General features: G+C 67.2%; 109 protein-coding genes and 4 tRNA genes (2 of these 113 only partly in view). 45 read left to right on the forward strand and 68 right to left on the reverse strand.

Going from position 1 to position 112347, the window contains the following annotated elements; all coding sequences use genetic code 11:
- Positions 1 to 745: the 5' portion of a tRNA 2-thiouridine(34) synthase MnmA gene (gene mnmA, locus MKK51_RS23535; protein WP_243981545.1), read on the reverse strand. Its footprint begins 413 nt before the window's first position; only the first 745 of its 1158 coding nucleotides appear in the window; the start codon lies at positions 743 to 745; its stop codon lies off the left edge, out of view.
- A 267-nt stretch (positions 746 to 1012) separates the two neighbouring features.
- Between mnmA and MKK51_RS23540 the strand changes: the two genes are divergently transcribed.
- The 10 genes from MKK51_RS23540 to MKK51_RS23585 all read left to right on the forward strand — a co-directional run bounded on the left by MKK51_RS23540 (position 1013) and on the right by MKK51_RS23585 (position 10940).
- Positions 1013 to 2674 (forward strand): flagellar hook-length control protein FliK, encoded by a 1662-nt coding sequence (locus MKK51_RS23540; protein ID WP_243981547.1) that lies wholly within the window; start codon positions 1013 to 1015, stop codon positions 2672 to 2674.
- A gap of 10 nt (positions 2675 to 2684) precedes the next feature.
- Positions 2685 to 3365, forward strand: a complete 681-nt coding sequence (locus MKK51_RS23545; RefSeq protein WP_243981548.1) for a flagellar hook assembly protein FlgD — start codon at positions 2685 to 2687, stop codon at positions 3363 to 3365.
- A gap of 104 nt (positions 3366 to 3469) precedes the next feature.
- Positions 3470 to 3745 (forward strand): DUF1153 domain-containing protein, encoded by a 276-nt coding sequence (locus MKK51_RS23550; RefSeq protein ID WP_018044452.1) that lies wholly within the window; start codon positions 3470 to 3472, stop codon positions 3743 to 3745.
- A 256-nt stretch (positions 3746 to 4001) separates the two neighbouring features.
- Positions 4002 to 5615: a flagellar basal-body MS-ring/collar protein FliF gene (gene fliF, locus MKK51_RS23555; RefSeq protein ID WP_243981550.1), complete on the forward strand. Its 1614-nt coding sequence runs from the start codon at positions 4002 to 4004 to the stop codon at positions 5613 to 5615.
- A gap of 61 nt (positions 5616 to 5676) precedes the next feature.
- Entirely contained in the window at positions 5677 to 6726 is a 1050-nt protein-coding gene (fliG, locus tag MKK51_RS23560) for a flagellar motor switch protein FliG (protein WP_243981552.1), read from the forward strand.
- Positions 6723 to 7316, forward strand: coding sequence for a FliH/SctL family protein (locus MKK51_RS23565; protein WP_243981553.1), 594 nt, complete (start codon positions 6723 to 6725; stop codon positions 7314 to 7316). Before fliG ends, MKK51_RS23565 begins: the two co-directional genes overlap by 4 nt.
- A 47-nt stretch (positions 7317 to 7363) precedes the next feature.
- Positions 7364 to 7708: a flagellar motor switch protein FliN gene (gene fliN, locus MKK51_RS23570; RefSeq protein ID WP_243981555.1), complete on the forward strand. Its 345-nt coding sequence runs from the start codon at positions 7364 to 7366 to the stop codon at positions 7706 to 7708.
- Between the two features lie 52 nt (positions 7709 to 7760).
- Positions 7761 to 9125 carry a sigma-54-dependent transcriptional regulator gene (locus MKK51_RS23575; RefSeq protein WP_243981556.1) on the forward strand — a complete coding sequence of 455 codons (1365 nt, stop codon included), beginning with the start codon at positions 7761 to 7763 and terminating at the stop codon, positions 9123 to 9125.
- Positions 9126 to 9341: 216 nt separating this feature from the next.
- Positions 9342 to 9668: a (2Fe-2S) ferredoxin domain-containing protein gene (locus MKK51_RS23580; RefSeq protein ID WP_243981565.1), complete on the forward strand. Its 327-nt coding sequence runs from the start codon at positions 9342 to 9344 to the stop codon at positions 9666 to 9668.
- A 192-nt stretch (positions 9669 to 9860) separates the two neighbouring features.
- Complete coding sequence (locus tag MKK51_RS23585) at positions 9861 to 10940, forward strand: lysylphosphatidylglycerol synthase domain-containing protein (protein ID WP_243981566.1); 1080 nt, start codon at positions 9861 to 9863, stop codon at positions 10938 to 10940.
- A gap of 54 nt (positions 10941 to 10994) precedes the next feature.
- On the opposite strand, the gene MKK51_RS23590 is transcribed toward MKK51_RS23585, so the two are convergent.
- The 12 genes from MKK51_RS23590 to MKK51_RS23645 all read right to left on the reverse strand — a co-directional run bounded on the left by MKK51_RS23590 (position 10995) and on the right by MKK51_RS23645 (position 21413).
- A complete protein-coding gene (locus tag MKK51_RS23590; protein WP_243981568.1) occupies positions 10995 to 11585 on the reverse strand; it encodes a PIN domain-containing protein in 591 nt (196 codons plus the stop codon).
- A gap of 3 nt (positions 11586 to 11588) precedes the next feature.
- Complete coding sequence (locus MKK51_RS23595) at positions 11589 to 12047, reverse strand: helix-turn-helix domain-containing protein (RefSeq protein WP_243981570.1); 459 nt, start codon at positions 12045 to 12047, stop codon at positions 11589 to 11591.
- 258 nt (positions 12048 to 12305) lie between these two features.
- Positions 12306 to 12704, reverse strand: coding sequence for a glyoxalase superfamily protein (locus MKK51_RS23600; protein ID WP_243981572.1), 399 nt, complete (start codon positions 12702 to 12704; stop codon positions 12306 to 12308).
- Positions 12705 to 12717: 13 nt separating this feature from the next.
- Positions 12718 to 13371, reverse strand: a complete 654-nt coding sequence (gene gmk / locus MKK51_RS23605; RefSeq protein WP_243981574.1) for a guanylate kinase — start codon at positions 13369 to 13371, stop codon at positions 12718 to 12720.
- Between the two features lie 11 nt (positions 13372 to 13382).
- Complete coding sequence (locus MKK51_RS23610) at positions 13383 to 14261, reverse strand: YicC/YloC family endoribonuclease (protein WP_243981575.1); 879 nt, start codon at positions 14259 to 14261, stop codon at positions 13383 to 13385.
- Positions 14262 to 14330: 69 nt separating this feature from the next.
- Positions 14331 to 15707, reverse strand: a complete 1377-nt coding sequence (mltG, locus tag MKK51_RS23615; protein ID WP_243982237.1) for an endolytic transglycosylase MltG — start codon at positions 15705 to 15707, stop codon at positions 14331 to 14333.
- 278 nt (positions 15708 to 15985) lie between these two features.
- Positions 15986 to 16981, reverse strand: coding sequence for an acyltransferase family protein (locus MKK51_RS23620; protein WP_243981576.1), 996 nt, complete (start codon positions 16979 to 16981; stop codon positions 15986 to 15988).
- Between the two features lie 69 nt (positions 16982 to 17050).
- Positions 17051 to 18310 carry a beta-ketoacyl-ACP synthase II gene (gene fabF / locus MKK51_RS23625; RefSeq protein ID WP_243982239.1) on the reverse strand — a complete coding sequence of 420 codons (1260 nt, stop codon included), beginning with the start codon at positions 18308 to 18310 and terminating at the stop codon, positions 17051 to 17053.
- A 92-nt stretch (positions 18311 to 18402) separates the two neighbouring features.
- Positions 18403 to 18639 (reverse strand): acyl carrier protein, encoded by a 237-nt coding sequence (locus tag MKK51_RS23630; RefSeq protein ID WP_018044468.1) that lies wholly within the window; start codon positions 18637 to 18639, stop codon positions 18403 to 18405.
- Between the two features lie 269 nt (positions 18640 to 18908).
- The gene (gene fabG / locus MKK51_RS23635) at positions 18909 to 19649 is read right to left on the reverse strand and encodes a 3-oxoacyl-[acyl-carrier-protein] reductase (RefSeq protein WP_243981578.1); all 741 of its coding nucleotides are present in this window, start codon (positions 19647 to 19649) and stop codon (positions 18909 to 18911) included.
- A 14-nt stretch (positions 19650 to 19663) separates the two neighbouring features.
- Positions 19664 to 20605, reverse strand: a complete 942-nt coding sequence (fabD, locus tag MKK51_RS23640; protein WP_243981585.1) for an ACP S-malonyltransferase — start codon at positions 20603 to 20605, stop codon at positions 19664 to 19666.
- 85 nt (positions 20606 to 20690) lie between these two features.
- The gene (locus MKK51_RS23645; RefSeq protein WP_243981587.1) at positions 20691 to 21413 is read right to left on the reverse strand and encodes a carbonic anhydrase; all 723 of its coding nucleotides are present in this window, start codon (positions 21411 to 21413) and stop codon (positions 20691 to 20693) included.
- A gap of 256 nt (positions 21414 to 21669) precedes the next feature.
- Between MKK51_RS23645 and rpoZ the strand changes: the two genes are divergently transcribed.
- The 4 genes from rpoZ to MKK51_RS23665 all read left to right on the forward strand — a co-directional run bounded on the left by rpoZ (position 21670) and on the right by MKK51_RS23665 (position 26278).
- Positions 21670 to 22080, forward strand: coding sequence for a DNA-directed RNA polymerase subunit omega (gene rpoZ / locus MKK51_RS23650; RefSeq protein ID WP_243981589.1), 411 nt, complete (start codon positions 21670 to 21672; stop codon positions 22078 to 22080).
- A 178-nt stretch (positions 22081 to 22258) separates the two neighbouring features.
- Positions 22259 to 24496: a RelA/SpoT family protein gene (locus MKK51_RS23655; RefSeq protein ID WP_243981598.1), complete on the forward strand. Its 2238-nt coding sequence runs from the start codon at positions 22259 to 22261 to the stop codon at positions 24494 to 24496.
- A 155-nt stretch (positions 24497 to 24651) separates the two neighbouring features.
- Positions 24652 to 25242 (forward strand): orotate phosphoribosyltransferase, encoded by a 591-nt coding sequence (gene pyrE / locus MKK51_RS23660; RefSeq protein WP_243981600.1) that lies wholly within the window; start codon positions 24652 to 24654, stop codon positions 25240 to 25242.
- Between the two features lie 349 nt (positions 25243 to 25591).
- Positions 25592 to 26278, forward strand: coding sequence for an NYN domain-containing protein (locus MKK51_RS23665; RefSeq protein ID WP_243981602.1), 687 nt, complete (start codon positions 25592 to 25594; stop codon positions 26276 to 26278).
- A 69-nt stretch (positions 26279 to 26347) separates the two neighbouring features.
- On the opposite strand, the gene MKK51_RS23670 is transcribed toward MKK51_RS23665, so the two are convergent.
- The 3 genes from MKK51_RS23670 to dapA all read right to left on the reverse strand — a co-directional run bounded on the left by MKK51_RS23670 (position 26348) and on the right by dapA (position 29091).
- On the reverse strand, positions 26348 to 26971 hold the full coding sequence (locus MKK51_RS23670; RefSeq protein ID WP_243981611.1) for a prephenate dehydrogenase/arogenate dehydrogenase family protein: 624 nt from the start codon (positions 26969 to 26971) through the stop codon (positions 26348 to 26350).
- 610 nt (positions 26972 to 27581) lie between these two features.
- Positions 27582 to 28055 (reverse strand): SsrA-binding protein SmpB, encoded by a 474-nt coding sequence (smpB, locus tag MKK51_RS23675; RefSeq protein WP_018044478.1) that lies wholly within the window; start codon positions 28053 to 28055, stop codon positions 27582 to 27584.
- A gap of 136 nt (positions 28056 to 28191) precedes the next feature.
- Entirely contained in the window at positions 28192 to 29091 is a 900-nt protein-coding gene (gene dapA, locus MKK51_RS23680; protein WP_243981613.1) for a 4-hydroxy-tetrahydrodipicolinate synthase, read from the reverse strand.
- A 185-nt stretch (positions 29092 to 29276) separates the two neighbouring features.
- On the opposite strand from dapA, the gene MKK51_RS23685 reads away from it, so the two are divergent.
- A complete protein-coding gene (locus tag MKK51_RS23685) occupies positions 29277 to 31583 on the forward strand; it encodes a lytic transglycosylase domain-containing protein (RefSeq protein WP_243982242.1) in 2307 nt (768 codons plus the stop codon).
- 27 nt (positions 31584 to 31610) lie between these two features.
- Here MKK51_RS23685 and MKK51_RS23690 read toward each other — a convergent pair whose 3' ends face one another.
- From MKK51_RS23690 to MKK51_RS23715, 6 genes are all read right to left on the reverse strand, one after another.
- The gene (locus tag MKK51_RS23690; protein WP_243981615.1) at positions 31611 to 31997 is read right to left on the reverse strand and encodes a hypothetical protein; all 387 of its coding nucleotides are present in this window, start codon (positions 31995 to 31997) and stop codon (positions 31611 to 31613) included.
- A gap of 12 nt (positions 31998 to 32009) precedes the next feature.
- Entirely contained in the window at positions 32010 to 34028 is a 2019-nt protein-coding gene (locus tag MKK51_RS23695) for a BON domain-containing protein (protein WP_243981617.1), read from the reverse strand.
- 960 nt (positions 34029 to 34988) lie between these two features.
- Positions 34989 to 36803, reverse strand: a complete 1815-nt coding sequence (locus MKK51_RS23700) for an ABC-F family ATP-binding cassette domain-containing protein (protein ID WP_243981619.1) — start codon at positions 36801 to 36803, stop codon at positions 34989 to 34991.
- Positions 36804 to 36860: 57 nt separating this feature from the next.
- Positions 36861 to 37091: a hypothetical protein gene (locus tag MKK51_RS23705; protein ID WP_243981621.1), complete on the reverse strand. Its 231-nt coding sequence runs from the start codon at positions 37089 to 37091 to the stop codon at positions 36861 to 36863.
- A gap of 82 nt (positions 37092 to 37173) precedes the next feature.
- Positions 37174 to 37491 (reverse strand): polyhydroxyalkanoic acid system family protein, encoded by a 318-nt coding sequence (locus MKK51_RS23710; protein ID WP_243981622.1) that lies wholly within the window; start codon positions 37489 to 37491, stop codon positions 37174 to 37176.
- A gap of 214 nt (positions 37492 to 37705) precedes the next feature.
- On the reverse strand, positions 37706 to 38011 hold the full coding sequence (locus MKK51_RS23715; protein WP_243981624.1) for a septal ring lytic transglycosylase RlpA family protein: 306 nt from the start codon (positions 38009 to 38011) through the stop codon (positions 37706 to 37708).
- 635 nt (positions 38012 to 38646) lie between these two features.
- Here MKK51_RS23715 and MKK51_RS23720 point away from each other — a divergent pair.
- The gene (locus tag MKK51_RS23720; RefSeq protein ID WP_279601296.1) at positions 38647 to 39840 is read left to right on the forward strand and encodes a site-specific DNA-methyltransferase; all 1194 of its coding nucleotides are present in this window, start codon (positions 38647 to 38649) and stop codon (positions 39838 to 39840) included.
- Between the two features lie 130 nt (positions 39841 to 39970).
- Here MKK51_RS23720 and mutY read toward each other — a convergent pair whose 3' ends face one another.
- Positions 39971 to 41293, reverse strand: a complete 1323-nt coding sequence (mutY, locus tag MKK51_RS23725; RefSeq protein WP_243981628.1) for an A/G-specific adenine glycosylase — start codon at positions 41291 to 41293, stop codon at positions 39971 to 39973.
- Positions 41294 to 41429: 136 nt separating this feature from the next.
- Here mutY and MKK51_RS23730 point away from each other — a divergent pair, with 136 nt between their 5' ends.
- From MKK51_RS23730 to MKK51_RS23770, 9 genes are all read left to right on the forward strand, one after another.
- Positions 41430 to 41921 carry a DUF721 domain-containing protein gene (locus MKK51_RS23730; RefSeq protein ID WP_243981637.1) on the forward strand — a complete coding sequence of 164 codons (492 nt, stop codon included), beginning with the start codon at positions 41430 to 41432 and terminating at the stop codon, positions 41919 to 41921.
- Positions 41922 to 42051: 130 nt separating this feature from the next.
- Complete coding sequence (locus tag MKK51_RS23735) at positions 42052 to 42705, forward strand: DsbA family protein (protein ID WP_243981638.1); 654 nt, start codon at positions 42052 to 42054, stop codon at positions 42703 to 42705.
- 203 nt (positions 42706 to 42908) lie between these two features.
- Positions 42909 to 43304: an AtpZ/AtpI family protein gene (locus MKK51_RS23740; RefSeq protein ID WP_243981640.1), complete on the forward strand. Its 396-nt coding sequence runs from the start codon at positions 42909 to 42911 to the stop codon at positions 43302 to 43304.
- An 82-nt stretch (positions 43305 to 43386) separates the two neighbouring features.
- Positions 43387 to 44142 carry a F0F1 ATP synthase subunit A gene (locus tag MKK51_RS23745; RefSeq protein ID WP_018044492.1) on the forward strand — a complete coding sequence of 252 codons (756 nt, stop codon included), beginning with the start codon at positions 43387 to 43389 and terminating at the stop codon, positions 44140 to 44142.
- Between the two features lie 90 nt (positions 44143 to 44232).
- Positions 44233 to 44460, forward strand: a complete 228-nt coding sequence (locus MKK51_RS23750) for a F0F1 ATP synthase subunit C (protein WP_018044493.1) — start codon at positions 44233 to 44235, stop codon at positions 44458 to 44460.
- A 105-nt stretch (positions 44461 to 44565) separates the two neighbouring features.
- Complete coding sequence (locus MKK51_RS23755) at positions 44566 to 45129, forward strand: F0F1 ATP synthase subunit B' (protein WP_409565755.1); 564 nt, start codon at positions 44566 to 44568, stop codon at positions 45127 to 45129.
- A gap of 72 nt (positions 45130 to 45201) precedes the next feature.
- A complete protein-coding gene (locus MKK51_RS23760; protein ID WP_243982245.1) occupies positions 45202 to 45687 on the forward strand; it encodes an ATP F0F1 synthase subunit B in 486 nt (161 codons plus the stop codon).
- Between the two features lie 149 nt (positions 45688 to 45836).
- Positions 45837 to 46763 (forward strand): ABC transporter ATP-binding protein, encoded by a 927-nt coding sequence (locus MKK51_RS23765; protein ID WP_243981642.1) that lies wholly within the window; start codon positions 45837 to 45839, stop codon positions 46761 to 46763.
- Positions 46764 to 46774: 11 nt separating this feature from the next.
- Positions 46775 to 47536, forward strand: coding sequence for an ABC transporter permease (locus tag MKK51_RS23770; protein WP_409565768.1), 762 nt, complete (start codon positions 46775 to 46777; stop codon positions 47534 to 47536).
- Between the two features lie 5 nt (positions 47537 to 47541).
- Here the strand turns inward: MKK51_RS23770 and MKK51_RS23775 are convergent, their stop codons facing one another.
- Complete coding sequence (locus MKK51_RS23775) at positions 47542 to 48306, reverse strand: alpha/beta fold hydrolase (protein WP_243981646.1); 765 nt, start codon at positions 48304 to 48306, stop codon at positions 47542 to 47544.
- Between the two features lie 260 nt (positions 48307 to 48566).
- Between MKK51_RS23775 and MKK51_RS23780 the strand changes: the two genes are divergently transcribed.
- Positions 48567 to 49013, forward strand: coding sequence for an SRPBCC domain-containing protein (locus tag MKK51_RS23780; RefSeq protein ID WP_243981655.1), 447 nt, complete (start codon positions 48567 to 48569; stop codon positions 49011 to 49013).
- Positions 49014 to 49121: 108 nt separating this feature from the next.
- On the opposite strand, the gene MKK51_RS23785 is transcribed toward MKK51_RS23780, so the two are convergent.
- Positions 49122 to 50468: an MFS transporter gene (locus MKK51_RS23785; protein ID WP_243981656.1), complete on the reverse strand. Its 1347-nt coding sequence runs from the start codon at positions 50466 to 50468 to the stop codon at positions 49122 to 49124.
- 421 nt (positions 50469 to 50889) lie between these two features.
- On the opposite strand from MKK51_RS23785, the gene MKK51_RS23790 reads away from it, so the two are divergent.
- Entirely contained in the window at positions 50890 to 51738 is an 849-nt protein-coding gene (locus MKK51_RS23790; protein WP_243981658.1) for an FkbM family methyltransferase, read from the forward strand.
- Positions 51739 to 51906: 168 nt separating this feature from the next.
- On the opposite strand, the gene MKK51_RS23795 is transcribed toward MKK51_RS23790, so the two are convergent.
- The 14 genes from MKK51_RS23795 to MKK51_RS23860 form a co-directional block, all read right to left on the reverse strand.
- Positions 51907 to 53439: an acyl-CoA carboxylase subunit beta gene (locus MKK51_RS23795; RefSeq protein WP_018044502.1), complete on the reverse strand. Its 1533-nt coding sequence runs from the start codon at positions 53437 to 53439 to the stop codon at positions 51907 to 51909.
- 117 nt (positions 53440 to 53556) lie between these two features.
- On the reverse strand, positions 53557 to 54351 hold the full coding sequence (locus MKK51_RS23800; RefSeq protein WP_243981660.1) for an ATP12 family chaperone protein: 795 nt from the start codon (positions 54349 to 54351) through the stop codon (positions 53557 to 53559).
- Between the two features lie 74 nt (positions 54352 to 54425).
- A complete protein-coding gene (locus MKK51_RS23805; protein ID WP_243981662.1) occupies positions 54426 to 55124 on the reverse strand; it encodes an HAD-IA family hydrolase in 699 nt (232 codons plus the stop codon).
- Between the two features lie 22 nt (positions 55125 to 55146).
- Positions 55147 to 55530, reverse strand: coding sequence for a hypothetical protein (locus tag MKK51_RS23810; RefSeq protein WP_243981664.1), 384 nt, complete (start codon positions 55528 to 55530; stop codon positions 55147 to 55149).
- A gap of 106 nt (positions 55531 to 55636) precedes the next feature.
- Complete coding sequence (locus MKK51_RS23815) at positions 55637 to 57055, reverse strand: RluA family pseudouridine synthase (RefSeq protein ID WP_243981665.1); 1419 nt, start codon at positions 57053 to 57055, stop codon at positions 55637 to 55639.
- A 70-nt stretch (positions 57056 to 57125) separates the two neighbouring features.
- Positions 57126 to 58373 (reverse strand): Hsp70 family protein, encoded by a 1248-nt coding sequence (locus MKK51_RS23820; RefSeq protein ID WP_227437421.1) that lies wholly within the window; start codon positions 58371 to 58373, stop codon positions 57126 to 57128.
- Positions 58374 to 58451: 78 nt separating this feature from the next.
- The gene (locus MKK51_RS23825) at positions 58452 to 59009 is read right to left on the reverse strand and encodes a TerB family tellurite resistance protein (RefSeq protein ID WP_243981666.1); all 558 of its coding nucleotides are present in this window, start codon (positions 59007 to 59009) and stop codon (positions 58452 to 58454) included.
- A gap of 151 nt (positions 59010 to 59160) precedes the next feature.
- Entirely contained in the window at positions 59161 to 60657 is a 1497-nt protein-coding gene (locus MKK51_RS23830) for a carboxypeptidase M32 (protein WP_243981667.1), read from the reverse strand.
- A 71-nt stretch (positions 60658 to 60728) separates the two neighbouring features.
- A complete protein-coding gene (locus tag MKK51_RS23835; RefSeq protein ID WP_243981668.1) occupies positions 60729 to 62045 on the reverse strand; it encodes a replication-associated recombination protein A in 1317 nt (438 codons plus the stop codon).
- A gap of 108 nt (positions 62046 to 62153) precedes the next feature.
- Entirely contained in the window at positions 62154 to 65240 is a 3087-nt protein-coding gene (locus MKK51_RS23840; RefSeq protein ID WP_243981671.1) for an acetoacetate--CoA ligase, read from the reverse strand.
- Positions 65241 to 65606: 366 nt separating this feature from the next.
- Complete coding sequence (locus tag MKK51_RS23845; RefSeq protein WP_243981673.1) at positions 65607 to 67058, reverse strand: DegQ family serine endoprotease; 1452 nt, start codon at positions 67056 to 67058, stop codon at positions 65607 to 65609.
- A gap of 88 nt (positions 67059 to 67146) precedes the next feature.
- Positions 67147 to 67818: a hypothetical protein gene (locus tag MKK51_RS23850; RefSeq protein WP_243981675.1), complete on the reverse strand. Its 672-nt coding sequence runs from the start codon at positions 67816 to 67818 to the stop codon at positions 67147 to 67149.
- 180 nt (positions 67819 to 67998) lie between these two features.
- On the reverse strand, positions 67999 to 68358 hold the full coding sequence (locus MKK51_RS23855; RefSeq protein ID WP_243981676.1) for a phasin: 360 nt from the start codon (positions 68356 to 68358) through the stop codon (positions 67999 to 68001).
- A gap of 366 nt (positions 68359 to 68724) precedes the next feature.
- Positions 68725 to 69924 (reverse strand): glycosyltransferase, encoded by a 1200-nt coding sequence (locus tag MKK51_RS23860; RefSeq protein WP_243981678.1) that lies wholly within the window; start codon positions 69922 to 69924, stop codon positions 68725 to 68727.
- A gap of 208 nt (positions 69925 to 70132) precedes the next feature.
- Here MKK51_RS23860 and MKK51_RS23865 point away from each other — a divergent pair, with 208 nt between their 5' ends.
- Complete coding sequence (locus MKK51_RS23865; RefSeq protein ID WP_243981680.1) at positions 70133 to 70315, forward strand: hypothetical protein; 183 nt, start codon at positions 70133 to 70135, stop codon at positions 70313 to 70315.
- Between the two features lie 83 nt (positions 70316 to 70398).
- On the opposite strand, the gene MKK51_RS23870 is transcribed toward MKK51_RS23865, so the two are convergent.
- The 19 genes from MKK51_RS23870 to MKK51_RS23960 all read right to left on the reverse strand — a co-directional run bounded on the left by MKK51_RS23870 (position 70399) and on the right by MKK51_RS23960 (position 88157).
- Entirely contained in the window at positions 70399 to 71202 is an 804-nt protein-coding gene (locus tag MKK51_RS23870) for a succinate dehydrogenase iron-sulfur subunit (RefSeq protein ID WP_018044517.1), read from the reverse strand.
- A 62-nt stretch (positions 71203 to 71264) separates the two neighbouring features.
- Positions 71265 to 73085, reverse strand: coding sequence for a succinate dehydrogenase flavoprotein subunit (gene sdhA / locus MKK51_RS23875; RefSeq protein WP_243981682.1), 1821 nt, complete (start codon positions 73083 to 73085; stop codon positions 71265 to 71267).
- 28 nt (positions 73086 to 73113) lie between these two features.
- The gene (gene sdhD / locus MKK51_RS23880) at positions 73114 to 73527 is read right to left on the reverse strand and encodes a succinate dehydrogenase, hydrophobic membrane anchor protein (RefSeq protein ID WP_243981683.1); all 414 of its coding nucleotides are present in this window, start codon (positions 73525 to 73527) and stop codon (positions 73114 to 73116) included.
- Positions 73528 to 73539: 12 nt separating this feature from the next.
- A complete protein-coding gene (gene sdhC / locus MKK51_RS23885; protein ID WP_243981685.1) occupies positions 73540 to 73941 on the reverse strand; it encodes a succinate dehydrogenase, cytochrome b556 subunit in 402 nt (133 codons plus the stop codon).
- Between the two features lie 156 nt (positions 73942 to 74097).
- Positions 74098 to 75420, reverse strand: coding sequence for an SLC13 family permease (locus tag MKK51_RS23890; RefSeq protein ID WP_243981687.1), 1323 nt, complete (start codon positions 75418 to 75420; stop codon positions 74098 to 74100).
- 171 nt (positions 75421 to 75591) lie between these two features.
- Complete coding sequence (locus MKK51_RS23895; RefSeq protein WP_243981688.1) at positions 75592 to 76227, reverse strand: response regulator transcription factor; 636 nt, start codon at positions 76225 to 76227, stop codon at positions 75592 to 75594.
- On the reverse strand, positions 76224 to 76754 hold the full coding sequence (locus tag MKK51_RS23900; RefSeq protein ID WP_243981689.1) for a hypothetical protein: 531 nt from the start codon (positions 76752 to 76754) through the stop codon (positions 76224 to 76226). The genes MKK51_RS23895 and MKK51_RS23900 overlap by 4 nt, the downstream gene beginning before the upstream one ends.
- Positions 76751 to 77704 carry a YncE family protein gene (locus MKK51_RS23905; protein WP_409565756.1) on the reverse strand — a complete coding sequence of 318 codons (954 nt, stop codon included), beginning with the start codon at positions 77702 to 77704 and terminating at the stop codon, positions 76751 to 76753. Before MKK51_RS23905 ends, MKK51_RS23900 begins: the two co-directional genes overlap by 4 nt.
- Entirely contained in the window at positions 77701 to 78252 is a 552-nt protein-coding gene (locus tag MKK51_RS23910) for an SRPBCC family protein (RefSeq protein WP_243981691.1), read from the reverse strand. The genes MKK51_RS23905 and MKK51_RS23910 overlap by 4 nt, the downstream gene beginning before the upstream one ends.
- 3 nt (positions 78253 to 78255) lie before the next feature.
- Positions 78256 to 79245: a vWA domain-containing protein gene (locus MKK51_RS23915; protein ID WP_243981692.1), complete on the reverse strand. Its 990-nt coding sequence runs from the start codon at positions 79243 to 79245 to the stop codon at positions 78256 to 78258.
- On the reverse strand, positions 79242 to 79796 hold the full coding sequence (locus MKK51_RS23920; protein ID WP_409565769.1) for an MxaK protein: 555 nt from the start codon (positions 79794 to 79796) through the stop codon (positions 79242 to 79244). Before MKK51_RS23920 ends, MKK51_RS23915 begins: the two co-directional genes overlap by 4 nt.
- A gap of 191 nt (positions 79797 to 79987) precedes the next feature.
- A complete protein-coding gene (locus tag MKK51_RS23925; RefSeq protein WP_243981694.1) occupies positions 79988 to 81034 on the reverse strand; it encodes a vWA domain-containing protein in 1047 nt (348 codons plus the stop codon).
- Between the two features lie 103 nt (positions 81035 to 81137).
- On the reverse strand, positions 81138 to 82058 hold the full coding sequence (locus MKK51_RS23930) for a nonribosomal peptide synthetase MxaA (RefSeq protein WP_243981698.1): 921 nt from the start codon (positions 82056 to 82058) through the stop codon (positions 81138 to 81140).
- Between the two features lie 8 nt (positions 82059 to 82066).
- Complete coding sequence (locus MKK51_RS23935; protein WP_409565757.1) at positions 82067 to 82939, reverse strand: DUF58 domain-containing protein; 873 nt, start codon at positions 82937 to 82939, stop codon at positions 82067 to 82069.
- On the reverse strand, positions 82936 to 83967 hold the full coding sequence (locus MKK51_RS23940) for an AAA family ATPase (protein WP_243981700.1): 1032 nt from the start codon (positions 83965 to 83967) through the stop codon (positions 82936 to 82938). Before MKK51_RS23940 ends, MKK51_RS23935 begins: the two co-directional genes overlap by 4 nt.
- 108 nt (positions 83968 to 84075) lie before the next feature.
- A complete protein-coding gene (locus tag MKK51_RS23945) occupies positions 84076 to 84366 on the reverse strand; it encodes a methanol dehydrogenase [cytochrome c] subunit (RefSeq protein ID WP_027172774.1) in 291 nt (96 codons plus the stop codon).
- A 91-nt stretch (positions 84367 to 84457) separates the two neighbouring features.
- Positions 84458 to 85048, reverse strand: coding sequence for a cytochrome c(L), periplasmic (moxG, locus tag MKK51_RS23950; RefSeq protein WP_243981702.1), 591 nt, complete (start codon positions 85046 to 85048; stop codon positions 84458 to 84460).
- 87 nt (positions 85049 to 85135) lie between these two features.
- On the reverse strand, positions 85136 to 86023 hold the full coding sequence (gene moxJ / locus MKK51_RS23955; protein ID WP_243981704.1) for a methanol oxidation system protein MoxJ: 888 nt from the start codon (positions 86021 to 86023) through the stop codon (positions 85136 to 85138).
- A gap of 253 nt (positions 86024 to 86276) precedes the next feature.
- The gene (locus MKK51_RS23960) at positions 86277 to 88157 is read right to left on the reverse strand and encodes a methanol/ethanol family PQQ-dependent dehydrogenase (protein WP_243981706.1); all 1881 of its coding nucleotides are present in this window, start codon (positions 88155 to 88157) and stop codon (positions 86277 to 86279) included.
- A gap of 629 nt (positions 88158 to 88786) precedes the next feature.
- Between MKK51_RS23960 and MKK51_RS23965 the strand changes: the two genes are divergently transcribed.
- Together MKK51_RS23965 and MKK51_RS23970 are read left to right on the forward strand one after the other, a co-directional pair.
- Positions 88787 to 89008: a hypothetical protein gene (locus tag MKK51_RS23965; protein ID WP_027172770.1), complete on the forward strand. Its 222-nt coding sequence runs from the start codon at positions 88787 to 88789 to the stop codon at positions 89006 to 89008.
- A gap of 217 nt (positions 89009 to 89225) precedes the next feature.
- Positions 89226 to 90002: a serine protease gene (locus MKK51_RS23970; RefSeq protein ID WP_243982260.1), complete on the forward strand. Its 777-nt coding sequence runs from the start codon at positions 89226 to 89228 to the stop codon at positions 90000 to 90002.
- Between the two features lie 13 nt (positions 90003 to 90015).
- Here the strand turns inward: MKK51_RS23970 and MKK51_RS23975 are convergent, their stop codons facing one another.
- Positions 90016 to 90276 carry a DUF6894 family protein gene (locus MKK51_RS23975; RefSeq protein ID WP_243981707.1) on the reverse strand — a complete coding sequence of 87 codons (261 nt, stop codon included), beginning with the start codon at positions 90274 to 90276 and terminating at the stop codon, positions 90016 to 90018.
- 74 nt (positions 90277 to 90350) lie between these two features.
- The gene (locus MKK51_RS23980) at positions 90351 to 91811 is read right to left on the reverse strand and encodes an amino acid permease (protein WP_243981709.1); all 1461 of its coding nucleotides are present in this window, start codon (positions 91809 to 91811) and stop codon (positions 90351 to 90353) included.
- Positions 91812 to 91973: 162 nt separating this feature from the next.
- Here MKK51_RS23980 and MKK51_RS23985 point away from each other — a divergent pair, with 162 nt between their 5' ends.
- Together MKK51_RS23985 and rocF are read left to right on the forward strand one after the other, a co-directional pair.
- Positions 91974 to 93044, forward strand: a complete 1071-nt coding sequence (locus MKK51_RS23985) for an ornithine cyclodeaminase (protein ID WP_243981711.1) — start codon at positions 91974 to 91976, stop codon at positions 93042 to 93044.
- 81 nt (positions 93045 to 93125) lie between these two features.
- Positions 93126 to 94055 (forward strand): arginase, encoded by a 930-nt coding sequence (gene rocF, locus MKK51_RS23990; RefSeq protein WP_243982261.1) that lies wholly within the window; start codon positions 93126 to 93128, stop codon positions 94053 to 94055.
- A 204-nt stretch (positions 94056 to 94259) separates the two neighbouring features.
- Here rocF and MKK51_RS23995 read toward each other — a convergent pair whose 3' ends face one another.
- The 3 genes from MKK51_RS23995 to MKK51_RS24005 form a co-directional block, all read right to left on the reverse strand.
- On the reverse strand, positions 94260 to 94649 hold the full coding sequence (locus tag MKK51_RS23995) for a hypothetical protein (protein ID WP_243981712.1): 390 nt from the start codon (positions 94647 to 94649) through the stop codon (positions 94260 to 94262).
- Positions 94650 to 94779: 130 nt separating this feature from the next.
- Positions 94780 to 96192 carry a type I glutamate--ammonia ligase gene (gene glnA, locus MKK51_RS24000; protein ID WP_243981714.1) on the reverse strand — a complete coding sequence of 471 codons (1413 nt, stop codon included), beginning with the start codon at positions 96190 to 96192 and terminating at the stop codon, positions 94780 to 94782.
- A gap of 194 nt (positions 96193 to 96386) precedes the next feature.
- Positions 96387 to 96725 (reverse strand): P-II family nitrogen regulator, encoded by a 339-nt coding sequence (locus tag MKK51_RS24005; RefSeq protein ID WP_003600526.1) that lies wholly within the window; start codon positions 96723 to 96725, stop codon positions 96387 to 96389.
- 216 nt (positions 96726 to 96941) lie between these two features.
- Between MKK51_RS24005 and MKK51_RS24010 the strand changes: the two genes are divergently transcribed.
- Together MKK51_RS24010 and MKK51_RS24015 are read left to right on the forward strand one after the other, a co-directional pair.
- Positions 96942 to 98447, forward strand: coding sequence for an NAD(P)H-hydrate dehydratase (locus tag MKK51_RS24010; protein WP_243981716.1), 1506 nt, complete (start codon positions 96942 to 96944; stop codon positions 98445 to 98447).
- A gap of 168 nt (positions 98448 to 98615) precedes the next feature.
- A complete protein-coding gene (locus tag MKK51_RS24015; RefSeq protein WP_243981718.1) occupies positions 98616 to 99797 on the forward strand; it encodes a calcium-binding protein in 1182 nt (393 codons plus the stop codon).
- A gap of 166 nt (positions 99798 to 99963) precedes the next feature.
- Here the strand turns inward: MKK51_RS24015 and MKK51_RS24020 are convergent, their stop codons facing one another.
- Entirely contained in the window at positions 99964 to 101463 is a 1500-nt protein-coding gene (locus MKK51_RS24020) for a multicopper oxidase family protein (protein ID WP_243981720.1), read from the reverse strand.
- A 195-nt stretch (positions 101464 to 101658) separates the two neighbouring features.
- Here MKK51_RS24020 and MKK51_RS24025 point away from each other — a divergent pair.
- The 7 genes from MKK51_RS24025 to MKK51_RS24055 all read left to right on the forward strand — a co-directional run bounded on the left by MKK51_RS24025 (position 101659) and on the right by MKK51_RS24055 (position 108769).
- Positions 101659 to 101743 (forward strand) — tRNA-Leu (locus MKK51_RS24025).
- Between the two features lie 175 nt (positions 101744 to 101918).
- Positions 101919 to 103355, forward strand: coding sequence for a trigger factor (tig, locus tag MKK51_RS24030; RefSeq protein ID WP_243982263.1), 1437 nt, complete (start codon positions 101919 to 101921; stop codon positions 103353 to 103355).
- A gap of 131 nt (positions 103356 to 103486) precedes the next feature.
- Positions 103487 to 104113 (forward strand): ATP-dependent Clp protease proteolytic subunit, encoded by a 627-nt coding sequence (locus MKK51_RS24035; protein ID WP_026176059.1) that lies wholly within the window; start codon positions 103487 to 103489, stop codon positions 104111 to 104113.
- Between the two features lie 222 nt (positions 104114 to 104335).
- Entirely contained in the window at positions 104336 to 105607 is a 1272-nt protein-coding gene (gene clpX, locus MKK51_RS24040; protein WP_018044550.1) for an ATP-dependent Clp protease ATP-binding subunit ClpX, read from the forward strand.
- 252 nt (positions 105608 to 105859) lie between these two features.
- Complete coding sequence (gene lon, locus MKK51_RS24045) at positions 105860 to 108289, forward strand: endopeptidase La (RefSeq protein WP_243981729.1); 2430 nt, start codon at positions 105860 to 105862, stop codon at positions 108287 to 108289.
- A 115-nt stretch (positions 108290 to 108404) separates the two neighbouring features.
- Positions 108405 to 108480: transfer RNA gene (locus MKK51_RS24050), tRNA-Val, on the forward strand.
- A gap of 34 nt (positions 108481 to 108514) precedes the next feature.
- Positions 108515 to 108769, forward strand: a complete 255-nt coding sequence (locus tag MKK51_RS24055; RefSeq protein ID WP_243981732.1) for a hypothetical protein — start codon at positions 108515 to 108517, stop codon at positions 108767 to 108769.
- A 21-nt stretch (positions 108770 to 108790) separates the two neighbouring features.
- On the opposite strand, the gene MKK51_RS24060 is transcribed toward MKK51_RS24055, so the two are convergent.
- The 4 genes from MKK51_RS24060 to MKK51_RS24075 all read right to left on the reverse strand — a co-directional run bounded on the left by MKK51_RS24060 (position 108791) and on the right by MKK51_RS24075 (position 110057).
- Positions 108791 to 109306, reverse strand: coding sequence for a CAP domain-containing protein (locus tag MKK51_RS24060; RefSeq protein ID WP_243981734.1), 516 nt, complete (start codon positions 109304 to 109306; stop codon positions 108791 to 108793).
- A 197-nt stretch (positions 109307 to 109503) separates the two neighbouring features.
- Positions 109504 to 109719: a hypothetical protein gene (locus tag MKK51_RS24065; protein WP_243981736.1), complete on the reverse strand. Its 216-nt coding sequence runs from the start codon at positions 109717 to 109719 to the stop codon at positions 109504 to 109506.
- A gap of 127 nt (positions 109720 to 109846) precedes the next feature.
- Positions 109847 to 109923: transfer RNA gene (locus MKK51_RS24070), tRNA-Asp, on the reverse strand.
- Between the two features lie 57 nt (positions 109924 to 109980).
- Positions 109981 to 110057, reverse strand: a tRNA-Asp gene (locus MKK51_RS24075).
- Between the two features lie 318 nt (positions 110058 to 110375).
- Between MKK51_RS24075 and rpmI the strand changes: the two genes are divergently transcribed.
- The 4 genes from rpmI to MKK51_RS24095 form a co-directional block, all read left to right on the forward strand.
- Positions 110376 to 110579 carry a 50S ribosomal protein L35 gene (gene rpmI, locus MKK51_RS24080; RefSeq protein ID WP_018044555.1) on the forward strand — a complete coding sequence of 68 codons (204 nt, stop codon included), beginning with the start codon at positions 110376 to 110378 and terminating at the stop codon, positions 110577 to 110579.
- A gap of 46 nt (positions 110580 to 110625) precedes the next feature.
- Entirely contained in the window at positions 110626 to 111000 is a 375-nt protein-coding gene (gene rplT / locus MKK51_RS24085) for a 50S ribosomal protein L20 (RefSeq protein WP_243981738.1), read from the forward strand.
- A 217-nt stretch (positions 111001 to 111217) separates the two neighbouring features.
- Positions 111218 to 112300 (forward strand): phenylalanine--tRNA ligase subunit alpha, encoded by a 1083-nt coding sequence (gene pheS, locus MKK51_RS24090; RefSeq protein ID WP_243981739.1) that lies wholly within the window; start codon positions 111218 to 111220, stop codon positions 112298 to 112300.
- A gap of 21 nt (positions 112301 to 112321) precedes the next feature.
- A protein-coding gene (locus tag MKK51_RS24095) for a hypothetical protein (protein ID WP_243981740.1) crosses the window boundary here: on the forward strand, positions 112322 to 112347 show its 5' portion. The gene runs 283 nt beyond the window's last position; only the first 26 of its 309 coding nucleotides appear in the window; it begins with the start codon at positions 112322 to 112324; the stop codon falls past the right edge of the window.

Consider the following 112347-nt stretch of genomic DNA (forward strand, 5'->3'; position numbering starts at 1 on the left):
GGATGATGCCCTCGTGCTGGCCGAGCACGCGGCCGTCGAGGCCGACGATGTCGCCGGCCCGCGCCGCATCCGGCCGCAGCTTGGCGATGACATCCGCGTAGCGGCCCTGCGGCACGAAGCAGATGTCCTGGCTGTCGGCCTTCTCGGCGATGGCGAGGCCGAGCTCGCGGGCGAGGCGGCGGGTCTCGTCCTTGGGCAGTTCGCCTAAGGGAAAGCGCAGGAAGTCGAGCTGCTCGGACGTGGTGGCGTAGAGGAAGTAGCTCTGGTCACGGGCCGGATCGAGGGCGCGGTAGAGACCGCGGCCGCCGGTCTCCACGGGCCGGCTCGCCACGTAGTGGCCGGTGGCCAGCACGTCGGCATCGAGGTCGCGGGCGGTGGCGAGGAGATCCCGGAACTTGATCGAGCGGTTGCACTCGACGCAGGGAATCGGCGTCTCTCCGGCCAGATAGCTCTCGGCGAAACGGTCGATCACCGATTCCCGGAAGCGGTCCTCGTAATCGAGGACGTAATGCGGGATGCCGAGGGTCTCGGCGACGCGGCGCGCATCGTGGATGTCCTGGCCGGCGCAGCAGGCGCCCTTGCGGTGGACCGCCGCCCCATGGTCGTAGAGCTGCAGCGTGATCCCGACGATGTCGTAGCCCTGCTGCTTGAGCAGTCCGGCCACCACGGAGGAATCCACCCCGCCGGACATGGCGACGACGACACGCGTCTCGTGCGGGGCCTTGGGAAGGTCGAGGGAGTTCATCACGTCACGGGTTCGCCGGCAGGCCGCAGCGCCCGCACATGCGGAGTCTATAGCGATCCTGAGGTGGAACTTCCAGGCAGGCCGGGGGCAGGTCTCGCATGCCGGAGGGCCGCACCCGGCAAATCCTGCCCGGACAGGGACGATTTCGCCGGGTCGCCGCGGCGCGATTCACGGGCGACGAAAAAATTCGGCCGTCGGACCAATGGTTTGCCGGGCGCGCCTTGTGGCTCGGAGTTTGCGCGGTGGTGGGCGAGGAGACTACGCCGAATGGCCACCACGTCGATCAACGGAGACCAGGCCTCGCGGTTCGCGGGCGCCCCGCGTTCCGCCCCGCTTCCTGCCACCGATGCGGCGGGCCGCGAACGATTCCGCCTCCCCGCAGGCGAGCCGAAGCCGGCTCCGGCCTCACGCAAGGCCATGGAGCCGAAGGCGGCCATCCGCGAGGGTGAGGCGGCCAAGACCGACGCCGCGACGTCGTCGGCTTCGCCCATCGCGGAACCGTCCTCGCCGGTCTCCAAAGCTCTCCGGCCGGGCAAGACGATCCCGCCGTCGAAGGGCGATGCCGGAGGTGTGGTCGCAGCCGAAGCGGCGCTGCGGGAACAGCATCCGGTTTCAGGACAGATCGGAGACCTGGCCGAGACACGACCGCTGCGAGCCGGAAGGGACGAGGATCAGGCGACGCCGCCCGGCGAGGCCGGTCTCGGAGGTTTGCCGTGGTCGCCCCAGCAGCCGGCCTTGGGCGCCGCCATGCCGGTATCCGATGGCGCTCAGGCACCGCAGGTCTCATCCGGACAGGAAGGAGATCGCGGTTCCTCGGGGAGCCCGGTGGACACCGCCCCTCTTTCGGGTCCGCCGGTGCAGGGTCACGCTTCGGCTCTCTCCTCATCGGCGGAGGGCGGCGGGTCGCAGGTCGCGCTGTCGCATCGGCCGACGTTGCAGCAAACGATACAGGCTCCCGGCACGATGCCTCGGAGCGGCGCGACTTCGCCCACGGCGGAGCAGAATGCGGCAACCGCTTCGGCTCAGGGGATCGCGACGTCGGCCGTCGAAGCCGACCCGGTCACGGCGATCGAGGAGCGGAGCGACGACGGTGCGGTTCCGGCGGACGGGACGGGTGCGAACCCGACCGCCGCTCTCGCCCCGCCCGGACTTCTGACGCCTGTGCCCCCGGCCAACGCTCCCGCGATGGCGGTTCAGGCCGGTGCCGCACCGTCTCCGAACGCGAGCGCCATCGTTCCACCCGGCACAGGCCCCTTGCAAGCCGCCGCCGGTCGCTCCGTCTCCGTCTCGGTATCCGGCGCCGATCGGCCGGCTGCGTCCCAGCGCGAGACCGTATCGGCCGAGGCTTTCGACGAACTCGCGTCCGGATCGACGGTCACCTCCGACGATCTCGCGTCCGCCCCCGCGGCGCCCTTCAGCCCCTTGCCCGCAGCTCATACTCACGCGCCCGCACCGGAACCCGCGGGTGCCCTCCCCCAGACACAGGCGGCACCGGTGCCCCTTGGCGCGGTGCCGATGACCATCGGGCTCCGGTCGCTGGCCGGGTCGAACCGGTTCGAGATCAGCCTCGATCCGAAGGATCTCGGGCGGATCGACGTGAATCTCGACATCGACAAGGACAGCGGCACCGTCACCGCGCATCTCACGGTCGACAGGCCGGAGACCCTGGCGCTGCTCCAGCGCGATGTCGGCAACCTGCAGCAGGCCCTGTCACAGGCCGGCTTCGATGCGGGCGACGCCGCCATCAACCTGTCCCTGCGCAGTGACACCGGCTCCAATGGGGGCAGCGGCGCCGAGCGGGATGCCGGGGGCGGCCGGGAGGGCCGTCCCGGCGCGCCCGGTTCCGACCTGAAAGACCCGCGCCTTTCGAACGACGCCGTGCCGCTGCAGATGCTGCGCGGCCTCGGCGGCATCGACATCCGAATCTGAGGAGACCGCCATGACATCGGGCATCACCGGAGCTTCGAGCAGCTCCTCCATCTCGAGCACCAAGACCGCCACCGGCGCGTCCCAGGAGATCGCCGGCAACTTCCAGCAGTTCCTGACCCTGCTCACGACGCAGCTCAAGAACCAGAACCCGATGGACCCGCTGGACACCAACCAGTTCACGCAGCAGCTCGTGCAATATGCCGGCGTCGAGCAGCAGCTGAAGTCGAACGACCGGCTGGATTCGATCCTCAACAACGCGAAGGCCTCGAGCGCGGCCGCCGCCACCGGCTTCATCGGCCAGAGCGTGACGGCGGACGGGCGCGTCGCCGACTTGAAGGACGGTTCGGCGGTCTGGACCCTGACGCCGGCGCGCGCGGCCAAACAGGCGACGATGACGATCAGCGATGCCAAGGGCAACGTGGTCGCGACCCAGACGAAAGCCCTGAATGCCGGGGCGCAGACCTTCGCCTGGGACGGTCGGTCCACCTCCGGCTTCACCTCCGCCAACGGCAGCTATTCGATCAAGATCGATGCCTTCGACGCCACTGGTGCACAGGTTAGCGTCGACACGCAGGTCGCCGGAAAAGTCGACGGCGTCGATCTCAGCGGCAGCGAGCCGGTGCTGCTGATCGGCACGTCGCGGCTGCCGATATCGAGCGTGCAGAACATCGGAACCGGGTTGTCCACATGATCCTGGCAAAAACGAATCAGATGCAATCGATCCGCTTCAACATATCTTAAGCGGGCGCAAGTAGCTTCCAACCTCGACAGGTCAGTCGAGTTGTAGAGCGTATCATGACCGAACCAAGCCGCCCGAGAGTCAAGTACGTCATCGGGCCAGATGGAAGCCCGCTGACGATCGCGGATCTTCCGCCGACCACGACCAGACGATGGGTCATCCGCCGCAAGGCCGAGGTCGTCGCCGCCGTCCGCGGCGGTCTCCTCAGCCTCGAGGAAGCCTGCCAGCGTTATACCCTTACCACCGAAGAATTCCTGAGCTGGCAGTTCTCCATCGACCAGCACGGCCTGGCCGGATTGCGGACCACCCGGATCCAGCATTACCGCCACTGAGATCGCGACGAATCGGCACCCTGGTCGGGTGTCGAAACGCCCCCTTCGACCGACGGTCACTCTGAATAAAGAACCGCGCCCTCCCCGGGGCGCGGTTCTTTCTTTTCCGCGGCTGACTCGCGCCGGACCGGCACGGGCCGACCCTTTTTTCGCCCGTTAAGGAAATCGTTAACCGAACGCTAACCACGACCTGGGCAAATTTTGCCGAGCGGGCGCGGCTCTTCCGTCGCTCGGGTTCGGGTGGGTACGTGGCGTCGTGAAGTCGGTTCTCGAACTGGTGACGAAGTTGGGACCGGCGCGGCTCGCGGCCATGGCGGCCGTGACGCTGACGTTGATCGGCTTCTTCGCCTTCGTGATCCTGCGCGTCTCGAAGCCCGATATGGGCGTGCTGTTCTCCGACCTGTCGATGCAGGATTCGGGCGCCGTCATCCGTGACCTCGATGCGCGCGGCATCAAGTACGAGACGCGCGGCGATGCCGGCCAGACCATCATGGCGCCCCGCGCCGACCTGCCCCGCCTGCGGATGGACCTCGCCGGCAAGGGCCTGCCCAGCGCCACGGGCGTCGGCTACGAGATCTTCGACAAGGGCGATGCGTTCTCGTCCACCAACTTCGTCCAGAACGTCAATCACCTGCGCGCCCTGGAGGGCGAACTCGCGCGCTCCATCCGGGCCATCGGCCGGGTCCAGGCCGCGCGCGTCCACCTCGTCATTCCGGAACGCCGCCTGTTCGAGCGCGACCGTGAATTGCCGAGCGCGGCCATCGTGCTCAAGCTGGTCGGCGACATGGACCCGTCCCAGGTCCGCGCCATCCGCCATCTCGCCGCCTCCGCGGTGGAGGGTCTGAAACCGGAACGGATCTCCATCGTCGACGAGCGCGGTCGCCTGCTGGCGGACGGGGCTCGCGGCGCGGAGGCCGAGACCGGTGCCGGCATGGAGGAGAAGCAGGTCGGTCTCGAGCGCCGCCTGCGGTCCCAGATCGAAGAGATCGTGGCCGGCATCGTCGGCACGGGCCGCTCGCGGGTCCAGGTCACCGCGGAACTCGACCGGAACCGGATCGAGAGCCGCTCTGAGACCTTCGATCCGGAGAGCAAGGTCGTCCGCTCCACGCAGACCCGCAGCGAAAGCGCGCTGACGGGGGGCAGCGAGGGCGCCGTGACCGTCGGAAACGAACTGCCCGGCGCCAACCAGACGAACCCGAATCCGAGTTCGAAAGATTCCTCGAAGAAGGACGAGGAGACCACGAATTACGAGATCTCCCGCGTCACCAAGACGGTGATCGAGGAGGGCGGACGTCTGAAGCGCCTGTCGGTGGCGGTTCTCGTCGACGGCGCCTACGTGCCGGGCGCCGATGGACGCCCCGTCTATCAGCCCCGCCCGGCCAACGACATCGAGCGTATCGCCACTCTCGTCCGCACCGCCATCGGCTTCGACAAGGATCGTGGCGATCAGGTCGAGGTGGTCAACCTGCGTTTCGCCGAGACTCCCGCGCCCGTCGAGTTCACCGAGCCGTCGCTGATCCAGTCGCTGCTGGCTCCGTCGAAGGAGGACGTCATGCGCATGGTCGAACTGACCGTGCTTCTTCTCCTGACGGTGATCGTTCTCCTCGCCGTGGTCCGTCCCCTGGTGCGCCGCGTCCTCACCGCCGAACCGACCCAGGCCGTCCTGGTCGCGGGGCCGGCAATGGCCGGCGGCGAGCCGGGCGCCGATCAGATGCTACAGGCCCGCGACAACCCCACCGCCCGCCTCGTCGACTTCGCGCAGTTGAACGGCAAGGTGCAGGCCGAGACCGTCCAGAGGGTGGTGGACATGGTCCGCGGCAGCCCGAGCGAGACGGTGGAGGTCCTGCGCAACTGGATCCACGACAGTTGAGCGGCCCGGAGACGGCATTCGAAACGGCAGCGGCAGTGGCAACGGCGAAGAGGAGTGAGGCATGGCCTCGGGTTTGACCGTCATCCCGGATCAGGAGCTCGGCAAGGCGGGCTTGAGCGCCATGACCGGTGCCCAGCGCGCGGCTGCGCTTCTCCTGCTCCTCGGCGAGACGGAGGGCGCGCCGATCTGGCAGATGCTCGACGAGGAAGAGGTCAAGATGGTCTCTCACGCCATGGTCCAGCTCGGATCGCTGGAGGCGGAGACCGTCGAGAGGCTGATCGTGGACTTCGTCTCGCGGCTCTCCTCGGGCGGCGGCATCACCTCCAACTACGAGCGGACGGAGTCGCTGCTCCTCAAGATCTTTCCCTCCGAGCAGGTCTCGTCGATCATGGCGGAGATCAAGGGCGCCTCGGGCAAGCGGGTCTGGGCGAGCCTGACGCAGATCGATCCGGAGATCCTCGCCTCGTTCCTGCGCAACGAGTATCCGCAGACGGTCTCCGTGGTGCTGTCGAAGGTGCGCCCCGACTACGCGGCCAAGGTCCTGACGATCCTGCCCGAGGACTTCGCCATCGACGTCCTCAACCGCATGCTGCGGATGGAGACGGTGCAGAAGGAGGCCCTGCGCCACATCGAGGAGACCCTGCGCGTCGAGTTCGTCTCCACCATCGCACAGACCACCCGCCGCGATGCCCACGAACTGATGGCGGACGTGTTCAACGCCTTCGACCGCCAGACCGAGGGCCGCTTCCTCGCGGCCCTGGACCAGGCCAATCGCGGCTCGGCCAAGAAGATCCGCCAGCTCATGTTCACCTTCGAGGATCTGCTGAAGCTCGATGCGGGCAGTGTCCAGACCCTCCTGCGCAAGGTCGACAACGACACCCTGTGCCGCGCCCTCAAGGGCGCCGACGAGCGCGTGCGCAACTTCTTCCTCAAGAACATGTCCACCCGCGCGGCCAAGAACATCACCGACGAGATGGGCTCCCTCGGCCCGATCCGCCTCAAGGACGTCGATGAGGCCCAGGCCAAGATGACCGAACTCGCCAAGGAACTGGCCGAGAAGGGCGAGATCATGATCTCCAAGTCCAGCGGCGAAGAGGAGCTGGTCTATTGAACGCCCGCCGGTTCCTCTTCGACACCGATTTCCGGCCGCGCGAGGGCGCGACCGCCTCGCCGAAGGAGGCGGCGGCCCTCGCCGAGGCCGTGGCGCAGGCCCATGCCCGCGGTGTCCAGGAAGGCCGTGCCCAGGCCGAGGCTCAGGCCCAGGCCCGCATGGCCGATGCCCTCACCCGCGTCGGCCTCGCCGCGGCCGGTCTCATCGGTCAGGCCGACGCGCGGGATGCGGCGCGTGAGGAGGAGGCCCTGGCCTTCGCCGTCTCCCTGGCGCGGCGCATCGCCGGCGATGCCCTCGACACCCAGCCGCTCGCGGCCATCGGCGACGCGGCCCGCGCGGCCCTGCAGCACCTGCGCGGCGTGCCGCATCTGGTGGTGCGCGTGAACGACCGGCTGGTGGACGAGGCCGAGGCGCTGGTGAAGAGCCTCGCCCGCGAGCGCGGCTTCGAGGGGCGCCTCATCGTCCTCGGCGAGCCCGACCTCGCCCCCGGAGACGCCCGGATGGACTGGGCCGATGGCGGCGTCGTGCGCGACCGCGCCCGTATCGAGGCCGCCGTGCTCGAAGCCATCGGCCACCCTCTCGAATCCTGATCCGTCGACGCTCGACCTCTTAACACCTGCGACAGCGAAAGCCCGTGATGTCCGACAACTTCAGCCTTCCGCAGCTCAACGGCATCGAGTCGTCCTTCGATAGGCTCGGCTCCGAATCGATCCGCGAGGCGCCCACGACCCCGAAGAGCGCCGCCGACCTCGAACAGGTCTTCGACGTTCCCGTGGTGGTCTCGGCCGTGCTCGGTTCGTCGCGCATGCCCATCGGCGACCTGCTGCGGCTGCAGGCGGGCGCCGTCCTGGAGCTCGACCGCAAGGTCGGCGAGGCCATCGACATCTTCGTCAACAACCGCCTGGTCGCCCGTGGCGAGGTCGTCCTCGTCGAGGAGCGCCTCGGCGTGACGATGACCGAGATCATCAAGAGCGACCACTGATCCCGCCCGCCGCGCTGCTGCGCGAGGCTCCACCGGCACAGGATACTAGACCATGCGGCTCCTCATCATCGGACGCTTGAGCGGCGAGCTCGTCACCGCCTCCAAGATCGCCATGAACCGCGGCGCGGCCGTGACCCATGCGGACGGGGTGGCGCAAGGCCTCGCCGTCCTGCGCGCCAAGGGCGCCGACCTCGTCATGATCGACGTGTCGTTGCCGATCCGCGACCTCGTGACGGCGCTCGCCGACGAGCGCATCCGCACCCCGGTGGTCGCCTGCGGTGTCGCCACCGATGCCAAGGCGGCGGTGGCCGCGATCCAGGCCGGGGCTCGCGAATACATCCCCTTGCCGCCCGATCCCGAGCTGATCGCCGCCGTGCTGCAGGCGGTCTCCGAGGACGGGCGCGCCTTCGTCTGGCGCGACGCCTCCATGGAGAAGGTGGTCAAGCTCGCCGAGCAGGTGGCGCGGTCGGAGGCCTCCGTGCTCATCACCGGCGAGAGCGGCACCGGCAAGGAGGTGCTGGCCCGCCACGTCCACGTGAAGTCGACCCGCTCCAGCCGGCCCTTCGTCTCGGTCAATTGCGCCGCGATCCCCGAGGCGCTCCTCGAATCCGAGCTGTTCGGCCACGAGAAGGGCGCCTTCACCGGCGCCGTCGCCCGCCGGATCGGCCGGTTCGAGGAGGCCAATGGCGGCACGCTGCTCCTCGACGAAATCTCCGAGATGGATGTCCGGCTGCAGTCGAAGCTGCTGCGCGCCCTGCAGGAGCGGGTGATCGATCGGGTCGGCGGCACCGGCCCCGTGAAGGTCGATATCCGGGTGCTCGCCACCTCCAACCGCAACCTTATCGACGAGGTCCGCAAGGGCACTTTCCGCGAGGACCTGTTCTACCGCCTCAACGTGGTGCACCTGCGCCTGCCGCCGCTGCGCGAGCGTCCCGCCGACATCCTCGAACTCGCCACGCACTTCGCCAAGAAATACGCCGAGGTGAACGGCGTGCCGGTCCGGTCTCTCAGCCGCGAGGCGCAGGCGATCATCCGCGAGAATCCGTGGCGCGGGAACGTGCGCGAACTGGAGAACACCCTCCACAGGGCGGTCCTGCTGGCGACGGGAGCGGAGATCGACGCCGACGCGATCTCCACGCCGGAGGGCGAATCCTTCGCCCGGTCCGCCGGGCCGGTGGAGCGCGCCGCCCAGGTGGCCGAAGCCGCGACCCGCGGCCTCGTGGGGCGGACGGTGGCGCAGGTGGAATGCGAGCTGATCCTCGACACCCTCGACCATTGCCTCGGCAACCGCACCCATGCGGCCAAGATCCTCGGCATCTCGATCCGCACCCTGCGCAACAAGCTGAACGAATATGTCGATGCCGGTATCAGCGTCGCCGAGCCCGGCAGCGTCAGGGCCGTGGCGGCCTACGGCTAGGACCGGGGCTCGATGCGTTCACCTCGTCGAGGCCCGCCCGCGCGACTGCGCGGCGGCGGGCTTATCGCGACTTTGTCGAATGCGGGCTGGGCCGCAAGGGGCGTCACGCCCCAGAGAGGCATCACGCCCCGTTGCCGCCCCTCCCCCCTTTGACTAGGTGTGGCCCGGATGGCGTCCCGGTCCCCGGCGCGCCGGACACGGAACGGGCACCCGGATTTGGCAAAGCACGAGAAGGACACGACCGTTCGGACGGCGAAGTCCGGCTATTCCGACATCGTCCTGGTCTGCGCGAAATGCACCAAGCGTGTCGGCCTGAAGAAGGACGAAATTCGGGGGAGGCTCAAGCGGGAGGTCAAGAGGCGCGGTCTCGGCGGGGTGACCCGCGTGGTGTCCACGGGCTGTCTGGGCCCCTGCCCGAAGCGGTTCGTGGCGGTGGCGACCTCCTTCAGCCTGTCGCGCAGCCGCATCGTCCTGATCGACCCCGAGGGCAATGCCGAGCAGGCGCTGGATACGGTCTATCCGCCTGCCCGCCGGTCCGAGTGAAGCAGTCTCCGATTTCAGCCCCAATGCCGCGATAGGATCCGTCCAAGCTCGATTGTGCGTGACAGGCGGAGCACCCTGCCTGGCTCCTCGATGTGTCGCAGATTGTCATCGCGGAACCGGTGTCACGTCTGGGAACCCTGCTGAGAGAGGATCGTCCCCGTTGGCGCTCGTCCATTTCGGAAGTCCGGGCCTGTGACCCGCCGCAGCGCGGCATCTCCTCCCGCCCGGTCGGGACGCGCGAGGCATGTCCTGCGCTATTTGCCCGTCCTGGGCACGGTGCTGGGCCTCGGCCTCGCGATCTGGCTCGTGGCCACCCACGATCTCGGCTCGGTGGCCGATGCCTTCGGACGGATCGGAATCGTCGGGTTGTCCGGCATCGTGCTGACGCGCGTCGTCGTCCTGTCCCTCTGCGGCTTCGCCTGGGAGCGGGTGCTGAACCGGCTCTCGGCCACCGCCGAGGCGGGTGCCTTCCTCATCCTCCGTTTCGTGCGCGACGGGATCAACGTGCTTCTTCCGGTGGCCTCTGTCGGCGGTGACGTCGTCGGCGGGCGGCTCCTCACCTTCTGGGGGGTGCCGGGCGCGCTCGCCGCGGCCTCGATCCTCGTGGACATGCTGATCCAGGTCGGCACGCAGGCCGTGTTCGTCCTCGTCGGTGTCGCCCTGCTGATGCAGATGGAGGGCGAATCCGCCGCGTCCCTCGCCGCCTGGGCGCTGCGGGCGCTGGGCGTCACCGCCATCGTGCTCACCGCCTTCTTCCTGTTTCAGCGCAGCCCGCTCATGCGGGGCGTCGAGGGCCGCATCGCCGAACTCGGCCGGCGCTTCCTGCGCGACCAGGACCAGGCCGTCTCCGGCCCGTCGCCCGCCGATGCGGGCGTCCATGGCGCCCTCGATACCGTCTGGGCGCCGAAGCGCTGGGCCCTGCTGTTCCAGGGCGTCGTCCTGCACCTCCTCGCCTGGATGCTCGGCGCCGTGGAGATCTGGATCGCCCTGACCTGCATGGGCGTGGGGGGCGTGGGTCTCGCCGAAGTCGTCATCATCGAGGCCCTGAGCCAGGCCATCAAAACGGCGGCCTTCCCGGTGCCCAGCGGGCTCGGGGTTCAGGAAGGCGGGTTCGTCCTCGTGGGCGGCCTGTTCGGCATCGATCCCGGCACCGCCATCGCCCTGTCGCTGGCCAAGCGCGTGCCCGACGTGGTGCTCGGCCTCCCCTCCCTGATCCTGTGGCAGACCCTGGAGGCCCGCCGGGCGACGGTGATGGCTCCCCCGCGGGGGTAAGTCGTCGCAGAGCGGCCGGTGTAATGGTCCCGTCGAGCAACTCGGGCGTAACCGCTACAGGGACGCCTCGTGCGAGCAGAGAACATCGACAGTCGACGTTAGTCCGACAGCCTCCATATCGAGAAGCAGTTGCCCTGCGTTCTTCTCCGGTCGGCGCAGACGCAGGCGAAGCTGCCGTAAGGCCTCGACCGCCTTGCCCTCATTGAGGGCGATGGTGTCGGCGATGAAGGCGTCGGCCGTTCGCACTTCAAGATTCAACGGACCGAGCGCCGAGGCCGGAAAATGCCTGATGTTGTCCGTGACGATGGTCGCCGCCTGGGTCTTCAGGGCCGCCGCGACGACATGGGCATCCCCCGCGTCGGGCAGCCCTTTGCAGGTGCCGAGAAAGTTCGCGAAGTCGGAGACCATCGCATCGTCGAAAGCGGTTTCCATGCATAGCCGAGCCCGGCGAGCCCGCTCCTCGCTATCGGCGACATGCTTCCTCGCCAGGATGTCCGAAATCGCGCGTTCGGTCTCATCGAGGATTGGTATCGACCACCGCAGGCGAAAGAACTCTCGTTCCGCCAGGGTCAGAAGCAGGTTCCGCTTGAGGGCACCCGCGAGCACGCAGGCATCGACGATCGCGGTGAAGCGGTTGGCGAACACCGCCTACAGGTACTCGCCGTCGAGGGCGGCGAGGTCCGAGAGCGCCTGGCTCCGGGTTCCGTCCCGCACATCCTTGTACGCGAACAGGTCTTCGGCCTTGATCCTGCGATGGCGCCCGACTGTGATGTGGGCGATCTCGCCCCGCTCCAGAAGGGAGACGAGATAGGGACGCGACACGTTAAGAATATCTGCGGCCTGCTGCGTCGTCAGCATCTGGGTCACCGGAACGAGCGTCACCGCGTCCCCCCGGCCGATATGGCGCAGGAGATCCATCAGGAGGTTCGAGATGGCCGGAGTGAGCGTGATCTCAGCAGATTCCTTGCGAGCGTCATCAAACACGCGCAGTTTCGTCTGCTCGGACGATTGAGTGGCCAGGAGGCGGCGCAGGGTGTTGGCGGTCTTGCGCTCACCGTCCGACGGAAGCCGGCTCCCAAGGCCCTGGGCGGAGGCGGGCAGTGTCATCGTAATCCGGCTCCCTTGGATCGTTCCCGTGTTATATCTGCAATAAACGAAACCAGCGCAATAAGCGAAACGCTATATGTCGTGGCGCGTTCCCGATGACGCCCAGACACTACAGGTCGAGATCGCCGTCATTGAGCCGAGAGGCCGCCTGCGCCCCAAGCAGCTTCGCATTGGCCGGCCAACGCTTCATCTCGCTCCGGCTTTTGAGGTGTCGCGGGTTTCGGGACGCCAAACCGGTGACCACTTTTGCTAACCTGTTTAGGCCTCGAGCTTGGCCTCGCAGAAGCGCAGAGCGTTTCCGAACGGGTCCGTCACCGTCATGACGAGGCCCCAGGGCAGGGTCTCCACCCCCGGCTTGGCATGGATGTAGTTCCTGGCGATCAGTTCCTGCTGGAAGGCGTGAATGCCGGCCATCCGGACGAAGGTCGTCGAGCCCGGTGTCGCGTCGCCGTGATGTCCGCTGAGATGCAGGATGAGTCCGGCGCGCGAGACCTGGGCATAGAGCGGGAAATCGTCGCCGAAACGGTGCTCCCAATCGAGGGTGAAGCCGAGGAAATCGAGATAGAATTCGCGCGCCTTCGCCTCGTCGAAGATGCGCAGGATCGGACAGGTCTGGTCGAACCGGATCTCGCCGTTTGGCCCATTTGTCGGCGTCATGGCCTTACGCTCCTCAGGCGATCCTGTCGGGCTCGGCCAGCAACCCATCGACGAAGTCGGCAAGACCGGTGTTGCGAACCCGCTTCAGGCGTTCGGCGACGAGGATGCCTTCGAGCTTGGTGAAGGCGTCGTTGAGATCGTCGTTGACGAGGACGTAATCGTATTCGTTCCAGCGCTGGATCTCGACGCGGGAATTGGCGAGGCGCTTCTCGATGGTCTCGGGCGAATCCTCGGCGCGGCGCTCGAGGCGGTGACGCAACTCGGCGAGGCTCGGCGGCAGAATGAACACCGTCACCACGTCCTCGGCGAGCTTTCCCCGCACCTGGCGCGTGCCCTGGTAATCGATGTCGAAGATCATGTCGCGGCCCGCACCGAGCACTTTCTCCACCGGACGGCGGGGCGTGCCGTAGAAATTGCCGTGGACCTCCGCCCATTCGAGGAGGTTGTCGGCGCCGCGCAGGGCGTCGAACGCCTCGCGGTCGATGAAATTGTAGTGCTTGCCGTCGATCTCGGACGGCCGGCGCTGCCGCGTCGTTACCGAGATCGAGAGGTCGAGCCCCCATTTCGGGTCGCCGGCGACCGCGCGCGTGAGCGTGGTCTTTCCCGCCCCCGAGGGCGAGGACAGGATGAGGATGAACCCGCGCCGCCCGATCGTCGTGGCCTGCATGTGAGAAAAACCTACTCGACGTTCTGAACCTGCTCGCGGAATTGCTCCACCACGGCCTTCAAGTCGAGTCCGATCCGCGACAACGCGATGTCTCCCGCCTTCGCGCAGAGGGTATTCGCCTCGCGTCCGAGTTCCTGGGCCAGGAAATCGAGCTTGCGGCCGATGGCGCCGCCGGTTCCCAGCAACTCCCCGACGCTGTCGAGATGGGCGCTCAGGCGATCGAGTTCCTCGCGAACGTCGGCTTTCGCGGCGATGAGGACGGCCTCCTGGTGCAGGCGGTCGGGATCGAGCCCGCCGGCCTCGGTCAGCGCGGCGATGCTGGCCGCCAAGCGCGCCTTCACCGCCTCGGGCTGGCGTCCGGGGCAGGCCTCGGCGGCCTGGGTGAGGCGGGACATGGCGACGAGCTGGCCCTCGATGATGGCGCGCAGCTGGCGCCCCTCGGCCCGACGCGCCTCCACCAGGTCGGCCACGAGGCGGACGACGCCCTCGGCGAGATCGTGGGCGAGGGTATCGGACTCTGCCGCCGGCTCGTCTTCGGATTCGATGACGCCGCGGATGCCGAGCAGGCCGTCGAGGGAGGCCGGGGCGAGGCCTTCGGGGCGCGGAACGCGGGCGGCGGCGGCGGCGAGTTCGGCCAAAAGGGTTTCGTTGATCCGCACCCGCGCCCTGGCCTCGGGCCGGGTGAGGGTGAGCGAGAGCTGGCACTGGCCCCGCGTCAGGGTCTTCTGCAGGGCGGTGCGGGCCACCTCGCCCAAAGCCTCCAGGCCGTTGGGCACGCGCAGGCGCACGTCGAGCCCGCGCCCGTTCACGCTGCGGACCTCCCAGGCCCACTGGACCGGGCCGGTGGTGCCTGTGGCACGGGAAAAGCCCGTCATGCTGGAGAGGGTCATGATGCCTTAACTTTAGTCGGTCGTGCGAACATCCCTCCCCACAAGGGGGAGGAAAGTGACGGCAGTGCCCTATTGCGCCTTCAGCGCCGGGACGCTTTTCGCCGAATTGAGGTCGAAGGTCTTGTTCCGCAGCGGGTCGAGCTTGGTGCCTTCCGAGGCGTCGAAGGCCTTCGGGCGCGGGGCCGACGGGTCCGGCGCGCTGCCGGCGAAGTTGGTGCCGTCCGGCGCGTAGGCCGAGGCCCGGCCCGGGACGGCCGAGGGATCGGCCGGCGGTTCGGCCTTGTCCACGGGGGCGGCGTCGGTGGGCGTCTCCTTGCGGGCGCGCTCCACCTGACGCCAGCGGGCGACGTTGCGGGAATGGCCCTCCAGGCTGTCGGCGAAGGCGTGGCCGCCGGTGCCGTCGGCGACGAAATAGAGGTCCTTGGTCCGCGACGGGTTGGCGACGGCCTCGAGCGCCGCGCGGCCGGGATTGGCGATGGGGCCCGGCGGCAGGCCCTCGATGACGTAGGTGTTGTAGGGGGTCGCCCGGTCGATCTCGGAGCGCTGGATGCCGCGACCCAGGGTGCCGCGCCCGCCCACCAGTCCGTAGACGATGGTGGGGTCCGATTGCAGCTTCATCCGCTTGTTGAGGCGATTGACGAAGACGCCGGCCACGCGCGGCCGCTCGTCGGCCCGGCCGGTCTCCTTCTCGACGATGGAGGCCAGGGTCACCATCTCCGCCGGGGTCTTCACCGGGATCTCGGCCGAGCGGCGCAGCCAGATCTGGTTCAGCACCTCGCGCTGCTTGGCGCGCATCAGGTTGACGATCTGCTGGCGCGTGGCGCCGCGCTCGAACTTGTAGGTGTCGGGCAGGAGCGAGCCTTCCGGCGGGATCTCGTTGATGTCGCCGGTGAGGATGTCGTTGTCGTTGAGGCGCACCACGATCTGTTCGGAGGTCAGCCCCTCGGGGAAGGTGATGGCGTGCTGCACCTGCCGGCCGGTGGACAGGGTCTCGATCGTGTCGCCGATGCTGGCATGGGCCTTGAATGTGTACTCGCCGGCCTTCAGCGCCTTGCCGGAGAAGCGGGAGGCCCATTCGAACAGGGCGGTGTGGCTGATGACGCCCTCGCGGCTGAGGGCGTCGGCGATCTCGGAGGTGCCGCTGCGGGGCGGGATGACCACGACCTTGTCGGCTGCGAGCGGGCCGGGCTCGCGGATCTGCCGGTCGAACAGCGTCACGCCGATCATCGCGGCGATGGCGAGGACCACGACGGCGGTGAGCAGGCCGCTGATCGTGCTCAGCAATCCGCCACGCTCGCGAACGGGGCGCTGGGGCGGAGGCGGCGCGGCGGTGGGCTTGATCGCCTCGCTGGGGCTGCGCGGGGATACGCGGTGCGGCATGGCCGGTTCATCGGACGGGGCCGCCATCGCCGCCTGATCCGGGTCTTTGCGCTTGCGGAAGAACATGGACATCCTGTTCGAGCCTCGCCTCTCGCCAACCTTGTCCCGGCCCGACGATGCGGTCGTCGTGTCGTCCTGGCCGAGCGGGGGCCACGGGGTCCACGAGACTCAGGCCAGGAAGCTCAGGCCAGGGGACTCAGGCCAAGAGACACAGGCAATGAGGTGCCGGCGCAGGGATGGGCTTCTCGCCAAGAAGCTTCGGGATCCGTGCGTCGAACCTGACTACACCCGGGCGGGCGGGTTGTACGAGCCGGATTGAACCGGTTTTGTGGCAAAAAGGCGTATTATCGCTTCGTCGTCACGGCCGTGCTCCCGTTCCCCACCGCCAGGCGGCGTGGCCTCACGAAGCGTGTGAGAAAGGCCCCCACCGGGCGCTCGAACAGGCGGTACGAGGCCAGGGCCAGCGCGATCGCGATGATGGCCGTGGCCGCCTTGGCGGTGAGCGTGGTGCCGAGGATCTTCGTCATGAGCGAGATGACGAGGCCGTGGAGCAGGTAGAGCGAGTAGGACGCGTCGCCGCCGATCTCCAGCACCCGCAATCCGGACGGCCACCGCCCCGCCCGCTCGATGGCCAGCGCGCCGCAGACGATGAGACAGGCCGGGAGGCCCCAGGTGAGCAGGCGGTACTGCTGGTCGTAGATTCCGAGGCTTGCGAGCCCTGCGAGCCCGATCACGCCGATCCCGAGCATCGCCATGCCCCTGCCGGCGCCCGAGGGCCGCACCCAAGTGGCGAGCGCGAGCCCGGCGGCGAATTCCAGGAGCAGGGGCGTCGTCCATTGGAGGAGGATCGCGTCCGCCGGCTGGAAGACCGCGCCCGCCAGCGCGAGAAGCGCGAGGGTGGCGGCGGCAAAGCGGATCGGCGCCCCGAGGACGAGCCCCGCCGCGAAGATCGCGTAGAACAGCATCTCCACGTTCAGGGTCCAGCCCACCGGCACGATGGGCCAGAGACCGCCGCCCGCTTCGAAATAGGGAACGAACAGCAGGGACTTCGCGAGGCTCGGCGGATCGACGGTGATCCGGCTGAACACGCCCAGGACGGACACCGCGCCCAGGAACAGCGTCACCGCCCAATACAGCGGCACGACACGGATGATCCGCTTGGCGAGGAAGGTCGACGGCGTCTCCCCGACGCCGATCGTGCCCATGATGAAGCCCGATATGACGAAGAAGATGTCGATGCCCACCGCCCCGACGATGAACGTTCCATCGGCCAGATGGAACGCCATCACGAGGAGGGCCGCCACGAAGCGAAGGGCCTGGATCGAGCGGTAATGCGGCATGGTCGTTCCCGGTGAGCTCCCGGCCGCTATCCGGGCGATCCGATTCGCAACGTCGGACCGGCCCGGGTCTCAGACCCGCCGCATCACCAGGCTGGCATTCGTGCCGCCGAAGCCGAACGAGTTCGAGAGCACGACATCCACCTGCTTGCGCTTGGCCTCGTGGGGCACGAGGTCGATGGCCGTTTCCACCGAGGGCGTGTCGAGGTTCAGGGTCGGCGGCATCACGCCGTCGCGGATGGTGAGGATCGAGAAGATCGCCTCGATGGCACCGGCGGCGCCGAGCAGGTGGCCCACGGCCGACTTGGTGGAGGACATGGCGGCCTGGGCGGCGTGCTCGCCGAGGAGGCGCTCCACGGCCTTGAGTTCGAGCTCGTCGCCCATGGGCGTCGAGGTACCGTGGGCGTTGATGTAGTCGATGTCGGAGGCCTGGATGCCGGCGCGCTTCACCGCGGCGCTCATGCAGCGGAAGGCGCCGTCGCCGTCCGGGGCCGGAGAGGTGATGTGGTAGGCGTCGCCCGTGAGGCCGTAGCCGACCACCTCGGCATAGATCCGAGCACCGCGTGCCTTGGCGTGCTCGTACTCTTCGAGAACGACGACGCCGGCGCCCTCCCCCATGACGAAGCCGTCACGGTCCTTGTCGTAGGGCCGGGAGGCCTTGGTGGGCTGGTCGTTGAAGCCGGTGGACAGGGCGCGGCAGGCGGCGAAGCCCGCGAGCGCCAGGCGGTTCACCGGGGATTCGGCGCCGCCGGCCACCATCACGTCGGCATCCCCGAACTGGATCAGCCGGGCGGCGTCGCCGATGGCGTGCGCCCCGGTGGAGCAGGCGGTGACCACCGCGTGATTCGGCCCCTTGAGGCCGTGGGCGATGGAGACCTGCCCGGAGGCGAGATTGATGATTCGGCCGGGAATGAAGAACGGCGAGATCCGTCGCGGCCCCTTGTCGTGCAGGGTCACGGAGGCGTCGTAGATGCCCCCGATCCCGCCGATGCCGGAACCGATCATCACGCCGGTGGCGCACTGATCCTCGTGGCTCTTGGGGTGCCAGTCGGCATCGTCCAGCGCCTGACCGGCGGCGGCCATGGCATAGACGATGAACGGATCGACCTTGCGCTGCTCCTTCGTCTCCATCCACTGATCGGGATTGAAGGTGCCGTCGCTGCCGTCTCCGAACGGGACCGAGCACGCGATGCGGCAGGCGAGATCGGACACGTCGAAGGCTGTCACCTGCGACGCTCCGCTGTCTCCCGCGATCAACCGGCTCCAGGTGGCCTCGACCCCGCTTCCCAGCGGCGTCACCATACCCAAGCCCGTCACCACAACCCGACGCATCGCGTAATCCCGAACCAGTCCCGTCATGTCACTGTCGTTCGGCGCGCGGGGTCCCGAGGACCCCGCTCCTCGCGCCTTTCGTGCCGTCGTGCTTACGCGGAGTTCTTCTCGAGGAACTTCACGGCATCGCCGACCGTCTGGATGGTCTCGGCGGCGTCGTCGGGGATTTCGACGTTGAACTCTTCCTCGAAGGCCATCACGAGCTCGACGGTGTCGAGGCTGTCGGCACCGAGGTCATCGATGAAGTTGGCGCCCTCGACCACCTTCTCCGGCTCCACGCCGAGGTGCTCGACAACGATCTTCTTCACGCGCTCAGCGATATCGCTCATCGTTCTTGGTCCTTGGTTATTCGATCGTGATGGTGAAGGTGCCGTGGCCGCCGTTCCGCTGGTGCGGATCTCTGGAAGCGGCCGGTGTCCGATCGCGCGTGGTCTTGAGAACCCGCAACACGCTGAACCGTCAACCCCCCTCGCACGGCAGCCGGGGTGGTAGCACAGGGTTTTGGCGCTGGCGAGGGCCGGTTCACAAACCGTTCATCACCGTGGCTTTTTCCCGGACGATCGGCGGGTTTTCCCGCGTGTGGTGGCGCGATACCCGCTCAGTACATCGCCATGCCGCCGTTCACGTGCAGGGTCTGGCCGGTGACGTAGGCGGCCTCGTTCGAGGCGAGGTAGACGGCCGCGGCCGCGATCTCCTCGCCGGTGCCGAGGCGGTTCATCGGGACGCGGGTGAGGATGCCCTCGCGCTGCTTCTCGTTGAGGGCGTCGGTCATCGGCGAGGTGATGAAGCCCGGCGCGATGCAGTTGACGGTGAGGTTGCGGGTGGCGACCTCGGCCGCCATGGCCTTGGTCATACCGACGAGGCCGGCCTTGGCGGCGGCATAGTTCACCTGCCCCGGATTGCCGGTGGCGCCGACCACGGAGCCGATATTGACGATTCGGCCGTGGCGCCGCTTCATCATGCCCTTCACCGCCGCCCGCGAGAGGCGGAACGCGGCGGAGAGGTTCACGGCGATCACCGCGTCCCACTCGTCGTCCTTCATCCGCAGAAGCAGGTTGTCGCGGGTGATGCCGGCATTGTTGACGAGGATGTCGAGGCCGCCGAGGGCGGCTTCCGCCGCCGGCACCAGGGCCTCGACGGCGTCCCTGTCGGAGAGGTTGCAGGTCAGGGCATGGACGCGCTCGCCGCCGAGTTCGGCCGAGAGTGCGTCCAGCGCCTCGGCGCGGGTCCCGGAGACGGCCACGGTGGCGCCCTGGGCGTGGAGCGCCCGGGCGATGGCGCCGCCGAGGCCGCCGGTCGCGCCGGTGACGAGGGCCTTGCGGCCGGTCAGGTCGAACATGGGCAATCCTGTTGTCAGCTGAGCGTCGGGAAGGCGGCCACGTCGTCGGGCGTGCCGACGGGGGTGGCGGTGGCGCCGGGGGCGATCCGCTTGACGAGGCCGGAGAGCACCTTGCCGGTGCCGATCTCGTGGAACTGATCGATGCCGGAGGCGGCCATGGCGGCGATGCATTCGCGCCAGCGCACGGTGCCCGTCACCTGGGCGACGAGGGCCTGACGGATGGCCGCCGGCTCCAGCACCGGCGCGGCCAGGACGTTGGAATAGACCGGCACCAGGGGGGGCTTCATCGCCACCCGGGTCAGGGCGTCCTGCATCGCCTCGGCCGCTGGCACCATCAGCGAGCAGTGGAACGGCGCCGAGACGTTGAGCATCACCGCGCGCTTGATGCCGCGCCCCTGCGCGATCGCCACCGCGCGCTCCACGGCGGCTTTCGCGCCCGAGAGCACCACCTGTCCCGCACCGTTGTCGTTGGCGACGTCGCAGACCTCGCCCTCGGAGGCCTCCGCGGCGATGGACCCGGCCAGTTCGGCATCGGCGCCGATGAGCGCGGCCATGGCGCCGGCACCCGGCGCCACCGCGCCCTGCATCGCCTCGCCGCGGATGCGCAGGAGGCGGGCGGTATCGGCCAGGGTGAAGGTCCCGGCGGCGGCGAGCGCCGTGTACTCGCCGAGGGAATGCCCGGCCACCGCCGCCACATCGCGGACGAGATCGAGACCGCGTGTCGCCTGGAGCACGCGCAGGGTGGCGATGCTGGCCGCCATCAGGGCCGGCTGGGCGTTGGCGGTGAGGGTCAGCTCCTCCACCGGTCCCTCGAACATCAGCGTCGACAGCGACTGGCCGAGGGCCTCGTCGACCTCGTCGAAGACCGCCTTCGCCTGGGGGAAGGCCTCCGACAGGGCCCGGCCCATGCCCACGGCCTGGCTGCCCTGGCCTGGAAAGATGAATGCGCGCGCCATGGTCATGTTCTCGCACGGAAAGGGCGGCGCAGTCGCACCGCCCGCCGCAGGTGTCAACACGAGGTGCCGCGATCGCCGGCCGGGGTCAGGCTTCGTTGAAGAAGTCCACCACCCCGGTATCGAGGCTGTAGGAGGCGCCGACGATGCGCAGCTTGCCCGCCTTCAGGGGATCGAGGAGGGCGGGCTCGGAGGCCGTGCGCATGCGGTTGACGACCCGGTCGACGTTGGCGCGCACGCAATTCTCGATGAAGTCGCCGGGCTTGCCGCGGGCGGACAGCACCGCCGGCACGATCGGCTCGATCATCCGGCCGATGGAGCCGGGATAGACGGTGTTGTTCTCCACCACGTCGGCCGCCGCCTGCACCGCGCCGCAGCGGCTGTGGCCCATCACCAGCACCAGCGGAACGCCGAGTTGCGACACGGCGTATTCCACCGACCCGAGGGCGGCCGTATCGGCAGTGTTGCCGGCGTTGCGGACGATGAAGAGCTCGCCGAGACCGCGCTCGAACAGGATCTCCGGGGAGACGCGGGAATCGGAGCAGCTCACCAGCACGCAGAACGGCGTCTGCCCGAGGGCGATCTCGATCCGGCGGTCGCGGCCCTGCACCGAACGGACGGGGCTGTCGGTCTTGTAGAGGCGGTTGCCTTCCTTCAGCAGGTCCAGGGCCTGGTCGGCACTGAGATCGGTCTTCTTCGTGGACGGAGCGGCGGCGAGCCCGAAAGTCGGCAGGGCAGTGGCCGCGAAGGCGGCCGCGCCGAGCCGGCAGGCGCAGTCGAACAGGTTGCGGCGGCTGAAACGGGTGGTCATGAGAGGGGAACCTCCGTGTTCCGCGCCGAATCGCACGGGCCCGGAGGCATGGTTAGCGTCGGGCGCCCGGGTTGTCTCCGGGGCGATCGGCTGCGCCGGCCGGGCGGATGGATCGGGCGCCTCGTTCGTGGGGCGGGCCGCGCCCCGAGGGGCAAACGGAAAGCGTTCCCCTGCATCGGCTTGTTGCGGCGCGTGAGGCGGTGTATGGAGCCGGTTCAATCTCTAAATTCCCGGTCTATGGAAGGAGCCCTCCCGCATGGCTCGCGTCACCGTTGAAGACTGCATCGACAAGGTCGAGAACCGCTTCGAGCTCGTCCTGCTCGCGAGCCATCGCGCCCGCCTGCTCGCCGCCGGCGCGCCGCTGACCATCGACCGCGACCGCGACAAGAACCCGGTCTGCGCCCTCCGCGAGATCGGCGACGCGACGATCACGGCCGACGACCTCAAGGAACAGCTCATCCACTCGATGCAGAAATACGTCGAGGTCGATGAGCCGGAGGCCGAGACGGTGCCGCTCCTGTCGAGCTCGCCGGCCGCCGCCGCCGTGGCGCCGCCATCCTCGAGCGACGACGGCGCCGTCCAGTTCGACCGGATGAGCGAAGAGGATCTGTTGCGCGGTCTCGAGAACCTCGCTCCGCCGACCGAGACGGACGAAGAGGCCGAGTGATCGGACGACGTACTGTCCACTGACGATCCTGCGAAAACCCGGCCCGGCGCCGGGTTTTTCGTTTTTCGGCGCGAGAAACCGGTGTCATGCGGCGCCATGGGTCTGGCGTGCCCGGTCGCGATGCGGGACAACGAAGACAGAGGCGGGCAGCGACGATGTGTGAAGGGTGTTGCGGCGGATGATGCGCCAGTACGAGCTCGTGGAGCGGGTCAGGCGTTACAACCCCGCCGTGAACGAGGCCCTTCTCAACCGCGCCTACGTCTATGCCATGCGGGCGCACGGCACGCAGAAGCGGGCGTCGGGCGATCCCTTCTTCGCCCATCCCCTGGAAGTCGCCGCGATTCTCACCGATCTCCGGCTGGACGATGCGACCATCGTCGCCGCGGTCCTGCACGACACGGTGGAGGACACGGCCGCCACCCTCGACGAGATCCGCGAGCTCTTCAGCCCCGAGATCGGCGCCCTGGTGGACGGGCTGACGAAGCTCAAGCGCCTGGACCTCGTGTCGAAGCGCGCGGTCCAGGGCGAGAACTTCCGCAAGCTGCTGCTCGCCGTGGCGGCGGATGTGCGCGTGCTCCTGGTGAAGCTCGCCGACCGCCTGCACAACATGCGCACGCTCCACCACATGAAGCCGGAGAAGCGCGAGCGGATCGCCCAGGAGACCCTGGACATCTACGCCCCCCTCGCCGGCCGCATGGGCATGCAGGAACTGCGCGAGGAACTCGAAGACCTCGCCCTGCGCAACCTCAAGCCCGAGATCTACGAGACGATCACCCAGCGCCTGGCCGATCTCGCCGTGAAGTCGGAACGCCTGGTGGAGAGCATCGAGCGGGATCTGACCGCCAAGCTCGCCGCGCAGGGCATCAACGCCGTGGTCACCGGACGCCAGAAGCGGCCCTATTCGATCTCCGCCAAGATGGAGCGCAAGTCGGTCGCCTTCGAGCAATTGTCGGACATCTTCGGCTTCCGCATCATCGTCGAGTCGCTGTCCGAATGCTACGGGGCGCTCGGCGTCGTCCATACCACCTGGCCGATGGTTCCGGGCCGCTACAAGGACTACATCTCGACCCCGAAGCAGAACGATTACCGGTCGATCCACACCACGGTGATCGGCCCGAAGAGCCAGCGCGTCGAGCTGCAGATCCGCACCGCGGCCATGGACGAGATCGCCGAATACGGCATCGCCGCGCACGCCCATTACAAGGAGAGCGGCGGCAAGGACGAGATCGGCGGCGTGCATCCGCGCCTCGCCACGGAGAGCGGCGCCTATCAATGGCTGCGCCGGACCATCGAACTCCTGGCCGAGGGCGACAGCCCGGAGGAGTTCCTGGAGCATACCAAGCTCGAACTCTTCCAGGACCAGGTGTTCTGCTTCACGCCCAAGGGGCGCCTCATCGCCCTGCCGCGCGGCGCGACGCCGATCGATTTCGCCTATGCCGTCCATACCGATGTCGGCAACACGGCGGTGGGGGCCAAGATCAACGGGCGCATGGCGCCGCTGCTGATCGAACTCGTCAACGGCGACGAGGTCGAGATCGCGCGGGCCGACGGGCAATCGCCTCCGGCGGCCTGGGAATCCCTCGTGGTCACCGGCAAGGCCCGCGCCGCGATCCGGCGGGCGACCCGCTCGGCCGTGCGGCGGCAATATGCCGGCCTCGGCCGCCAGATCCTCGACCGGGCCTTCGAGCGGGCGGCCAAGAGCTTCTCCGAGGACAAGCTGAGGGGGGCGCTGCCCCGCTTGGCGCGCCAGAGCACGGAGGACGTGTTCGCGGCGGTGGGCCGTGGCGAGATGTTCTCGGGCGACGTGGTGCGCGCGGTCTATCCCGACCACAAGGACGAACGCCGCACGGCCCCGGCCACCCTGCAGCAGCCCATGGACGGAGGGGCGGGGCGTCTCAGCCTCGCCAAGGGGCAGGCCATGCGCCTGACCTTCCCCGAAGGCGCCGCCGATATGGGCCGTGCCGATGCCATCCCCATTCGCGGCCTCGACAACGACCTGCCGGTGAGCTTCGCCCCCAATGGCGGCGCGGTGCCGGGAGACCGCATCGTCGGCATCCTCACCCCCGGCGTCGGGGTGACGATCTATCCGATCCAGTCGGCGGCGCTCGCGGATTTCGACAACGAGCCGGCGCGCTGGCTCGACGTGCGCTGGGATGTCGAGGCGGGCGGGAGCGAGCGGTTTCCCGCGCGCCTCGCGCTGCAATCGATCAACGAGCCCGGCGTCCTCGCCCAGATCGCCCAGGTCATCGCCGATCACGACGGCAACATCGACAACGTCTCGATGAAGCGGCGCACGCAGGATTTCACCGAGATCGTCATCGACCTCTCGGTCTGGGATCTGAAGCACCTCAACGCCATCGTCGCCGAACTGCGGGGAAAGCGCACGGTGAGCAAGGTCGACCGGGTCAACGGCTGAACGCCCGGTCTCCGTGGAGGGGGCTCCGCCGCGTAACGCTCTATTGACCATGCGCCGGCGCGGGGAGGCCCTCGTCGGGTGGGAGCGCCTTGCGCCTCGTGGTCCGCGCTGCCACAAACGCCGCCCGACCCTCTCAGACCAGGAGCACCCTTCCCATGACGCCAGACGCGGTGCTCGCGGAATTCCGTGAGGCGGGTGCTCTGCTCGAAGGGCATTTCGTCCTCAGTTCCGGGCTCCATTCCGGCGTCTTCCTGCAGAAGATGGCGATCTTCTCCGATCCGGTCCGGACGGAGCGCCTGTGCAAGGCCCTGGCGGAGGTCATCGTCGCCCGCTTCGGCCCCATCGACATCGTGGTGTCTCCCGCCATCGGCGGCATCGTGCCGGGCTACGAGACCGCGCGCCATCTCGGAGCCCGCGCCATCTTCGTCGAACGCGATCCCGGCGGCCCGTTCTCCCTCCGTCGCGGTTTCAGCATCCCGGCCGGCCAGCGCGCCGTGATCGTCGAGGATATCGTGACCACGGGCCTCTCCGCCCGCGAATGCCTCGCCTCCCTCCAGTCCGAAGCCGGGGACGTCATCGGCGCCGCCTGCCTCATCGACCGTTCGGGCGGGCGCGGCGAGATCGGCCTCCCCCTCGTCTCCCTGGTCACCCTCGACATTCCGGTCTATCCTGCGGATACGTTGCCGCCGGAACTCGCCGCGCTGCCCGCCGTCAAGCCCGGTAGTCGCGTGAAGGCCCCCGGCTGATTTCAAGCAAGATTGAAACTCACGGTGGATGTTTGTCTGATGTGCAATTAGGCATATCAGTTGCGCGAAATGGAATATCCTCGGCAGACCCGGCTATCATCCGATTTTTCTGGCGAATGCCTATCGGCCATGGTTGACAAACGCCCGGCTCGGACAATAGCAAAGGATATGATCGCCGATTATCTCGGACGGTCTTCTAATTCTTAAATTTTATTAGGGATTTGATTTTCAAGATCAAATAATCTCGACTTATTTTAGTATTGAGGATAGCAGGGCTTTTGGGGGGCGTTAAGCTTCAAGATTTTCCTGCCTTGAATGTGAAAAATCCAATGAGAAAATGGATCGTCCAATGAGCGCACAACAGCGCAGCGCCCTGTTCATTGACGGGGCAAATCTTTATGCAGCCACGAAAGCACTCGGTTTCGATATCGATTATCGCCGGTTGCTCAAGGAATTTCAGGCTCGCGATAATTTGATACGAGCTTTCTACTACACGGCGATGGTGGAAGATCAAGAATATTCGTCGATCCGTCCGCTGATCGACTGGCTCGATTACAACGGGTATCGGGTCGTGACGAAACCGGCGAAGGAATTCACCGATTCCGCCGGCCGCCGCAAGATCAAGGGCAACATGGACATCGAGCTCGCCATCGATGCCCTCGAACTGGCGCCCCGCATCGATCACATGGTGCTGTTCTCCGGCGACGGCGATTTCCGCTCCCTGGTGGAGGCGATGCAGCGGCGCGGCGTCCGCGTCACCGTCGTCTCGACGATCCAGACACAGCCGGCCATGATCGCCGACGATCTGCGTCGGCAGGCCGACGAGTTTGTCGATCTCGTCCATCTCATTCCCCGGGTCGGTCGCGACCCCGGCGAGCGCGGCGTCCGGAGCCAGGGCGACGGTCCGCCGCGCGGTCCGAGGGAGTTGCCGCGGGAGTTGCCGCGAGAGGTGGCCGATCGTCCGGTCGCCCGTCCCAATCCCGGTCTGGAAACCCGCTACGGTATCCGTCAGGGCGACGACACGACCGAACAGTAGCGTCTCCTCCTTATCGCCGAGGCCGCGCGGCAGGCCGCATGTCTCGGCACGACATCCGAACCATCACTCTCAGCCCCTGGCGTCCGCGCCACGCACCGAGAGCTCCGTCTCCAACCGCGAGGCATGGGCGAAGAACCGGCGGCGGACATCCGCCGCGTAGGGATTAGCGCGCTCGATCGCGTCGAAGACCTCGGGCGCATCGTGCCTGACCATGCCGACCGCCTGCATCAGCAGGTCGAAGCTCTTCGTCGTCATCCGGGTCGGCAGCGGCTCCATCTCGACGAAGACCTTGGCGATGAGATGGGTCAGCCCCTGGACCGAGGCCGCGGCCCTGTCATGCGTCTCCGGGTCCGTGAGGATGACGTCGAGGCCGAGACGCTTGCGCAGGAAGGCGGCGGCGCGCCAGCCTCCCCTCCCCCGGATCGGACACACCGCGATCTTGAGCCCCTTCAGGCCGTCCCGCGCGCTTTGCGGGCCGAAGAGCGGATGCGTCGCGACGATGTCCACATGATCGGGCAACCCGTCCGCCATGATCCGCGCGGCGACCACCTTCACCGAGCCGACATCCAGGACGAGGGCGCCCGGCCGCAGGTGAGGTCCGATGGCGGAAACCACCTCGGCGAGCTTGGAGACCGGAGCGGCCAGGACGACGATGGGACAGGCGGCCGCGTCTGCCAGCGAGCCGAGACGCACCCCGGCGTTCCTCCCCCCATTCGGCGTACCGGATTCACACATCCACTCGACATCCGTTCCCTCGGTCCAAGAGGGTTCGACATGAGGCGCAGTGGAACTCCCTCTCCTTCCGGGAGGGGGACCCGAGCGACCCGCGAGATGCGTGAGTAGCGTAGCCTGGAGGGAGCGGTCTGGGGTCAGCTGTGGTCCATCTCCGGGACAGCCGCACACCTCACCCTGTCCCTCCCCTTCGAGGAGAGGAGACCCGCGCATCCCGCTCGATGTCTCCCTATCGGAGCCTTGCGGCAAGGCGGGATCGTAGGCGCGCAACGGGAAATGTGACCCGAGATGTTCGGCGATCAGCCGTCCGAAGGCACCGAAGCCGATGATCCCGACGGGACCGTTCGATGAGGGGGAGATGACATGAGACACGGAACTGACCTCGATGGAGCCGAGGGGCCAGCGGTCCGTGAAAGAGGGTCAACCGCCGACGACCGGGGCGGTTGAGACGTGACGGAGCACCTCGCCGCTAAGGGAGCGGCGCGTGATACAGTCCGGAGAGGATGGGGCTCGTCGTCATGGGCGGGTTCTTGGCAGGATGGGCATCGCCCGTCAACGGAGGGGTCTCGGTTCAGCCCTTGTCGCGCATGATCCGGGCGCGGTCGCGCTCCCAGTCGCGCTCCTTGGCGCTCTCGCGCTTGTCGTGGAGCTTCTTGCCCCGGCCGAGGCCGAGCTCGATCTTCGCGCGGCCCTGCTCGTTGAAGTAGATCTTCAGCGGCACCACCGTGTAGCCCTCGCGCTTCGTCGCGCCGATGAGCTTGTTGATCTGCTTGCGGTGGAGCAGCAGGCGGCGCGGGCGCTTGGTTTCGTGGTTGAAGCGGTTGGCTTCGAGATATTCCGGGATGTAGGCGTTGAACAGGAACAGCTCGTCGCCGGACGGGCCGGCATACGCCTCGCCGATGGCCGCCTTGCCCTTGCGCAGGGATTTGACCTCGGTTCCGGTCAGGGCGATGCCCGCCTCGAGGACGTCCGAGATCTCGTAGTGGAAGCGGGCGGCGCGGTTGTCGGCGACGACGCGGCGGGTGTCTTGCGGTTTGGGAGCCATCACATCGTCGGTTCTGGAGCATCGGCTCGGGCAGCCGGTGCCCCCTGTCTGGAAGGAAGCTGACGGAGGTGCCCGGCCGCGCGGTGCGGCCGGGCGAGTGTCATATGGTTCGCCGGGGTTTCGCCTGCGAGGGGGCTCAGCCGTCGATCAGGCCGGCATGGCGCAGGGCAGAATCGACGATGCCCTTGGTGGCATCGCTGACCGTGAGGAGCGGCAGGCGCACCTCGTCGCTCATGTGGCCGAGCCGCGACAGGGCATATTTCACCGGAGACGGGTTCGATTCCGCGAACAATCCCACATGCAGCGGCAGCAACTGGTCCTGGAGCCGCAGAGCCGTGGCGTAATCGCCCGACAGGGTCGCCTCCTGGAGCTTGGCGCAGAGGCGCGGTGCGACGTTGGAGACCACCGAGATGCAGCCGACGCCGCCCTGGGCATTGAATCCGATCGCCGTCGCATCTTCGCCTGAAAGCTGGATGAAGTCTTCACCCATGGCTTGGCGCTGCAGGCTGACACGGTCGAGCTTGGCCGTGGCGTCCTTCACGCCGGCGATATTCTTGAGCTCATACAGCCGCGCCATGGTCTCTACGCTCATGTCGACCACGGAACGCGGAGGAATATTGTAGATGATGATCGGGATGCCGATGGCGTCGTTGACGGCCTTGAAATGCGCGTAGAGCCCCGCCTGCGTCGGCTTGTTGTAATAGGGAGTCACCACGAGCACGGCATCGGCGCCGGCCTTCTCCGCATTCACGGCGCGCTCGACGGCCTCGGCCGTGGAATTCGAGCCGGCGCCCGCGATCACCGGCACCCGGCCGGCGGTCTCGGCGATGCAGGCGGCCACGACACGGTCGTGCTCGTCATGGCTCAGGGTCGGCGTCTCGCCGGTGGTGCCCACGGGCACCAGGCCATGGATGCCCTGCTCGATCTGCCAGACCACGAATTTGCGGAAGGCGTCCTCGTCGAAGACGCCGTCGCGAAACGGCGTCGCGAGGGCGGTCATGGCGCCCTTGAGGCGTTGGGTCGTGGTGTCGGTCATCCTGGCGTTCCCGGCCGTCGATCTTTCGGTGGGCCGGTGTGCCGGCCGCGTCACCGCTCTCGCGGACGGGCAGACATAGGGCCTCGCTTGCACTCGCGCAAACGCTCCGTCGGCGCGGTTAATGACTTCTTAATGCCCTCCGGGACAGCTTAGGCATGTCCGCATCCGACGGGACTGGAAGAACCATGGCGTTCTGGACGCGCTCGTATCGTGCCACCCTCCCCGTGTCCCTCGCCGTCGCCCTGGCGGGGACGACGATGTGGATGGGTCCGGCCTCGGTCTCCCCCGTGGCGGCCGGCCAGGGGGACGACATCGTCACCCGCCCGTCGAGCGATGCCGTCGCTCCGTCCGTCCTGGTGCCGGACAGCCGAGCCGCGGCCACCGACGCGGTCGCGGCCGACGCCTTGAAGCTGGACGATCGCAGCGCCGAGACCGCGCCGAGCAAGGCCCTGCCCGCCGCCGCCAAGGCCTATGCCTCCGCCGATCCGGAAGCGCCGATCGCCTTCCCCCTCCCCGATGCGGCTATGACGCCGGCCGCCCCCGTGCCGGAGGTGCCCGATCCCGCCCGCGCGGCGCAGGTCGCGCCGGATGTCGATCTCCCCGCCCTGCGCCAGGCCATCGACGCCTATCGGCGCGGCAAGGTCTCCGAGGGCGACCGCCTGCGCGACGGCTTCACCGATCCGGCGGCTCTTGCGCTGCTCGAATGGGTGGCGATCCGCGCCGGTTCCGGCATCGGCTTCGAGCGCACCGTCGCCTTCACCCGCACCAACCCGGACTGGCCGGCGGGGCCGCTCCTGCGCCGTCGCGCCGAGGAGGCGCTACTCACCGAGCGCAAGAACCCGGCGACCGTGCGCGCTTTCTTTGCCGGAACGCCCCCGGCGAGCGCTCCGGGCAAGTTCGCCCTCGCCCTCGCCTTCCGGGCGGACTCCCTCGACGAGGACGCCGCGACCCTGGTTCGCGACCTGTGGCGCTCGGAGACTTTCGGCCGCGCCCTCGAGACGAAGGTACTGGATGCCTTTCCGGGTGTCCTCACCCGCGTCGACCATCGCTTCCGCATGGAGCGCGCCCTCCTGAAGGAGGATTACGAATCGGCCGGCCGCGCCGCCACCTATGCCGGCGGCGGCTACGCCACCCTGGTGCGGGCTCGCCGCGCCGTCGAGGACAAGAGTTCCTCGGCCGCCTCCGCGCTCAACGCCGTGCCGCCGTCGCTGCGCAGCGACCCGTCCTACATCCTGTCGCGGGCGCAGTACCTGCGCCGGGCCGACAAGCCGGTGGAGGCGGCCGCGATCCTCGCCACCGCTCCCACCAACGGCGACGTGCTCGTGGATGGCGACGAATGGTGGGTCGAGCGCCGGATCGTCGCCCGCAAGCTCATCGATATCGGCAATCCGAGCCTCGCCTACGAGGTCGCCGCCGGCCATAGCGGCCGCACGGTGGAGAAGCGGATCGAGGCCGAGTTCCATGCCGGCTGGATCGCCCTGCGCTTCCTCGACGATCCGGCCAAGGCCTCCAGCCACTTCGCCAAGGCCGCGACCATCGCCGAGACGCCGATCTCGCTCGCCCGCGTGGCCTATTGGCAGGGCCGTGCCGCCGAGGCGGCGGGCGATGCGGGCCTCGCCAAGACCTTCTACGAGCGCGCCGCGCTCCAGCCGATCGCCTATTACGGGCAGCTCGCGCGGGCAAAGCTCGGTCAGGCGAGCCTGCCGCTGCGCGTCGTCCCCGAACTTGAACCCGCCGCCGCGACGGCGTTCGAGAACCGCCTGACCACGCGGGCGCTGCGGATGCTGGAGGCGGCGTCGCTGAAAGATCTGGCGCTGCCGCTCTATATCGATACGGCGAACCGCCTCACCAACCCGGCCGAACTCAGCGCGCTGGGGAACCTCGCCGTCGATGTGCGAAATTCCCGCGCCCTCGTCGCGGTGGGCAAGCTCGCGGTCCAGCGCGGACTGCCCCTCGACGCCCATGCCTACCCCACCATCGGCATCCCCGATTACGAGGCCTCCGCCGCCGTTCCCCTGGTGGAGAAGGCCATGGTCTTCGCCATCGCCCGCCAGGAGAGCCAGTTCGATCCCCGCGCCCAATCCAGCGTCGGCGCCCGTGGGCTGATGCAGATGATGCCGGCCACCGCCCAGCGCACGGCGCGGCGGGTCAGCGCCTCCTACGACCAGGACCGCCTCACAAGCGATCCCGCCTACAATGCCCGCCTCGGCCAGGCCCATCTCGGCGAGCTGATGGAGGATTGGCGCGGTTCCTACATTCTCGCCTTCGCCTCCTACAATGCCGGCGGCGGCAACGTGAAGAAATGGATCGACGCCTATGGCGATCCGCGCAGGACCGGCGTCGATCCCATCGACTGGGTCGAGCGCATCCCCTTCACCGAGACCCGCAACTACGTCCAGCGCGTGATGGAGAACCTGCAGGTCTATCGCAGCCGCCTCGCGGGCAAGAGCGCGCTGCTGATTGAGGGCGACCTTCAGCGCGGGGCGCGCTGAGCGGAGGGTTCATCCTCCCCGCCCGTCTCATCCCGAAGCTTTCCCGCGCAGCTTCCGCTCCGCACCGGGGCTAGGGCGAGGTGAGGAGGCGGGGCGGCCGGGGGAGCCGCCGACACCGTCGATGCCCGACACCCCCGGCGGCGATGGACGGGCCAGGCGTGCCAAGGCTCCGGCTCCGGCACCGACGAGATAGGCCGTCAGATTCAGCGCCGCGCTCTCGACCCAGAAACCGGGGCGGCCCGGGACGAGCCCACTGATCGCGAGCCCACCGAGCGCCACGGCCCCGAATCCGAGTCCGAGCCCGATGGCGGTCGAAAGCCTGCCGCGTGGCGGTCCGAAGTGCCATCCGATGGCGGTGCCCAGAGCGAGGCTGGCGGCGAGCGCGGGCCACAGGATCGTCAGCAGCAGGAGCATCGGGACGATCTCTCAGGAGCGCAGGGCGAGGCCGACGCCCTGCCCAATGGCATTGGCGCGGCCGGCGGGTGCGGCGACGATCCTGTCCGCCGGGATGCCGGCTTGGAGCAGATACTCGACGACCACAAGCGCCCGCTGACGGGCGAGGTCGGGCTCCGGCTCCGCCGGTTTTGCCTCCTTGGGGGCGTCCGCCTTGGCGTCCTTCTCCTTCGCCGCCTTGTCTCCGGCCGCCTTGTCCCTTGTTGCCTTGTCCCTCGTGGCCTTGTCCTTGCCGTCCTTCACCGAGGCGGGTTTGGGATCGGCGGGCTTCACCGCGGGCTTGTCGGCCTTCGCGGTCGCCGGCTTCGTGACCTTGTCGCCGTCCCGAGCCTTCCCCGAATCGACGGACGCCGTGTTCTCCACACCGGCATCGAGGGCGGGTTTCGGTGCGCCGGCCACACCGGCCGGGTCGCCATGACCGATCACCTCGATGCGCAGGCCGGGGCAGGCCTTCGCGGCCGAAGCCACCGCGTCGAGGGTGGGATAGAACTCCGCTCTCAGGGTGACGCTGCCGGGGGCGAAGACGAGGCGGCTCCCCTGTGTCGCCCGCTCGAACGAGCTCCGGCAGGCCGCCGGGTCGTCCGAGGTCGTGCCGGGCGGCGGCTTCACCTCGGCCTGGACCCGCCAGCCGGCCGGCATCCGCCGGGCGAGATCGGTCTCGTACCGTCCGGCGCTCTCGCGGTAGAGGCTGTTCCCTGTGAGCGCGAGGCTCCTGTCCGAGAGGCGGATTTCGCCGGTGGCGAGCATGGCGAGGCTGGTGATGCCGGCCTCGACGGCGCCGGCGAGGTCGGCCGGCGCGCCCTCCGCGACGCGGCTCTTGTCAACGATGCGCTCGCGGAAGAAGCGCGGCCGCAGCGTCGCCAGGATACGGTCGCGCGTGACGCTGTCCGGCAAGTGCCCGGTGAGCGTCACCGCGTCGCTCTCCCGGCGGACCATGAAGCGATAGGGCGAGAGCGGCATGGCGGCGAGATCGACCGGCCCGGCCCTCGTGCCGGACGGCCGCCCGTCGCGCAGCAACGCGTCGATCTCGCCGATGGCCTGCCCGTCGAGAGCGGTCCCCGAGACCGACAGGCGCGAATCGGCGTAGGTGACGCGGCCATCCTGCAACAGGGATGAAATCCGGAAGGCGAACCGGCTGAGCGTGGTCGGATCGATCCCCTCTTCAAGACCACGGGCGGTCTGCATCCGGTCGTCCACCGAGGCGCCATCGGCGGCGGCGTCGGCCATGGCGCGGATGTCCTCGCGTGCCGCTTCCGAGACGACATTGCCCGAAAGAACGAGGTTGCCTCCGCGCTCGCGGGTCACCGCGAACTGGAAATCGGGGATCGCTGCCGGCCGGATATCGACCTTGCCCATGGTGAACCCGGTCGGAGGATAAGAGAGCGCCTGCCTCACCTCCTCGTAACCGGCCACCGTCAATGCCTCGCCGCTGAACGACACGGTGGTGTCGGCGATGGTGGCGCTGGCGCCCGGAGCCAGCGGTTTCAGCTGTTCGAGGGCGAAGGCGGAAGCGGCGGAAAAGTCAGGCGGTGCCCCTCGCGCGGCTTTCGCCTGATCGATGATCCTGGTCTCGGAGGGAAGTTCCGGGGCGAGCTTCGCGGCCAGCGCGCTCGGGCCGATCTCGACGGGACGGCTGCCGGACAGCTCGATCCGTTCCGGGCTCGTGCGCGTCGCCGTCCAGACGAAGGGCGAGGCATCCTCGACGATGCCGATGCGTCCGACCACATGACGCAGGCCCGGCAGACGCTTGAGCCTGTCGAGGGCCGCGACGCGCCCGGCCTCGTCCGGCGCCTCGCCGGCGGCGATGAGGTCCCGGCCCCGCACCGTCAGGCGCAGCCAGGGCTCCAACCCCGCCTCGGTCGTCGCACGCACGACAGCCCCGGCCCTATCGTCGAGCCGCCGCTCCATGCGAGGCGCCAGCAGCGGAGTCGCGACCCCGACGATGAGCGCGAGACCGGGCAGACCGCAGGCCCAGCCGAATTTCTGGAGCAAGGGGGGGGACGGGAGGGCGGGCAATGCGAACCTCGGGGATCGGCCGCCACCAGACACCCATTTCGCGGCATCTTGAAGACGCCGCAGGCTCATTCCCATTGATCGCCGCTTCTTTCCTTGTTCACACACCTTCACCCCCGCGCGCGAAAAAAGCGCCGGGGGCATGGCCCACGAGAAAACCCAAGAGCACCGCAAGAGGGGGACGCGGGACGCCGCGGAACCCATTGAGCGCTATGAATGATTGCCGGTCCCCCGGCGTCCCGTCAGGCTCCGGCGTTCCCGCCGGGGCCTGTTTTTTCGTCGCGGTGTCTCCAGCGGTCCTCGCGTTGCGTCGCGCCTGAGGTGGTCGTGTTGCATCCCAGCCCGGCTGTTCGAACGGATTTTGCCCCGCACGCCCTCTCGTATTGGAGGGGCCGCAAACCTCATCATGGCAGCCCAGAACGGGGTCAGTGCCGGGGCATTTAACTCCCGACCTACCGCGCCCCCATCCGAGCACCCAGGCTATCGAGCCGCCGCCCGGGGCGATGGTGACCGAGACCACCGACGCAGGCACCGTCCCACCGCCCTTTCGGCCCACCCGGTCGGTCACCGGACAGGCCCCTTCACCGGGCGGCAGGTGTGGGGATATAGGCACGAAATAGGAATTTTGTCAAGATTTTCATGTCGGGAAGAACGGTCTCGGCCATGGGACCGCTATCGGGAAGCCTCGGCGATCTCTGGCGTCCCATCGGGGGCGAAGGTCTCGTGAACGCTCCGTGCCCTATGTCTCGGCAGGAGCGTTCTCGCCCCTCCGCGAGGTGCCATGACCCTGGCGGAGGGATTGGGATTCCCGTCCCCTTCCTCGATGCGGACGATTCGGGGTCGTAAACGGTCCCCCCGTCCAAGGGGGCGCGCGTCACCGATCGGGGGAGCCCGAGCCGACACGCTCTGCCGGGCGTCCGAAGCGGAGGGCGATCCGCCTCACCCTTCCCGCTGCATCTCCAGTTCCAGCCAGCGGTCCTCGGCCGCCGAGAGGTCGGCCTCCGCCGCCGCGAGGGTCCCTGAGGCCTTCTGGAACAGGGCCGGATCGCGGCTGTAGAGCTGCGGATCGGCAAGGACGGTGCGGATCTTGGCGATCCCGGCCTGCAGTTTCGCGATCCGCTCCGGCAGGGTCTTCAGCTCATGCTGGTCCTTGAACCCCATCTTCGTCTTGGGGGCCGGGGCGGCGGACGTGCTGGCGAGGCGTCCCGGCTTGACCTTGCCGTCGGGGCGAGGCGCCGTGGCGCTCTTCCTCGCCTCGACGCCCTGGCCGCGCTGGGTGACCATGTCGCTATAGCCGCCGGCATACTCGACCCAGCGCCCCTCCCCCTCGCTGACGAGGACGCTGCCGACCACCCGGTCGAGGAAGTCGCGGTCGTGGCTCACTAGGATCAGCGTGCCGGAATAGTCGGACAGCATCTCCTGCAGGAGGTCGAGGGTCTCGAGGTCGAGGTCGTTGGTGGGCTCGTCGAGGACGAGGAGGTTGGCGGGCTGGGCCAGGGCTCGGGCGATGAGAAGGCGGTTGCGCTCTCCGCCGGAAAGCACCCTCACCGGGGTCCGGGCCTGTTCCGGGGCGAACAGGAAGTCCTTGAGGTAGCCGACGACGTGACGGCTCACGCCGCCGACGACCACGCTGTCGCCGCTGCCGCCGGTGAGAACCTCCGTGACCGTCATCGACGGCTCCAGCACCGCGCGGGCCTGGTCAAGGAGCATCATCTTGAGGTTCGTGCCCAGAGCGATGCTGCCGGAATCCGGGGGCGATTGTCCCGTGAGCAGGTTGATGAGCGTGGTCTTGCCGGCGCCGTTGGCGCCGACGATGCCGAGCCGGTCGCCGCGCATCACCCGGATCGAGAGATCGTCGACGATGCGACGCTCACCATAAGACTTGGCGGCATTCTTCGCCTCGATCACCAGGGCACCGGAACTCTCCGCCTCGGTGGAGGTCATCGTCGCGGTGCCGACGGGGCGGCGGTCCTCGCGACGGTCCTTGCGCAGGGCATGAAGATTGCCGAGCCGCCGAACGTTGCGCTTGCGTCGTGCGGTGACGCCGTAGCGAAGCCAATGCTCCTCGTCGGCGATCTTGCGGTCCAGCTTGTGCCGGTCGCGCTCCTCCTCCTCGAAGAACGCGTCGCGCCAAGCCTCGAAAGTGGAGAAGCCCTGCTCGATCCGCCTCGTGATTCCGCGATCGAGCCAGACGGTGGTCTTCGACAGGGCCGAGAGGAAGCGCCTGTCGTGGCTGATGAGGACGAGTGCGCCGCGCACGGACTTCAATTCCGCCTCGAGCCATTCGATGGCCGGCAGGTCGAGATGGTTGGTGGGCTCGTCGAGCAGCAGGATGTCGGGCTCGGGTGCCAGAGCCTGGGCGAGCGCGACGCGCCGCCCCTCCCCGCCCGACAGGCTCGCCGGGTTCTCGGCTCCGGTCAGGCCCAGGCTCTCCAGCAGGTAGCGGGCGCGATAGGCGTCGTCGCCATGGGTGAGGCCATGCTCGACGAAATCGAGGGTGGTGGAAAAGCCCGAGAAATCCGGTTCCTGCGCGAGGTAGCGGATGGTGGTGCCGGGCTGGACGAAGCGCACGCCCTTGTCGGGCTCAATGAGCCCGCAGGCGATCTTCATAAGCGTCGACTTGCCCGAGCCGTTGCGGCCGACGAGGCAGGTCCGTTCGCCGGGCGAGATCGCGAGATCCGCCTGTTCGATCAGCGGAGTACCGCCGAAGGTGAGCGCGACGTTCTGGAGGGTGAGGAGCGGGGGAGCGGCCATGATGCCGGCTTATGGCAGCGCAACCGCTCCCGAACAAATGCGGACTTGCCTGCGGGCCTACATCGTCGGGTTGGCCGGGCCTGTCGGCGACGGGTCGGGCGAGGCGGGCGCCGGGCTCGGGTCGATCACGGGGATCTCCGTCGGGCTCTCTGTGGGCGCCTCGGCCGGCGGCGATGCAGGGATGTCCGGCCCAGGCGCCGGCGGCGGCGTCTGGGGAGCCTCGTAGGGCGTATCGGGCACCGGAGCTTCCGGGATGGGCGCGGGATCGATCGGGCCTGGATTCGACATGGGCAACGCCACCTGCTCGAGAGGTTTCGGAAGAGGACTTGAAACGGACGAGTGCCCGGCGCTGTTCCTCCGACGACGCTCTTCAGCCCTTCTTGATCAGGAGCTGGTTGCCTTCCTTGCCGATGATCTTCTTCATCCGCTCGGCAAACAGAGCCAGCAGCATCGGCAGGCGCACTTCGATACGGACCGTCTCGGGAAGGATGTCGACCTCGCCGTCCACCTTCTGGCCCATGGCGGACATGGCGAAATTCAGACGGTCGTCGGTCCAGGTCATGTGCTCGACGTTGATTCCAGCCTTGGCGCAGGCCGCCTTGGCCTTGTCCAGCCCGTTCGAGATCCGCCGCTTCGCCTCGACGGGACCGATCTCGTGGGGAATCTCGACGATCAGGGGCTTTGCCATGGGGGAACCGTCCTCAAACACGCATCCAGCCGTCAAGATGGGGCCGATCGCCATCCATGCAACGGCGACCGGCCCCTTAGTTCATCAAGCGCGGCAGTGAAACCCGCCTCGCGCGCAGTCACCATGGGCGATCAGCAGGATGAGGCATGCCGTTCGTCGTCGCGACCCGGCGCGGCGATCCTCCGGCAGGCCCCGTAACGTCACGGGCTTGGCATCAGTTGACGACATTGAGCGAAACGTAGGTCGTGCCGCCCATGCCGAGCGCTCGGGCGGGGCCCTTGGCGAGATCGATGATGCGGCCGCGCACGAAGGGCCCGCGATCGTTGATGCGCACCACCACCGAGCGGCCGTTGCGCTTGTTCTCGACCCGGACACGGGTGCCGAACGGCAGGCTGCGATGGGCGGCGGTCATCCCGTTCGGATTGAAGCGCTCGCCATTCGCCGTCTTGCGACCGCTGCCGTACCAGGAGGCCGCGCCGGATTGGGCGGTGGCCGGTGCACTGAGTGCGGCGAGAGACATGGCGGTTCCAATAGCGGCAGCGGTCCAACGAACAGGCTTCATATTCATCCGCATTCCCTTTGTTGTTGCAGAGGTCGCGGAACATAGAGCCAATGAAGGCTGAAATGAGATCAGTAGAATGTGGCAAGTCCTGCCTTTATTAGCCTCGTCGGTTCGTATGATGTATGAATAAAATCTAAAGATGGTCCGGATTGGATGTGGGTTGGAGTTCTATAGTGAGAGCGGATGATGACTGTCGTCGGCAGGTTTCCTCCCGCAGCCCAAGCCCGTCACATTTCCTGCCACATCGATGGCGAAGCGTAGCCTTAGCCCAGCGCGAGGTGCATGAGGGATACGCGCCTCCCGTGACCCTGACGGTTCCGAAGCGGCTGCCTGCAGGGTGCGGGCATGCGCGACAGGGTCGGCTCGGTTTTCGCGATGAAATCGCGATCGTCTGTTTGATAGTCGTTGGACGATGATTGCAGCGTAAATATATAGTTAAATCAACCAGGCAGGAGTCTAAAATCTATCAGTATTCGAGCCGGTAGGCAAAAACTGCAGCCCCAAATCGAGACGCATTGTTCGCATCCCGGCAACCCGCCCTTTACGTTAACGGCCCCATGGTCTGCCGGTCAGTCGCGTAACCGGTGTTTGCCATGGCTTCCCTGCGTACCGCGGTTGCCGACACCGTCGCCCGGAAAAGTGTCTCGCGTACCGGGCGACTCGTGTCGGCGCCGCGGATGGGTCTCGTACCCGCCGCCCAGCGTCTTCCTCTCGATGAAATCCTCGTCGGGGATTGCATCGCCGCCATGAACGCCTTGCCGGCGGCGAGCGTCGACTGCGTCTTTGCCGACCCGCCTTATAACCTTCAGCTCGGCGACGGCTCGCTGTTGCGGCCCGACCAGAGCCGCGTTGATGCCGTTGACGACGCCTGGGACCAATTCTCGAGCTTTGCCGCCTATGACGAGTTCACCCGCGCCTGGCTCACCGCCGCCCGCCGGGTGATGAAGCCGAACGCCACCCTCTGGGTCATCGGCTCCTACCATAACATCTTTCGCGTCGGCTCGGTGCTCCAGGACCTTGGGTTCTGGATCCTCAACGACATCGTCTGGCGGAAAGCCAACCCGATGCCGAACTTCCGCGGCAAGCGCTTCACCAACGCCCATGAGACCTTGATCTGGGCCTCTCGTTCGGCAGAGGCAAAGAGCTACACCTTCCATTACGAGGCGTTGAAGGGCGGCAATGACGACGTCCAGATGCGTTCGGACTGGTTCATCCCGCTCTGCACCGGAGATGAGCGCCTCAAGGGCGCCGACGGCCAAAAGGTCCACCCGACCCAGAAGCCTGAAGCCCTCCTCGCTCGGACCCTGCTCTCGGCGACGAATGCCGGCGATGTGGTGCTCGATCCGTTCTTCGGTACAGGTACCACCGGGGCCGTCGCCAAGCGCCTCGGACGGCGTTTCATCGGCATCGAACGCGAGACGGTCTATGCCGAGGCGGCCCGCGCCCGGATCGACGCCGTGGAGCCCCTGTCCAAAGCCGCCCTCCTCGTCGCTCCGACGAAACGGGCCGAGCCGCGCGTCGCCTTCCTCAGCGTGATCGAGGCCGGCCATATCCGTGCGGGCGAGATCCTCACCGATGCCCGCGGTCGCCACGAAGCCGTGGTACGTCCCGATGGGACGCTGATGGTCGGGCCTGCCATGGGCTCGATCCACAAGATCGGCGCCCTCGTCCAGGGCTTCCCCTCCTGCAACGGCTGGGATTTCTGGCACGCAAGGCGCGACGGCAAACTGGTGCTGATCGACGTGTTTCGGGGCCGGATGCGGGCCGCGATGGGGTCGGCCGCCTAGCCTTTTCCGATGGTGGCAGGATCGGTTGCGGGCCGGATGAGGGGGATGACCGGTGCGGAGGGTCGTCCCCTTCCCCGCGTACTACGCCGGCACCCTCCCCCGCGGAGCGGAAGAGGTCGCGCTCGCCCTATCAACGACGCGTTTTCGGCCTGCCGCGCTTGCGCGCCGCCGCAGGCGGGGCCGTTTCCTCCTGCTCCCCGAAAAAGCCCTCTCCGTCTTCGACCGGCGGCTTCGCGACGGTGCGCGGTGCCGGCTTGGGCACCGGACGAAAGCTCGGCCGCGGCTCGGGCACCGGCGCCTCGTCTTCAGCAAAGAGCGGCGTGTCCTGGATCGACCGCATGGCCTTCGGCCGTCCGCGCTTCACGGCCTCGGGCTTCGGATCGAAGGCGTGGGCGAGCACCTTCTTCATCACGCCGGGCAATGGTTCCTCCTCGAGGTCGCGCCGAGGCGTGAAGCGCATGCCGGCCGGTGCCTTCGTACCGAGGCCGACGCGGGCGACGAAGACGGTCAGTCCCAGCGGGAAATGCGTGAAGACGTGGCGCACCACGCCCGGCAACCGCTTCCAACGTGCGTCCAAGGGAGCGTCGAGCAGGGCCTGGGTGACGTCGTAGCCGCTCTCCCATGCGCTTGTCGGAGGTTCCGCCATGGCACCGAGGAGTCCTTCGGGGGGGCGGGTCCGCAACAATACGGCCTCGTCGCCGCTGCGGATCGCCACGAAGGCGGCACCAAAGCGCTCGATGCCCTTCGTTTTCTTGATCTTGCGCGGAAACGTCTCCTGCAGCCCGAGGGCGCGGGCCTCGCAGGGAGCCATCCAGGGGCAAAGGGCACAGGCCGGGCGCTTCGGCGTGCAGATGGTCGAGCCGAGATCCATCAGGCTCTGGGCGAAGTCACCGGGCCGCTGTCGGGGCACGAGACTCTGCGTCAGCCGTCGGATCTCGGGGCGCGCAGCAGGGATCGGTGTTTCGAGGGCGAAGAGCCGGGTCACAACCCGCTCGACATTGCCGTCAACCGCCGCTTCCTGCCTGTCGAAGGCGATCGCCGCGATGGCACCGGCCGTGTAGGCGCCGACGCCGGGCAGTTTGCGCAAGCCTTCGAGCGTGTCGGGGAAGGCACCGGCTTCCGTAACCGCCTTGGCGCAGGCGTGGAGGTTGCGGGCGCGGGAATAATAGCCGAGGCCGGCCCAGGCCGACATGACGCTCTCCTCCGCTGCCGCCGCGAGGGCTTCCACCGAGGGGAAGCGCTCGAGGAAACGCTGGAAATAGGGTTTGACCGCCGTGATCGTGGTCTGTTGCAGCATCACCTCGGACAGCCAGACCTGATAGGGGTCGGGCGTCTCGCCCGGCAGGGCACGCCAAGGCAGGACGCGGCGATGCCTGTCGTACCAGGTGAGGAGATCGGCGGCTCGCGGACCTCGGGCGGAAGCATCCGTTGCTGCCGTAAAGTCCGGTGACATGAAATCCCGCGACATGAGATCCGGCGTGTTGGGCGCCTGTCCATACAGGGTGGCCGCGAACGATCAAAGCATTCGAAAGCCGGCGCCGTTCACGCTATCATGCGGCGTCAGCCCGCATCGGATCGTCTCGGAGCTCATGGCCCGCATCAAACCCCTCGCCGAGCTGATCGAAACCTGCATCGGACCGGCTTTCGCTGCGCAAGGGTTCGCCTCCACCGATATCCTCGCGGCCTGGCCCGATATCGTCGGTGAGCGCCTCGCCCGTTTCTGCCAGCCCTCGAAGCTCGATTGGCCCCGCCGCGCCCGGCGCGAGGAGCAGGGCCGGCCGGATCCGGGCACGCTCGTGGTGCGGGTGGAAGGCGTCTTCGCTCTCGAACTGCAGCATCTGGCTCCCGTGGTGATCCAGCGCATCAATGCCCATTACGGCTGGGCCTGCATCGGCAAGCTCGTCCTCAAGCAGGGACGCGTTCATCAGGCCGTTCGCAAGCGGGTGGTGCCGCCCCTCGATCCTGTGAGGCGTGGCGAAGTCGCACTGGCCGTGTCTTCCATCGACGACGATGCCCTGCGCGACGCACTCGACAGACTCGGCGTGGCGATCGTCGCCTCCGCACCGCCGCGATCCGGTTGAATCCCACCTTCGGGCCCACGCATGTCGCGGCGCATGGAAGCGGAGCCGCCTGTCGCGTCTTGTCAGATTGTCCGCGGGTCTCTACCGCAAGCCGCATGGATCGGATCTGCGAGCGGAGCCCGTCGACATCATGATCACCCGTCGCGACACCCTGAAACTCACCGGCATGGCGATCGGCGCAGCCGCGCTCTTGCCCCGGATGACCCTCGATGCTTTTGCCCAGGATGCGAATCTTGCCTCCCTGATGGAGCCGGGCCCCCTCGGCGACGTCTGGCTCGGGCCGAAGGACGCCAAGGTGACGATCATCGAGTATGCTTCGATGACCTGCTCCCACTGCGCCGCGTTCCACAAGGGCACCTGGCCGGCCTTGAAGGAGCGCTACATCGACACCGGAAAGGTGCGCTTTACCCTGCGCGAATTTCCCCTCGATCCGCTGGCGACGGCGGCCTTCATGCTGGCTCGCTGCGACGGCGATGCGAAATACTATCCCATTACGGATCTGCTGTTCGACCAGCAGCAGGGCTGGGCCTACGTCCAGAAGCCGCAATCGCCGGTCGATGCCCTGGAGCAGATGTTGCGGCAGGCGGGATTCTCGAAGGAGAAGTTCGAGGCTTGTCTCAAGGATCAGAAGCTCTACGCCGCCGTGAACGCAGTGAAGCAGAAGGGGCTTGACACCTTCAAGGTCGATTCGACGCCCACCTTCTTCATCAACGGCGAGCGCTTCAAGGGCGAGATGACGATCGACGGAATGGAGAAGGTCATCAAGCCGATTCTCGGCGCCTGAGATCCAAGCTTGGCCGCCGACTGCCCATCATGCGTCGAGCACATCGCCCAGGATCGCCGGAAAGGCCGGTTTGTCTATATTTTGCAATAACTTAAGGCGTGTCCTGGGCGCCTTGACACTCAAGATGGGCGAAACTATGGTGCGCCGCGCTTGACGGGGTTTCAGGCCGGTTCCCTCCACTCTCGCCAATGTGAGTTTTCGCCGTGAGCGGTAACGACGCAGGGGATGAGAATGGAGATGGACGGCAGAAATCGGACGAGGATCTCTCCGCAAGACTGAAGCGTCTCGAGAATCGGATCGAGGCGAAGCGTCCTGCAACTCCTTACCGTTCCGCGCCGGGTGCCGGTGCCCCCAAAGGCGCGTCATCCTTGGGTCTGGCGATGCGGCTCTCCACGGAGTTCATCGCCGGTGTCCTTGCCGGAGGCATTCTCGGGTGGTTGTGCGATCAGTTTCTGGGGACGAAGCCCTGGGGCCTGATCGTTCTTCTCATGCTGGGCTTCGCAACCGGCGTCTATAACGTCATGCGTGTCTCGGGCTCGCTCTCGAGACCGGCCGTGAAGAGTGCGGTCGAGAAACATCAGGATCGGGAACGGTCCTGACGGTCAAATTTTGCCGCTTTCGGGCGGTCCTGGGGCATAGCGGGCATCTCGCCCGCTCGTGGACAGAAGGACGGTAGCGGCAATGGCCGTAAAGATGGATCCGATCCACCAGTTCGAGCTCAAGCCGCTCGTATCCTTCGGTCATATCGGCAATCAGGAAATCGCGTTCACCCAGTCGGCGCTGTACATGTTCGCCGCCGTCGGGATCATCGCCTTGATCACGATCGTGGCGACGGCGCAGCGCTCGGTGGTGCCGGGCCGGATGCAGTCCGTGGCCGAGGTATTCTACGAGTTCATCGGCTCGACCCTGCGCCAGTCGGCCGGGCACGGGTCCGAGCGGTTCATGCCGCTGATCTTCTCCCTGTTCATGTTCGTCCTCGTCCTGAACATGTTCGGCATGATCCCCTATGCGTTCGCCGTGACAAGCCACATCATCGTGACCTTCGCGCTGGCGCTCCTCGTGATCACCACCGTCATCGTCTACGGCTTCATGGCCCACGGCACGAAGTTCCTGAAGGTGTTCGTGCCCTCGGGCGTGCCGGGCTGGCTGATGCCGATGATCGTGGCCATCGAGATCGTCTCCTTCGTCTCGCGACCGATCAGCCTCGCGGTGCGTCTCTTCGCCAACGTACTCGCCGGCCACATCGCCCTCAAGATCTTCGCGGGCTTCGTGCCGGCTCTCCTCGCCGCGGGCGCCTGGGGTGCGATCTCGCCGCTGCCGCTGGCCCTCAGCGTCGCGGTGACGGCCCTCGAGTTCCTCGTCGCCGGTCTGCAGGCCTACGTCTTCGCGACGCTCGCCTCGATCTATCTCAGCGACGCCCTTCACCCCGGCCACTAGGCCCCGGCGGTACCCCCTTCCGTCCCCGGTCCGCGGTTGCGGCCGGATTTCTCTCCACGCAACGAACGAACCGACACCAGGAGCAATTTGATGGATCCCTTAGCCGCTAAGTACATCGGTGCCGGCCTCGCCTGCCTCGGAATGGCGGGCGCCGCCATCGGCCTCGGCAATCTCTTCGGCCAGTTCTACGCCGGTGCCCTTCGCAACCCGTCGGCCGCCGACGGCCAGCGCGGCAACCTGCTCCTCGGCTTCGCGCTGACGGAAGCCCTCGGCATCTTCTCGCTGCTCGTCGCCCTGCTTCTCCTGTTCGCCGTCTAAGACCGACGTCGTTCGTCGATCCGACTGCAGACCCGGACCGGGCGCCCCATTCCCCTGGACGCGCGCCCGGTCCTCATCCACGAATTTCTTTGAGCGAAGGACGTCATGGCTCAGCCGGCCCATCCGACCGCAACCCATGAAGGCATGGCGGCGACGCCCGCGTCCGAGCATGGCGGCGGCTTCCCCCCCTTCGAAAGCCATACCTTTCTCTCGCAGCTGATCTGGCTCGCGCTGGCCTTCGGCCTTCTCTATTACCTGATGGACAAGGTGGCTTTGCCCCGCATCCAGGCGATCCTTCACGACCGCGCCACGCGGCTCTCGTCGGATCTCGACGAGGCGCAGCGCATGAAATCCGAGGCCGAGGCCGCCGGAGCGGCCTACGAGAAGTCATTGGCTGACGCTCAGGCCAAGGCCCGTACCATCGCGGCCGAGACCCGCGCCTCCCTCACCGCCGAGGCCGAGGCCCGTCGCAAGACGCTCGAGGCCGAGCTCAATGACAGGATCGCGGCGTCCGAAGCTACGATCCGTACCCGCACCGCCGAGGCCATGGGCAGCGTTCGCTCCATCGCCGGCGAGACGGCTTCCGCCATCGTAGAGCGCCTCACCGGAACGGCTCCCGACCAGGCCAGCCTCGATACTGCCCTGAACCGCGTCGCCATCCCGCACTGAGTGCGCTCGCAGCAGATATGACTGTTCTGGCCCCGCCCCGCCGGACGCAAACGAAGTAGGACGACGAGAATGTTGTTGGATGCCGAGTTCTGGGTCGCCGTCGCCTTCGTCCTGTTCATGGGCGTCGTGTGGAAGGTCGGCGGCTTCGCTCAGATCACCAAGGCCCTCGACACCCGCGGCCGCCGTGTTCGTTCTGAACTCGACGAGGCTCGTCGCTTGCGTGAGGAGGCTGCCACGGTGTTGGCCGACTACAAGAAGCGCCGCGCTCAGGCTGAGTCCGAAGCCGCAGCGATCGTCGCTGGAGCCCGCGAAGAGGCCAAGCGTATCGCCGACGAGGGCCATGCCCGTCTGAACGAGTTCATTGCCCGTCGCACCAAGTCGGCCGAGACCAAGATTGCCCAGGCCGAGGTCCAGGCCACCGCGCAGGTCCGCGCGGCGGCTGCTGATGCGGCCGTGAAGGTGTCCGAGGTGGTGTTGCGCGAGCGTTTGCAGGGCGACGCCGCCCTGTCGCTGGTTCGTTCCAGCCTCGACGAGGTCAAAGGCCGTCTCCGGGCCTGACGTCTTCCGGAACGATCGTTTCGAGAAAGCCGCCCACCGGGCGGCTTTTTTGTTTCCGGACGTGCCGCATCACACTCGCGGGCCGTACCCCCTGTCGTGGTAAGGCAGCACCCACGTCCTTGCCCACAAGAATAATCCATGGAGATCCGATGCCGCCGATCATCTCCATTTCGGGCCTGTCGAAGGTCTACGCTTCCGGCCTCCACGCCCTCAAGGATATCCACCTCGACATCGCCAAGGGCGAGATCTTCGCCCTGCTCGGTCCCAATGGCGCCGGCAAGACGACATTGATCAGCGTCGTCTGCGGTCTCGTCCGTGCGACCAGCGGAACCGTCACCGTGGACGGCCACGACATTGGAGCGGATTACCGCGAGGCGCGCAGGGCCATCGGCCTCGTGCCGCAGGAACTCACGACCGATGCCTTCGAGACGGTGTGGGATACGACGAGCTTCAGCCGGGGCCTGTTCGGCATGAGACCCAACCCTGCTCATATCGAGCGGGTGCTGCGCGACCTGTCCCTTTGGGACAAGAAGGACAGCCGGATCATGACCCTGTCCGGCGGCATGAAGCGGCGGGTGCTCATCGCCAAGGCGCTCAGCCACGAGCCGCGCATCCTGTTCCTCGACGAGCCCACCGCGGGTGTCGACGTGGCGCTGCGCCAGGACATGTGGCGGCTGGTGCGGACACTCCGCGATCAGGGCGTCACCATCATCCTCACCACCCACTACATCGACGAGGCCGAAGAGATGGCCGACCGCGTCGGCGTGATCCGGAAGGGTGAGATCATCCTGGTGGAGGAGAAGGCCGAGCTGATGCGCAAGCTCGGCAAGAAGCAACTGACCCTGCAGTTGCAGAACCCCCTCTCCGCCCTGCCGAACGAGTTGGCTCCGCATAGCTTGGTCCTGTCGGCGGATGGCCAGGAGCTCGTCTACACCTACGACACCAAGAGTGAGCGCACCGGGATCACCACGCTCCTCACCGACCTCGCCGCCGCCGGCATTCCCTTCCGCGATCTCTCCACCAGCCAGAGTTCGCTGGAGGATATCTTCGTCGATCTCGTGAGGGAGCAGGCATGAACCCGCTGTCGATGAACTGGCCGGCCGTCGGCGCGATCTATCGCTTCGAGATGGCCCGGTTCTGGCGCACGGGACTGCAGAGCATCGTCGCTCCGGTCATCGCCACGTCGCTCTACTTCGTGGTCTTTGGCGCGGCGATCGGGGCGCGGGTGGCCTCGGTGGACGGCATCGCCTACGGCGCCTTCATCGTTCCGGGGCTGATCATGCTCTCGCTCCTGACACAAAGCATCGCCAACGCCTCGTTCGGCATCTACTTCCCGCGCTTTGCCGGAACGATCTACGAGATTTTGTCGGCGCCGGTCTCCCCTTTCGAGATCGTGCTCGGCTATGTCGGCGCGGCCGCCTCGAAATCCATCCTGATCGGGCTGATCATCCTCGCCACCGCCGCCTTGTTCGTGCCGCTGCGGATCGAGCATCCGCTCTGGATGGTGGCGTTCCTGCTCCTCACGGCGGTGACGTTCAGCCTGTTCGGCTTCCTCATCGGGCTCTGGGCCGACGGGTTCGAGAAGCTCCAGCTCGTGCCGCTCCTTGTGGTGACGCCCCTCACCTTTCTCGGCGGCAGCTTCTATTCGATCGAGATGCTGCCGCCATTCTGGCGGGCGGTCAGTCTTGTCAACCCGGTCGTCTACCTCATCAGCGGCTTCCGCTGGAGCTTCTTCGGTACCTCCGACGTACGGGTCGAGATCAGCCTCGCGATGACGCTGGTCTTCCTCGCCCTCTGCCTCGGCAGCGTGACCTGGATCTTTCGGACCGGCTACCGGCTGAAAAGCTGATCCTCTCAAGGCCGCCCATCGAGGAAGGCCAGGACGCCCTGCCGGTGCAGCTTGTCGCCCACTGCTGTGCTGTGGTCACGGTTTGGCAGTTCCAGGCTCCTGGCATTGAGCATGAGGGCAGCCAGCGCCGGTGCGGAGCCGGCAACCGTGTCGAGGGTGCCCACGGTGACCAGGGTTGGCGCTTCGATCTGCGAGACCTCTTCCCGCGACAGGGTCTGGCGCGAGCCGCGCATGCAGGCAGCGAGCGCTCTGAGATCGCTCTTCGTCTGCTCGGCAAAGGTGCGGAACGCGGCGGCGGTGAGGTTCGGCGCTTTCTCGCCGGGAGGCGCTTCCAGGGCCTCGGCGATCCCGTTCGGCAGTCCCTTGCCCTCTACCAGATGCAACCCGAGACCGCCGAGAAGCACCGAACGGACCCGCGCCGGCTCGTCGAGGGCGAGATAGGCCGCGATCCGCGCGCCCATGGAATAGCCCATGATGTCGGCGCGGGCGATGCCGAGATGGTCGAGCAGCCGCCGCGCGTCCTGCGCCATGATGTCGGACCCGTAAGCCTCCGGATCATAGAGCTTCTCGCTCTCGCCGTGCCCGCGATTGTCGAGGGCGACGACCCGGCGCCCCGCCTCGGACAGGGTCTTCACCCAAAGCGTATTGACCCAGTTCACAGAGTGATTCGAGGCAAAGCCGTGGATCAGCACGATCGGATCGCCGCTGCCGCCCTTCGCCGGCACGTCGATATAGGCGATGGTGGTTCCGTCGGAATCGAAGGTCTGCATCGGGCTTGTCTATACCTTTCGAAGAAGGCGCCATCGGTGAATGGCCGGCTTCCATGGGGCGCCAGACTCGTCCCTGAACGGCACGGAGGCAAGGCGCCAGTATTCGAAGCGGTGACAGGAAAGCGTTTCCCTCGTGCCGCCCGGGCTTGGCCGGCTCAACCTCCCCTTGCCGCCCGGCGTCTGCGGCGCGATGAACGGTGGGAACGTCACAGCGGCATCCCTCCGGTCGGGCCGATCGATTCTTGAGATGAGGACGGCCCATGATCCAGATCGTACCCGTCGTCGTCCTCAAGCATGTCGTTCGCGCGTCTCAGCCGGACGTGTTCCGTGCCTGGATCGACCCTTTGCTCATCATGCGTTGGCTTGCGCCCGGTGCCTCCATCATGGAGCATGTGGAGACCGACCCTCGGGTCGGCGGCGCGTTTCTCTTGCGGCGGCGCGACCCGGACGGGGCGTTCCATTCCGTGACCGGACAATACGAGGAGATCAGGCGGGGGCATTCCCTGCATCAGACCTGGACCTATGAGGGGCCGAACCCGCTCCTGCGTATCGGCGAGACCCTCGTCCATATCGATCTGCTCTCCGTCGGTGACCGAGCCACGGAGATCACGCTGACCCATCGCCGCATCGTCAGCGCGGATGTCCGGAATGCCTATCGAGAAGATTGGCGGAGCTGCTTTTCGAAGCTCCAGGCTACTCTGACGTGACGGCTTTTCGGCGGACGCGACAGGCGTCCGGAAATGAGGGCGTTCATCCTCCCGCATCCAGCGATAGAGGGACCACGGCCTGCGCCGCAGCCCCCGGGTGATCGTCGCTCAGGCGAAGGCGGGCTGACCGCCGGTGACGGCGCGCTGCGCCACCGCTTCGTCGTAGAGTTTCTGCTCGGTCTGCTTGTGGGTCAGCGAGAACCGCACGGAGATCGCGCAGAGTGACGAGATCAGCACGGCGATACCGAGGATGAACAGGGCGCCAGGCAAGTTGCCGACACCCTTGAGCAGGAAACCCGCGGCCACGGCTCCGACATTGCCGCCCGCGCCGATGATGCCGGCAACGCCGCCGAGGGCCTTGCGGTCGATGAACGGCACGAGGGCGTAAGTGGCGCCGCAGGCCATGTGGGTGAACAGGCCGAAGGCGAGCATAGCGACGACGGCCAGTACCACCGAGCCGGCATAGGCAAAGGCGAGAAGGCCGATCCCTTCGCCGACCATCAGCGCGAACAGGAGTAGGGTGCGGCCGTCGAGGCCCTTCGAGCGGGCGACCCGGTCCGAGGCGATACCGCCGAGCGCGCGAGCGAACAGGGCCAGCAAGCCAAAACTGCCCGCGGCCATGCCGGCCTGGGTGAGGTCGAGGCTGAAGCGCTCGACATAGTAGGTCGCCGCCACGGCATGGATGAAGATCTCGACGCCGAAGCAGGCGCCGTAGGTAATGGCGAGCATCCACACCCGGTAATTCATCATCGCCTGCTTGAAGACCGCCCAGCCGCCTTTCTTGCCGGAATCCACAGCGACGCCGCGAGCGCGCAACTCCAAGATGTTGCCTTCGGGCGTATCCTGCGTGAACCGGTAGTAGAGGAAAGCGACGACGAGCATCATCACGCCCGGCACGATCATCGATAGACGCCAGCCCATCGTCTTCTCGACCCCAAGGCTGACGAGGGCCGCAAGGATCAGCGGCATGACGCTTTGGGTGACGCCGCCGCCGGCATTGCCCCAGCCGCCCACGGTGGCGTTGGCGGTGCCCACCACGTTCGGCGCGAACATCACCGATGTATGGAACTGGGTGATGACGAAGCTCGCCCCGATGGCCCCGATGGCGAGGCGGAAGAACAGGAAGCTCTCATAGGAATTGGCGAAGGCGATGCCGATCACCGGGATCGCACCTAGGATCAGCAGGCCGGTATAGGTCAGACGGGGGCCGAAACGGTCGCACATCGGTCCGATCAGCAGCCGCACCAGGATGGTGATGCCGACCGCGGCGATGTTGATGTTGTAGACTTGATCATTGGTGAGAAGGAACTCGCCCTTGATCACCGGCATCAGCGGAGCGACCGCGAACCAAGCGAAGAAGCAGACGAAGAAGGCGAGCCATGTGATGTGGAACGCCCGCATCTGCGGCGTGGCCAGACTGAACAGATCAATGCGGGTGGCTTTTTGGGATTGCATGCGGAGAGGCTCCAGGCGATCGGATTTCTCCCAGCACTCGGTGCGAGTGGCCCCCTTGTCGCGGGGTGGGGAGAGATTGGTCGCTCACGCCACAGTGAGCACGAGCCGCCCGTCTTCGAGGGCGTCTCTTGCGGGCGCCGTTGCCCACATGGGGGCGCTAGCATGGCGCGTGCCACGTCGAACGATTCTGAAATGTCGCCTCGCCGTCCCGTATTTTCCCTCGGGCGGTACCGTCTCCACCCTCAATTCAAGAGGGATCCGGCCGTGCCGGCGATGCCTCCTAGATGACCGCCTGCGCAGACGATAATCTGGAGTCTGCGTTCTTTATGGGCATGCCGTCGTTTTATGCAGGCCTAGCCATCGGCGTCGAACGACATCGGATGCTTGCCGTGCGCCTGTCGGGCTGGCATCACGCGCCTCAATGACTGACACGCAAACTTCCGCCATCCGGCCTTTCGGCACCTATGCGCCCAAGGGGCTCGTGGCGCGCATCACCGATCGCACGGTGACGCTCTCCGGCAAGAGTTGGGCAGGGCGGCGCATTGGATTCTTCCTGCGCAGGCTGGCCATCACGATGCTGCATGGACAGCCCCTCGATGTAGAGCGGTTCGGTGCGCGCATGCGGCTGCATCCCTACAACAACAATTGCGAGAAGAAGGTGCTGTTCACCCCGCAATTCTTCGATCCCGAAGAACGTGCGCTGTTGGCCGCACGGCTGGAGCCGGGCTGCACCTTCCTCGACATCGGCGCCAACATCGGTGCCTACGCCCTGTTCGTGGCCGCTTTTGCCGGTCCGCGCTCCCGCATCCTCGCCGTCGAGCCGCAGCCCGACGTGTTCGACCGGCTGACTTACAACATTGCCCAGAACCCGTTCGGTACGGTGAAGGCGGTGGCCTGCGCGGTGGCCGACAAGGCCGGCGAACTGACGCTGTTTGTGGACCCGCGCAACCGTGGCGAATCGAGCCTGAAGATCGTCGGCACGAACGAGGGCGCGCAGATCCGTGTGCCGGCGGTCACTCTGCTGGGTCTCGCCCAGGGCGAGGGCATTACCCGGATCGACGCGATCAAGCTCGATGTGGAGGGCGCCGAGGATCTGATCCTGGAGCCGTTCTTCCGCGAGGCGCCGGTCTCCCTGCATCCTCGCCTTCTCATCATCGAGGATGGCACGGCGCAGTGGCAGATCGACCTCGTCGGCCTGCTCAAGGCCCGCGGCTACCGTCAGACAGCCCGCACTCGGCTGAACCTGATCTTCGAGCGAACGGCCGGCTGAGCACGTCCGGCCGTTTCATCGAACCACTTCTCAGCATCAGGTCGAGATGGAATAGGCGAAAGCGCCATCTCCGCCGCTGAGATGTTTAGGTTTCGGCTCCGCGTCCGCGCCGCGGCAGTCGGACGGAAAAAGGGCCCCCTAAGCAGGGAGCCCCGATGATGCCATCCCTCAGAGCGGGATGTTGTCGTGCTTCTTCCAGGGCTGCTCCATTTCCTTGGTGCGGAGCATCCCCAACGCCCGCGCGATGCGCTTGCGGGTCGAGTGGGGCATGATCACTTCGTCGATATAGCCGCGCTCGGCCGCGACGAAAGGCGAGAGGAAACGGTCCTCGTACTCGCTGGTCCGTGCCGCGATCTTGTCGGTGTCGCCGATCTCGCTCCGGAAAATGATCTCCACCGCGCCCTTGGCGCCCATCACCGCGATCTGCGCGGTCGGCCACGCGTAGTTGATGTCGGCGCCCACATGCTTGGAAGCCATCACGTCGTAGGCACCGCCGAAGGCTTTTCGCGTGATGATGGTGACGAGCGGCACCGTCGCTTGGCTGTAGGCGAAGAGCAGCTTGGCGCCGTGCTTGATCAGGCCGCCGTATTCCTGGGCGGTGCCCGGCAGGAAGCCCGGCACGTCGACGAACGTCACGATCGGGATCGAGAACGCGTCGCAGAAGCGCACGAAGCGGGCGGCCTTGCGGGAAGCGTCCGAATCGAGCACGCCGGCCAGCACCATCGGCTGGTTGGCGACGAAGCCGACGGTACGGCCCTCGATGCGGCCGAAGCCGGTCATGATGTTGCGGGCGTAGGTGGCCTGGATCTCGAAGAAATCGCCTTCGTCGGCGACCCGCCGGATGAGTTCGCCCATGTCGTAGGGCTTATTCGGATTGTCCGGGATCAGGGTATCGAGAGACTTGTCGAGGCGTAGCGGGTCGTCGAAGCTCTCGATCTCCGGCACGCCGTCGATGTTGTTGGCGGGCAGGAAGTCGACGAGGCGGCGGACTTGGAGGAGCGCCTCCACGTCGTTCTCGAACGATCCGTCGGCGATGGAGGACTTGGTGGTGTGGACCTTGGCGCCCCCGAGTTCCTCGGCCGTCACCACCTCGTTGGTCACGGTTTTCACCACGTCGGGGCCGGTGACGAACATGTAGCTCGTATCGCGGACCATGAAGATGAAGTCGGTCATCGCCGGCGAATAGACGTCGCCGCCGGCGCAGGGGCCCATGATGACGGAGATCTGCGGGATGACGCCCGAGGCGGCGACGTTGCGGCGGAAGACCTCGCCGTAGCCGCCGAGCGCGGCCACGCCCTCCTGGATGCGCGCGCCGCCAGCGTCAAAAATGCCGATGATGGGAGCGCGCATCTTCAGCGCCATGTCCTGGACCTTGACGATCTTGGCAGCATGCGTCTCGGAGAGCGAGCCGCCGAAGACCGTAAAGTCCTTCGAGAACAGGAAGACGGTGCGGCCGTTGATGGTGCCCCAGCCAGTGACCACGCCGTCACCGGGAATCTTTTGTTTCTCCATCCCGAAATCGGTGGAGCGGTGCTGCACGAACATGTCGAATTCCTCGAACGACCCATGGTCGAGGAGGAGCTCGATGCGCTCGCGCGCCGTCAGCTTGCCACGCTTGTGCTGGGCCACGACGCGGTTTTCGCCGCCGCCGAGGCGAGCCTGAGCGCGCCGCTCTTCGAGCTTCTCGAGAATATCCTTCATGCGCGGTGAGCCTTGAGATGGGTGCGAGGAGGTGAAGCCATGCGGCATCCGGCGGCAGGGCTTGGCGGTTCAGAGTCAAATGCGCCTTAGCACGGAGGACAGGCAGCGAAAATGGATTTAACGGGCAAGCTTTGCCAGCTTCGCTGCGGACACGAACTCGGCTTTGCGCAGGGCGTGGCGTGCTTCCGCCTCGGCGTCGCTTCCCCAAACACTGGCTTGGTAGGATTCATCCACATGCGCCGCGGCCCATGCGTCCTGTGATGTCAGGCGTCCCTGCAAGGTGGCGAGGGCGATGAGGAGGGAGCCCGTGAGCGTCGTCATCGTATGGAGAGCCGCCAGCCGGAACGGACCTTCGACCGCCTCGACCGCGCCGCGCAAGGCGGTCACCGACGTCTCTGGCTGGGTGACGTGCATCACCCCCTCGCTGAGAATGAGGCGTGCGTTGTACGTCTCGTATGCCCAGTCGATAATAGGGTCCCAGGCTCGGGCTTGATCGGCCACGAGGCGTTCCGGGTCGGCGGCGCGGTAGGCGACGAGATCCGTCCCGGCATAGGCCGAAAGGTCGTCGATCACCGCCTCCCGGCGGGGGGCTACGCCGTCGATGGCGGTATTGGCGAGGCGCGTCAACGGCATGGTCGACGGATCGATGACGTCGACCTGCGCCGCCCATTCGGCGGCCACGGCCTCGGCGAGCGCCCGCGTTGGCAGGCGCAGCGGTTTGCGTGCCGGCGTGTTGGCGGACCGTCCGTCGAGAATCAGGCGAAACCCGCCTTCGTCTTCGGCGAGATCGGCCTCCGCGTAGAACCGCTTCGGCAGGGCGATACGCGTCTGCGCGCGCACGGCCCGGTGCGGGTCGTGGACGGGAGGGGCATCGGAGGCGCCGAGCCAGCCGGCGGGATCGTCGTTGCTCATGGAGCGGGGTTCTAGCGCATCGCGCAGCAGCCCGCGAGCACCGAGCGGGACGGATCTCCGTTCGCTTGCTGCGTCTATTCGGGAGCGAGATCACCGACGATGGGGACGCTGACCGCCTCGTGAAAACTTCCCGAGAACAGGTCCGCCAGGGCGGAAGCGGTTTCCACAACGATCACCGCCCCGGCTCCGAGCAAGGCGCCCGGCGGGTGATAACCCCAGGCAACACCGATGGCGGCCGCCCCGGCACTCACCGCCATGTCCATGTCGTAGGTGGTGTCTCCGATCATTACAGTGGTCTCCGGCAACGCGCCCACCTCGGCCATTGCCTGATGCAGCATCGCCGGGTCCGGCTTGGATGGCGCATCGTCCGCGGTCTGGATGGTGGCGAAGACGTCGCCCCATCCGTGACTCTCGATCAGACGGTCGACCCCGCGCCGGGACTTGCCTGTAGCGAGCCCGAGCCGAAGGTCGTCGCGAGCGCGCAGGCGTTCGATGAGGTCGCCCATACCGGGGAACAGCGGTTCCTCATAGGCGGGGTCGAGGCGCAGGGTATTGAAGGCGCGCTTGTAGCTCTCCGACAGACCCTCCACCGGCCCACCCTCGCCCACGAGACGCCGGAAGGCTTGCGGTAGCGAGAGTCCAACGACGGACAGGGACACCGCGCGCGCGGGCGCTTCGATGCCGTGTTCGGCGAATGCCATGCCTTGCGCGGCGACGATGAGGTGCTGGCTGTCGACGAGCGTCCCGTCGACGTCGAAGACAACGAGCTTCACGGGACTGTCCCGCCTGGCAGCATCACGGCTGGCGTCCTTGTGGGGTCTGCTGGGCTGGAGCCTGACCGGGCTTCTGGCGTTCGTAGCCGAGCTTGCACCGGATCAGGAAGCGCCGCCGCACCCCGCCGCGCAGGCCGCGCGCGTGAGACAGCCGGTTGCAGCTGGCATAGGACCGCCGCCTGCGGTCGCCCGTCCGCGCCTGCGATCCATGGCGACCGACGGAGGGAGCCGGCGGAGCCGGATTCTGCGCTGCAGGAATGGGAGTCGCTTTTGCCGCAGGACTCGGCTGGGTCTGCTGTGGACCCGTCGCCTGCGCCACAGCCTCGGAGGTCAGCGACGCTGATCCGAAGCACACGAACAGGCCGATCAAGGCGGTGCTGGCCATGGTCGCGAACGTCATCGGCATGGTTTCTCGCTGCAACGACGGGTGAGGTCGACCACAAGGATAAGGCATGGCGCCCGATTGCCAAGGCGCATCCGCGGACACTCCCCACCGATGCGGCCCGCGTGGATCACGCTTCCGGCGCCTCGACGATGGGATCGTAGCGCGAGGCGTCGAAGCCCAGCAGGTTCCAGCTCTGGGCCATGTGCGGCGGCAGGGGCGCGGTCACGTCCACCGGCTTCAGCGTGCGCGGATGCGGGATGACGATGCGGCGTGCCAGCAAGTGCAACCGGTTCTGGATGCCTCCCGGCAATGCCCAGTTCTCGACGCTGAAATATTTCGGATCGCCGACAATGGGATGACCGATATGTGCGGCATGGGCACGGAGCTGGTGCGTGCGCCCCGTCACGGGCTTCAGAGATAGCCAGGACAGCTTCTGGGCCGCGTTGTCGACCATGGCGTAATAGGTCAGTGCGTGGGCGGCGCCGTCGTCACCGTGCTGGGCCACCCGCATCCGGGCGTCGCCGTCGGGGGCTTCCTCCTTGGCGAGGTAAGTCGAGATCCGGCCCTGAGGCACGCGCGGGACACCGGCGGTGAGCGCCCAGTAGACCTTGCGGGCGGACCGCGAGCGGAAGCTTTTGGCGAGGGTCGCTGCCGCGAGGCGCGTCTTGGCGACGATGAGACAGCCGGCCGTGTCCTTGTCGAGGCGGTGGACGAGACGTGGCTTCTGCCCGTCCGGTCCGGTCAGGACCTCCAGCAACCCATCCACGTGGCGCACGGTGCCGGAACCGCCCTGAACCGCGAGGCCGAAGGGCTTGTTCAGCACCATCATGTCTGCATCCTCGTAGAGGATGAGCGAGCGCAGGAAGTCGGCATCGGTGGCGTCACGCGCCGCGCTGCGCGGCCGTTCCGCCACGGGGTCGAGCTTCAGGGGCGGCACCCGCACGCTCATGCCCGGCAGGAGGCGGTCGTTCGGCTTGGCGCGCTTGCCGTCCACCCGCAACTCGCCCTTGCGGACGATGCTCTGGACACGGGTGAAAGGAAGCTGCGGGAAGCGCGTTGTGAGGAAGCGGTCGATCCGCATCTCGGCCTCGTCTTCCTCCACGATCAGCGTCTGCACGCCGGAGGCGAGGGTCGCGGAGGCGGCCGCGCGCTGCTCGCGCCGGGTCGGTCCTTCGACCGCAGGTTCCGGGGGCTTGGTGCCGGCACGGCGCGGGCGCGGCGCATCGAAGGCTTTCGCCGCGACCTCGTTGCGCGGCGCCCGCGTCCGAGGAGCACGGGGAACCGAGGCTTCGTCGTCGGCCGTCGCCTCGGGGGCATCGCCGGGGCGCCAGGGGGCGCGCTTGTCGGCGTCGCCGCGCAACTGCGCCGCGCGCTGGGCGGCGTCGAGGGCGCTGGTGCGCGGGCCGGTGCCCTCGCGGTCGGGCCTACGGAACGCGCCGGGCTTGCCGGGACGGTAGGGCTTGCCGCCGCTGCCCGGCGGCCTCCCCTTTCCGGCGCCGGAACCTTTGCGCCCGGCATTGCCGCGTGATGGTGGTCTGGTGGTCATCGGGTGCTCGTAACACCCTCGCCCCTCTGGGCAAAGCGCTTCGAGAACGGGGGCCTGCGTGAACCGAAGATCAGGCCGCGCGGCGGCCCGCCTCGATGGTGAGACCGGTCCCGACCGAGCCGAACGTGTCTCCGTCGACCACGCGGGCGTTCGGCACGCCCGCCACCAGGGCGGCGCGGACATGCGGCAGCCCCGTAGACCCGCCGGTGAGGAACAGGGCGTCGATACCCTCGGCCGGCAATCCCGCTTGGTTCAGGCAGCGCCCGATCCGCTCCGCGATTCTCCGCGAGAGCTCCTCCGTCTGCGCCACGAGGCCGGCATGGTCGAGATTGGCGGCGAGGCCCGGCTCGACCCAGCCAAGGGCCACGCCGCCCTGGCCCGCATCCGAGGCGGCGATCTTGGCGCCTTCGACCTCCATCGCCAGGGAATGCCCGCGCTCGGCCTCCACCACGGTGTAGAGCCGAGCGATCAGGTCCGGCCGGCGCGCGTCGCGACGGACCTCTTCGATCTCGCGCAAGGTCTTGGCGTTGTAGAGCCGGTTGATGCTCGACCAAGTGGCGAGGTCGTGGAAATACCCACTCGGCACGTCGAGGTCGCCCCGATTCATCGGGCTGCCGAGGCCGAACAACGGCATCACGGTTCCGAGGCTGAGGCGCCGGTCGAAATCGGTTCCACCAATCCGAACGCCATCATTGGCGAGGATGTCACCTGACCGGTCCACCTTGGCATGGCGCTCCGGCGAGAGCCGCACGATGGAGAAGTCGGAGGTGCCGCCGCCGATATCCGCGATGAGCGCGATTTCCTCTCCCGTCACCTGCTGCTCGTAATCGAGCGCCGCGGCGATGGGCTCGTACTGGAACGAGACGTGGCGGAAGCCGATGCTCCTGGCGATCTCGCGGAGGGCATCCTCTGCACGGGCGTCGCCCTCCGGATCGCCATCGACGAAATGGACCGGGCGGCCGTGGACCACGGTGTCGATGCCGGTGTCCGCCTGCGCCTCGGCCCGCGTCTTCACCGCGGAGAGGTAGCGGGCGATGACGTCTCGGAAGCGTATCCGCTCACGTCCCACCGGCGTCGTCTCTTCGAGCAGAGAGGAACCGAGTACCGATTTGAGACTGCGCATCAGCCGGCCCGGCGTGCCTTCGACATATTCCGCCATGGCCGCGCGGCCGACGAGGGGCGTCCCACCCGGCGGGAAGAAGATCGCGCTGGGAATCGTGACGTGGTCGCCCTCGAGCCGCAACAGGGCGGGCCGCCCCTCGGTGACGAGGCCGAGCGTGGTATTGGACGTGCCGAAATCGAGGCCGCAGGCCGCCATGTAGGATCTCCGGACGGTCTGTCCGCTGGAAAGGGGGGCCGCCGACCTACAGGCTCAGCTCCGCCGGGTCCACCGGTCTCAGCGCCCGAAATCGCCGGCCCGGCTCGCCTTCAGCGCAGGGCTCGCGCCGGTGAGACGGCGCTTGAGCCGCACGATCGCCTCGCGCTGCAATTCGCTGGCGGCGGAATGGGCACTGGCGACTTGCGAGAGCATGTCGATGAGGTGCAGGCGCTCGGCCTCGGTGAGATTGTCCCGCAGCAGGGGCAGCAGGTCGTCGGCCACGAGGGAGAACGGCCGCCGCGCCTCGGTGTAGGTCCAGGCCCGCTCGAACGTGGCCGAGATGGAGTCGATCTGCAGCGGAGAATCCATGAATTCCAGGATCTTGGTCTTTTCCGCGGCGGTGACAGGGCTGCCCGTGCGCACCAGCTGGATCATCAGGATCACCGCTGCGAGCCTGACGTCACGCACTCGCTTCAGAGGCGTGCCGATGATGTCCTCCAGGGTCGATTTCGCCCGACGCTGAAGACCCTTCGTGTCTCGGTTGACCTCCCTCAGCGCCGTCGCAGTGCCGTGCGCGCGGATGATCCAGAACAGGACGGCACCCACGATTCCGATCACTGCGACGATGACGACCATGTGCACGAGCCTTTCCCAGAAGCCGGACGGGTCGGACGGTTGGATCGACCCTCGGCATAGCCTCGCAGATCGGAGGGAAAATCCGAAGCGGGCGCGACGATGCAAGGGATCGCTCCGGCGCCATCGATTCGCAACCGGCCGATATGCAGGTTCAGACGTCCCCGAGATAGCGGTGGCGCAGGTGGCGCATGTAATCCTCGGAGCCGAGGGGCCTGCCGGTGGCAGCGACAAGCAGTTCGTCGGTCTCCATGAGACTGCCGCGCCCGTGCACGTTCCCGCGCAGCCAGCTGCGCAGGGCGGTGAAGTCACCCTCCGCCAGATCGGCGGGGATGCCGGGCCGGCTCTCGCGTGCGGCTCGGAAGAGCTGCGCCGCCGCCATGGCGCCGAGGGTATAGGTCGGAAAATAGCCGAAGCTGCCGCCGGGCCAGTGTATGTCCTGCAGGCAGCCGAGCCGGTCGTTCGGTACGCGGAGACCGAGCAAGCCGCGCATGCCCTCGTCGAACGCGCCCGGCAGATCTGCCACCGCGAGGTCGCCGGCGATCATCGCCGTTTCGAGGTCGTAGCGGAGGAGGATGTGAGCCGGATAGGTCACCTCGTCGGCATCGACCCGGATCAGGCCCGGCTCAACCTGCGTGTAGAGGCGGTGCAGATTGTCGGCGTCCCAGGCGCTCCCCTCACCACCAAAGGCTTCACGTAAGCGAGGCGCGAGGTAGGCGCAGAACTCAGCGGAGCGGCAGGCCTGCATCTCGATCAGCAGCGACTGGCTCTCGTGCAGGCTCATTCCTCGGGCATTCCCCACGGGCTGATGGAGCCATGCGGCCGGCCGACCCTGCTCGTAGAGGGCATGGCCGGTCTCGTGGAGCACCCCCATCAGGGCGGGGGTGGCGTCGGCTTCGTCGTAGCGCGTGGTGATGCGCACGTCGTCGGTGGCCCCGCCGCAGAACGGGTGCAGGCTGACATCGAGCCGCCCGCGCTCGAAGTCGAACCCAGCGGCGCGCATCAGGGTCAGCCCAAGGGCTTTCTGCGCTGCCACCGGGAACGGCCCCGGCAGCGGGATCGGCGCCGGCATCGCCGCCTGCCGGTCCCGGATCGTTCCGATCAGATCCGGCAGGGTGGCGCGAAGCCCGGAAAAGGGCGGATCGATCGCGGCCCGCCGCATGCCGGGATCGTAGCCGTCGAGGAGCGCGTCGTAGGGGGCGAGACCCAGGGCCGCGCCTTTGGCCTCGCCGACCTCCCGTTGCAGGCGCAGGGTCTCGGCGAGAAGAGGCGCCAGCTGCGCGAAGTCGGATGTCGCCCGCGCCTCCCGCCAGACCATCTCGGACCGGGACGAGGCCTTGGAACTTGCAGCGACGAGATCGCCCGGCACGGCCGAGGCGTGAAGATAGGCGCGGCGCATCTCACGCAGATTGGCCCGTTCCCACGCACCGAGGGCGGCTTCATCGTCCGAGGCCTGCGCAATCAGGTCGCCGGTCTCGGCGGCGGTGAGGATCTCATGGGTGATGACCCGCAACTGGGCAAGCTGCTCGGCCCGGCCCTCCGCAGCGCCTTGGGGCATCGACGTCTGGGCATCCCAACCGAGGATGCCTGCGGCATCCTCGACGGCGCCGATGCGGGCGAACCGGGTGGCGAGGCTACGATAGGCGTGCATGGTCGAGGCTGCCCTTCCTGCATGGTGGAGCGCCGCCCTATCACAGGATTGAGGCGCGGCGGACGAAGAGATCAACGCTCCTCGTCACGGCGCTGCTTCCGCAAGGCCTCCCAATGGTCGAGGCGGTCGCCGTAGCGGGTCTCCATGCCCCGGTCCGTAGGCTGGTAGAAGTGCTGACGGCCGAGTGCTTCCGGCCAGTAATCCTGGCCCGAGAACGCATCCGGCTCGTCGTGATCGTAGCGGTAGCCCTCGCCGTAGCCGATCTTGCGCATCAGCTTGGTCGAGCCGTTGAGGATCGTGCGGGGCGGCGGCAGCGAGCCGTGCTCCTTGGCCACACGCGTCGCCGCCTTGTAGGCGTTGTAGACGGCGTTCGATTTCGGCGCGCAGGCGAGATAGACGGTGACCTGCGCCAGTGCGAGTTCACCCTCCGGCGAGCCGAGGAAATCGAACGCATCCTTGGCGGCGGTGGCGACGACGAGGGCCTGCGGGTCGGCCAGGCCGATATCCTCCACCGCCATGCGTACCAGGCGCCGGGCGATGAACAGTCTGTCCTCCCCGCCGTCGAGCATGCGGCAGAGGTAGTAGAGCGCCGCGTCGGGGTCGGAACCGCGCACGGTCTTATGCAGGGCGCTGATGAGATTGTAGTGGCCTTCCTGGCTCTTGTCGTAGATCGGCGCACGGCGCTGGACGATCTCCGGCAAGGTGGCGGCATCGAAGATCTCGTCGCGCTTGGCCGAGCGCCAGACCTCTTCCGCGAGGGTCAGGCAGGCTCGCCCGTCGCCATCGGCCATGCGGACCAGGACGCCGCGCGCTTCTTCGTCCAGCGGCAGCGGCCGTTCGGTCAATGCTTCGGCGCGGACCAGCAACTTGGCGATGGCCACATCGTCGAGGGAGCGGAACAGCAGGACGCGGGCGCGGGAAAGAAGTGCGGCATTGAGCTCGAAGGACGGATTCTCCGTGGTGGCACCCACGAGCGTCACCGTCCCATCCTCCATGACGGGTAGAAAAGCGTCGAGCTGCGCACGGTTGAAGCGGTGGATCTCGTCCACGAAGAGGAGCGTCCCCTGCCCCATCGTCCGGCGCTGGCGGGCCGCCTCGAAGACCTTCTTCAGGTCGGCGATGCCGGAAAAGATCGCCGAGATCTGTTCGAACTTGAGATCGGTCTCGTGGGCCAGGAGGCGCGCTACCGTGGTCTTGCCGGTGCCCGGCGGACCCCAGAACACGAGTGAGCCGAAGGATTTTCCGTTGAGGAGACGGGTCAGAGACCCGTCCGGCCCGGTCAGGTGCTCTTGTCCCACCACCTCGGCGAGGGAGCGCGGGCGCAGGCGGTCGGCGAGCGGGCGCGGCGCATCGTTCTTCAGGCCGGCGGAAACAAAGAGATCGGACATCGACGCATAAAAGACGTGGCCTGCGCCATCCCGCAATCCGCAAAAGGTCTCGTCCCCGCGTTTCGGGGCACCTGCCCCTCGCTCGCCGGTCCCGTTGCCCGGCCGCGATCAGATCGGAAGCAGCACGAGTTCCGAATAGAGCAGGTCGAGATGGGACGACGCCATGTCGTGAGAGGAACGGTAACGTCCGGAGCGGGCTTCCCGAACGGCCGGCACGCCGGTGGGAACGAAGCCCTCGTGCGCGGCGAGAATCACGGTGCGTTGTCGTGCGAGGATGCCGAGTTTGATGCGCTCGAAATGCCGCGCGAGGATTTCCGGCCGGCTACAATAGAGCAGTTCGGAGGTCGGAATCCTCATCCGCGGGTTCGTGCCGAGGCGGCGCCGCTTTACGATGAGATAGGTGCTGTCCGCTCCCTCCCGGACGAGGAGATGAAGGAGTTCGAACGGGGCGTGATCGTCGAGGATGCGCCGGTCCTCGTCGCCGAGATGGTCACGGATGATCTCCGGATCGGAATCGATCCGGATCTGCCTCGCGTTCAGGGTGAAGAGATTCGAGAACGGCAGGAAGAAGCGCCGCTTCTCCATGCGCGGCAAAGCCATATGATCCATGATGGCCTGCGTCTCCGGCCCGGGAGTGAGGCTCGTGAAGACAGTACCCTTGGCCCGCATGGCCTCGGCGAGGAGGAACGACCCCCAGCCGCGATACGCATCCTTCACGTACCAGGACGAGAGATTGCAGGCGAGGCGCGCCCCCCCTTCCGCTTGCGGACGGTACGAATAGACCGTGCCGATGAAGCCGACGATGGTGGTGCCGACGGTGAGCACGTAGCCGAGATCGGGCTTTTCCTCGATCCAGCCGTACTCGAACAGGCGCCGCCATTCCGCGACGGACAGGGTGTCGACGGTAAAGCCCGATCTGAGCAGCAGGCAGATCGCCTCGATGTCCTCCTGTCTGACCGGCCGCACGCGTGGCTGGTCGGATTCGTCCTGTCCCTCCGCCACGGGGCCGTCCCAGACCAACCGGGTGAGGAGTCTCACGGTGGGCGCTGCGAGGAGTGCGCCGAAGGAGAGGTCCCGGTTGGCGAAGCGCTGGATCTCCGTCAGGAGCGAAAACATTCCCAGCGAGCTCGCGCCGACCTCGAAGAAGTTGTCATCGACACCGATCGGGATTCCGATCTCGCGCGTGACCATGCCTTGGAGGGCCACCTCCAGCGCCGCCTCACTTGTCACGTCGCCGCGCGATACTGCCTTGGCCACCTCCTCTGCCTGAAGAGCGACAGATGCCGCCAAAGCGTCGCGAAGCTCGTCGAGGCTGTCCGGGTTTCTGAGGGCGCTGCGATTGCGGGCCGCTTGGCCGTTCACGATGTCCCGCGCCGCCGCCTCGGAGCGCTTGCCACTGAAGGTCGTGGGCAGGTCGGTGACCTGAAGGCAACGGGCGGGGACCATCGCCATCGAGCCCTGACTGGCCAGCCGTCCGTTGATCGTCTTCACGAGGTCGGGCGTGAGGGCGAGCCCCTCACGTAGGACGACGACGAGGATCAGGCGCGCACCGCCGGGATCCTGCTGCTCGACCGCTAGAGCGTCCACCACCGCATCGATCGATTGCAGGATCGCGTAGATCTCCGCGGGGCCGACACGGATGCCCCGGATGTTCAGGACGCCGTCGGATCGGCCGTGGATGCGCGCGCCGCCATGGGGCGTCAGCTCGATGAGATCGCCATGGGTCCAGAAGGACGGGTTCTGCGCGAAATAGCTCGCATGGAAGCGGTCGCCGTCCTTGTCGCCGTAGAGACCCAACGGTCTCGATGGGAATGGGTTGGCACAGACGAGTTCACCAATGGGACCCGTCGCCCCCGGCACGATGAGCGCGCGGACATCGAGGGCGAGGCTGCGGCACTGTGCTTCTCCCCGGCGCACGGGCAGGAGCGGGTTTCCAAGTACGAAGCAGCCCAGGATATCGGTTCCGCCGGATATCGATTGCAGAGGCACGTCCTTGACCGCCTCGCCTACCCAGTCGAACTGATGATCGTACAGCACCGAGCCAGTGGAGAGGATGCCGCGAAGGTGCAAGAGAGAGTGCCGCGCACGCGGCGCATAGGCGGCGGTCTCGCAGAGTTGCAGATAGGCCGGGCTCGTCCCGAACACCGTGACGCCGCGACGCTCCACCACCTGCCACAGGGTCTCCGGGCCCTGGACCGGGCCGTCAAACAGCACGATCCCGGCGCCGCTCCCCAGGGCCGAGATCTGCCAGTTCCACATCATCCAGGCGCAGCTGGTGTGGAAGAACAGCGTGTCGCCCGGCCTGAGATCGCCGTGCAACCGATGCTCCTTGACGTGTTCGAGGAGCGTTCCGCCCACCCCGTGGACGATGCATTTGGGCACTCCCGTGGTTCCCGATGAGAACAGGATGAAGAGGGGGTGGTCGAAGGGCAGGCGCGGCCACGCGACGGCGTCGTCGTCCCCCTCTGCCAGGAGTTCGGCATAGGCCAGGATCGGTACCGTGCCGCGCGGCTCGCTCGCATGCGCGTCCAGGGACACCACATGAGTCAGGGTCGGGAGACCATCGACCACCGCCATCACCCGGTCTGCGACGGGTACGCCGGTATCCCACGGTTCCGGGCTCAGATGAGCCACGAGGAACTTCGGCGCGAGGGAACCGAAACGCGACAGGATTGCCGGAGCGCCCATGTCGGGGGCGCAACTGGAGAAGACGGCGCCCAGGGCGGCCGTCGCCAGGGCGGCGATCATCGCTTCCGGTCGGTTGCGGGCGATGGCGACAATGCGGTCACCTGGTGCGATGCCGAGGCGCCGGAAGGCCACCGTCAATCGCGCGACCCGCCGATGCAACTCCGCGCGGGTGATCGCCTCGTCGGGGGCATCGACACGACAGGCCGTGACGGCAATTGCAGTCTCGTCCCACGCAGTGAGAACGGCTTCAGCGTAGTTCAAGGTGATGTTGGGGAAAAACCGGGCTGTTTCGCAATTCAAGCCTTCGCAGGCCGGGGTATTCGACCCGGAGACCGGCAATCCGGACCATCGCAGCAGGAGAGACCAGAACGTCGCGTAGTCGTCGATCGCGAAACGCTCGAAAGCGAAGTAATCGGCGAAGACCCGGCCGATTTCAGCCTCGCAGAAGCGGATGAAGCCGCTGAGTTGGGAATGTGATCCAGTGCCGGCCTCGCCGTGCCTTGGCACGACGAGCTCGTTTTCGACATGTATTGGCGTCCCCATTGCCTGCACACTCATCGCCAATGCCGAGAAAAGGGTAAACGAATTTAATAAAATATAATCTTCATATTAGGTCTATTTTAAATTATAATTATATTGTAAAATTCGATGTTTATCGTCGTCGCGTCAAATACGCTCTGTGAAACGAACTCACGCACTCGATTGTTGCAATCGTAACTTCGAATTCCCACAGGTTTGGGGAGGTTGCTCCGTCGCGGAAACCGCGACGTTCATGGTCCTGAGCCTTTGACGTGTGCCGATGCGCGGGCACGTAACCCTGAAGGGTGGTTCCCGGTTCGGGAGGATGCCGGCCGCCAGGACCGACGGAGGACTCTACCCTCCGAACACCGACGTCAGCACAGCCCCGCCTCGGTTGATCGCGATCTCCCACATGCCGGAGCTGGATCGAGTCAGGCGTTCAAGGTCCTTGGTTGTGGTCACCGGGGCGCCATTGATCGCGACGATCACGTCACCAATCTGCAAGCCGGCGCGGGCCGCCATAGACCCTTCGTCGATGGAGGAGACTGCGACGCCTTCGCTGGCGAAGTCCTTCTGCAGTTCCTCCGCTACGGCGGGCGAGGTGTTGACCAGGGTGGCCCCGTAGAAGGGCGAGCGCGTACGCACCTTCACGGCGTCGCGAGGCCGTGTTTCGGGGGCGGAGGCGAGCTTGACCGAGACGGTGGAGCGCGTGGTGCCTCGCAGAATACCAAACTTCGCGGTTCCGCTGATGCCCTTGAGGGCGAAGCGGTAGCCGAAGGCTTCCGGATCGTCGACGACCTTGTCGTCCACCGTGAGGATCAGGTCGCCGCGCTTGAGGCCAGCCTCTTCGGCCGGACTCTTCGGCTGCAGGCTCGCCACCAAAACCCCGGTTGGATGGTCGAGGCCCATGCTCTCGGCGATGTCGGGCGTGACGTTCTGCACCCGCGCCCCGAGCCAGGGGCGACGCACGGTGGTGGCGCCGCCCTTGGCCGTCTCGACGACGGCGCGGACCATGCTGGTGGGAATGGCGAAGCCGATGCCGTGGCTCCCGCCCGATTGCGAATAGATCGCCGTGTTGATGCCAACGAGTCGACCCTTGAGATCGACGAGGGCACCGCCGGAATTGCCCGGATTGATCGCGGCATCGGTCTGGATGAAAAATTGGTAGTCGGACGAACCGACCTGGGTGCGCGCCAGAGCCGACACGATGCCCTGCGTCACCGTCTGGCCGACTCCGAACGGGTTGCCGATCGCCATGACGAAGTCACCGACCTCAAGGGCCTCCGAATCGCCCATGGGCATGGGGACGAGACCGCCGACGGGGCTCTTGATCTTGATCACGGCGAGATCGGTGCGGGGATCGCGCAGGACAATGCTCGCCTCGAATTCCCGCCGATCGGAGAGCGAGACACGAACTTCGTTCATATTGTCGATAACGTGATTGTTGGTGATGACAAGGCCTGATTCATCCACGATGACGCCGGAGCCAAGCGACTTCTGCGCCCGCTCGCCTGGCATGCCCTGGCCGCGGCCTGAGCCCTGCTCACCGAAGAACCGGCGCATGAACTCGTCCATGGCACTGCGCGATGTGCCGCGCTGTTCCACATGCGAGGCGTAGACGTTCACCACCGAGGGCGCCGCCCGCTTTACCACCGGTGCGAAGGACAGATCGACTTCGACCTTCGAACTCGGCACGGTCTTGGCCGCTGCGTGAGCCTCCGGCGTCTTCATCATCTGCGCCTGGGCGCTCGGTGAGACGACGATGGTCGCCGTGACGAGGCAGGCGAGCAGCGGCCGATGGAACATCGCGATCTCCCGAATGGCAGGCGCAGGCGGCGGAGCCGCTGCGGAAACCGGGATGTCTAGACGCGCCGGGGCGTCAGCGCGAGGGGTGTCAGTGGCGGCGGAGCGTTGCGGCGATGCGTCCTGCCCGGCGCGCGAGGCTCGCGATGCAGCTCAGAGAGGCATCGGCCGCTCGCTGCATTTCGGCAACCTGGAGGCGCAGTGCGTCGGCCGGGTTCTTCGCCGTCGACAGAGCGCGCCAATGTGTAAACGTGGCGATGCTCTCGTTGCGGACATAGGTTGTCAGCGTGTCGTTGGCGGCCGCCATCTCGGTCAATGCGGACGCACTTAAGGCTGTGGTGCGCGCCGGCGGCGAGGCGAGATCCTGCGCCGAAGCGATGGCGCGTTCGATCTCGGCGGGCAGCAGGAGATCCTGAGCCGGTTCGCTCTCGCCTTGAGTGCTGACATCGGACGAAGTGTGACTCGTCGCATCGTCTTCAGCCACGGCCGTCACGACGTCGGCGGCGGGCGGGATGTCCTGAGACGGGGCATCGTCCGAGGGGGCGGCCTCCGGAGCGACCAAGACGGGTTCCGCGGCCGCCTGTCCGGTCAACAGTGCATCCGGTGATACGGTCTCCATCAAGGTCTCGGCCACGGGAATCGCGGCGTCGGACCCGGATGCCGCGATCGGCCCATCGTCCAAAGGCGGGGTCTGCGAAGCCGGTACCACGGTGTGAGCGGTCTCGGCACTCGCGTCCGCGCCGGAAAGCTGCGCCGATTGCACGGCTTTGCTTCCCCTGCGCTCGATGGAGCGATGTTGTCGGCGTGTGGCCATGCTTCGTGTCCTCTTTACCGACGATCGATTGCGCAGGGCTGGGAGCCGACGCGCGCTCGTGTTCCCAGCCATGATACCGCGTCTACGCCCTTCACGCGAACCAGGTTGGTCCGCGCGAAGGAGCCGGGATCAGGCGCCCTTGGCGGCGGACTGAGCCACGGCACCGAGATCCTTGGCCTGGGCCTGGAGCGTCGAAATCTGGCTGCGCAGGAACTCGCTCTGAAGCTCGAACGCCTCTTTCAGGTCGCGGGTGCGCACCAGCTTCTGGGCGAAATCGAAGGTCGTGCTCGCATTGGTCTGAACTTGGTCGAGGCCCTTGGCGATCACGGATTGGATCGTCTCCTGCACCGTCGTTGAGGAGGTGTGAAGGTGTTCAGCGGATTTCACCACCGTGCCAAGCAGCTTGGTCACGGCGGTGCGAGCCTGATCGACGCTCTTTTCCGCCAAGTCGCGGAACTCGGCGGGGATCTCATAGGTCGGCGCGTTCATGTCGGTCCTCACTGAAATCATCGGGAGCGACGCGGAACGGCGCGCCGCATTATTTATATGTTGCAGTGCAATATGAAAGTCAAGGTACGGGGTTGAGCGAATGCCCGACAGTAGCGATGCAACTCAGCCTGACCGACACAATACACCCGCGTTCGAAGGGACTTGCGGACGCGGTCTAAGCAAGCACATCGAAGGCCGTCAAACGCAAGGCGCGCAGTAGTGACCCGTTGGCATCAGAATTATGTATGCGGGGAGGCGGGATCATTCCGCGATACGGAGGCTGTTGGGACGGCGCGCTCACGCGAGGTTTGGGCGGTGAGCGCTATCCGTCTTTTTCGAGGAGATCGGACAGCGTGGGAATACGTTTTACGCTATCTGTAAATAGAGGCGGACGAGAGCATCGGCATGGGCATCGATGGACATGGGCGCCTCCCAATAACGCGTGTGAGCGGCCCGCCCGAGTGTTTCCGCTTTAATCGCGTCCAGACTCCGGAACGCGGTCGCGAGTGCTGCCCGGTCGGGTGGGACCACATAGCCGGTGACGCCGTCGATCACTTTCTCCGCGGCTCCCGACCGGTCCGACGCGACCACCGGTAGTCCGACAGCCAGGGCCTCGTAGACGGTCAGAGGGCCGGTCTCGAACCACCGCGAGGGCGCGGCCAGCGCCCTCGCCCGTTGGACGAGGATGGCGGACACCTCGCCCGGCGATCGCCATCCGAGCATGTCCACATGTGGCTGCGCCCGCAGCTCCGCATCCAGTGGTCCGGTGCCGATGAAAAGCGCCGGCATGCCGGCATCCCGTGCCGCCTCGGCGACGAGATCCGCGCCTTTCTCGCGGGTCAAGCGACCCACATAGGCGATGGCTTTCCCTGTCGCTGGATCGGCCCGCGGCCCCTTCTCCACGCGCACGGGATTGTCGATGCGGTGATGGGTAACGGACAGGGAGCCGAGGAGATCGCCCATGCGGAAGATGCTGGAATCGCAGACATGGACCACATTGAGATGGCGGCCACGCAAAGCGCGGTTCTGGGCGATGCTCCGCCCGACCCGGATCACCTTGTGGAGGCGGCTTTTCGGGTCGCAGGGCGCCACGACGCAGGAGGCGGAGAGCGGCGTTAGTCCGCACGAGCGATCCTGGTCGAACCGGTAATAGACGCCGTTGGGGCAGGCCAGGAAGTAATCGTGCAGGGTCACTACCAGCGGGATGCCGCTGTCGAGCAGGACCGGGAACACGCTCGGCGATAAGCTACGGGTCCATTGATGCAGATGGACGATATCCGCTGGCTGCGCGAGAGTGCCGAGCACGGTCCGCAGACGGGCGGCGGATTCCCGGCTCCAGACGCCGGACCATGCCGCCTCCAAGGTCGGCCGGTTCCAGATGTCGGTGTTGCCGAGACAGACTCGCCGGATGTTGGGATGATCAAGGAGCGGATCCGCCGGTCCCTCGATGGCGTGGATGAAGGTGACGTCGATCCCTGCTCGGGCAAGGCCGTGCGCCGATTCCACCGCGACCTTCTCGGCGCCGCCGCTCGCCACGGCGAACTCTGCGAGGATCACGATATGCATGGTCTGCCCGGAACCTCGGCCGGCCTTCTGGCTCGTCATGCCAATGCCGCGACAGTCACGCTAAAGGGCTATCGCCTCACGTCCGGTAAACGCCACCTGCTGAGCGGTATGCCGGCGGCGGCGATAGGGATCGGGCATCGTCTCCTCGCGTTGATCACGGTGAATCCGCCGCCCCTGGCGGCGGCTAGGCGAGCCATAGGAGGCACACATGTCGGACCCGAAGCCAACATCCACGTCAGACACCGACGAGAAACGTCGCGTGAACCCGGCGCCCAGCAACGACAAGACGAATCCTGAAAATCATCAGGACGAAATGAGCGAGCGACTGGACGAGGCGCTGGAAGAGACGTTCCCGTCCAGCGACCCGGTCTCGGTCAAGATCACGAAGTAATCGGCCCTAAGGACGAATATCGCCAAAGCCGAGATGCGAAGTCGCTCGGCTTTGGTATCGATCAGCTGCCGGGTGGCCGCGTGTCAGACCTCGCGCGACACCATCATTTTCTTGATCTCGGCGATCGCTTTTGCCGGGTTCAGGCTTTTCGGGCAGGCATTGGCGCAGTTCATGATTGTGTGGCAACGATAGAGCCGGAACGGGTCGTGAAGGGCGTCGAGGCGTTCGCCCGTATTCTCGTCGCGGCTGTCGATGAGCCAGCGATAGGCCTGCAATAGGGCCGCCGGGCCGAGGAAGCGGTCGCCGTTCCACCAGTAGCTCGGACAGGACGTCGTGCAGCAGGCGCACAGGATGCACTCATAGAGGCCGTCGAGCTGAGCGCGGTCCTCAGGAGTCTGCTTCCACTCCCCTTCCGGCGCAGGGGTTTCGGTCTGGAGCCAGGGCTCGACCGAGGCGTGCTGGGCGAAGAAGTTGGTAAGGTCGGGGACCAAATCCTTCAGAACCGGCATGTGGGGCAGCGGGTAGATCCGTACAGCGCCGGTCTTCTTGCCCTTCGCATGCTCTTGGCACTCGTCGATGCCCATGGTGCAAGCGAGCGCGTTCTGGCCTTCGATATTCATGGCGCAGGAGCCGCAGATGCCCTCGCGGCAGGAACGGCGGAACACCAGGGTCGAATCGACCTTCGCCTTGATCCAGAGCAGCGCGTCGAGGACCATCGGCCCGCAATCGTCGCGATCCACCTGATAGACGTCAACACGCGGATTGGCGCCGTCATCCGGGTTCCAACGATAGATGCGGAACTCCTGAAGGTTGTTGCCCCCAGTGGGACGAGGCCAAGTCTTACCCTCGGTAATCTGAGAGTTCTTGGGGAGGTTGAATTGGGCCATGATTCGGCGTGCCTAAATTCGTCTCTTGAGTACCATAGTCGAAAGCGGTTGCAGTCGTTTTCCTAGTAAACGCGCGCCTTCGGCTCAATGTACTGAATCTCGTTCGACATCGTGTAGGTATGGACCGGACGGTAATCGATGTTCACCTGCTGCGAGGTATCGTCGAGCCAAGACAGGGTGTGCTTCATCCACTCCTTGTCGTCACGGTCGGGGAAATCCTCGCGGGCATGCGCGCCGCGGCTTTCCTTGCGGTTGGCAGCGGATTCCATGGTGACGACCGCCTGACCGATCAGGTTGTCGAATTCCAGAGTCTCGAGCAGGTCGGTGTTCCAGATCAGCGAGCGGTCGGTGATCTTGATGTCGGCCTCGCCCTGCCAGACCTTGTGGATCAGGGTTTTGCCTTCTTCCAGCACCTCGCCGGTGCGGAAGACGGCGCAGTTGTTCTGCATGGTCTTCTGCATCTCGGCGCGCAGTTCCGCGGTGGGCGTGCCGCCGTCGGCGAAGCGGAAGCGGTCTAGGCGGCCGAGCGCCTTGTCGGCGGAATCCTTCGGCAGGTCCATCTGGCGGGCGCCGGGCTCGACGATCTCGGCGCAGCGCAGGCCCGCCGCGCGGCCGAACACCACGAGATCGATCAGCGAGTTCGAGCCGAGGCGGTTGGCTCCGTGCACGGAAACGCAGGCCGCTTCGCCCAGAGCCATCAGGCCGGGCACCACCGTGTCGGGATTGCCGTTCCTAAGGGTCAGCACCTCGCCGTGATAGTTCGTGGGGATGCCGCCCATGTTGTAATGCACCGTCGGCAGGACCGGGATCGGCTCCTTGGTGACGTCGACACCCGCGAAGATCTTGGCCGATTCCGAGATTCCCGGCAGGCGCTGGTGCAGGATCGCCGGATCGAGGTGGTCGAGGTGCAAGTAGATGTGGTCGCTGGTCTTGCCGACACCGCGACCGGCCCGGATCTCCATGGTCATGGAGCGCGAGACCACGTCGCGGGAGGCCAAATCCTTCGCGGAGGGGGCGTAGCGCTCCATGAAGCGCTCGCCCTCGGAATTCGTCAGGTAGCCGCCCTCGCCGCGGGCCCCCTCGGTGATGAGGCAGCCGGCGCCGTAGATGCCGGTCGGGTGGAATTGCACGAATTCCATATCCTGCAGCGGCAGGCCGGCGCGCAGCACCATGGCGTTGCCGTCGCCGGTGCAGGTATGGGCCGAGGTGGCCGAGAAGTACGAGCGGCCATAGCCGCCGGTGGCCAGAATCGTCATCTGGGCGCGGAAGCGGTGGATCTCACCGGAGGCCTGGTCGATGGCGATGACGCCGAGACAGCGACCGTCCTCGTCCATGATCAGGTCGAGGGCGAAGTACTCGATGAAGAAGTTGGTGTGGTTCTTCACCGCCTGCCCATAGAGCGTATGCAGCATGGCGTGGCCGGTACGGTCGGCCGCGGCGCAGGTACGCTGGGCAGTGCCCTTGCCGTAATCGGTGGTCATGCCGCCGAAGGGGCGCTGGTAGATCTTGCCCTCCTCGGTGCGCGAGAACGGCACGCCCCAATGCTCCAGCTCGTAGACTGCGGCCGGTGCGTTGCGGACGAGGTATTCGATGGCGTCCTGGTCGCCGAGCCAGTCCGAGCCCTTGACGGTGTCGTACATGTGCCAGCGCCAGTCGTCCGGGCCCATGTTGCCGAGCGAGGCCGAGATGCCGCCCTGGGCCGCCACGGTGTGCGAGCGGGTGGGAAACACCTTGGAGATGCAGGCGGTGCGCAGGCCGGCCTGGGAGCAGCCCACGGTGGCGCGCAGTCCCGCGCCGCCGGCGCCGACAATCACCACATCGAAGGTGTGGTCGATGATAGAATAGGCGGGCGCGCCGTTGCCGTTGGTTCCGTTGGTGGCCATGGGCAGATCCTTCGGGTTCGGGGGCGGGTCAGACGAGCTTGCCGAGGCTCACGCGCAGGATCGCGTAGAGGCAAGCAACGGCGACGGCGACCGCATAGGCGTTGTTCGCGAACAGGCTGGCGAGTTTCAGCCCTTTGGCATGGACGTAATCCTCGATGATCACCTGCATGCCGATCCTCATGTGGAGCGTGACCGAGATCATGGCGAGGATCAGGACGAGTGCAACGAGCGGGTGCGACATCAGCGCGACCGCCTCCGGGTAGGGCCGGTTGGCCATCATGGCGACGATGACGATAAAGCCGAGCATCAGCGGGGCATTGGCGGCAGCGGTGAGACGCTGCTGCCAGAAATGTCCGGCCCCGTGGCCGGAGGCGCCGAGGCCCTTCACCCGGGCGCGGGGAGTCCGCATGGTCACGTTCGTGGTCTGACGGTTGTCTGCCATTGCGATCGCTCCTCAGCGCAGGACGAGGGCGAGCGCCCAGATCAGGACGGTCAGGATCACGGAACCAATCAGGGTGGCACGGGCCAGGCCCATCCGCTGCTCTCGGTCGAAGCCGTAGCCGAAATCCCAGATAAAATGGCGCAGGCCACCCAGCATGTGGTGCATCAGAATCCAGGTGTAGACGAACAGGACCAGCCTCCCGACGATCGAGCCGAAGAACCACGTCACCCAGCCATAGGCCGCCGGTCCGGAGGCGAGCGCCACGAGCCAGATCGCTACCAGGGCGGTGCCGCCATACAGAGCGGTGCCGGTGACGCGGTGGAACACCGACATCGCCATGGTCCAGGTCCAGCGGTAGATCTGGAGGTGGGGCGAGAGCGGCGGGGCGACCGTGGGTCGAACGGTAGGTGCCATTCTGCGAAAGTCCTCGGCGTTGTGGTGCCAATGCCAGCAGCCATGCTGCTTAGATTGGACCGTCTCTAAAGGGGTACGGCCTATGCGCCAATGCACAACCCGTGTTGATGTGCATTGCGGTGTGACACACCCGCCCGATCGTCATTGCGTGGTCGCTCACGGGACGTGGCCCAGCGCTTGCCACCAGAGATAATCCAGCGGGGCAACCACGAAGAGCGAGGCAAGCCCCATCACGATGGTGAGCTTGGTGGCCGACCGGAGCGGAACCCGCCCCAGATCCATCGCCATGACGATGGGGGGCGCCTGATACGGCAGGAACAGGGTCGAGTATCCCACCACCTGGATCATCACCACGCTCGCAAGGTCCAGACCGCTCGCGCGCGACATCTCGCCGGCCAGAGCCGTGTACAGAGCGGGGGCGCCGTTGGCGGTGACGACGAGGGCGAAGATCGACGCGATCGTCGTGAGAACGCCGAAATTCTGCGCCGAGGCGTTCGGCTCCAGCGGTGCCACGGCAAGCAGGACATGGCCGAGCCGGGCGCCGAGTCCCGTCTCATTGACGACGGCCACCAGGCCGAGAAGCGCGGCGACATAGAAGCAGGTCCGCAGGTTCACCGCACCGAAGGCCTCCGCCGGCAGCACGCCGATACGCGGCAGGAGACAGATCACCGCCGCCGTCAGTCCAACCCAGGCCGGCGCGATGTGATGCAGGCTGTCCGTCACCCAGAAAGCCAGCGTGAGAGCGAGGACGACCGCGAGCCGCTTCTCCTCCGGCGAGAAGGGCGGCATCGCCTCACTCGCATCCGTCGCGGCCGGACTCAGTTGGTCGGGGAACAGGCGCACGATGGCTGCGACCAGTGCGAGGCCTTTCACGCCGGCCAGGACCGGGGCGTGAAGCAGGAGATAAGGCAGGTAGGCGAGATGCAATCCGTACTGCGTCTCGGCGGTGCCGGCCATGACGAGGTTGGGCACGTTGGCCGGTAGGATCGCCGCCGAGAGGAGCGGCGTCGCGAGGCCCACCGCGAGGACGGCTCCGTACCGGCCGGGCCGGCCCGATTCGAGGCCGAACGTGTCGCACAGGGCCAGGACCACCGGGATCAGCAGGGCGATGCGCCCGAGATTCGACGGCATGACGAAGGCAAGGAGGAAGGACAGCGTGACGATGGCGGCGATGAAGCCGACATAGGAGCCTGACAGCGGGCCGGCGAGGCTGCGTGCGAGGCGGGTGCCCAGTCCGGTCCGGGTGATTGCGAGACCGACCACCATTCCGCTCAGGACGAGCCAGAAGGCTGACGACGAAAAGCCGGAGAACACCGTTGATGCGGGCGCGAGCTTCAAAAGCATCGCCGCGGCGAAGAACAGCATCGCCGTGACGACCTCGGCCACGATGCCGCTCGCCCACAGACCCATACAGACGACGAGCAGCATGGCGGTCACGAGGACCGTCCCTTCGCCAGCGAGGATGGAAGCCGCCTGCATCCGGGGGAAACGCTCCGCTCGATCCGGGCAGAAATTCGTGCCCGTTTACCGTCGCGCAGACGTTGAACTCGAATTGGAGTGGTTCGCAATTCGGATGTCGCCGACCGATCCTTCGCGAATGGCGAAGGATCTTAAGCGCGGAACTCGTGCGGAACGCGTAGAGCACTTCGTTCAGCGCACCCGTTTCTCCTGGTCCACGGCGACGCGGATGAGGTCGGCCAGCGTCCGCACGCCGAGTTTCTGGCGCATGGCGGAGCAGGTGTTCAACACCGTGCGGTACTTGATCGACAGGCTGTCGGCGATACCCTGATAGGAAGTGCCGCGGCTCAGAAGCGAGAGGATCTCACGCTCCCGGTTGCTCAGATCCGCCAGGGGCGAGCGCCGGGCGCCGGCCTGGAGTACGGCGATCTCTACCGCGAGGTCGTGATCGAGGTAGCTTCGCCCGGCGCGTACCGCTTCGAACGCCTTGAGGAATTCCGCTGTCCGAACATCCTTGAAGACGTAGCCGATGGCGCCGCTTTCGAGGGCGCGGGACACGATCACCGGGTCGTTGTGCATGCTGAAGGCGAGGATGCGCGTCTCCCGCGCGAGGGTGTGGATCCGCCGGATCAGCGACAGGCCGGACAGCCCCTCCCCCTGCAGGCTGAGGTCGGCGACCACCATCGGCGGGCGCAGGCGGTGGAAGATCCGATAGGCGGACATGATGTCGGTGGCTTCAAGGATGGTCTCGACCCCGGCATCCTCCATGAGGCGGCGGAAGCCGCGCAGGACCACGGGATGATCGTCCACCACGAGGACGGCGGTCACGGCGACACGCGTCCCTCGCCCTGGAGCGAGTAGCGCTCCTTCAGCTTCGCGAGGGCGGTCGCCCGGTCGGCTCCCTGCTGGCGGGTGTTGTAATAGTGCTGGCACATCTCGCCGAAGAGCTGCTTGCGATGGGTCGCGGCGGCGACCTCCTCCAACCCGTCGAGAAGGTCGGCATAGGGTTCGGGCTTTCCCGCCTCGGCCAGCATTTCCCCGAGCTGGACGATGCGGTTGGCCATCATGCGCGGATCTTCGATGAAGACCTCCTTGGCGCGGGCGAGGCTGTGGCGGAGATGCTCGGTCTGCGAGCCCACCTCCGGGGCGGGCTTGCCGATCTCGCGGCTGGCGAGCCAGCGGGCCGGCTCCGTCGGGTCCGTATGCGAGAGCCAGGTCGGAACGTCGGCATCGGATTTCGTGGCGACGAGGGCCTGATCTTCGTTGCTCGCGGCCTCGCTTCCGGCGTCGTCGCCCTTGTCGCAGGCCGCCAGGGCGAGGGGCAGGGCCAGGATCGCGCCCGTGATCCGTTTCATCGCACCGCCTCCGGGTTCGAGCCGACGGCGAGGCTGCGCGGCCCCTCCGCCACGGGGATGCGGGCGGTTTCCGTCAGCGACTTCAGGTCGATGACCGAGACCGAATCCGAGAACCAGTTCGCCACGTAGGCGAAGCTCCCATCGACCGCGATTCCTTCCGGGTAGCGCCCGACCGGGATCGTCGCCTTGAGGTCGAGGCTGCCGGAGTCGAGCACCGCCACCGTGCCGGCCTGCTGGTTGGTCACGAGAACGAGGCTGCCATCTTCGCTGGTCGCGACGCCGTAGGGCATCCCGCCGATCTTCACCGTGGACGTCACCGTCAAGCCGCCCGTGTCGACGACGCTGAGGTCGCCGCTGCGGACATTGGCCACGTAGAGCCTGTCTTCGCCCGGGCTCAAGCCGAGGGCGAACGGGCCCTCTCCCACCGGCACCGTGGCCACCCGCTCCATGCGCGCGGTGTCGATGACGCTCACCTGGCGGCTCTCGCGGTCGGCCACGTAGAGCCGTCCCTTGCGATCGAGGACGAGGCCGGCCGGGTCCTTCCCCACGGGGCAGTCGCCTTCGACTGCGCCCGTCGATGCGGAGAGGCGGATCACCCGTCCCCCGGCCCAATCCCCGACGAAGAGGCTCGTCCCGTCCGCCGAGGCGGCGATGCCGAAAGCCTGGCCGGGAAACGGCAGGCGCCGCAGGACCACACGGGTTCGCCCGTCGACCACGTCGATTCCCGCATGGTCGGGCTGGCTCAGGTAGAGGCGGCCGTTCGTCCCGGCCGCCACTTGCGCGATCCCCTGCCCCACCGCGATGGTGGCCGAGACCGTGGTCGCCCCGGCTTCGATGCGGCTCAGCGTCCCGGCTCCCTGGCTCGCCACATAGACGGGCCCGGCCTCCACCCGAGGGAGGAAGAGCGTCAGGACGAGACCGGCAAGGAGCATCGGGCGCAAAGGATTCATCGCGCCCCCTTGCCCTCCAGGCGTGCCTTCAGACCCTTGAGCCCGTTGCTGAAATAGAGGTTCATCGCATCCTTGCCGGCGGCGTCGCTGAGCTCGTCCGGCGGCTCGTTGCCGGTATCGCCGCGGTAGAAGCGGCCGAGCCACTCGACCTTCGAGCCCTCGCCCTCCGGCGTGACGGTGAGCGTCGCAGAGTAGGACGAGACCGGCAGCGCCTTCAGGTCGGCATCGCCGAGACGGTAGGAATAGCTGCGCTTGGCTGCATCCCACTCGTCGAGTCCTTCGTCGAGGGTGCCGCCGTTCTTCAGGGTCAGCGTGCGACGACCGCCCGAGGCGTTGCCGCCGGTGCCGACGCTCTTGGCCACGTCCGGATGCCAGTTCGAGATGCCGGCGAAGTCGCCGACCACGGCCCAGACGGCATCGGGCTTCGCCGCGACGGTGATGGACTGATCCACCTTCTGCGGCGTCGGGCCGTGCGCGAGGGCCGTGGTCGCGAGGAAGGCGGTGGCTGCCAGGGGAGCGAGGAACGCAGACGGCAGGGCAAAACGCATCGATCAGACCTTTTTCAGCAGGACAAAACGGCCGGCCCCGAACAGAGGGGTGGCGAAGACGGCGAGGATCAGCGCGAGGGCGATCCCGCCGAAGACGGGGCGCAGGTCGAGGCTGCCGGGAAGCGGGCGCGGGGTCGCCGCGCGGACCAGCGCGGGGCCGAGACCCGTGGGGCCGTCGAGATGGGCGTAGGTCAGGCCCGTCGCCTGAGCGAGGGTCTTGAGGTAGGGCTCGCGCACGGAGGAGAGGTGCTCGGTGCCGGAGGCCGCCGCTGCGCCGAAGGGGGCGTTGCGCGGGTTGTAGCCCTCGCGGCTCTCCGCATCGGCCGGGGGCGGGCCGAACCGGTTCTCCTGCTGGACGTCGCCCGAGCCATAGAAACCGGTCTCGCGGCCGCGATCGTTGTAGCGCGGGATCGGGGACAGGGCGTAGGCCCCTGCTCCGACGATGAGGCCGCGCACGGCACCCGGCTTGCCGTCGAAGGCGGGGCCGCCGGTGCTGGGCAGGGGCGGCGCTTCCTGGCCATCGGTGATGAAGACGAGGTCGGTGCCGAGATCGGCCGCCATCTCCACGGAGCGAAACAGGCCGGCCGAGATGCGGCTGTCGCCCTCCCAGGCCACGCGCCAGTCGACGGCCGCGATGGCGCCGTCGAGGGGGGCGAAATCGGCGCAGACCTCGATGGGCGCGAACAGGAGGAACGGCCGGCGCTCCGTGAACAGGCCCAAGGCCACCCGCGACCCGCAGGGCAGCGAGGTGACGAGGTTGCGCAGGGCCGCCTTCGCCGTCTCGAGGCGGCTTTCCGGCTTGCCGTCCGCCCCGACGTAATCGCGGACGTTCATGCTGCCGGTGATGTCGAGGACCGCGAGGATCTCGACGCCGTTGCGGGTCAGCGGCAGGGGGCGAGCGACGAAGGTGAGCGCCACGAGAGCCAGTGCGCCGGCCAGGAGCTGGAACCGCCGGTCGCGCAGGTTTCGCCGGACGAGGCCGGGCGCTCTCACGGCTCGCCCCGGGGCTGGCCGGGGATCTCGGTCCAGATCTTCTTCGGTTCGGCCTTCAGCTCGTCGCCGGTCTTGCGGTCGAATTCCGGGAAGTCGCGGAGCAGGCGCGAGGCGACGTCGAGGTTGAACTTCGCGTCCCACAGGTCGGGCCGGCCCTGGAGCGCGCGCCGATAATCCTGACGGGCCAAGGTGATGAGCGGTCCGGCCGGATCGAGGTTGCTCCGTTCCAGATGGTCGAAGGCCTGGCGCAGGCGGGCATTGCCGAGGGCATACCGGGCACGCGCGCCGAGGTCGGTCTCGCCCCGCCGGTCGAGGGCCTCGATCAGCGGCTCGATCTCCTCGGTCACGCCCCGGCGGGCCAGATGCTGCACCCGCGCCAGCAGGAGCGGAGCTCGGGCGCTCAGGGAGACCGGACTGTCCTTGCCGGCCGCCAGAGCCGCGATCGCGGCGTTGTCGCGCTCTGCCTGCCAGGCCGCCGCGCCGAAGCCGAGGGCCACGAGGAGCAGGAGGATCGGCAGGGCGAGGAGGAGGTGCGGGCGGGCGCGGCGCAGGGCATCGCCCAGTCCGGTCCGGACCTTTCCTCTCCCCTCTGCGGAAGAGGGCGACCCTCGCGTCGGCGAGGGTCGGGAGAGGGAAGCGCGCTGTCCGGAGAGGTCGCCGCCTCTCCCTGCCGCTCCGCGACCACCCTCCCCCGCAGGGGGGGGAGGGGTGGCGCGCAGAGGCGCACGTTTCGGCACGGTCGTCATGCGGCGAGCCTCCGTTGCGGAGTGGTCGGCACGCCTGTTCGCGAGGTCTGCGACCTCCCCCTGTTCCGCCCCAGATCCGCCTCGGCGAGCTTGCCCGCGACGAGCAGGATCAGGCCCAACAGGCTGAGTCCATAGGCCCATCCGGCGAGGTCGCGGCGCGGGCGCTGCTCGATATAGGGGATCGGGTCGCGCTCCAGGCGCTCGATCTGGCCGATGGCGTCGGCCACCGCCTCGGCGCCCTCGGCCTCGAAGGCGCGGTAGGGCGTGCCGAGGCTCTTGAAGAACAGGTCGAGATGGCGCTCGGGCGCGGCCTGGGGGGTGTCCTCGCCCGACGGCTTGTCGGAGATGGAGGGCGAGCCCTTGGTGCGCAGGAACAGCCAGTACAGGTTCGGCCGGATGCGGGCGAATTCCGCCCGAAGGGTGCCCTGGACGCGGGGATCGATCACCGCCGCGCCGTCCGAGACGATGAGCAGGGCGCGCGAGACATTGGCGGCTCCGGTGCCGAACTGCGAGAGCGCCATGCCGAGGCCGCGCGCCACGTTGGTGTAGTCGAGGCCCGGCCGGTCGATGGCGGCGATAGCCGCGCGGACCGCTTCGTGCCGGTCGGTCATGGGCACCACCAGCATGGGGGCCGTGGAGAAGGCCGAGACGGCGAACTGGTCGTGGGCGCGGCTGCCGACGAACTCGCCGAGGAGCCGGCGCGAGGCCGCGGCCTTCGATTCCTCGGCGCCCGAGGGCTGCCGCCCCGCGAAGGTCTCGTTCATGCTGCCCGAGCGGTCGACGAGGATCGAGACCTGGGCGCCGATGCCCGTGCGGGTGATGGTCTCGCCCTGGCGATAGGGGCCGGACAGGGCCACGACGAGGCCGCCGATGGCGAGGATGCCGGCAAGGCGCAGGCCCCAGCCGATGAGGCGCGACAGGCCGTCGACGGGGCTCGCCGCGATGCTGGAGAGCGGGGTCACCCGCTGGCTCGACGCGGCGAGCGGCAGCAGCGCCAGCGGCAGCAGCCACAGAACCCAGGGAAAATCCGCCATCAGGCGCATGACACCACCGCCATCGGACCCAAGATTCGACCGCCATCACACCCCTGATCCGACCGCCATCGGACCCCGGCTTCGACCGCCATCCGGCGTGTTTTCGGCCCGTTCATGATGCCCGCTCGATGGCGGTGAGGGTTCGGGTCAGGGCGACGATGTGGCCGAAGGGGAACCGCCCCATGGCGGCCGCCGGACCGGGGCCGAAGAAGCTGAGACGCGACGCGTCGAGGAACGCGGCGAGGCCGGCCCGTTCCCGCGCATAGGCCGGGTGGCGGGCGAGGAAGGCGGGCAGGTCGTCGGCCAGCACCCGGCGCCCGTCGGTTTCGTCCAGCGCCCGGTGGAGGGCGAGAAGGGCGTCCTCGTAGGCCGCCTCGTCCTCCCCCCGCCCGGCGAGGGAGCGCAGGCGCCGCAGGCAGCCGGCGAAGGCCCTTCCTCCGCGTCCGGCGAAGGGCCACCAGGTCCGGTCCCAGGCCAGACCGGCGAAGGCGAGCAGGGCCATGGCCGTGAATCCGGCGCCCCCGAGGACGAGGGGTTGCGTGTCGAGGGACGCGACCCGCCCGTCCGGACGCAGGTAGGTCTTCGGGTCGTCGCGGGCCGGCGGCTGGACCTCGCGCAGGGGCGAGATGTTGAACGACCAGGGCGGGATCTGGGCCTTGGCCGTGGTCGCGCCCTTGTCCGTATCGCTCACGAAGGTGACGACGAAGCCGGGGATCTCCAGGGCGCGGGCATCGAGGGCGGCGTAGAAGTTCTGGTAGGTGAGGTCGAGGCGCACCCGGCTGCCGCCGCCCACGGAGGCCTGAGTGACCGCGACGGTGCGAAGGTCGAGCCAGTAGGTGATCGCGCCGGGCTGGGGCAGCGACGCGGCCTGGAGGGCGAAGCCCGGCTCGACGACGATGTCCACCTGGGCGCGGACGAGGTCGCCGAGGAAATAGCCGAAGGGGCGCGGCGTGCGCACCTCGACGGAGCGCACCTGCGCCTCGGCGGAGAGGGACGAGCAGAGCAGGAACAGGAGCGGGACGAGGCGGCGCATGGGATGCCTCACTGCGCCAGGAGGTGGCGGCTGATCGCGTCCGGGTCGAAGCGGCCCGCGAGGCGGAACGGCGGACGACCGTAGGTGGAGGCGATCCGGCGCAGGGTCTCGGCCCGTTCCGCCTCGCGCGCGATCCAGCGACGGCGCAGGCTCGGGCGCATGAAGACCACGCGGCGGCCGGCGCCTTCGAGATCGTCGAGCTCCATCAGGCCCCAGTCCGGCAGGCCGTCCTCCTCGGCGGAATCGGCCAGCACCACCGGCACGAGGTCGTGGCGCGACAGGCTCGCGAAGGTCCGGGCGAGGAACGCCTCCGGCCAGCGGAAGTCGGAGACCAGGAAGACGATCTTGGGACGGCCGACGAGGCGGCGGGCCGCTTGCCCCATCCCGTCCGCGCGGTCCCCGGTGCAGGCGGCGTCCGCCAGCCGGGAGACCACCTCGCCGGCGATGCTGCGGCGCCGGCTCGCGGGCAGAAAGACGTCCTCGCGCACGGCGGCGTCGCAGCCGATCAGGCCGAAGGCGTCGCCGATGCGTGTGGCCGAGGCGGCGAGGCAGCCGCAGAAGGCGGAGACCAGTGCCATCCGGTCCGCCTCGCCGGAAAAACGCATGGAGGCGGAGAGATCGACCAGCGCCCAGACTTCGAGGGCCGTGCGGCTCTCGAAGCGGCGGACATAGGTGCCCTCGAACGGATCGCGCAGGGTCGCGCGGACGTCGATGCGGCGGGCATCCGGCATGCGCAGGAACGGCACCTGGTCGCGGAACGTGCCGAGACCGCCGGCGTCGCGACCGCGATGGGCGCCCGCCACCGTGCCGGGCACGCGGCCGCGCGGGCGGTAGACGATGTCCGGCGTCGGCTCCTGGGGCGTCGTCTCGGGCACCGTCACGGGGCGGGCACGGTGTCGAACACGGCGCGGCAGAGCTCCGGCACGATGGTGCTGCGGCGCATCTCGTAGATCGGCTCGAGGAAGACGCGGTGGGCCATCACCTCGGGGAAGATCGCGCGGATGTCCTCGGGGACGAGCCAGTCGCGGCCCTCGAGCCAGGCGCGGACGCGGGCGGCCCGCACGAGGAAGGCGACGCCGCGCGGCGACGCCCCGCCCTGGATCAGCGCCGACATGTCGATGCCGGACAGGCGGATGCCGGCTTCGTCCGGGCGGACCAGGGCCTCCCACAAGGCGACGACGTAGGCCTCGATGGCCGGGCTCGCCTGGATGCCGTGCTGGATCGCCGCCCCGATCCCGGCCATGGCGGCGTGATCGAGGACGCCGCCTTCGATGCCGGCGATGAGGGCGTCGGTGTCGTGGAAGCGCGGATCGAAGACGAGGGCGCGGCGCGCCTCGGCGTCACGCGGCGCTTCGAGGCCGATCTCCATCAGGAAGCGGTCGCGGGCGGCGGCCGGGAGTTCGAAGGTCTCCTCGCGCTCGACGCGGTTGCGGTCGGCGAAGACCTGGAGATTGGGGAAACGGTATTCGCGGTTGAAGGCGGTCAGGCTGCGCTCGGCCATCAGGCGCAGCAGCAGCGAATGGACCTGCGGCCGCGCGCGGTTGATCTCGTTGAAGAAGAAGATCGACAGGTCTTCGGATTGCCGCAGCACCGGGCCGGGCTCCACGCGGGGGCGGCCGTCATCGGCGAGGTAGGTGTGGTAGATGAGGTCGGACGGCATCATGTCCACCGTGCCCTCGATGCGCTCGTAGGCGCCGCCGAGCGCCCGCGCCACGGCGCGCAGCAGGGTGGTCTTGCCGACGCCGACATCGCCTTCCAGAAGCACATGGCCCCGGGCGAAGAGGGCGATGGTGAGAAGCCGGATGGCACGGTCCTGGCCCACCACGGCGCCGCGGACCGCGCGTTCGAAACGGCCGGCCGCCTCGCGCCAATCGGTGAGCATCGCGTCGCCGGAGCGGATGTCGTTCATGGGGTTTGCCTTTGAGGACAGCGGCCGCGATCCCGGACGGAGCGGTCCAGGCGCCATGGGGATCGCGGTCACCGTGAGGGCCGCCCGGACGAGGGGCGGCCGACGACGTCAGTTGGCGGACAACTTGGTGACGTCGTATTCGAACTTGCCGGTCTTCTTGGCGGCCTCGATGCGCTTGGCATTGCGCTCTTCCATCTGCTTGATGGAGTCGGCCTGCTTCGAGAGTTCCTTCGGGTCGTGCTTGGGGTCGTATTTCGAGCCGGCGATCTTCTCGGGGAAGCCGGGCTTCGGCTCCCAGCAATTGCCGGCGGCCTTGCACTTGGTGCCGTCGTAAGCGAGGGCGGGAACGGCGAGGAGCGCGCCCGCACCGATTGCCAGGGCCGTGATGAGTGTCCGCATGGTCGTTTCCTCTGGTTCTGATTGTTACGGCGTTCGCCGCTTCTCGCTCACCGCGCGATGTCCCCTCGCGCGAGGTGACTTCCTCGAACGCTCATTCCAGCGGCTTGCACTGGCCCTTCACGTCCGTGGGGAAGGTCTCGCCCTGCTTGTAGGGCGTGTAGTTCTTCTTCTGCTCGGCGTTGAGCCAGATCGCGTCCTTGACCGGACCGGTATAGAGATGCCGGATCCAGGCGATCGTCTGGAGCATCTCGTCCGGGGTCAGGTTCTCGTTGTGAGGACCCATCATGCCGTTGGCGCCGCCGAAGATGGTGGCGAACAGGCCCGTATCCTCGGTGTTGGACGGATAGGTCCAGTAATTGTCGTTGAGGCCGGGGCCGAGCTTGCCTTCGGCGAGGTGCCCGTGACAGCCTGAGCACGAGGTGGCGAACAGCGACTCGCCGTTGCGCAGGCAGGACTTGTCGTCGATGTAGAGGTTCTTGCCGGTCTGGAAGAACTCCTTGACGGCCGGAGTGTCGCGCCCGCCCTCCTTGCCTTCCGATACGTTCAGCTGTTCGCCGGTCACGGTGTTGCGGAAGGTGATCCCCGTCGCGGGGCCCGCACTCGGCTGGGCCAGGGCCGCGACGCCGATGGAGGTGATCCCCAGGGCGAGGACGGCGGCGACGGCACGGTTCGTATGACGCATCAATTTGCTCTGTTTATCCCCGGACTTGCGGCCGAGGTGGGCGTACCGGTGCTCGGCGCACCGGCGACGCGGGACAGGGTGGAAGGATCAGTTGGAGACGGGGGTGACGGGCACGCCGTCCTGGCGCAGGATCGCCTCGATCTGCGGGCGAGCCTTGGTGATCGCGGCATCGAGCGCGGTCTTCAGGGCCTGGTCGTCACGGCGGACGCCCATGGACTGGTCGAAGCTCTGCGGCATCTTCTGGCCGTCGCTGCGCACGGTATCGTCGGGCACCGGCGTCATGCGCAGAGGCTGGCTCGAATCCTTGACGTAGCGGGCGACGTCCGGCGCGAAGGCCACCGCCACGTCGGCCTTGTTGGCGACGACTTCGCTGACCATCCGGGCCGGATCGATCTGCGTGTAGGTGTTGCGGGCCGCGCGGAAGTTCACCAGCGAGTAGAGGTAGGCCATGTCCTCCTCGTAGCGGCCGATATCCTTCAGCATCGCCTCGCCCGGCGTGCCGAAACCGACGACCATGTGGTCGATGGTCTTCAGGCGCGGATCGGACCAGGACTTGATGTCGAGATCCCGGTCGGCGCGGGTGACGAAGACGTAGCCGCTGCGGTAATAGGGCTTCGTGGCGAGGACGCGCTGGTCGTCGCTGTCGAGGCCGACCACCACGTCGCAGAGCTTCTTGTCGAGGCTGTCGCGTACGAGATAGATCGCCGCCTTGTCGGACCAGACGAACTGCGCCTTGCGTCCCATGGCCTCGGCCACGGCGGAGACGATGCGGTTCTCGAGGCCGGACCCGTCCTTCAGCGAGAGCGGCGGCTGGTTGGCGGCGCAGACCCGCAGGACGCTGTCGTCCGATGCCTGGGCGGTCGCGGCGGGAGTGCCGGTCTGGGCGACGGATACGCCGCCGAGGGCCAGGAGGGCCGCCGCGGAAAGGGCCGCTGCGGAGAGCGCCGGCGTGCGGCGTCCGGTGAGGAACGACATGGAGCGTTTCCGTTTCCTGGAGTGGGGCATCGAATTCTTGAGATGAATTCTTGTGCGGGCTTCTGGCGTTCGAAGGGTCAGGCCGGCGATCGAGGCGTCGCTCCGATCCATCCTGTCCGGTCGTGACCTCGATCCCGGCGCCGGGGACATGGCGTATCCCCGGCGCGAGGTGTGCTTCGCGGTGACCCCGCCGGCCCGAAGACCGGCGGGGATCGTCTCGACCGTGTCGGTGATTACTTGACCGTGTCGGGGGTTACTTGGCGGCCGTCTGGTACTCGCCGACGCTCGGGTCGTCGTAGGGACCCTTGCCGTTGAGCGAGAACACCATCACGCCGCCACCCATCTGGGTGTAGTTGGCGAGCTTCTTGAAGGCGCCGACCGCGCCGAGGCCGGCCGTCGGATCCTGAAGGTCGAACACGAGGCCGACACCCGGCCAGCCGCCGACGCCGTAGTAGATGGCGACGTACTGGTCACCCTTGTGGGTGTAGGTGATCGGGTAGCCGATGGCGCCGGACGGCATCTTGAACTTCCAGAGAAGGTCTCCGTTGTCCGAATTGCGCGCCTTGATGTAGCCGTCCAGCGTTCCGTAGAACACGAGACCGCCGGCGGTCGCCGTCGTTCCGCCCCACACGGCGAAGCGCTCCATCTTCTCCCATTTGAACTCGCCGGTGATGGCGTTGTAGCCCTTGATCTGGCCCAGACCTTCGTAGTTCTGGCGATCGCCCTTCGGGCCGGGATACATGTTCAGAGTGGCGCCGACGAAGAACTGACCGGCACGGTAGGGAAGCATGAAGGGCTCCCAATCCATGCAGATGTGGTTGATGCCCATGAAGAAGAGCTTGCGCTCCGGATCGTAGGAATCGTGGCCCTGGTTGTGGTAGCCCATCGCCGATGGACAGACGTCCTTGGCGAGGTGGTCCATGCGGGTGCCGTATTCGGGATCGCGCACCGGCTGGCCGGTCTTCAGGTCCACCGACTTGAACACGTTGACCGTGTCGTCGATCTTGTTGGCCGAGACGAGGGAGCCGTCCGTCCGGTCGAGGGTATAGACGATGCCGTTCCGGTCCGGATGGGTCAGGAGCTTGCGGTCCTTGCCGTCCTTGTCCTTCTGGTTCGACAGCATCATCACGTTGACGCCGGCGTAATCCCACTCGTCGTGCGGGGTCTTCTGGTAGCCGAACTTGGCTTCACCCGTATCGGCGTCGCGGCCGAAGATGGTCATCGTCCACTTGTTGTCGCCGGGACGCATGGTCTCGTTCCACGGCGCCGGGTTGCCGGTGCCGAAGTAGATCAGGTTGGTGCCGGGATCGTAGGCGTACCAGCCCCAGTTGGTGCCGCCGCCGATCTTCCAGGCATCGCCCTCCCAGGTGGCCGTGCCGAGGCCCTTCTGGCCGTAATGGGGATTCTTGATATTGAAGTCGGAGGCCAGCAGCAGGTCCTTGTCGGGACCGGTCGCGTAGGCGCGCCAGACCTGGGAGCCGGTCTTCACGTCGTAGGCGGTGAGGTAGCCGCGCACGCCGAGCTCGGCACCCGAGGAGCCGATGATGACCTTGTCCTTCACCACGTAGGGGGCGATCGTCAGGGTGGAGCCGACCTTGATGTCGGAATTCTCGACCTTCCACACCGTCTCGCCGGTCTCGGCGTTGAGCGCCATGACGTTGCCGTCCAGCAGCGTCTTGAGGATCAGAGCCGGGGTCTTTCCGTCGCCGGGCCAGTAGGCCAGACCGCGGTTGACGAGATCGCAGCAGGCGACGGCGCGGGCGGCCGGGTTCTGCTTCGGCTTGTCCTGCCACAGGATCTTGCCCGGATCGTCGAGGCCGAGGGCGAAGGTGTTGTTCGGGAAGGAGGTGTGGATGTACATCTTGTTGTCGACGACGACGGGCGCGCCCTCGTGGCCGTTGAGCAGGCCGGTCGAGAACGTCCACGAGACCTTGAGGTCCTTCACGTTCGTCGTGTTGATCTGCTTGAGCTTGCTGTAATTGTCCGAGTCGTAATTCTTGCCCGGCATCACCCAGTTTTCATCGCTGTTCGACAGATCGATGAGCTTGTCGTTGGCTGAGGCGATCCCTGACAGTCCGATCGGTGCCAGGGCCAAAACGGCCAGCACCGAGACTGAATTCAGTAACCTGTTCATTCTGCGTCTCCTGCCCTTCTGCCACGTGCTCGACCCGTGAGGATCGGCCGCGGCCATTGCTTTCGCCGGTTCAGCAAGCAGTCAGTCGATCGGTATTATGAGCGTATTTATAAGAATAGCCTGACGCTGGCGGCTCTTATAAAAGACTTATTACTGATCCATCGGCTAGCTATATAATCATTTGCTTTGCCTGATGTCTTTAGCCACTTCAACCTTTTTTTACAGGACGATCTGGCAACTTGATCCATGCATTTTTGCAGGTGTTTTGGGTCGAACCGCGCGGGACGTGCCGGAACGGGACATCGGCGAAGGGCCGGTCTTTCCCTTTGCGATGAAGCACTTCGCCGGCTGAACAGCGGTCGCCGCCGCGATGGGGCGATCCCGCGCCCGGCGGCGGAGGAGCGTCGGGCGCGGAGGGCGCAGGGTCGCGGGGCGCAGGCGTTCGGCACGATGCCGCATCAGGAAAAGCGTCCTGTGCCGCCGAGCCTGTGCTTTACTCAGTGTGGACCGGCGCTAAACTGTCGGCGGGTAGGAAACAAAAACGAGACATGCCGATGATCAGACGAAGAACTGCGCTCGCGATTTGCCTGATTGTCCTGCCATCGATTGCCGATGCGGCACGGCTGACCATGGATGACAAGGTGTCGCGCTGGCCCCGCGCCTCGACGGACGAGAAGATCGATTTCGCCACCCGCATGGGTAAGGCGTTCTCCAGCCTGAATGCGGAACTCGACAAGAACTACTTCATCCGCTGCCTGGAGGAGACCGCGAACATCGGCAATCCGGGCGAGATCAAGCTCGAATCGGCGGTGAAGATGTGCGTGTCCGTGAAGAAGGACCCGCCGGACTAGGCGGCTCTCACAGGTGGCCCTGCCCGACGGGCGAGGCCGGCACGTTCCGAACCGCCCTCCTCCCCCGGATCGAGCGGCGATGGCGCAGCATCAGCATCGGTTCACATCACAGATGACACCTGTCGCAGCCGACCGCCCGATCCGCCGGAGGCCCCGCGCCTCGGCCCGCCCGATGCTCGGACTGGCGCTGGCGGGGCTTGGCGCCCTGGTGTCGGGGATGGCGGCGGGCGCCGCATCGGCGGACGAACGGCGCATGGCCGCCCTGTATCCGCATGACGGGCGCCACGACCTGACGGGGGCCGACATCACCCGCTATCCCGGCGCGGGCGTCCTGTTCTGCCACCGCCGGCCGGACGGCATCCCGCAGAAGGCGGCGGCCGCTTGGCTCGTGGGGTCGCCGCGCCTCGTGGTGCTGAACGCGCACAACTTCCGCAACCGCCGCATGGAGGTGACGCGGGAGGTGGAGGATTGCTTCTTCCAGATCGGCGGGCGGAACTACGGCTTCGTGCCGGCGAGCCTGCGCCTCGGCGCGGCGCCCGACGCCAAGGCCCTGCACATCACCGACGACTGGGCCTTGATCGACCTCGCCGAGGCGGTCGTCGGCGCCCCGCCGCAGCCGGTGCCCGACGCACCGACGCTGGCCACGGGCATCGCGGAGATCCCCGTGGTGATGGTCTCACCGGGCGGGCACGAGAATTATCGCGGGCCGAACAGCAGCGAGACCTGCGCGATCCAGCAGATCGACCCGCCTACGGAGGACGACATCCGCCGGGCCCGGCACAATTGCAACGACGGGTTCGGCGGCTCCGGCTCCGGCCTGTTCGACCTGTCGGGCCGTCTCGTGGCGATGCAGAGCGCCTCGCTCTCCATGAATTCCCGGCGCCCCTTCGACCTCGACTTCCATTACGGCTCCGCCCTGCTGTTCGAGGGCGCCCTCCTGGCCGCGATCAGGCAGGCCGTGGCGGCGGAGAGCGCGGTCCCCGAGATCCGGTGATTCCGGACGCGCCTCAATGCACGGTCGGAGCCGGCTCTTCGGTCGCGAGGGTGACGACCTCGGAGAACGGGAATTCGAGGATGGTTTCGCCGGATTCGTCGGTGACCACCAGGATGGCCCCCATCAGGCGCGCCTGGGCCTCCGATTCGGCCATCGTCGCCTGGATCGTGTCGCGGGCGACCTCCCAGGCATGGTCGGCGTCCCGCAATTCAGTGCCGGTGGGATCGGCGATGACCTCCCGGCCGATATGGGTGTGGAAGAAGAATCGGGGCATCGTCGCATTCGATCCGCTCGAGGAACAGTCGACATCACCTCGTGCCGCCGCGCGGCGGCGCAAGGCCTGACGGCCTATCCTAAAGGAAAACGATCGTCCGTGCCGCCTCGGGCGCGCGCCAATCGCGAATGACGCCGGGAATAGGCGGCGTAGATCGCCAGGGCGACGCCGATCCAGATCGCGAAGAGCAGGTAGGTGTCCCGCGGCAGCGCCGCGATGAGCGCGAGGCAGCAGGCGAGGCTCGCGAGGGGAACGAGGGGGTAGAGCGGCACGCGAAATCCGCGGGGCAGGTCGGGCCGGGTCCGGCGCAGGACGACGACGCCGAGGGAGACCGCCGTGAAGGCGACGAGGGTGCCCATGCTGGTGAGGTTGGCGAGGACGTCGAGGGGGACGAGGGCCGCCAGCGCGGCGACGAAGAGCGCCACCACCACGGTGTTGGCATTCGGGCTCCGCCTGCGCCGGTCCACCCGCTGGAACAGGGCCGGCACCAGCCCGTCCCGGCTCATGGCGAAGAGGATGCGGGTCTGGCCGTACATCGTCACCAGGGTCACCGAGAAGATGGAGACGACCGCGCCGAGCGACAGGACGAGGGCCGGCCAGGCCGTTCCGGTGACGGTCCGCAGGATCACCGCCAGCCCGGCATCCTGCCCGGCAAAGAGCGTCCAGGGCTGCGCGCCGATCCCCGCGACGGCGACGAGGAGGTAGATCGCGGTGACGATGACGAGGGAGAGCAGGATGCCGAGGGGCAGCGTCCGGGCCGGGTCGCGCACCTCCTCGCTCGCCGTGGAGATCGTGTCGAGGCCGATATAGGAGAAGAAGATCGTCGAGGCGGCGGTGCCGATGCCGGCCCAGCCGAGCGGTGCGAAGGGCGTGAGGTTCGCAGGTTCGAACGCCGTGAGGGCGATGACGGCGAAGAACACCAGCACCGCGAGCTTCAGGACCACGAGAGCCGCATTGATCGCGGTCGATTCGGCGGCACCCCGCAGGAGCAGCAGCGCGCACAGGCCGATGAGGATGACGGCCGGCAGGTTCACGTAGCCGCCCCGGCCGGGGGGCTGGCTGATCGAATCCGGCATGGTCCAGCCGATGAGCGCGCCGAAGACCTCGTTGAGATACTGGCCCCATCCGACGGCGATGGCCGAGGCGGCGACCGCGTATTCGAGGAGGAGGCAGGCCCCGACGAGGAAAGCCGCGAGTTCGCCCAGCGTCGCATAGGCATAGGAATAGGACGAGCCCGAGAGCGGCAGGGCCGAGGCCAGTTCCGCGTAGCAGAGCGCCGTGAGGCCCGCCGTGACGGCGGCCAGCAGGAACGAGATCAGGATGCCGGGGCCGGCCTCGGGCACCGCCGCATTGAGGATCACGAAGATGCCGGTGCCCACCGTGGCGCCGACCCCCAGCATGACGAGGCGGAACAGGCCGATGGAGCGTTCGAGGGGACGGGCTCCGGCATCGGCGTCCCCTGTCGAGGACGACACGGGTTTCCGCCGCAGCACGGCCCGGCGCCAGTCGCCGCGCCTTCCGTCCGATCCGATCATCGACCCCATCGCGACGCGACCTCACAGTGACTCGCTCACAGTGACCGGGACGAGGGGTGCCGATCGTGGTGCTCCCTCCATGGCAGCAAGCGCCATGCCGCCTCGCGCGGGCATTCATCGTGCTTATGATCGCATCGGGACCGGACCGGGAGACGAGGCGTCATGGCGGACAAGCTGAATGTCGTTCCCTTCGTCAGCGTCGACAACATGATGCGGCTCGTCCTCGCCATCGGCGTGGAGCGCTTCCTCCGGGAACTCGCCGCCACGATCGAGGAGGATTTCCGGCGCTGGCACCTGTTCGACAAGCAGCCGCGCCTGGCCTCCCACAGCGCCGAGGGCGTGATCGAACTGATGCCCACCAGCGACGGCACCACCTACGGCTTCAAATACGTCAACGGACACCCGAAGAACGCCCATAGCGGCCGCCAGACCGTGGCGGCTTTCGGCGTGCTGGCCGATGTGGGCAACGGCTATCCGATGCTGCTCACCGAGATGACGATCCTCACGGCCCTGCGCACCGCCGCCATGTCGGCGGTGGCCGCGAAATACCTCGCGCCGAAGGGGGCGCGGACGATGGCGATCATCGGGAACGGCGCCCAGGCCGAGTTCCAGGCCCTGGCCTTCAAGGCGCTGATCGGGGTCGATTCCCTGCGGCTCTACGACATCGACCCGGGGGCAAGCGCCAAATGCGAGCGCAATCTCCGTGGGTTCGGCTTCAGGATCACGGTCTGCTCGGGCACCGCCGAGGCAATGGAGGGCGCCGAGATCGTCACGACGGCGACGGCGGACAAGCAATGCGCCACCATCCTCACCGACAACCTCGTCGGCCCCGGCATCCACATCAACGCCGTCGGCGGGGATTGTCCCGGCAAGACGGAGCTCCATCCCGACATCCTCCGCCGTTCGGAGATCGTCGTCGAATACGCGCCCCAGACCCGGCTCGAAGGCGAGATCCAGCAACTGCCGCCCGATCACCCCGTCACCGAACTCTGGCGGGTGATCGCCGGCGAGGTGCCGGGGCGGCGGGACGGGAGGCAGATCACCCTGTTCGATTCCGTCGGCTTCGCGGTGGAGGATTTTTCCGCCCTGCGATACCTGCGCTCGGTGCTGGCGGGCACCGGCTTCTTCGAGGATCTCGATCTGCTGGCGGACCCGGACGATCCCCGCGACCTGTTCGGGATGCTCCTTCGGGCGGAGGGCCGGGCCGGTCCCGATCCTGCCGTGCCGTCATGACATCCCCGTCGATGCCTCACAGCCGTCGTGTGCGGCCCCTATGATATCGGCGGATCGGAGAGCGGACCCATGAGCGGACCCATGGACGAGAGACGCTGCATCCTCATCGGCGTGCCGGTCCAGGAGGGCACGAGGCGCCTCGGCTGCGACATGGGTCCGAGCGCCTACCGGGCGGCCGGTTTGGGCGGCGCCCTCGCCGCCCTCGGCCTCGTCGTGGAGGATCGCGGCAACATCGCTCCGCCCCCCGGCGAGGCCCTCGCCCATCCCAATCCGAGCGTGACCAGCCTCTCCGCCTTCGCGCGCTGGACGGCCGCGCTCAGCGAGGCCGCCTACCGGGCCGGGGGCGAGGGCCTGCCGATCTTCCTCGGCGGCGATCACAGCCTCTCGGCCGGCTCGATCACCGGCATGAGCCGGCGGGCGGCCGAGGAGGGTCGCGAGTTGCACGTGCTCTGGCTCGACGCCCATCCCGACCTCCACACCCTGGAGACGACGACGAGCGGCAACCTCCACGGCGTGCCCATGGCCTATGCAATCGGCCTCCCTGGGTTCGGCCCCTACCTGCCGCCGCCCGTGGCGCCGGTGAAGCCGCAGAACGTCTGCATGATCGGCCTGCGCAGCGTCGATCCGGCGGAGCGGCGGACGATCCGCGAGGCGGGGATCACCGTGCACGACATGCGCGCCATCGACGAGTTCGGCATCGGCATCCTGCTGACGGCGTTCCTCGACCGGGTGGCCGCCGCCGGCGGCTGGCTGCATGTGAGCCTCGACGTGGATTTCCTCGACCCCGGCATCGCGCCCGGCGTCGGCACCACGGTTCCGGGCGGGGCGACCTTCCGCGAGGCGCATCTCGCCATGGAGATGCTGCACGACAGCGGCCTCGTCCGCAGCCTCGACCTCGTAGAGCTCAACCCCTTCCTCGACGAGCGCGGCCGCACCGCAATTCTCATGACGGACCTCGCCGCCAGCCTGATGGGACGCAGCGTCCTCGACCGGCCGACGCGGAGTTTTTGATTGCGGGGATTCACACCTCTGTTCTTTCGGGAAGACTGGATCCCTCTCCCCCTTGTGGGCCACTCGCTCTATCCAAAAGGGGTTCGACATGAGGCGCGACGCGCTCTCTCTCCTTTCAGGAGAGGGGACCCGTGGTGCCCGCCAGTTGGGGGAACATCGGCGGCCGATTTGGATCGGCGTCGCGCAGGGCGAACGAAACGGCGTTCAGAGCCGGTCGCGGGCGCCGGTCAGGAATGCGCGCAGGTCCTGCGCGGTGGGGAAGTAGATGTCGGCGTCCGTCTCCTTCCACAATCCCTTCAACGTCTCGTCGGACGCCTCGCGGAGGGCGCGGTCGATGAACTGCCGCAGCCGGACGCGCTCCTCGCCTTGAAAACGTCTGAGACCGAAGTCGTACATCTCCTCAAGCGTCGGCGCGATGCGATCGATGTCCTGTATGTACCAGCGTGCAAAGGTCAGAAATTCCGGGGACGCTCGCATGTCAATCTCCGTCGTTGCGCGGATATGCAGTGATGATGCGGTCGCCTCGGGTGGGATTCGCATCCTGAGCAATACCCACGCCGACACCGTACGTTTTCGTCTGATCGACTCTGTCATGAGAGTCCGCTGAGAAATCCGATGAAATAGACTTTCAGCGACTGAAACGCGAAACGCCGGAGCCCCCTTCGAGGCCCCGGCGTCGCGCATCGTCCGAAAGGCCGGGCGAGCCCGCCCGGCCGGCTCGCTCTCAGAGCGAGTAGTACATCGTGAACTCGACCGGATGCGGGGTCATCTCGTAGCGCATCACTTCCGTCATCTTCAGTTCGATGAAGGAGTCGATCTGGTCGTCCGAGAACACGCCGCCGGCCTTGAGGAAGGCGCGGTCGCGGTCGAGGTTGGTCAGCGCCTCACGCAGGCTGCCGCACACGGTGGGGATCTTCTTCAGCTCGCGCGGGGGCAGGTCGTAGAGATCCTTGTCCATGGCCGGGCCCGGATCGATCTTGTTGATGATGCCGTCGAGGCCGGCCATCAGCAGGGCCGAGAAGGCGAGGTAGGGGTTCGCCATCGGGTCGGGGAAGCGGACCTCGACGCGCTTGGCCTTCGGGTTCGTCGTCCACGGGATGCGACAGGAGGCCGAACGGTTGCGGGCCGAGTAGGCCAGCAGCACGGGGGCCTCGTAGCCGGGCACCAGGCGCTTGTAGGAGTTGGTGGACGGGTTGGTGAAGGCGTTGAGCGCCTTGGCGTGCTTGATGATGCCGCCGATGTACCAGAGGCATTCCTGGCTGAGGTCGGCGTACTTGTCGCCGGCGAAGATCGGCTTGCCGTCCTTCCAGATCGACTGGTGCACGTGCATGCCCGATCCGTTGTCGCCGTAGACGGGCTTTGGCATGAAGGTCGCGGTCTTGCCGTAGCTCTGGGCCACGTTGTGGATCGCGTATTTGTAGATCTGCATGTGGTCGGCGAGGAGGGTCAACGTGTCGAACTTCATGCCGAGCTCGTGCTGGGCGGACGCCACCTCGTGGTGGTGCTTCTCGACCTTGACTCCCATGGACTGCATGGCCGCCAGCATCTCGCCGCGCATGTCCTGCGCCGAATCCTGCGGCGGCACGGGGAAGTAGCCGCCCTTGGTGGCCACGCGGTGGCCGAGGTTGCCGCCCTCGTAATCGGTGAAGCCGTTGGTGGGCAGTTCCACCGAATCGAGCTGGAAGCCGGTATGGTACGGGTCGGCGCCGAACTTCACGTCGTCGAACACGAAGAACTCGGCCTCGGGGCCGACATAGATCGTGTCGCCGATGCCGGTGGACTTGAGGAAGGCCTCGGCGAGCTTGGCGGTGCTGCGCGGGTCGCGCGAATACGGCAGGCCGGACGAGGGCTCGAGCACGTCGCAGACGATCGACATGGTGGAGGCCGAGAAGAACGGGTCCATGCAGGCGGTCGCCGGGTCGGGCATCAGCAGCATGTCGGATTCGTTGATCGCCTTCCAGCCGGCGATCGACGAGCCGTCGAACATCGTGCCTTCGGCGAAGATGTCCTCATCGACGAGGGACACGTCGAACGTGACGTGCTGCCACTTGCCCCGGGGATCGGTGAAGCGGAAATCGACGTACTTGACGTCGTTGTCCTTGATGTCCTTGAGGACCTGATCGGCGGTCTTTGCCATCCCTGTGTCTCCTTCGAGGCTCGGCCTGTTTCGGCCGTGGTTTTGCCGCGCCACGCGGTGGCGTGCCGCGGATTGGGAAGGGGCGTGCGCGGAGGGACTTAGCTTCTGGGGCGACGCGAGGCTAGAGCGTGCGCGGCCGGATCGTGACAGGTCGGTGCCTTCTGATCCCGTCGCGCCGCTCGACCCGCGCCGCGTCAGATGGCGTCGGTGCCGGTCTCGCCGGTGCGGATGCGGATGGCTTCCTCGATTGTCGACACGAAGATCTTGCCGTCGCCGATGCGCCCGGTCTGGGCCGACTTGCGGATGGCTTCGACGGCGCCCTCCACCAGGGCGTCGGACAGGACGATCTCGAGCTTCACCTTGGGCAGGAAGTCGACCACGTACTCGGCGCCGCGATAGAGTTCGGTATGGCCCTTCTGCCGGCCGAAACCCTTGGCTTCGATCACGGTGATGCCCTGAAGGCCGACCTCCTGAAGGGCTTCCTTCACCTCGTCCAGCTTGAATGGCTTGATGATCGCTTCGATCTTCTTCATGCCGAACGGGCCTGACCTGAATGCTGCTCCGGGTCCTTGTCCTACCATCGCGGCACGGCCTTCGCCACGCCGTTTTCCCCGAGACGGACGTTAAATTGCCTATTCGGTAGGCATTAAATGCAAATCGTTTCAGCCCTGACCGCTTTACGCCTGAATGAGTGGCGCGTCATGAGCGGTGCGCAGGCATGGTCACACGAGACAAGGCGAAGGTTCGCAATGCCCCCACACCGTCTCATCACCGTCGCAGCGATGCGGAGAATGGATGAAGCTGCCATAGCGGCGGGCGTTCCGGGGATCGAACTCATGCGCCGGGCGGGCGCCGCCGTAGCCGCCAGGGCCGCCGCGATGGTGCCCGCGTCCTCGCGTATCCTCGTCCTGTGTGGGCCGGGCAATAACGGCGGCGACGGTTTCGTCGCCGCCCGCCTCCTCGAACGGAACGGCCATGCCGTCGACCTCGTCTGCACCGTGCCGGTGGAGAGCCTGACCGGCGATGCCGCCCTGGCGGCGGCGGACTGGCAGGGGCTCGTCCTGTCCGAAGCGGCCGTGTCCGAGGCCGACCTGGCCGGCGCCGCCCTCGTCATCGACGCCCTGTTCGGGGCGGGCCTGTCCCGCGACCTCGACGGCGCTGCGAAGATGTTGATCGAGCGGGTCGCGGCGTCGGGCGTCCCCGTCCTCGCCGTCGACGTTCCGAGCGGGATCGACGGCGATACCGGAGCCGTGCGCGGGGCCGCCCTGAGGGCGCGGGAGACGGTGACCTTCGTCGCGCTGAAGCCCGGCCACCTGCTGCAGCCGGGCCGCGACCATTGCGGCCATCTCCATGTCGCCGATCTCGGCATCGGCGACGGCGCCCTCGAAGAGGGGCTGACCGGCACGCCGATGGTCTGGCGCAACGGGCCCGACCTCTGGGGCGGCGATGTCCCGAGGCTCGACGCCGTCAGCCACAAATACACGAGGGGCCATGTCCTCGCCCTGTCCGGCCCCGCCTTCAAGACCGGGGCGATCCGCCTCGCCGCGCGGGCGGCCCTGCGGGTCGGTGCCGGCCTCGTCACCGTGGCCTCCCCCGCCGCCGCCATGGCGGAGAATGCCGCGCATCTCACCGCGATCATGCTGACGCCGTGCGAGACCGCCGACGACCTCGACGATCTCCTCGTGGACGAGCGCCTCAACGTGATCCTCGCCGGCCCGGGTCTCGGGAGCGGCGAGGGGACGCGGGAGCGCGTCGCCGTGGCGGCGGGGGTCGGGCGAAGCCTCGTCCTCGACGCCGACGCGCTCACGAGCTTCAAGGGCGAGGCCGACCGATTGGCCGGCCTCATCGCGGAGGGCGGGGGCCAGGCGGTGCTGACCCCGCATGCCGGAGAGTTCGGCCGCCTCTTCGCCGGCACGGACGCCGTCCACCCTGAGGCGAGTAAGCTCCACCGGGCATGCAAGGCGGCGTCCATCGTCGGGGCGGTGGTGGTGCTGAAGGGTGCCGATACCATCGTCGCCGCCCCCGACGGACGCGCCGCCATCAACGACCACGCCACGCCCTATCTCGGCACCGCCGGGTCCGGCGATGTCCTCGCGGGCCTCGTCGCCGGTCTGCTGGCGCAGGGCATGCCGCCGTTCGAGGCCGCCTGCGCGGCGGTCTGGCTCCATGGCGATGCCGGGTTGCGCCATGGGCCGGGGCTCATCGCCGACGATCTGCCGGACCTGATGCCGAGGGTTCTCGCCAGCCTGCGGTGACGGCCGACCGGTCGCCTTCCGCGACGCGCGGTGGGTGATCCGGCTCGGCCGGATCGCAGCGGATCGGAGCTGTCCCACCTCCGAGAGCGACCATGTGGACTTCAATATTTATCAATGAGTCCGACGTTAGAACCCGGAGGTTGCACTCTCTCCGGTCGGAACGTCTCTATGCCTGCCTTTTCCTTCACCTATAACGGCAATTACAACAGCCTCGACACAGTCACGCTGAGCCAGGACGGGTCTACCTATTCGAGCGGCACGAACATCGTCCACGCTTTCGGCCCTGAGTACCTCGATCGATTTATCTTCAACAACGATCCGGACCTGAGCAATGGTGGAGCGTATTTCGTCGATGCGAACCGGGACGACGGCGGGTTTCCCGGATACCCGATCACCGGCACCGAATACTCGGTCTCGGCCGATATGTCGGACAACACGGCCGCGGTCTATCTGGGGGGTGGTGATTTCGGCGATATCCTGCGGTCCGGTTCCGACGCCGATACCCTGAAGGGGGGACGTGGAAACGACGTGCTGGAAGGCGGCGCGGGCGGCGATACGATCGACGGCGGCCTGGGGATCGACACGGCGAGCTACGAGCATGCCACCGGCAGGGTCTACGCCAGTCTCGAAGCACAGATGGGCTACGAAGGCGATGCCAGCGGCGACCAACTCTATGGCATCGAGAACCTGATCGGGAGTGCCTTCGACGATTCTCTGGTCGGAGACGACGGCAACAACAGCCTTCGCGGCAATGGCGGCGAGGACGACATCGCCGGGCGAGGCGGTGACGACCGGCTCATCGTGTCTGCGACGCCGAACTACATCGACGGCGGCGAGGGCAAGGATGCCCTCATCGTGTTGGGCGGCGGCACCGTCAGCCTCACCGAGACGAGGTTCACGGGTATCGAGACCGTGTATGTCCGCAACGACACCCATCTCGACATGACGGACGTGCTGGCCGGGACCAAAATCGTCTCGCAATCGACCATGGGCCACGCCGTGGAGATCGACGGCACGTCGGGCACCGATACGATCAGGGCCGGCAAGGGCGGGGATACGATCGACGGCGGACGCGGCGGCGACAAGCTCTTCGGCGGCACGGGGGCCGACAGCTTCCACTTCGGGAACAGTTTCGGCCGCGACAAGATCTATGGCCTGGACCTGAATGCCGATCACATCGTCATCGATGCTCCCGGTGCCGGCGATGTCCAGCTCCGCTCGTTCAATGGCGGCCACGATACGCTGGTGACCTTCGCGGGCGTGGAGACCGGCAACAAGATCATCCTGCACGACGTGGGCGTGGACGATGTCCGCGCCGTTCAAAGCGAGCTGTTCGTGTTCGGTGCCTGATGGGCTGGCGGATCGGACGTCTCGGGGAAGGCTCGTGCCGGCTTCGATCGTCCGATCCGACCTCCCCGACCCGAGGTGAAGCCTCCGGAACACCACTCCAACAGGCTCGCGGCAGGCCGGCGTCGGTGGCGGGCCCGCGCCGGTCGGGGTGGGAGGCCGCCGTCCCTCACGTCACCTCGAAGCTCGTCCACAATCCGGTGTCGAACCGCTCCAGCACCGTGGAGCCGATGACCCAGCGGCCCGGATTGTCCGCCTTGAAGGCGATCCGCGCCGTGCGCCCCTCGAGCAGCTGGAACGTGTCGAGCCAATAGGGCTCCCAGCCGTCGTCCAGGGGGTGGAGCAGCCGGAAGGCGTGGCCGTGGACGTGCAGGGCCTGCGGGAAGGCGGTGTCGTTCCGGATCGCGAGGACCACCACCTGGCCGCGCTTCACCGTGAAGGAGGGAGCGACGCCGGAGGCGCCCGTGATGCCGTTGATGGCCCAGATCCGGTTCGGATCGCCGGAATAGGCCGGCTCGGCGCTGGGCTTGTCCTTGTCGAGCTTGGCGCCGCCGGTGATCGCGATGTCGCGGCGGACGGCGTTCTGGAGCTTAACCTCCGCGGGCAGGAGCTTGTTCTCGCCCACCGGCGCGATCGGCGGACGCTTTTCCGTCACCGGCTGGCCCTTGGCGGCGAGCGTCGCCAGGACGAGGCCGTTGCCGATGAGGGCGTTGACCGTGACGCTGGCGCCGGCCTCCGCCGGCATGTCGAGCATGAGGTCGTAGCGGGTGCCGGGGGGGAAGGGCAGCGTCGCGCGCAGGGGCTCGAACGTGTCGGTGGGCTGCCCGTCCACCGCCACCACGTAGACCTTGGCGCCCTCGAACCGGATGCGGGTTCCGCGGGCGTTGCAGACATTGCCGAGGCGCAGGCGGATGCGCGATCCGGGACGGACCTCGATCGCCTCCGGCACCGGCTTGCCGTTGATGGTGACGAGGTTGCCGAGGCGCCCGGAGGCGGCGGCGAAGGCGGCCTGGCCGAACGGCATCAGAGCGCCGTTCTCCTCCAGCCGCCAATCCTGCATCAGCAGCGCGAGATCCTGGTCGAGGGAGGGCGGCGCGGTCTCCCCGACGATCAAGGCGCCGGCAAGGCCGCGCCCGGAGGGTTCGCTCGACCCGCCCACCACGAGGGGCCGGATCAGGAACGTGCCGGCATCCGGCGGGACGAAGGAATAGGTGAAGTCCGCCCCCGGCGCGATCGGCGGCTGGGTGACGCCGCCGACGCCGTCCATGGCGTTCTGGTTTCGCACCCCGTGCCAGTGCAGGGAGAGCGGCTTGTCTGTCTTATTCTCGACGCGCAGGCGGACGGTCTCGCCGAGCTTCGTCCGGATGACGGGGAGGCTCGCCGTGCCGTCGAAGCTCCAGACCGGCGTCTCGGCCGCGGGCTCCGGCTTCAACCGGTTCGTCCCCAGCCCGGCGACGAGCAGGCGCGGTTCCGCCAACGATTCGGCTGGCCTGGCCGGCGCGGGCGCCGGTTTGGGGACGGCCTTGCCCGATCCCGTCTGCGCCGCGGCGCGCGGTATGAGGGCCGGTCCGGCAAGGCCGAGGGCCGCCGCCCGGCCGATCAGGGAACGGCGGGACAGACCGCCTGTCTCGGACGGGGAACGGCCATTCTTCGGGTCGGAACTCGGCATGTCACCTCGGACGGGGATCGACGGGCGGGCGGGCGCATCCGCCCCGCGGCATGCTTGTAGACGGCGGTCCGGCGCGGCGCCAACCGCCGCTGCGCGCCCGATGGGCGACGCCTTATTTTTTTGCTGCGGACTTGCGCCCGCATGCTATAGGACCGCGCTCTGGCGGCTGAAAAGGCGCGCCGGGCGTTGGCGCTTGCGGGCGTGGCGGAACTGGTAGACGCGCTGGATTTAGGTTCCAGTGTCGCAAGACGTGGGGGTTCGAGCCCCTCCGCCCGCACCAGCCTCCGCCGTCGGGAACGGATTGGCTCACAGCGATGGCCGGCCCGCTCTGCCGCTCGGAGTCGGCCTCCGGTCGGGCGCGCTTCGTCAAACGCCGTCTGTGGTGTCACGCCCTCGTCGGCGGCGCCATTCGAGATTTTTTGACCGATCACACGGACGACAGCGGGAAGACGACGATGCAGGTGACCGAGACACTCTCCCAGGGTCTGAAGCGCGAGTTCCAGGTGCTTCTGGCCGCCAAGGAGCTCGAAGAGCGCCTGACGACCGAGCTGTCCACCCTCAAGGACAAGGCCCAGATCAAGGGCTTCCGCCCCGGCAAGGTGCCGGTGGCCCATCTGCGCAAGCTCTACGGCCGCTCGGTGATGGCCGACGTGCTGCAGAACGCGGTGAACGAGGCGAACCAGAAGATCGTCACCGACAACAACCTCAAGCTCGCCCTCGAGCCGAAGATCGAATTCCCCGGCGAGGCCTCGATCGTCGACCGCGCGCTGTCCGCCAAGGACGACGTCTCCTTCAACGTCGCCCTCGAAGTGCTGCCGAGCTTCGAGCTCGCCGACCTGTCCGACGTCACCCTGACGAAGCAGGTCGCCAAGCCCAGCGACGAGGAAGTCGACGAGGCGATCAACCGCATGGCCTCCTCCAACCGCGCCTTCACCCCGAAGGACGAGGGCGCCGAGGCCGCCACCGGCGACCGCGTCACCATCGACTTCGTCGGCAAGATCGACGGCGTCGAGTTCGACGGCGGCAAGGGCGAGGGTGTCGATCTGGAGCTCGGTTCGGGCTCGTTCATCCCCGGCTTCGAGGACCAGCTGGTCGGCGCCAAGGTCGGCCAGTCCCTGGTGGTGAAGTCGACCTTCCCCGAGGCCTACGGTGCCGAGCACCTCGCCGGCAAGGACGCCGAGTTCGACGTGACCGTCACGGCGATCCAGGCTCCGGGCGAGACCAAGATCGACGACGAGCTCGCCAAGGGCTTCGGCATGGACTCGCTGGAGAAGCTGAAGGAGGCCGTCGCCGGCGCCCTCGGCGGCGATTTCGAGGCCCAGTCGCGCCGCAAGCTCAAGAAGGAGCTCCTCGACGCCCTCGACGGCAAGTACGCCTTCGATCTGCCCCCGAGCCTCGTCCACCAGGAATTCGCCGCCGTCTGGGCCCAGGTCGAGCAGGACCTGAAGACCCGCGGCAAGACCTTCGAGGACGAGGGAACCACCGAGGAAAAGGCCACGGCCGAGTACCGCAAGATCGCCGAGCGCCGCGTCCGTCTCGGCTTGGTGCTTGCGCAGGTGGGCGAGACCGCCGATATCAAGGTCAGCGACGACGAGGTGAACCAGGCCCTGATCGCCCGTGTCCGGCAATATCCCGGGCAGGAGCAGCAGGTCTGGGACTTCTACCGGAAGAACGCACAGGCCCTGGCCGAGCTTCGCGCACCCCTGTTCGAGGAGAAGGTCGTCGACCATGTCCTCGCCCAGGTGAAGCTGGTCGAAGAGCCCGTCTCGAAGGACGCTTTGTTCGCCGACGAGGATGCCGATGCGGCCAGCGCCGAATCGACGGAGTCGAAGGCGGATGAATCCCAGGCTCCTTCGGGCGACGATCTGCCGGCCGTCGCCAAGGCCGACTGAGCTCGAGGCTCCCAAAAGGGCGGCGGGCTTGGATGTAAAGGCGGCGTTCACCGCCGCCGTAGTTCGCTGACACGTCCGGCCCGCGCGCGATTCGCGCGGCCGGACCCCTTGAAGCCTGGGGCACGAGAATGATGAGAGATCCGGTCGACTATTATAACAGCGCACTCGTTCCCATGGTGGTCGAGCAGTCGAGCCGCGGCGAGCGCGCGTTCGACATCTATTCCCGCCTGCTGCGTGAGCGGATCATCTTCCTCACCGGCCCGGTGGAGGATTACGGCGCCTCGCTGATCGTGGCGCAGCTGCTGTTCCTCGAAGCCGAGAACCCGAAGAAGGAGATCTCCTTCTACATCAACTCGCCCGGCGGCGTGGTGACCTCGGGCCTGTCGATCTACGACACGATGCAGTTCATCCGCTGCCCGGTGACGACCCTCTGCGTCGGCCAGGCCGCCTCGATGGGATCGCTGCTGCTCACCGCCGGCGAGCCCGGCCACCGTTTCGCCCTGCCGAACGCCCGCATCATGGTCCACCAGCCCTCCGGCGGATTCCAGGGCCAGGCGACGGACATCCTGATCCATGCCCGCGAGATCGAAGCGCTGAAGAAGCGCCTCAATGAGATCTACGTGAAGCATACCGGGCGCGACTACGACACCATCGTCCAGGCCCTCGAGCGCGACAATTTCATGACCGCCGACGCGGCCAAGGAATTCGGCCTGATCGACGAAGTGATCCAGAAGCGTCCCGAGCCGGCCGCCGCCTGATCCCGACCGCGCCGTGGCCGCCTGGCGGCCCCGGCGCGTCCTTAAGAGGCGGGCCGTATGTGCGGCTTTGCCTTGATCCCGTCGCGGCAGCATGCTTGCATCGCGAGTCTGACCTACCGGCAGAAAGCGCGCAGGTGACTGTTTCTTTAGGCGGGCGCCCTTAGATCTAAAAGATGCGCGTGCGCCCCGGGGCTGGCGTCGCACCCGCGAACGGAGACCGACATGAGCAAGACTGGCGGCAACGACTCGAAGAGCACGCTGTACTGCTCGTTTTGCGGCAAGAGCCAGCACGAGGTCCGCAAGCTGATCGCGGGCCCGACGGTGTTCATCTGCGACGAGTGTGTCGAACTGTGCATGGACATCATCCGCGAGGAATCGAAGTCCTCCCTGGTGAAATCGCGCGACGGCGTGCCCACGCCGAAGGAGATCCGCCGCGTTCTGGACGATTACGTCATCGGCCAGGATTTCGCGAAGAAGGTTCTCTCCGTCGCGGTCCACAACCATTACAAGCGCCTCGCCCACGCCTCGAAGCACAACGACGTCGAGCTGGCGAAGTCCAACATCATGCTGATCGGGCCGACCGGTTCGGGCAAGACCCTGCTCGCGCAGACCCTCGCCCGCATCCTCGACGTCCCCTTCACCATGGCCGACGCGACGACGCTGACCGAGGCCGGCTATGTCGGCGAGGACGTCGAGAACATCATCCTCAAGCTGCTCCAGGCGTCGGATTACAACGTCGAGCGGGCGCAGCGCGGCATCGTCTACATCGACGAGATCGACAAGATCTCGCGCAAGTCCGACAACCCCTCGATCACCCGCGACGTGTCGGGCGAAGGCGTGCAGCAGGCCCTCCTGAAGATCATGGAAGGCACCGTCGCCTCCGTGCCGCCGCAGGGCGGCCGCAAGCACCCGCAGCAGGAATTCCTGCAGGTGGACACCACCAACATCCTCTTCATCTGCGGCGGCGCGTTCGCCGGGCTGGAGCGGATCATCTCGGCGCGCGGCAAGGGCACCTCGATCGGCTTCGGCGCCACCGTTCAGGCACCGGACGACCGCCGCACCGGTGAGATCTTCCGCAATGTCGAGCCCGAGGATCTGCTGAAGTTCGGCCTGATCCCGGAATTCGTCGGCCGTCTGCCCGTGCTGGCGACGCTGGAGGACCTCGACGAGACCGCCCTCAAGCGCATCCTGCAGGAGCCGAAGAACGCGCTCGTCAAGCAGTACCAGCGCCTGTTCGAGATGGAGAATGTCGACCTCACCTTCCAGGACGAGGCGCTCTCCATGGTGGCCCGCAAGGCCATCGAGCGGAAGACCGGTGCCCGTGGCCTGCGTTCGATCCTCGAGACGATATTGCTCGAGACGATGTACGACCTGCCCGGCCTCGAATCGGTGGAGCAGGTGGTGATCGGTCCGGAAGTGGTGGAGGGCAAGTCGCGCCCCCTCTACATCCACGGCGACCGCAACAAGGACGTTCCGGCGAGCGTCAGCGCCTGAGGGCGTCGAAGGGCGGCCGTGGTTTAGCCGCCGAAACGGTCCGGGGAGAATTCTTGAAAAAGTCCTCCCCGGCTTCCATCTGAATTGTCAGACGCGACGGCCGCACGCTCACCTTCTGAGGTGCGGTGTCCGCCTCCAGCCTCACAGTTCAACGATGCCCCCGACCCCGCGATGCGGTCCGGTCGGCCCGTGGCAGGATGCTTGCTCATTTCGAGGAGCTAGAGCCCGGAGTCCATCAAGAGGAAGTCCGACATGTCCCAATCGAAATCTCGCCAGCCGGTCGTTCCGGGTTCGACGGGCTCCTACGCCGTTCTGCCGCTCCGCGACATCGTCGTCTTCCCGCACATGATCGTGCCGCTCTTCGTCGGCCGCGAGAAGTCGATCCGTGCCCTTGAAGAGGCCGTCCGCACCGATCGCCACATCCTGCTGGCCACCCAGATCAATGCCAGCGACGACGATCCGTCCACCGACGCGATCTACAAGATCGGCACCCTCGCCAGCGTCCTGCAGCTGCTCAAGCTGCCCGACGGCACCGTGAAGGTGCTCGTCGAAGGTGCCGGCCGGGCCAAGATCACGAACTTCAACAAGTCGGATTCGTTCTACGAGGCCGAAGTCGAGACGCTCACCGACGAGCTCGGCGACCCGGTCGAGGCCGAGGCGCTCGCCCGCTCGGTCATCTCCGAGTTCGAGAACTACGTGAAGCTCAACAAGAAGATCTCGCCCGAGGTCGTCTCCGCCGTCACCCAGATCGACGAGCCCTCGAAGCTCGCCGATACCGTCGGCTCGCATCTCGCGGTCAAGATCGCCGACAAGCAGGCGATCCTCGAAATCCCCACGGTGGCGGAGCGCCTCGAGCGCGTCCTGTCGCTGATGGAGAGCGAGATCTCCGTGCTCCAGGTGGAAAAGCGCATCCGGACCCGCGTGAAGCGGCAGATGGAGAAGACCCAGCGCGAGTACTACCTCAACGAGCAGATGAAGGCGATCCAGAAGGAGCTGGGCGACTCCGAGGACGGCAAGGACGAGCTCGCCGAAATCGAGGAGAAGATCGAGAAGACCAAGTTCTCGAAGGAGGCCCGCGAAAAGGCGATGGCCGAGCTGAAGAAGCTCCGCCAGATGTCGCCGATGTCGGCGGAAGCCACCGTCGTGCGCAACTACCTCGACTGGATGCTCGGCATCCCGTGGTCGAAGCGGTCGCGGATCAAGAAGGATCTGCTCGGCGCCCAGACCATGCTCGATCAGGACCATTTCGGTCTGGAGAAGGTCAAGGAGCGCATCGTCGAGTATCTCGCCGTGCAGCAGCGGGCCAACAAGCTCACCGGCCCGATCCTGTGCCTCGTCGGTCCTCCCGGCGTCGGCAAGACCTCCCTCGGCAAGTCCATCGCCAAGGCGACCGGACGCGAGTTCGTGCGGATGTCGCTCGGCGGCGTGCGTGACGAGGCCGAGATCCGCGGTCACCGCCGGACCTATATCGGCTCGATGCCCGGCAAGATCGTCCAGTCGATGCGCAAAGCCAAGACCTCGAACCCGCTCATCCTCCTCGACGAGATCGACAAGATGGGCCAGGATTTCCGCGGCGATCCGTCCGCGGCGCTCCTCGAGGTGCTCGACCCGGAGCAGAACGGCACGTTCAACGATCACTACCTGGAAGTCGATTACGACCTTTCGGACGTGATGTTCGTGACGACGGCGAACACGCTCAACATCCCTGCGCCCCTGATGGACCGCATGGAGGTGATCCGTATCGCCGGCTACACCGAGGAAGAGAAGCTTCAGATCGCGCGCAAGCACCTCATCCCGGGGGCGGTGAAGAAGCACGGCCTCACGGTCAAGGAATGGGAGATCGACGATTCCGGCATCCTCATGCTCATCCGCCGTTACACGCGGGAAGCGGGCGTGCGTAACCTGGAGCGCGAGATCTCGAACCTGATCCGCAAGGCGGTGAAGGAGATCCTGATCACCAAGGTGAAGGCCGTCGCCGTCACCGAAGAGAACCTGCCGAATTTCCTCGGTGCGCCGAAGTTCCGCTACGGCGAGATCGACGAGGAGGATCAGGTCGGCGTGGTGACGGGTCTCGCCTGGACCGAGGTCGGCGGCGAGCTGCTGACGATCGAAGGCGTCATGATGCCCGGCAAGGGCAAGATGACGGTCACGGGCAACCTGCGTGACGTGATGAAGGAGTCGATCTCGGCCGCGGCGAGCTACGTCCGCTCCCGCGCCGTCGACTTCGGGATCGAGCCGCCGCTGTTCGAGCGTCGCGACATCCACGTCCACGTTCCGGAAGGGGCGACCCCGAAGGACGGTCCGTCCGCCGGCATCGGCATGGCCACCGCTATCATCTCCACCCTCACCGGGATCCCGGTGCGGAAGGATGTGGCGATGACCGGAGAGGTCACCCTGCGTGGCCGCATCCTGCCCATCGGCGGCCTCAAGGAGAAGCTGCTCGCGGCTCTGCGCGGCGGGATCAAGACCGTCCTCATCCCCGAGGAGAACGCCAAGGACATCGCCGAGGTGCCCGACAGCGTGAAGAACGGGATGGAGATCATCCCGGTCGCCCGGATGGACCAGGTGCTGAAGCACGCCCTCGTGCGGCTGCCGGTGCCGATCGAGTGGGAGGAGCCCCTCCCCGCGCCGCGCCGTCCCGTGGTCGGCGAGGACGAGCCCGCCACCGTCATCGCCCATTGAGCGATCGGGTGCTTTGAAAATGGAAAGGCCCCGGAGCGTGCTCCGGGGCCTTTTCTTTGTGACCGCCGAGGGTTGCCATCCCGGCGATGCTTGGATTAACGATGCGGCGCGCATCGGGCGGTTAGCTCAGTTGGTAGAGCGTCTCCTTTACACGGAGAGGGTCGGCGGTTCGAGCCCGTCACCGCCCACCACGCCCCTCCCCTTCCCCGGCGATCGAGACGAGCGATGACGGCGCGCGGTTTTCCCACACCCTGGCTCGTCGTCGAGAAGATCGAGAGTTTCTGCGTCGAGGATGCCGACGGGGCGGCCGTCGCCTGGACCTACTTTTCCGAACACGCCGACAAGCGGGAGGCGACGGGCCTCATGACCCGCGAGGAGGCCTTGCGGATCGCCAGGGCCATCGCGATGATCCCCGAGATGCGCACGATCATCCGCAGCATCCAGGACGGGTTGACCGAAGCGGATCAGTCCACGGATTGAGCGCGGCGAGGGCGTAGCGCCTCAGTTTCCGGCGAGGACCAGGGCCCAGAAGCGCTTGTAGCGCGTGCCCGGTGCATCGACGCGGGCGATGCCGATCCGCTTGAGCTGAGGCATCAGCATGTTCTTGTTGTGCTCGGATGAGTTCTTCCAGCGCGCGAGCACCTCGTCGAAGGTGGCCGCGCCGGCACTGAGGTTCTCGGCGGCGAAGGAACGGCCGAATCCCGCCCGCGCCATGCGCGAATCGAAGGTGCCGCCGATCTCGTGGCTGAGCCTGCCGGCCTTGGCGTTGGATTCCGCCTGATAGGAGGCGGCCCGGATCAGGCTGGAATCCAGCACCACCGGGCCGAGCCCGTGCGAGGCCCTGTAGCGGGAGATCGCCGCGGCGGCCGCACCCTCGTCGAGGATCACCGGGCTCGTGAGGTTGTCGGCCTCCGGCAGGATCGTCGGCCCGCCGCAGCCGCCGAGTGCCAGGACGCTCCCCATGAGGATGGCGGCGCCCAGGCGCGACAGGGCGGGGGAAAGATGGGAAGGAATCATCGCTCGGTGCCGGTTCGCTGCGCTGCCATATCGTCGGCTTCGCCTTCCCGGTCCGATGGGGCGAAATCGCGGCGGCGGCGCGAACCGGGTCGCAGGACGGGCCGATGTGCCCGATCCGCCACGCCACCCGCCGGCGCGCATGACGACATGCGGAGCGCGATGCCGGCACCGATCGGAATGGGCGAGGCGGACCCTCGTCAGATCCGCGTGCCGTGATCCCGGGGCGGCGAGCCGCAGCGCCATGCGGTGATGCGGTAATCGGGATGGGTGTCGATCCACCGCGCCAGCTGCGGCTGTGCTACGCGGATGCACCCCCTCGCATCGACGACATCGAGCGGAAGCCGCTTCGATTCGCAGGTCTCCGGCGCATTCGCCATGCAGGCGGTGAAATACAGGAAGAAGAAGCCTGCCATGGTTCGGACAGCCCGTTTCGCGAGTGGCGCTCGGGAAAAGGCTAGGGCGCGAACGTCCCGTGTCGAGGGTCATCCCTCGGCGCGATGCGTAGGGATGCTGTGCGTTAGGCGGCTGACAGTTCGAAGATGGCGCGGGCGACGGGACTCGAACCCGCGACCTCCGGCGTGACAGGCCGGCACTCTAACCAACTGAGCTACGCCCGCGTATCTGGGTAGCCGGGCATTCGGATCGTCCTGCACGAGGCAGGTCGGTGATGGACGTGGCGCGGGCGACGGGACTCGAACCCGCGACCTCCGGCGTGACAGGCCGGCACTCTAACCAACTGAGCTACGCCCGCACGGCGTCCCGCCCCGTTTCCGGCGGTGTCGGGGGTCTAGTTTCCGGACCCCGGCCTGTCAAGCAACCGGACGCCGCATTTCCAGGGAAAATCCGGTCGCCGTCGTTTGGAGGCGGGATCGCGCGGGAGGGCCGACGGTCCGACAAGCGCCGCCGCCATTGAAACCACGTCGCTTTTCTGTCATACGCCCCCTCGCGTTGAACCGCCCGGCCGATAGGGCTGCCGTGGCGGTTCGTGCTGCTCCATCAGAAGCATCAACCGAGCGCACGCCTTCGACCTGTCCCAGGGTCGGAGGGCATGCGCGTTCAGGAGAGCCAAATGCCCAAGCTGAAAACCAAGTCGGGCGCGAAGAAGCGCTTCAAGATCACCGGCACCGGCAAGGTCATGTATGCCCAGGCCGGCAAGCGCCACGGAATGATCAAGCGGACGACGAAGCAGATCCGCAACCTGCGCGGCACCACCACCCTGTTCGAGGGCGATGCTGCCAACGTGAAGAAGTATTTCCTGCCCAACAGCCGGTAATCCTTCGCCGCAGCCGATACTGTTTTCGTAATCCAGGAGAGAACCCATGGCCCGCGTCAAGCGCGGCGTGACCAGTCACGCAAAGCACAAGAAAGTCCTCAAGGCCGCCCGTGGCTATTACGGCCGGCGCAAGAACACGATCCGGATCGCCAAGCAGGCGGTCGAGAAGGGCATGCAGTATGCCTACCGCGATCGTAAGAACAAGAAGCGCACGTTCCGCGCTCTCTGGATCCAGCGCCTCAACGCCGCTGTCCGCGAGCACGGCCTGACCTATTCGCGCTTCATCAACGGTCTCGCGAAGTCCGGCATCGAGGTGGATCGCAAGGCCCTGTCCGAGCTCGCCATTCACGAGCCGGCCAGCTTCGCGGCGGTGGTGGAGAAGGCCAAGGCCGCTCTTCCAGACCTCGCCAAGGCCGCCTGACCCTTGAAGGCGGTCGAACTCGTCAAGGCCGCCTGAGGCGCGTTCACACGCCCTCCCATACGTCGATGCGAAAGGCGCGGACCGAAAGGTACCGCGCCTTCGTCTTTTGCAAAGGATCGTCGGCAGGCGCGCTTGCATTGGCGGCGCTTACCCGCAAAACCGCTCGCGGGGGCCGCACACGATCCGAAGGCCAGATGCCAACCGGTAGTTTGAACCGATGACCGATCTCGAAACCCTCGAAGGCGATCTGCTCGGGCAGGTCGGCAGTGCGTCCGATGAGGCCGCTCTCGATGCCGTGCGCGTCGCGGCTCTGGGCAAGAAGGGCTCGATCTCCGACCTGCTCAAGACCCTCGGCAGCATGACGCCGGAGGAGCGCAAGGAGCGCGGTCCGCTCATCAACGGCCTGCGCGATCGGGTGCAGGGCGCCATCGCCACGCGGCGCGAGGCGCTGGCCGAAGCCGCCCTCGAAGCCCGTCTCGCGGCCGAGCGGATCGACGTCACCCTGCCGGTGCGCGACGCGCCGGAAGCGCGTGGGCGCATCCATCCGATCAGCCAGGTCATGGACGAGATCACCGCGATCTTCGCCGACATGGGCTTCTCCGTGGCGGAAGGTCCCGACATCGAGACCGACGACTACAACTTCACCGCCCTCAACTTCCCGCCGGGCCATCCGGCGCGCGAGATGCACGACACGTTCTTCCTGGCCCCCGACCGCAACGGCCAGCGCAAGGTGCTTCGCACCCATACGTCTCCGGTCCAGATCCGCACCATGCGGTCGCAGGAGCCGCCGATCCGCGTCATCTGCCCGGGCCGGACCTATCGCCACGATTCGGACCAGACCCACACGCCGATGTTCCATCAGGTGGAGGGGCTGGTGATCGACAAGAGCGCCACCATCGCCAACCTGAAATGGGTGCTGGAGGAGTTCTGCCGCACGTTCTTCGAGGTCGATGCGGTGAAGATGCGGTTCCGGCCGTCGTTCTTCCCCTTCACCGAACCGTCGGCGGAGGTGGATATCCAGTGTTCGCGAAAGGGCGGCGAGATCCGCTTCGGCGAGGGCACAGACTGGCTCGAGATCCTCGGCTGCGGCATGGTCCATCCGAACGTGCTCAGGAACTGCGGCTACGACCCCGATTTCGTCCAGGGCTTCGCCTTTGGCATGGGCATCGACCGGATCGCCATGCTGAAATACGGCACGCCCGATCTGCGCCCGTTCTTCGAGGCGGATGTGCGCTGGCTGGAGCATTACGGCTTCCGGCCCCTCGATATCCCGAGCCTGGTGGCCGGGCTGACGAGCTAGGATGCCGGGGAGGGATCGCGCATGACCGAGCAGGAGATCCGACAGGT

Source organism: Methylobacterium sp. E-045 (genome assembly GCF_022829685.1).
In the GTDB taxonomy this organism is placed as follows: domain Bacteria; phylum Pseudomonadota; class Alphaproteobacteria; order Rhizobiales; family Beijerinckiaceae; genus Methylobacterium.

What these genes read in the sequence shown, in the direction of transcription:
- rocF (WP_243982261.1), top strand. Translation starts at nt 93,126, where the DNA reads ATGGACGAGAGACGCTGCATCCTCATCGGCGTGCCGGTCCAGGAGGGC.
- MKK51_RS23890 (WP_243981687.1), bottom strand. Translation starts at nt 75,420, where the DNA reads ATGCAGGCGGCTTCCATCCTCGCTGGCGAAGGGACGGTCCTCGTGACC.
- MKK51_RS23575 (WP_243981556.1), top strand. Translation starts at nt 7,761, where the DNA reads ATGCGGCTCCTCATCATCGGACGCTTGAGCGGCGAGCTCGTCACCGCC.
- MKK51_RS23710 (WP_243981622.1), bottom strand. Translation starts at nt 37,491, where the DNA reads ATGGCAAAGCCCCTGATCGTCGAGATTCCCCACGAGATCGGTCCCGTC.
- MKK51_RS23785 (WP_243981656.1), bottom strand. Translation starts at nt 50,468, where the DNA reads ATGCAATCCCAAAAAGCCACCCGCATTGATCTGTTCAGTCTGGCCACG.
- MKK51_RS23765 (WP_243981642.1), top strand. Translation starts at nt 45,837, where the DNA reads ATGCCGCCGATCATCTCCATTTCGGGCCTGTCGAAGGTCTACGCTTCC.
- MKK51_RS23865 (WP_243981680.1), top strand. Translation starts at nt 70,133, where the DNA reads ATGTCGGACCCGAAGCCAACATCCACGTCAGACACCGACGAGAAACGT.
- MKK51_RS23945 (WP_027172774.1), bottom strand. Translation starts at nt 84,366, where the DNA reads ATGCGGACACTCATCACGGCCCTGGCAATCGGTGCGGGCGCGCTCCTC.
- MKK51_RS23965 (WP_027172770.1), top strand. Translation starts at nt 88,787, where the DNA reads ATGGATGACAAGGTGTCGCGCTGGCCCCGCGCCTCGACGGACGAGAAG.
- MKK51_RS23975 (WP_243981707.1), bottom strand. Translation starts at nt 90,276, where the DNA reads ATGCCCCGATTCTTCTTCCACACCCATATCGGCCGGGAGGTCATCGCC.
- MKK51_RS23930 (WP_243981698.1), bottom strand. Translation starts at nt 82,058, where the DNA reads ATGCGCCGCCTCGTCCCGCTCCTGTTCCTGCTCTGCTCGTCCCTCTCC.
- MKK51_RS23970 (WP_243982260.1), top strand. Translation starts at nt 89,226, where the DNA reads ATGGCGGCGGGCGCCGCATCGGCGGACGAACGGCGCATGGCCGCCCTG.
- MKK51_RS23620 (WP_243981576.1), bottom strand. Translation starts at nt 16,981, where the DNA reads ATGCCGCATTACCGCTCGATCCAGGCCCTTCGCTTCGTGGCGGCCCTC.
- rpmI (WP_018044555.1), top strand. Translation starts at nt 110,376, where the DNA reads ATGCCCAAGCTGAAAACCAAGTCGGGCGCGAAGAAGCGCTTCAAGATC.
- MKK51_RS23600 (WP_243981572.1), bottom strand. Translation starts at nt 12,704, where the DNA reads ATGACGCCGACAAATGGGCCAAACGGCGAGATCCGGTTCGACCAGACC.
- sdhD (WP_243981683.1), bottom strand. Translation starts at nt 73,527, where the DNA reads ATGGCAGACAACCGTCAGACCACGAACGTGACCATGCGGACTCCCCGC.
- MKK51_RS23820 (WP_227437421.1), bottom strand. Translation starts at nt 58,373, where the DNA reads ATGGCGGCCTGCGGCCTCGATTTCGGCACGTCCAATACCACGCTCGGC.
- MKK51_RS23655 (WP_243981598.1), top strand. Translation starts at nt 22,259, where the DNA reads ATGATGCGCCAGTACGAGCTCGTGGAGCGGGTCAGGCGTTACAACCCC.
- MKK51_RS23925 (WP_243981694.1), bottom strand. Translation starts at nt 81,034, where the DNA reads ATGCGCCTGATGGCGGATTTTCCCTGGGTTCTGTGGCTGCTGCCGCTG.
- clpX (WP_018044550.1), top strand. Translation starts at nt 104,336, where the DNA reads ATGAGCAAGACTGGCGGCAACGACTCGAAGAGCACGCTGTACTGCTCG.
- MKK51_RS23700 (WP_243981619.1), bottom strand. Translation starts at nt 36,803, where the DNA reads ATGGCCGCTCCCCCGCTCCTCACCCTCCAGAACGTCGCGCTCACCTTC.
- MKK51_RS23825 (WP_243981666.1), bottom strand. Translation starts at nt 59,009, where the DNA reads ATGGTCGTCATCGTCGCAGTGATCGGAATCGTGGGTGCCGTCCTGTTC.
- MKK51_RS23910 (WP_243981691.1), bottom strand. Translation starts at nt 78,252, where the DNA reads ATGCGTTTTGCCCTGCCGTCTGCGTTCCTCGCTCCCCTGGCAGCCACC.
- moxJ (WP_243981704.1), bottom strand. Translation starts at nt 86,023, where the DNA reads ATGTCGTTCCTCACCGGACGCCGCACGCCGGCGCTCTCCGCAGCGGCC.
- MKK51_RS24020 (WP_243981720.1), bottom strand. Translation starts at nt 101,463, where the DNA reads ATGCCGAGTTCCGACCCGAAGAATGGCCGTTCCCCGTCCGAGACAGGC.
- sdhA (WP_243981682.1), bottom strand. Translation starts at nt 73,085, where the DNA reads ATGGCCACCAACGGAACCAACGGCAACGGCGCGCCCGCCTATTCTATC.
- tig (WP_243982263.1), top strand. Translation starts at nt 101,919, where the DNA reads ATGCAGGTGACCGAGACACTCTCCCAGGGTCTGAAGCGCGAGTTCCAG.
- MKK51_RS23995 (WP_243981712.1), bottom strand. Translation starts at nt 94,649, where the DNA reads ATGACAGAGTCGATCAGACGAAAACGTACGGTGTCGGCGTGGGTATTG.
- MKK51_RS23855 (WP_243981676.1), bottom strand. Translation starts at nt 68,358, where the DNA reads ATGAACGCGCCGACCTATGAGATCCCCGCCGAGTTCCGCGACTTGGCG.
- MKK51_RS23900 (WP_243981689.1), bottom strand. Translation starts at nt 76,754, where the DNA reads ATGAAACGGATCACGGGCGCGATCCTGGCCCTGCCCCTCGCCCTGGCG.
- MKK51_RS23750 (WP_018044493.1), top strand. Translation starts at nt 44,233, where the DNA reads ATGGATCCCTTAGCCGCTAAGTACATCGGTGCCGGCCTCGCCTGCCTC.
- smpB (WP_018044478.1), bottom strand. Translation starts at nt 28,055, where the DNA reads ATGGCTCCCAAACCGCAAGACACCCGCCGCGTCGTCGCCGACAACCGC.
- glnA (WP_243981714.1), bottom strand. Translation starts at nt 96,192, where the DNA reads ATGGCAAAGACCGCCGATCAGGTCCTCAAGGACATCAAGGACAACGAC.
- MKK51_RS23630 (WP_018044468.1), bottom strand. Translation starts at nt 18,639, where the DNA reads ATGAGCGATATCGCTGAGCGCGTGAAGAAGATCGTTGTCGAGCACCTC.
- mltG (WP_243982237.1), bottom strand. Translation starts at nt 15,707, where the DNA reads ATGTTCTTCCGCAAGCGCAAAGACCCGGATCAGGCGGCGATGGCGGCC.
- MKK51_RS23705 (WP_243981621.1), bottom strand. Translation starts at nt 37,091, where the DNA reads ATGTCGAATCCAGGCCCGATCGATCCCGCGCCCATCCCGGAAGCTCCG.
- MKK51_RS23755 (WP_409565755.1), top strand. Translation starts at nt 44,566, where the DNA reads ATGGCTCAGCCGGCCCATCCGACCGCAACCCATGAAGGCATGGCGGCG.
- fabF (WP_243982239.1), bottom strand. Translation starts at nt 18,310, where the DNA reads ATGCGTCGGGTTGTGGTGACGGGCTTGGGTATGGTGACGCCGCTGGGA.
- MKK51_RS23980 (WP_243981709.1), bottom strand. Translation starts at nt 91,811, where the DNA reads ATGATCGGATCGGACGGAAGGCGCGGCGACTGGCGCCGGGCCGTGCTG.
- MKK51_RS24055 (WP_243981732.1), top strand. Translation starts at nt 108,515, where the DNA reads ATGACGGCGCGCGGTTTTCCCACACCCTGGCTCGTCGTCGAGAAGATC.
- lon (WP_243981729.1), top strand. Translation starts at nt 105,860, where the DNA reads ATGTCCCAATCGAAATCTCGCCAGCCGGTCGTTCCGGGTTCGACGGGC.
- MKK51_RS23540 (WP_243981547.1), top strand. Translation starts at nt 1,013, where the DNA reads ATGGCCACCACGTCGATCAACGGAGACCAGGCCTCGCGGTTCGCGGGC.
- MKK51_RS23595 (WP_243981570.1), bottom strand. Translation starts at nt 12,047, where the DNA reads ATGACACTGCCCGCCTCCGCCCAGGGCCTTGGGAGCCGGCTTCCGTCG.
- MKK51_RS23815 (WP_243981665.1), bottom strand. Translation starts at nt 57,055, where the DNA reads ATGACCACCAGACCACCATCACGCGGCAATGCCGGGCGCAAAGGTTCC.
- MKK51_RS23730 (WP_243981637.1), top strand. Translation starts at nt 41,430, where the DNA reads ATGGCCCGCATCAAACCCCTCGCCGAGCTGATCGAAACCTGCATCGGA.
- sdhC (WP_243981685.1), bottom strand. Translation starts at nt 73,941, where the DNA reads ATGGCACCTACCGTTCGACCCACGGTCGCCCCGCCGCTCTCGCCCCAC.
- MKK51_RS23835 (WP_243981668.1), bottom strand. Translation starts at nt 62,045, where the DNA reads ATGTCCGATCTCTTTGTTTCCGCCGGCCTGAAGAACGATGCGCCGCGC.
- MKK51_RS23720 (WP_279601296.1), top strand. Translation starts at nt 38,647, where the DNA reads ATGGCTTCCCTGCGTACCGCGGTTGCCGACACCGTCGCCCGGAAAAGT.
- MKK51_RS23960 (WP_243981706.1), bottom strand. Translation starts at nt 88,157, where the DNA reads ATGAACAGGTTACTGAATTCAGTCTCGGTGCTGGCCGTTTTGGCCCTG.
- MKK51_RS23770 (WP_409565768.1), top strand. Translation starts at nt 46,775, where the DNA reads ATGAACTGGCCGGCCGTCGGCGCGATCTATCGCTTCGAGATGGCCCGG.
- MKK51_RS24010 (WP_243981716.1), top strand. Translation starts at nt 96,942, where the DNA reads ATGCCCCCACACCGTCTCATCACCGTCGCAGCGATGCGGAGAATGGAT.
- pheS (WP_243981739.1), top strand. Translation starts at nt 111,218, where the DNA reads ATGACCGATCTCGAAACCCTCGAAGGCGATCTGCTCGGGCAGGTCGGC.
- fabD (WP_243981585.1), bottom strand. Translation starts at nt 20,605, where the DNA reads ATGGCGCGCGCATTCATCTTTCCAGGCCAGGGCAGCCAGGCCGTGGGC.
- rpoZ (WP_243981589.1), top strand. Translation starts at nt 21,670, where the DNA reads ATGGCTCGCGTCACCGTTGAAGACTGCATCGACAAGGTCGAGAACCGC.
- MKK51_RS23685 (WP_243982242.1), top strand. Translation starts at nt 29,277, where the DNA reads ATGGCGTTCTGGACGCGCTCGTATCGTGCCACCCTCCCCGTGTCCCTC.
- MKK51_RS23870 (WP_018044517.1), bottom strand. Translation starts at nt 71,202, where the DNA reads ATGGCCCAATTCAACCTCCCCAAGAACTCTCAGATTACCGAGGGTAAG.
- MKK51_RS23830 (WP_243981667.1), bottom strand. Translation starts at nt 60,657, where the DNA reads ATGCACGCCTATCGTAGCCTCGCCACCCGGTTCGCCCGCATCGGCGCC.
- MKK51_RS23800 (WP_243981660.1), bottom strand. Translation starts at nt 54,351, where the DNA reads ATGAGCAACGACGATCCCGCCGGCTGGCTCGGCGCCTCCGATGCCCCT.
- gmk (WP_243981574.1), bottom strand. Translation starts at nt 13,371, where the DNA reads ATGCAGGCCACGACGATCGGGCGGCGCGGGTTCATCCTCATCCTGTCC.
- MKK51_RS23690 (WP_243981615.1), bottom strand. Translation starts at nt 31,997, where the DNA reads ATGCTCCTGCTGCTGACGATCCTGTGGCCCGCGCTCGCCGCCAGCCTC.
- MKK51_RS23860 (WP_243981678.1), bottom strand. Translation starts at nt 69,924, where the DNA reads ATGCATATCGTGATCCTCGCAGAGTTCGCCGTGGCGAGCGGCGGCGCC.
- fliG (WP_243981552.1), top strand. Translation starts at nt 5,677, where the DNA reads ATGGCCTCGGGTTTGACCGTCATCCCGGATCAGGAGCTCGGCAAGGCG.
- dapA (WP_243981613.1), bottom strand. Translation starts at nt 29,091, where the DNA reads ATGACCGACACCACGACCCAACGCCTCAAGGGCGCCATGACCGCCCTC.
- mutY (WP_243981628.1), bottom strand. Translation starts at nt 41,293, where the DNA reads ATGTCACCGGACTTTACGGCAGCAACGGATGCTTCCGCCCGAGGTCCG.
- MKK51_RS23610 (WP_243981575.1), bottom strand. Translation starts at nt 14,261, where the DNA reads ATGACCCTCTCCAGCATGACGGGCTTTTCCCGTGCCACAGGCACCACC.
- MKK51_RS24015 (WP_243981718.1), top strand. Translation starts at nt 98,616, where the DNA reads ATGCCTGCCTTTTCCTTCACCTATAACGGCAATTACAACAGCCTCGAC.
- MKK51_RS23780 (WP_243981655.1), top strand. Translation starts at nt 48,567, where the DNA reads ATGATCCAGATCGTACCCGTCGTCGTCCTCAAGCATGTCGTTCGCGCG.
- MKK51_RS23905 (WP_409565756.1), bottom strand. Translation starts at nt 77,704, where the DNA reads ATGAATCCTTTGCGCCCGATGCTCCTTGCCGGTCTCGTCCTGACGCTC.
- MKK51_RS23775 (WP_243981646.1), bottom strand. Translation starts at nt 48,306, where the DNA reads ATGCAGACCTTCGATTCCGACGGAACCACCATCGCCTATATCGACGTG.
- pyrE (WP_243981600.1), top strand. Translation starts at nt 24,652, where the DNA reads ATGACGCCAGACGCGGTGCTCGCGGAATTCCGTGAGGCGGGTGCTCTG.
- MKK51_RS23715 (WP_243981624.1), bottom strand. Translation starts at nt 38,011, where the DNA reads ATGTCTCTCGCCGCACTCAGTGCACCGGCCACCGCCCAATCCGGCGCG.
- fliN (WP_243981555.1), top strand. Translation starts at nt 7,364, where the DNA reads ATGTCCGACAACTTCAGCCTTCCGCAGCTCAACGGCATCGAGTCGTCC.
- MKK51_RS24060 (WP_243981734.1), bottom strand. Translation starts at nt 109,306, where the DNA reads ATGATTCCTTCCCATCTTTCCCCCGCCCTGTCGCGCCTGGGCGCCGCC.
- MKK51_RS23645 (WP_243981587.1), bottom strand. Translation starts at nt 21,413, where the DNA reads ATGACCACCCGTTTCAGCCGCCGCAACCTGTTCGACTGCGCCTGCCGG.
- MKK51_RS23940 (WP_243981700.1), bottom strand. Translation starts at nt 83,967, where the DNA reads ATGAACGACATCCGCTCCGGCGACGCGATGCTCACCGATTGGCGCGAG.
- MKK51_RS23985 (WP_243981711.1), top strand. Translation starts at nt 91,974, where the DNA reads ATGGCGGACAAGCTGAATGTCGTTCCCTTCGTCAGCGTCGACAACATG.
- moxG (WP_243981702.1), bottom strand. Translation starts at nt 85,048, where the DNA reads ATGCGTCATACGAACCGTGCCGTCGCCGCCGTCCTCGCCCTGGGGATC.
- MKK51_RS23550 (WP_018044452.1), top strand. Translation starts at nt 3,470, where the DNA reads ATGACCGAACCAAGCCGCCCGAGAGTCAAGTACGTCATCGGGCCAGAT.
- MKK51_RS23735 (WP_243981638.1), top strand. Translation starts at nt 42,052, where the DNA reads ATGATCACCCGTCGCGACACCCTGAAACTCACCGGCATGGCGATCGGC.
- MKK51_RS23745 (WP_018044492.1), top strand. Translation starts at nt 43,387, where the DNA reads ATGGCCGTAAAGATGGATCCGATCCACCAGTTCGAGCTCAAGCCGCTC.
- rplT (WP_243981738.1), top strand. Translation starts at nt 110,626, where the DNA reads ATGGCCCGCGTCAAGCGCGGCGTGACCAGTCACGCAAAGCACAAGAAA.
- MKK51_RS23665 (WP_243981602.1), top strand. Translation starts at nt 25,592, where the DNA reads ATGAGCGCACAACAGCGCAGCGCCCTGTTCATTGACGGGGCAAATCTT.
- MKK51_RS24065 (WP_243981736.1), bottom strand. Translation starts at nt 109,719, where the DNA reads ATGGCAGGCTTCTTCTTCCTGTATTTCACCGCCTGCATGGCGAATGCG.
- MKK51_RS23845 (WP_243981673.1), bottom strand. Translation starts at nt 67,058, where the DNA reads ATGTTCCATCGGCCGCTGCTCGCCTGCCTCGTCACGGCGACCATCGTC.
- MKK51_RS23790 (WP_243981658.1), top strand. Translation starts at nt 50,890, where the DNA reads ATGACTGACACGCAAACTTCCGCCATCCGGCCTTTCGGCACCTATGCG.
- MKK51_RS23795 (WP_018044502.1), bottom strand. Translation starts at nt 53,439, where the DNA reads ATGAAGGATATTCTCGAGAAGCTCGAAGAGCGGCGCGCTCAGGCTCGC.
- MKK51_RS23810 (WP_243981664.1), bottom strand. Translation starts at nt 55,530, where the DNA reads ATGCCGATGACGTTCGCGACCATGGCCAGCACCGCCTTGATCGGCCTG.
- MKK51_RS24005 (WP_003600526.1), bottom strand. Translation starts at nt 96,725, where the DNA reads ATGAAGAAGATCGAAGCGATCATCAAGCCATTCAAGCTGGACGAGGTG.
- MKK51_RS24035 (WP_026176059.1), top strand. Translation starts at nt 103,487, where the DNA reads ATGAGAGATCCGGTCGACTATTATAACAGCGCACTCGTTCCCATGGTG.
- MKK51_RS23545 (WP_243981548.1), top strand. Translation starts at nt 2,685, where the DNA reads ATGACATCGGGCATCACCGGAGCTTCGAGCAGCTCCTCCATCTCGAGC.
- fabG (WP_243981578.1), bottom strand. Translation starts at nt 19,649, where the DNA reads ATGTTCGACCTGACCGGCCGCAAGGCCCTCGTCACCGGCGCGACCGGC.